This is a genomic window from Rhizobium sp. SU303, assembly GCF_021052345.1.
GTDB lineage: Bacteria > Pseudomonadota > Alphaproteobacteria > Rhizobiales > Rhizobiaceae > Rhizobium > Rhizobium laguerreae.
Map to the genome: position 1 here is coordinate 55,016 of NZ_CP088099.1, position 115,343 is coordinate 170,358.

Below are 115,343 nucleotides of genomic sequence, written 5' to 3' on the forward strand. Positions count from 1 at the left end.
CACTATTACACGGCCTCGATCTCTTTGCTCGGCCCCGCCAAGGGTTGGAACAGGTCTATGAAGAGCATAACGCCATCTACAAGGCGATCGCCGACGGCCGACCTGACGATGCGCAGAGACTGATGAAGGCGCATCTCGAAGGCTCCCGGGACCGTCTGTTCGAGGGCAGGGTGCTCGACCTATCCTTCTGAAGCGCATCCCGCTCGAAAAAGCAGAAAGATCATCACGATGTTTTCGCGGCTGCCTCGGCAATGCCGATAAGCGCGCTTTTGATCATGCCGCCCTGATCGTCGGGATGCCGGAGACGTCCACCTCCCGTTCGGCGTGCCAAGCATCATAGGCAGCCTGCATGCGCAGCCATATTGCGGGGCCATCACCGAACAATTTCCCAAGTCGGGCAGCGACATTGGGCGAAACCGGCTTCTTCTCGTTCAGAATATCGTAGAGTTGCTGGCGCGAGATTCCGAGCAGATTGGCGATTTCCACCTTGGTTTTTCCCGTTGCAGGGATGATGTCCTCAAGCAGTGCCCCAGGGTGGGAAGGGCAACGCGTCGTCGGCCTCGTCGTTTCATATACGGGCATTAGGTCATTCCCCAGTCAGAGCCACCTCAGTGATATTGCTCGAAATCGACGCGGGCGGCATCATTGCCATCGAACTCGAATGTAATGCACCAGGGGCCGTTAACATGAACAGTGTACCGGGTGGGACTATGACCCTTCAGCGCATGGAAATCGAACCCGGGGAGGTTCATGTCATCAGGCTTTTCGGCCTGCTCCAGACGGTCGAGCCGGATCAGAATGCGCTTTTGCAGCTTGGCATCGATCTTTGCGGTTTTGCCTGTCTCAAAGAGATCCGCCAGAGCTTTGTTTCTGAACGACTTGATCATGGTTGACTGTAAGTTTTTGGCTGACGGATGTCAATTTTTAACTTACAGGCGGAATGAGAAGATTCCATAGATCTTTTGGTGCCGGAGATCGATTGTCAGCCGGATTTCTGCTTCTTGATGATGCTGATGTTGCCGCTCACTTCGAGGATGGCAAATTTTATCTCCGTCACGCTCTCGATGCCTTCCTGGCTTCGAGCCGCTTGCATGACATCTTCCTTCTGCAGCCGGGCGCCTTTGAGCGCGCCTTCGTCATAGACGCCATCCGTCACCAGAATGGTTGGAACGCCGTCGATAATATGGGCTGCGCGAGGCCACCACCTCTTCACGTAGGACAGGCCGATGTCGGTCGTAAACAGCGTGAGGATCAAGATGACGGCGTTGGTGATCGAGAAGTCATCGCCCAGCATCGCCTGCTGGGTGGTTTCGGAGATCACCAGCACGATGACCAGATCGAACGGTGTCATCTGGGCCAATGTCCGTCTTCCCGACAGACGGATGATCACGAGCAGCGTGAAATAAATTGCCAGTCCGCGTAATACCGCATCCACCGTGCCGCCCTCATGGAAAGATGAAAGTCGATTGGGTGCGCGTCTCGCCGCCCATGCCGATGAGGGTGCGACGCGGGCCGGGGAGTTGTGTTTGCAGACGGAAGACGATCTGCGTCGGCCCAGCCGAGTCGGCGGGGAACACATAACCTATCCGGCCGTCGCGCGCGAAGGTCGCCTTTTGGGGCGGATCGATTCCCTGAACTGAAAAGCTCTGAAGAAAGGCGGCATCGATCGTGAAGACCCTGTCTTCGGATGACGGCGTGAAGGTCACGGTCATATCCTCGGGGGCATTCCATCGGGAGATGACGGGAAAATCGACGGATCCTTCTGGCAATAGGAGTGTTTGCCGCGAAAACGGACCACCTCTTCCCAGCAATCCCAGCAAGCAGGTCACCAAAAGAAGCATGAACACGATCCAGGAAATACGTTGAACAGCCCAGAACCTTTGCTGAAATTCGCTATGATCGAGCACGCCTTCCGGCAACGCGGGCAACTTGTATATCTTTTCCATGCTCCCTCCCTGTGCGTTTGCCGGAGAACTTGGCTTGGGCGCAATAGTTTCCGGCAATGAGGGCGCCGTCGCCGTGTACATTGGATGTGAAGCTGTCCAGGCGTCTTCGCCGATCAAGGGAACGAAGAGTACCCCACCGAGATCTTCTTCCTCGAATGCGGTGGCGCCGGTGCGCGTGAACCGTTTCAGGCGCTGCCCTTCACCGCCGCCGACCGGGATGATGAGCCGCCCTCCGAGGTCCAACTGTTCTTTCAAGGCAGTTGGCACCTCGGGTGCGCCCGCGGAAACGACAATAGCATCGAACGGAGCGGCTTTCGCCCAGCCCTTGCTGCCATCGCCGACGCGAACGTCGATGTTGCGGTATCCCAGCTTCTCGAACCGTTCCCTGGCCTGAAGAGCCAGCTTTTCATGGCGCTCTATGGAGTAGACATGCCTTGCTATCCGGCTGATGAGGGCCGAAGCATAGCCGGAGCCCGTTCCGACCTCGAGCACCTTGTCACCGGCATTCAGATTGGCCTTTTCGAGCATCAGCGCCACGATGAACGGCTGCGAAATTGTCTGGCCCTCGCCGATCGACAGCGGTGTATCCTGATAGGCGAATTCCTCGGAGCCTGGAGGAACGAATTTTTCGCGCGGTACCATGCGCATCGCCCCGATGACGTTTTGATCGCGAATGCCACGACGCGTCACGTGGTGTTCCACCATGCGATCTCGGATGCGCGTCATATCCATGGATCAACTCCACTGCCGCCGATTGCATCTGGGGGCAATTTCTGAGCGGTGCAGAATGTAAAACAAATGGGCGACCGGAGAGTTCCTGAGATGCGCCAGGCGGCGGAACGGAGCAACTTGCTAGACGATTGGCCAAAGGCGAAAATGGAGGAGGCGCTGGCCAATGGCAGCGTGATGCAGCCGAAGTGGTCGACGCCGTCCTTTTCATGCTGTCGCGACCGCGTAATGTGACCGTCCGCGATCTGGTGATTCTGCCAAATAGCGTGGATCTGTAAACACCGGTCCAGACTGCAGTTAGCCTGATCCTTGCCGATTTCAAAGGAGAGACCATGAGCGACACATCTCGCACGCCAGAAGCAGATGCCAAACATGTCATCGGCGTCGACGTCGGCACCGGCAGCGCCCGCGCCGGCCTGTTCGACCTGACGGGGCGGATGCTGGCGTCCGCCAAGCGGAATATCACCCTGTTTCACGAACCGGGTTCCATGGTTGAGCAATCGAGCACCGAGATCTGGGCGGCGGTTTGCGCGGCAGTGCGCGAAGTGGTTTCCTCGGCCGGGGTCGATCCGGCGTCCGTCATGGGGCTCGGGTTCGATGCCACCTGTTCGCTCGTCGTCCTCGGCGAAGGCGGCAAGCCGCTTCCCGTCGGGCCTTCGGAAGACCCGAACCGGGACATCATCGTATGGATGGACCACCGCGCCGCCCCGCAGGCGGAGCGCATCAATGCGCTCGGCCATGACGTCCTGCGTTACGTCGGCGGCCGTATCTCGCCTGAGATGGAAACGCCCAAGCTTCTCTGGCTGAAGGAAAATCGCCCTGAGGTTTTTGATGCCGCGTGGCAATTCTTCGACCTTGCAGATTTCCTAACCTGGCGGGCGACCGGCGATCTGTCGCGTTCGACCTGCACGGTCACCTGCAAGTGGACTTATCTCGCCCATGAAAAGCGCTGGGATGGCGGTTATTTTCATCAGATCAGCCTCGGCATGCTCGCCGACGAAGAGTTTGCCCGCATCGGCCAGGCTATCGTCGAGCCTGGTTCGGCACTCGGTCAGGGACTGACCGCGGCAGCAGCAGACGAACTTGGCCTGAAGCGGGGAACGGCGGTTGCGGCCGGGCTGATCGACGCCCATGCGGGTGGGATCGGAACCGTCGGCATCGGTACCGATCCGAAAGCCAATCTCGCCTATGTTTTTGGTACCTCCTCCTGCACGATGACGTCGACGGCAGAACCGTCATTCGTGCCCGGCGTCTGGGGACCTTATTTTTCGGCGATGGTGCCGGGGCTGTGGCTGAACGAGGGCGGCCAGAGTGCTGCCGGCGCGGCGATCGACCATCTTCTCTCGTTCCATCCGGCAGCCGCGGAGGCGAGGGAGCTTTCAAAGAGCGCCGGCATTCCGCTGCCGGTTTTGCTTGCAGACATGGCCGCCCGAAAGGCGGGCCGTTCTTCCGATGCCGTAACGCTTGCGACGGGACTGCACGTCGTTCCCGAGTTCCTCGGCAACCGCGCGCCCTTTGCCGATCCGCATGCCCGCGCAATCATTGCCGGTCTCGGGATGGAGGACGATATAGGCAGCCTGGTCTCTCTTTACGTCGCAGGGCTTTGCAGTATCGGCTACGGCCTCAGGCAGATCATCGAGACGCAGGCCGATGCGGGCGTTACCATCGAAAACATCGTCATCAGCGGTGGCGCCGGCCAGCACGACTTCGTTCGCCAGCTGCTTGCCGATGCGAGCGGCAAGCCGGTCATTGCGACAAAGGCAGAGGAACCGGTTCTGCTGGGGGCCGCCATCCTGGGCGCTGTCGCCGGCGGGCTGTTTGCGGATGTGCGCGAAGCGATGACGACACTCTCGGCGGTCGAAACGACATTTCTGCCATCAGAAGGGGCGATCCCTCATGTTCACGACAAGCGCTATGAAGGGTTCAAGGAGCTTCAGGCTCTGGCGCGCAAGCTGCGTATCGACGGTTAGATATCTCGGCGCCAATCCGCCGATCGGCTAACAGCTAGCGCCGAACGATGACCTGTGTTCCCGGCTGGACGATCTCGTAAAGCTCTTCGACATCTTGACGGTACATTCGAAAGCACCCGCTCGACGCGTTGGTGCCGATGGACGAGGGGTCGTTGGTGCCGTGGATGCGCAACAGGCCATCGGCGAGATAGATCGCGCGCGTTCCAAGCGGATTGGCGGGGCCGGGCTTCACGACCGCTGGAAGCCGAGGGTTCTTCTGACGCATGCCGGCCGTGGGTCGCCATTCAGGATGCGCTCGCTTCGACACGACCCGCGTAGATCCATACCATTGCTTGCCCTCACGGCCGACCGCGATGGGGTAAGCGAATTGCTCGCCCCAAGGGGTGGTGTAAATGAGCGTATGTTCGCTCGTGACGATTTCGATGGTTCCTTTTGCACGCCCTGTCGGCGGTTGCCTGCGATCATGCAGGGGCTCTTGATAGGGAGGCGCCGGATCGTAATCGAGTGGTGGCGGATAAGGGCTGTAGGGATCGTCGTAACCATATCCATCAAAGTCGTCATATCCATCATACGGCCCATAGATCTGGGCTTGAGTCTGAAAGACCGTCAGCAAAAAGGCCGCAGCCACGAGAGCCAGCAATCTCATCTTGTCGCCATCCGCTTGTTGAACAAGCTTGATTGGGCTGAATTCTGTGGCGGCACTATGACTGCTCGCCGCAGGATCTTGAAAAGCTATTGCTGCTGATGATGCTGCAGTAGCTCAGCCGGCCGGCTCCGGCATCGAACTGCCGCAGCCTCGATGTGGCCACGGCCGTGCGCATGGCTGTCAATCTGTCAGTTGAAGGTCAGGTCTGCTCTTCAACAGCGTTTCGCCTTGAGCCGGTCATCCGAGGAAGCGCATGTGGACAAATGGGGAATCCATCCTGGCATCCGGCCTATACGGCGTCTATTGGCGCGACCGACTGGCGCACGATCATTTCGCACTCCAGCTTGACCTTATGATTGTCATGCCGCATCCGCGGCGCGGCGATCATCTCGGCAAGCTTCTCGACGGCATAGCGCGCCATGTCGGCATGGGGCAGTTGCATCGTCGTGAGCGGCGGCAGCATATCGCCGGAATAGGATTCATTGTCGAAACCGATCACCGAAAGGTCGCGCGGGATAGAGAGGCCGGCTTCCTTCGCGGCTTCATAGACACCCATGGCAATGCGGTCGCAGAAACAGCATATTGCCGTCGGTCGGTCATCGAGCGCTTGCAGGCGCTTGAAGGCTGCATAACCTCCCTGAATCGTCCAGCGTCCCTTGATGATGAGATGGTTGTCGACAGGAATGTCGCGCATCGTCAAAGCTCGGCGATAACCCTTGATGCGCTCGCGAGAAGCTTCGATCGCGTCCTCGCCACCGATATAAGCAATGCGCGTATGGCCGGCATCGATCAGCGACAGCGTTGCCTTCATGACAGCCGACAGGTCTCCGGGCACCACGCTCGGAAAGGGTTTGTCGACCGTGTAGCAGTTCAAAAGTACGGTCGGCCATTCCGCGAGCTGCGGAGCAAGCGTCACTTGCTGCGTGATCAGCCGCGCATAGATGACGCCCGCAGCGGGCAGCGTCGCGAGATGGCTGAGAGCTGCCTGCTCTGCCTCCTCGTCTGCGTCCGTCGGCATCACCGAGAGCAGATAGCCCAGCTCGTTTGCCGCTTCTCCGGCTCCGTCGATCAAGCCGGCGACATGAGGCGAACTTGTCACCTCGTTGATGAGCATGGCAATCAGCGGACGCCGATCGATGCGCCGAGCCTGCGTCCTGTAACCCATCCTGGCCGCCGCACTTAGAACAGCCTCACGCGTTGCCGGCGATATGCGCGTTCCCGGAGCGTTGTTGAGCACAAGCGACACGGTCGCCTGCGAGACGCCGCAGGCGGCAGCGATGTCGGACATCGTCGGCTTTTTGATCACGCGAACCCCTTACAAGACTGACTAACCGCTTAGCACGAAGTTTTACGAACGCAAAAGCGGAGAGGGCTTGCTTGATAATAATTTTAGTTATAACCAGTGATTTATAACTAATCGCTCTGGGAGGAGTGCATGGCAGGAGTAACGCTCGCTGGGGTGTCCAAAAGCTATGGCGCGGTGAATGTCATCCGTGACATTTCGCTTTCGATCAACGACGGCGAGTTCCTGGTTTTCGTCGGACCTTCCGGCTGCGGGAAATCGACGCTTCTGCGCATGATCGCCGGTTTCGAAACCATCACCGGCGGCGACGTCCTGCTCGGCGGCAACCGGGTCAATGACATGGCCGCCCGCGATCGCGGGGTGGCGATGGTCTTCCAGAACTACGCGCTGTACCCCCATATGACAGCTCGCGACAACATGGCCTTCGGCCTGCGCAATATCGGTACGCCGAAGGCCGAAATCGCCTTACGCATCGATAAGGCCGCCGCCATTCTCCAGCTTGAGCCTTATCTCGACCGCAAGCCGAAGGCGCTTTCCGGCGGCCAGCGTCAGCGTGTTGCGATCGGCCGCGCCATCATGCGCGAACCGGATGTCTTTCTATTTGACGAGCCGCTCTCCAATCTCGATGCCGCTCTTCGCGTCTCGATGCGCACCGAGATCGCTAAGCTCCACCACCGCCTCGCCGCAACCATGATCTACGTGACTCACGATCAGACGGAAGCCATGACCATGGCAGACCGTATCGTGGTCCTCAGGGACGGGCAGATCGAACAGGTCGGCGCGCCGATCGAGCTTTACGAGTGCCCTGCCAATGCCTTCGTGGCTGGTTTCCTCGGTGCGCCGCGCATCAATCTGCTCCCGGCAACAGTCACAGCCGTCGACGGCGAAACGGTCGAACTCGCCTGTGCGGGAGACGCCCGCCTTACTGCCAAGGTTCGTGCCAGTCCCTCCAAAGGCGACACGGTGACGATCGGCCTGAGGCCGGAAATCCTGTCACCTGCCGATGAAGGATCCCTCAGCGGAACCGTTGATGTCGTTGAGCAGCTCGGGTCGTTGCAACTTGTCTATGCGACACTTGCTGATGGCACCGCCATCGTCTCCGAACTGCGCGGCGGCGCGGCGCCCTCGATCGGCTCCGTCGCCCGTTTCGCGATCGGCCCCGGCACGCGCCACGTCTTCGATGCAAACAAGGTCTCGATCACCCTGCATTCTGAAGTGGGTGGAGCATGAGTACCAGCAGCCTGACCGCCGCGCGCAGGCGCGATGCACTCGCCGCTTATATCTTCCTCGCGCCTTTCGCGGTGATCTACGCCACGTTCCTGGTCTACCCCTTCTTTAAGGGCTTGTGGATCAGTCTCCATGACTGGGAGCTTGCCGGCAGCTACCGGAAATATATCGGCCTCCTCAACTATGAGGACATGTGGTTCGACACGATCTTCTGGAAGACCGTGGGCAACACGCTGACCTTCGTCGCCATGACCGTGCCGACCATGACAGCACTGGCCCTGGTGCTGGCTCTTGCCGTGTTCGGGCAGGGGCGGCTCAAGGGTGTGCTGCGCTCCGTGTTCTTCATGTCGAGCGTGTTTTCGGTATCGGTCGTGACGCTGATCTGGTCGATGGTGCTGTCTGCGGACAACGGCCTGCTGGTGCCGCTCTTCAATCTCATCGGCGTCAAGCCCATCAATTTCCTCGGGCATCCGACGCTCGCCATGCCGTCGATTGCGTTGACGACGCTTTGGTGGGGTGTCGGCCTCCCCATGGCGCTGTTTCTGGCGGCACTAAGCCAGATACCGCCGGAACTTTACGAAGCGGCCGAACTCGATCATGCCGGTCGGTTCAGCGTCCTGAAAAACATCACCCTGCCGTCGATCCGTCACACCGTGCTCCTGGTTCTGGTCCTGCAGATCGTCGGTCAATTCCAGATTTTCGGTCAGGCCCACCTGATGACACAGGGCGGGCCTGCCAATCGGACGCGTACGCTGGTTCAGTACATCTACGAGACGAGCTTCCGCGACTGGCAGGTCGGTTACGCCACGGCCATGTCCTTCGGGCTCTTCATCCTGATGCTTGGCTTCACAATGCTGCAGCTCTGGCTCGGCCGCAGGGGGGATGAATGATGGCAAGCGCACGCACAAGCGGCCTGCGCCGCGCCACGGACGTTTTCATCCTCGGCGCAACCATCGCCTTTGCGATCCTCTGGCTTCTGCCCGTCGTCTGGGTCGTCGCCATGTCGCTGAAGCCGAATACCGAGCTGATGCGTTCCACGGCAGGCTTCCTGCCGGTCCCATTCACCATCGATAATTATATCGGCCTCCTGAAGCTCGATACCGTGCCGCGCTGGCTGATGCACAGTCTCATCGTCTCGGTAACGATGACAATTTTGGTTTTGGTCGTCTCGTCTATGGCCGGCTACGCGTTCGCGCGCCTGGAGTTCCCCTTCAAGAAGACGCTGTTCATGCTCGTGATTGCCGGCCTGATGGTGCCCGAGCAGGCAGTGTTCATTCCGCTGCACACGATGGTCTCGGGCTGGGGACTGCATAATACCCACTTCGCGCTGGTCATGCCGCGCGTCGCCGTGCCGATCGGTGTGTTTTTGATGATGCAGTTCTTCCGCAGCGTTCCGAAAGAACTGGAGGAAGCGGCCGCCATTGATCACGCCTCACGGCTGACGATCTTTCTGAAGATTATGTTACCGCTCTCCGTACCTGCACTGACCACGCTCGGTCTGTTCACCTTCATCTTCGCCTGGAACGACTTTCTCTGGCCGCTCGTCTCGGCGACCAAGGCCGACATGTACACGGTCACGGTCGGCCTTGCCTCGATCCAGACCAACTTCGCTTTCTCGGAGGGCATCGGCGCTGTCATGGCATCGGCGGTCTTTGCCAGCCTGCCCATCGTTCTTCTGTTCCTGATCTTCCAGCGCTTCATCGTGGCAGGTGTTGCCATGAGCGCCGGCAAATAGGCACCGGCCCGACCGGCCATGCCGGGGACGGGTTTTTCGCAACGGCATCGCAAGGAGGATATGATGCACAAGACGAAAATGCTGCAACGTCTGGCGCTCGCCACGACACTGATGACCGCGCTCTGGGGAGGAGCAGCCCAAGCAGTCGACATCTCGTTCTTCCGCTTCTTCGGCGATTGCCAAGGCGAATACGGCGAGGTGACAGACGTGACCAAGGCCAATGGCGAATGCGGCATCATCACCGCGCTCACCAACAAGTTCAACGCAGAAAACACCATCGGCGCCAACGTCGTCACCCAGACGGCCGAATGGGGCGCCTATTACGACCTGCTGACCGCGACTTATTCCACCGGCAACATCCCTGATGTCGCCGTCATGCATGCCTCGATTATGCCGAATTTTTCGGACCGGGATCTCCTGACGCCGCTGACCAAGCCTATTGCCGATCTCGGTATCCAGACAACCGACTTCGTACCGGCGGCGCTGAAGAACGCTACCGCCAAGAATGAAATTTATGCCCTCCCATACGACCTTCATGCGCTGCTCTTCCACGTCAACATGGACTTGATGAAGAAAGCGGGCCTTGTGAACGCAGACGGCTCGCCGATCCTGCCGAAGTCGCCCGAGGAACTGCTCGAGCAGGGCAAGAAGTTCAAGGAAGCGACCGGCAAGTACTATATCGGTTCGGAAGCTCAGAGTTCGGAAGGCATGATGGTGCGCCTGTTCGACACGCTTCTCTGGCAGCAGGGCGTCGATGTCCTCTCCGCCGACGGCAAGACCGCCAGCATCAACACAGCGGAAGGGCTGAACGCAGCCAAGCTGATCTCATCGATATTCTCGGAAGGTCTTGCCAATCCGGCGCTGGATTATCCCGGCTCCGAACAGGCGTTCCTTAACGGCGAAACCGGGATTCTGATCAACGGCACCTGGGGCGTCGACAACTACGATACCCAGGCCAAGAGCGGCAAAGTGGCCCTCAAGGACTATCGCGTCGCCAATGTGCCGCAACTCTACGCCAAACCGTCCGTCTGGGCCGACAGCCATATGTGGGTGATCCCGAAGGATGACGATCGCAGCGAAGACAAGACCAAAGCCGCTCTCGCCTTCCTCAAGTTTCTGAACGACAACAACTTCCAATGGTCGCGCACCGGCCATTTGTCGACCCGTCAGTCGGTTCTGAATTCCGAAGAGTTCAAGGCCCTGCCGCATCGCGCCGAGTTTGCCGACACTGCCAAAAATGCCACGTCACTGCCGCAGATCCAGAACCAACGTGCAGTCTACAACGCGATGATCACCGACTTGAACGCGATGTGGCTGACCGGCACCGATCCGCAGGCAACGCTTGAAGCGATGCAGGCCGGCGTCGAGCGCGTCCTGCGTCGCAATCGCTAGTTCCTCCAACCCCTCTTGAGGGGTTGGTCTCCCGCCGGGATACGCGCCGCGCCGTGCGTATCCCGGAACCCCAATCGAAAAAGCCGACTTCCAAGGACAACCGATGAACGCCTATTCCCTGTCGCTCGCCCCAGCGAACACGCCGCTCCGCGAAACGCTTTCCCTTGATGGGACCTGGGAGTTCCGCCACGAGACCGATCGTGCTTGGCGGCGTGCAAAGGTGCCGGCGCACTGGCAGGCGTGTTTTGAGGATCTCTCCGTCAGCTTCGGATCGGCAACCTATCGCAGGACCTTCGCGCTCCCCGCAGAATGGTCGGCTCGGGAAATCGCCATCCGCTTCGGTGCCGTCAGCGATCTGGCCACCGTTTCCATCAACGGCACTGAGATCGGCCGTCATGACGGCGGTTATCTTCCTTTCGAATTCGTGATTCCACCCGCTCTGTTGAAGGCGGAGAACACCGTCGAGGTCCTGGCCTGCCTGCCGGATGCTTATCGCAACGAGAGTGGCGCCGATTTTGCGGAGATCCCGCATGGCAAGCAGAGCTGGTATGGCCCGCAAGGCGGGATCTGGCAGTCCGTCCTCATCGAGGCCCGCGATCCCGCTCACATCTCATCGCTTCGCCTCGACCCGATTTGGCCGGAAGCCAGGCTCGATCTAAAAGCCCGCTTTGCGAGCATAGTTGCAGGCTCGCTGAAAATCGAGATCATCGGCCCGCAGGGCATGCCCGTCTTTACCGGAAACATTCCGGCCGCCGGAGATACCCTCGAACATTCGATCCAGCTCGACGCGGTCGCACCATGGTCGCCGGACAGCCCGAACCTCTATACGATCACAACGATCCTTAGCGCCGACGGTGTCGAGATCGACAGCCGGCAGGAAAATTTCGGCTTTCGCCGCTTCGAAGCCAAGGACGGCTTCCTCCATCTGAACAGCAAGCCGCTTTATCTACGCGCCGCGCTCGATCAGGATTACTATCCCGATGGTTTCGGCGCGCCGCCTTCGCTCGACCTGCTCGAAGACCAGTTGCGCAAGGCTAAGGCAATGGGACTGAATTGCCTGCGCTGCCATATCAAAGTGCCGGACCCGCGCTATTACGAGGTCGCCGACCGGCTGGGCATGCTGATCTGGAGCGAAATTCCAAATATCGAGACCTTCACCCCGGCCTCCGCCGAGCGCCTGCGCACGACCATGGAAGGTATTCTCGCCCGTGACGGCAATCACCCCTCCATCGTAATCTGGACCCTGATCAATGAAGATTGGGGCACGCGGCTGCGCGAAGCGGCCGAACAGCGGCAATGGATTTCCGATATGGTCGACTGGCTGCGTGTCGAAGACCCGCTACGGCTCGTTGTCGACAATTCCGCCTGCTTCCCGAACGTTCACGTCAAGACCGACATCAACGACTACCACTTCTACCGAACGGCGGTGGATCGGCGCGAGGAATGGGACACGCTCTGCCGCGAATTCGCAGGCAATGCCGACTGGACCTTCTCAACCGAAAAGGAAGCCGTGCGGACGAGGAAGGAACCGCTTGTCCTCTCCGAGTTCGGCGTCTGGGGTCTACCCGATCCTGCCCGCCTGCGCGAAAAGAATGGCCGCGACCCCTGGTGGATGGCCTATGGTGCCACCTGGGCGGATGGCACGGCATTGCCGCAGGGCATCGAAGCCCGTTTCCGCGAACTCGCCCTTGAGAAAGTGTTTGGCGATCTCGGCCAGTTCATCGAGCAGGTGCAGTGGTATCAATACATGAACCTGAAATACGAGATCGAGGTTATCCGAACGCACGCGCCGATCGGAGGTTATGTCATCACCGAACTCACCGATGTCCATTGGGAAGGCAACGGGCTGATGGACATGGCACGCAATCCGCGCGTCTTCGCCAAAGCACTGCCGGCCGTCAATTCCGACATCGTCATCGCGCCGGGTGCTGCCCGCCACGCCGTCTATGAGGGGCAGACGGCCAGCTTCGACGTCAAGGTGTCGAGCGGCGGAACAGCATTGCCCGAAGGCAGTCGCCTCGTCTGGGAATTTGGCGCTGAAAGAGGCGAGATACCGCTGCCGGCTATTGCGCCGATGCAGGTTCATACTGCGCCGATCGCCGCGACAGCAGCTGCGGTGCCGGTGCCCGAGATCCAAAAAGCACGGTTCCAGGTCGTGGCGCCTGATGGAAGCGTGCTGTCTCAGAATTCCGAGACACTCGCGGTCTACGTTAAGCGCGATGTGCCCCCCATTCGCTTTGCTTCGCACGACGACGGGATTTCCGAGAGGTTGTCAGCCCTTGGCCATGTCAGCGTGTCGCTGCACGAGGCGGATGTCTTCGTCACCAAGGACATCGATGCCGATCGCGTCGAGGCAATCCATTCCGGCCAGCGGGTGCTGCAGATCGTCAACAAGGACCCCGGCCGCCTGCGCGATGACGCGCCGCCGCGCGATGGCCCGATGTCGATCGAAATCGATCCGGGTGCCGGCGGCATGGTTTCGGGGCCGTTCTTCAGTTTTCCCGGCTACAATCTCGTCAATCGTCACAAATCGATCTGGCGCGGGGATTGGGTCGGCAACTTCTCCTGGTTGCGCCGGGATGGTGTCTTCGCTCATGTGCCGGGCGGTCCGCTGTTCGACCTGTCCTTCACCGGCGTCGCGCCGCACCAGGTGATGGCCGGCCTCCGTCCCTGGGAATTCCAAGGTCGCGTGCACGCTGGCGTCGTCATCGGCTGGGTTCACAAACCCGCTGCCTTCATCATCGAAAAGCGGCTCGGTCGCGGTAAACTTGTTGCGACGACCTTCCGCCTCCACCAGGAGGCACCGGATGTCGACCCGCTTGCCACCGCGCTTTACGATGGCCTCGTCGCTCTTGCCATAAGACCGTGAGCTCAGCGACAGTCAACAGAGGTCGCGGCAACTTTGCTTCGTGCTCAAGCGCTAGCGAGAGGGCTCAGGTCGCCGGTCGGGTATATGGTCCGAAGCGGGCGAAACGGATCGAAAGGCTTCGTAGCGAGCATCCCAGGCTGAACTGTCTTCCCAGGAGAATCATCCCTCTAGGAGATAGGTCTGTTATGCGATCTTCGGCTGCGATATTCTCGACCGATGAAACTCAGTCAGACCATACGGTTCGCTACAGCCGAGGACGGCACCCGTATTGCCATGGCGTCTTGCGGAGAGGGTCAGGTGATCCTGCGGGCGGCGCACTGGCTGAGCCATGTCGATTACGATCTCGAAAGCCCGGTGTGGCGGCCGTGGCTCCAGGCGCTGTCCGCCCACAACCGGTTTGTGCGCTACGATCCGCGCGGCTGCGGTCTGTCGGACCGGCATGTCTTTGACCTTTCGGTCGAAGCGTGGCACGCAGACCTAGCTGCCGTGGCAGCGTCGATCGAGGAGCCGCGCTTCGTCCTCCTCGGTCTTTCGCAGGGCGGCGCGCTTGCTATCGCATATGCCCTCAAGTATCCCGAGCGAGTATCGCATCTGGTGCTTCTGAACGCCTACGGTCAGGGTGCCCGCGCCAGAGCTCAGACCGAGGCGGAGCGGCTGGAAGCCGAGACCCTTGTCAATTTCGTTCGCGTCGGCTGGGGACGCGATAATCCGGCGTTTTGCCGGTTCTTCACCAATCTCTTTATCCCCGACGGCACGCCTGAACAGCATCGCTGGTGGGGCGATCTCGAGCGGCAAACGGCAACGGCCGACGTCGCCGCACAACTGCTTTGGCAGATGCAGGGGATCGACGTGCTGGACCTTGCGGCGATGCTGCGCGTCCCGACGTTGATCGCACACAGCCGCGGTGACATGCGCGTGCCGTTTGACCAGGGTTGCAAGCTCGCCGCCGCGATTCCAGGCGCGAGCTTTGTGCCGCTTGAGAGCAAGAACCATGTGCTCTTGCCGGACGAGCCCGCTTGGAATGTATTTCAAACGGAACTTGCTGCCTTTCTCGGGCAGGATCGGTCGGTGCGGCCGCGCGCGGTCAGTGAGGCCGGTCTGACACCCGCCGAGGCCGCCCTTCTCGACCTTGTCGCGGAGGGGCTAGATAACCGCGCGATCGCCGAACGGCTTGGCAAGAGTGCAAAGACCGTGCGAAACCAGCTGTCGGTGATATTCAGCAAACTCGGCGTGCATAGCCGCTCGCAAGCGATCGTGGTCGCGCTCTCCCGATAGTCCCGCTTCTGCAGGTGGATAGGCACCTCCTCCGATGCCTATGGGACATGTGTCCCTCGAACGAGCGGGATTTCTTCGCAGACGCGGGACAACCGCCTCATGCTCGCCGAGACGGCAAGCTTCATCCTTGGCATCGCGGATGGCAGGACGCCATCCGAGGACCGGGAGGAATTCACATGACGGAAATCAACGAAACAACGCTCAACGAACTCGTGGGCCGCGTCCTTGGCGACCTTGGCGGAGCGGTCAGCGTGCCGCTGGTCCGGATCGGAGATGCTCTCGGGCTGTACAGGACGCTGAAGGAGGTCGGGCCGGTGAAGGCCGACGAACTTGCCGATGCCTCGGGATGCGCACCTCGCTATGTGCGCGAGTGGCTGGCGGCACAGGCTGCCTCAGGTTATGTGCACCATGAGAGAGGATTATTCTCGCTGACGCCGGAGCAGGCCTTCGTGTTTGCCGAGCCGGACAGCCCGGTCAATCTGATCGGCGCGTTCGACACCGCTGCTGCGATGGTGGAGAACCAGCGGAAGGTGCAGGCCGCCTTCAAAACCGGCCGAGGCGTTGCCTGGGGCGATCAGGCCGGCTGCATGTTCTGCGCCGTCGCGCGGCTATTCCGCCCAGGTTATGTCAATGCCCTTGTGCAGGACTGGCTGCCGGCGCTCGACGGTGTCACCGACAGGTTGAAAATGGGGGCGAAGGTGGCGGACGTCGGATGTGGGCACGGGCTATCGACGATCCTGATGGCGCAGGCGTTTCCGAATTCCCGCTTTGTGGGCTACGACTTCCATCCAGGCTCGATTGCCGCTGCGTCCGCGCACGCCCAGGCACACGGGTTGACGAACCTGCACTTCGAGGTCGGCCGGGCGCAAGACTTCGACGGCCGGGATTTCGACTTGATCACCTGCTTCGACTGCTTGCATGACATGGGCGACCCGAAAGCCGCTGCGGCTCATATCCGAAAGGCGTTAAAAGAGGGCGGCGTCTGGATGGTGGTCGAACCAATGGCCGGAGATACGCTGGAGGAGAACATCAATCCGGTTGGACGGCTCTACTACTCAGCCTCGACGATGATCTGCGTTCCGACCTCGCTTGCGCAGGAGACAGGGCTGGCACTCGGTGCGCAAGCGGGAGAGCGGCGATTGGCCGAGGTGATCCGCTCAGGCGGTTTCACTCATATCCGGCGTGCGGCCCAGACGCCCCTCAACATGATTCTCGAGGCCACCTGACAGGTCGCGCCTCCTGTTGGAAATGCCGCGCCGCATTCCCGGCCTCGTCAGGAAAGTCGACGAGTGCGGCGACTGGTTTGCAGGAGAACGCCAGCCGCCCTATCTTCAACTGCGGCGGTAAATCGTGCGAAGGCTTTGCTCTTGGCGGGCTGTGTGGTAGGAGCGGGCCATGACATCATTGATCGATTTCGATTGCCAAGGCTGCGGAGCCTGCTGCTCCTTTTCGCCGACCTGGCCCAGGTTTTCCACCGAAACAGACGCTGCTCTCGATTTGCTGCCGGCGCAATTCGTAGCCGCGAACCAGCAAGGAATGCGTTGCGACGGTGCGCGCTGCTCCGCATTGGTCGGTCGCGTCGGTTCAGAGACATCCTGTCAAGTGTACGATCTTCGGCCTGACGTCTGCCGCGCCTGCGTCCCAGGGGATGACGCATGCTTGACCGCGCGCGCGTTCTTCGGGCTCGGTCAGCCAAGCTTGCCGCCCAGCCACATCGATGCGGAACCGCCAATCAACTGAGGCGGGTTCCGTCCGGCTCTTCTCTTCGCCTGTCGACTTTACTGCAACGATTGTCGTCCAAAAGTCCAGCCGAAGGTAAGGCCCGGTGGAGCCATCCGATGTGGACTATCTGCCTAATAGCGCGACAAGCGATATCGGCATTTCGGCCGGGAAAAAATCCATTGCCGCACCGATAATCATCACCCACACGACTATCAGGAAAATGAGCGCTGCGATCCTGATGTCTACAGGCTGCATTATTTGCGCCGTCCCAGCATATGCGTTCCCCCGAGACAAAAGCCTGTTATCCCTCGTGCAAATTCCCTATGGCGAGGGATGATGCGTGACGGTCGAGAGCGTGGGCGCATGGGGCGCCGAACCCTTCGCTTTCTCGAAACTGATGTGGCTTTGACCGATCAAGTCGCCGGACGTAGCTCTGTCGCTGCGTTCGAGATGATGGCCATCAAGGAAGGAGCGATAGGCATCTGCGACACCCTCCTTCAGACCTATCTTAGGAGACCAGCCGAGAGTGCGAAGCTTGTCGACGCTCAGGAGTTTACGTGGCGTGCCATCTGGCTTGGTGAGGTCGCGCGTGATCTTGCCTTCGAAACCAACGATCTCGGAGACGAGGTATGCCAATTCGAGGATGGTAATGTCTTCGCCACAACCTACGTTCACATGACTTTCGGCGGAATAGGTCTTCATGAGATGGACGCAGGCGTCGGCGCAATCGTCAACATGCAGGAATTCGCGCCGCGGCGTGCCGGTACCCCAGATACATATCTCTTGTTGCTGGTTGACCTTGGCCTCATGTGTCTTGCGTATGAGCGCCGGCATGACATGGCTTGACCCGAGGTCAAAATTGTCGCCTGGACCGTAAAGATTGGTAGGCATGGCCGAGATGAAATCTCTACCGTGCTGTTTGCGATAGGCTTGGCAGAGCTTTAATCCGGCAATTTTGGCGATCGCATACCATTCATTCGTGGGCTCAAGCGATCCGGTCAGAAGTGAGTCCTCAACGATCGGCTGATCGGCGAATTTCGGATAGATGCAGGACGAGCCCAGAAACATCAGTTTTTCGACTTGAGTTCTATGGGCGGCGTGGATGACGTTCGCTTGGAGAATCAAGTTGTCGTAAAGGAAGTCGGCCGGATAGGTAGCATTCGCGAGAATACCGCCGACCCTCGCAGCAGCCAGGAAGACAGCATCGGGACGATGCTTACTCATCCAGGCCTCCACCTGCTCCTGCCGTCTGAGATCGACCTCGGCGCGGGTGGCCGTCAAAATCTCGCAGCCCTCGGAAGCGAGACGCCGCACGATCGCAGAGCCCACCATGCCGCGGTGCCCGGCGACATAGACCCTCTTTCCGGCAAGGCTGTAGATCACCTCAGGCATAGGCAAAACCTTTGGTTACACCGACCGACGGAACATTTCGTGCCATGAGTTTCAGATCCTCGCGAACCATCTCCGCAACCAGCTGATCAAGATTGGTCTCATGTTTCCAGCCAAGCTTCGTGTGCGCCTTCGTCGGATCGCCAATCAGAAGATCAACTTCGGTCGGACGGAAGTAAGCTGGATCGATCTCCACCACACACTTGCCGGATGTCTTATCGTATCCCTTTTCCTCAACCCCGTTCCCACGCCAATCAATCGGCATGCCCACCTGGGCAAAGGCTTTGTCGACAAAGGAACGAACCGAGTGCGTTTCGCCGGTCGCAAGGACATAGTCCTCCGGTTCGTCTTGTTGCAGCATCAGCCACATGCCACGGACATATTCTCGTGCATGTCCCCAGTCGCGCTTGGCGTCCAAGTTGCCGAGATAGAGCCTTTCCTGCAGTCCAAGATGGATCGCCGCCGCCGCCCGGGTGATTTTGCGCGTCACGAATGTTTCGCCGCGGATCGGGCTTTCGTGATTGAACAAAATGCCGTTCGAGGCGTGCATGCCATATGCCTCGCGATAATTGACCACAATCCAATAGGCGTAGAGCTTAGCCGCAGCGTAAGGTGATCGAGGGTAGAAAGGTGTCGTTTCGCTCTGCGGGACTTCCTGAACTTTGCCGTAGAGCTCTGAGGTGGACGCTTGATAGAAGCGGGTCTTCTTGGTCAGTCCCAGGAGGCGAATTGCTTCAAGGAGCCGAAGGGTCCCGGTTCCATCAGCGTTAGCCGTATATTCCGGCGTCTCGAAAGAGACTTGAACGTGGCTCTGTGCGGCGAGATTATAGATTTCGTCCGGCTGCGTTTCCTGAACGACGCGGATGAGGTTCGTTGAATCGGTCATGTCCCCGTAATGCAGAATAAAGCGAGGATTTTCGACATGGGGATCCTCGTATAGATGCTCGATGCGACTGGTGTTGAACGACGATGAGCGTCGCTTGAGGCCGTGAACAATATAGCCCTTTTCCAGGAGCAGTTCGGCCAAATACGCACCGTCCTGACCCGTTATACCTGTAACCAGCGCGACTTTATTTTCGTTTTTCAATGCGGTCTCCGTAACTTATTTCGGAATCAGGCGGACTGCTGTTCGAGTTCATGTGAACTCGTGGTACTTCCTCAGGGAGCTCACAAACAGTTCTGAATCGCTGAAGTTGTACATGGCGTGTTGTTTCGGATTGACGTTGTTTATGGCAACGGCAATCTCTGCGTTGCGCGCGGTCTTCAGCTGATGTAGGCAAAACTCTACGGCGCGACGGCTCGTCTTTCCCCATTTTACGACCACCAGCGTTCGTTCTGCTAACGCTGTCAGATGCATCGTATCAGCCGAGGCGAGCACCGGCGCGCTGTCGAAGATGACGATTTGGCCGAGTGAGGCGGCCATCGCGACGATGTCCGCCGCATCAGCCAAACGAACGCGCCGATGGAGACTGGCATTGCCAGCCGGGATGAAGTCGATGCCGCTTGGATGGTGATGGACGATGTCCCGCATTCCGGCCTGTCCACACAGGAATTCGTTCAACCCCTCCTTCAGCTCCGATTTGAAAAACGAGTCGAGATTTCCGAGTCTGAGGTCGCCATCGACAAGCAGCACCGGAATCCCGTTGGCGGCGAGATCGATTGCCAGGGATCTGGCGACAAGCGACTTACCCTCTCCGCTGTGAGCCGACGTCACAACGATACTGTTGGGCAACTTTCCGCCATTGGATTGTTTGAGCGAAGTCATGACGGAGCGAATTGCTTCGTCAAACATCCCGTCTTGGATGCTCCCGAAGAGCATCGACGGATCTCTCCGGTCTTTCCGTTTCAGGTGCGGGATGAATCCGGCGGGTACGATGCGCGACATTCCGGCCATCTGGTCGAAGCTGCGGACTGAGTTGTCCAACATCTCGACCACGAAAGCGGCCGTCACCGCGATCGATATCGAAGCCAAAAGGGCGCCGATCAAATAGAAAAGCCGCCCGCGTCCCTGCGGCGCCAGCGGCACCGCGGCCGGTGACAAGACTTCCAGTTCCGCGCCCGGCAACATGGCTTGCGCAGCCAGGCCACGGCGCTGCTCCTCGAGCTTGTCCAGCGCCGTTTGCTCTCTGTCAGCCATGTGCTGGAGTCGGGCCAACTCGGTTTGCGCCAGGGCAGAGCGAGTGCGTTTCTCATGAGCGGCCGCCAATGCCGACCGGATTGCGTCGTCCTCATGATCGAGCGCCGCAAGCTTGGCGTGTATCGATTGGAGATATCGATCGGTTGCAAGGCTGAGATCGGTGCGAGATTTAAGGATCTTGGCGCGCGCGTCGACCACGGCTTCGGCGGTGTTGCCATATGTCTCAAGAAGGCGCTCGAGATCTTGCTCCTGCGCACGAAGCTCGCGTTGCATTGCAACAATGCTGTCGGGAATGACCATATTCTGCAGAACGAGCGAGGGGTCATCGGCCGCTTCGAGTGCGGATATCGTTGCTCTCGCTTCAGCGCGGCTTTGTTCAATTTTTGTCCGCCGCTCGCCCAGCTCCACTATCGACTTGATCTGTTCAACCTGATCGTCGTCATTTGAGGCAACGTCGGTAGCTTTCTGGTACACGTCGGCGGCATCGCGTGCTGCCTTGGCGCGCCCCATCTGTTCATCGATGCGCAGCAGAAGCCATTCTTCTGCTGCGTCCACTCGACCGCGCAGACTGTCCTTCCGCTCTTCGAGGTAGATGCTGATGAGCCGGTTCGGGACCGAGGCGGCCAGTTCGGGGTCGCTCGCATCGAAACCGATCTGAATGACGTCACCCTGGCCATCGCGCCAAACGCGGAGGGCCTTGTAGTATTTCGGGATTATCGGCTCGATGCTGTCCCGTATCGGCAAGGACGGTTTTTCACTATCGACCCAACCGCGCAGCATTGATCGGATCTTGTCGATAGGCGAGATTTCTTGCAGCGCCGGATTGAATTCCGGCCATTCATTGAGCCGTAGGTCGCGGATTACCCGCTCTGCGATGCTCCTGGAAAGAAGCCGTTCGGTCTCAGATGTGGCGTCCAGCGGATCGTTGCGGCCGGACTCGTCGGTGCCGAGCTTTGTCGCCAGAGGCGTGTGGATGATCAGCCGGGACTCGGCATGATAAGTCGGCTTCAATCCAGAAATCACGGTGGCGGCAACCGCCATAAGGAGCATGACGATGGCCATTATCATGGCCATCCGTCGCCGGATAAGGCGCAGGCCTGAAGTCAGATCAAGGTCGTCCGAACGAGTCTCTACCTGAAGCCGGGGATCGTAGCGCATCGACGAGAGCGAGGTGTTGCGGTCTGGCGGCACAGTCGAAATAGTCATCGTTCACCCGCCGTCGTTTGAGGTTGCGCGGAGATCGCGTCGTAGAGTTTGTCCAGCGATCGCATGTAAGCCTTCATACTGAAATTGTTGAGATAATGAGCGCGGGCCTTGGCCGACAGATAGTTGCGGACTTCCGGGTCGGTGACGAGCTTGGCCAGCGCCGCAGCCAGGGCATCCTTGTCTCCGACAGGTACGAAGACGCCGGTTTCACCGTCGGAGATGACTTCGCCGTGCGCGCCGACGCGCGTGGTGACGACGGCGAGCCCATGGGCAAGCCCTTCGACCACAGCCATTGCCAAGCCCTCGGCATGCGAAGGCAAGACCAGGATATCTGCCCGTGTACACAAGGCTTGCGCCTCGTCGGCGCCAAGCCAGCCCGGCATTTTCACCAGATCTGAAAGTCCCATAGCGGCAGCCTGGCGCCGGTAGTCTTCCACAGGTCCGTCGCCTGCCAGCACGGCTCGCCACCGGAGCTCCTTCATGATCGGATGACTTAAGGCAAGCAGAAGCTCCTGAACGCCTTTGCGTTCGCTCAGCCGGCCGAGAAATATGATCAACGGCATCTCGCCGACATGAACATTGCGCGGCCCGGGGTCGGGAACACAATTGCGGATGACGACTGCGCGGCGCTCTTCCACGCCGAGAAGCGTCGTGAGCGTCATGCGGTCGCGCTGGCCCAGTGCCACGACCTGGTCGGCATGTTGGAACATCCGGCGTACAAGCATTTGTTGACGTGGCGGGCGTGCGGCAAAGTCGCTCGCGTAGTCGTAGTCGTGCAGGTGCAATATGTGAGAGCATCCGAGGAGACGGGCAGCCTCGGTCAGGATCAGTTTTCTTGCGGTGCTGCCGCGACCCGCGACATGAATGTGGTGAATGCGTGCAGGAGCAATTATACGGTCCTTCGCCATCATCAAGACGGCGCCGAGCAGACGCACAGGCGACGCAACGGAGGACCACCGAGGCCCTCTGGTGTCGGTGACGAGATGTGTTTCGCCGGCCTCCTTCGCGGTGTTCGATATATAGCCGACCAGCCTGCCAATTCCGCCACCGTTTTCGCAACCGCCCGGGACGTAGTGGCGGACAGTTGCTGCTGCGTTCCGCGTCGCTACCCGATTCCCGTCCGTGAGCGCGTTCATTAGCATGCCCCGACCACCTTACGATAAACGGCCGCAGCTTGTGCTCCGACCTGTTCAGGCGAATTCGGACCTGTAGCCCATGCAAGCGCGCTGGTTCCGAAATTGCTTCTGAGTTCGTTATTTTTCGCCAATGTCCAGATGGCCCGCGCGAGCTGCTCCACATCTCCCGGTGGAACCACCATTCCCAGTCCGTTTGGCAGAACGGTGGCTCGCAATTCGCCGACATCAGTCACGATAACCGGTTTGCCAAATGCCGCGGCAAGATTGAGGACGCCGCTTTGAGAGGCTTCCGTATAGGGAAGGACAACGATATCGGCATCCAGAAAGAGCTGGGCGACCTCCATATCCTCGATAAAGCGGTTGCGAATATCATAGCGGGTGGCGTCCCCCATCAGCGGCTGGAAGATCCGCGGATCATCGCCGCGGCCAGCGACCGTGATGCGGAGATTGGGGAGCAGGTCCTTGAGCATCGCCTCGGCACGGATCAGATGCTCCAATCCCTTGTAAGCAAAAATCCGTCCGAAAAGCAGAACGCGCAAAGTTCCATCTGCGCCGCGCCGCGCCATCTTGTGCCGCCGAGCGAGTTCCGCGTAGCGATGAATGGCGGGATGCGACAGGACATGGACACAATCAGGCGATTTTGAATATCGCTCGAGGACCATTCGTTTCAGCCCTTCGCCATGGACGACGACATGACCCGATTGCCGCACCATCAATTGGGGAGCCCAGGCGGGCAGCGTGCGGGTGTCGGAATCGCCGGGATGCACTTCCACGTCATGGACGGTGGTCACGATCGGGATCGGGCGCCAGAACGGCGCGGCAAAGTTCAACCAGAGCGTCGAGTTGCTCAGAAGGTGAATGACGTTCGGCCGCTCCTGCCGGATAAGACGTGTGAGTTGGTGCAGGAACCAGGGATTGGAGAGCGAGCGGTGCCTTGGCCAGTCCATCAGGTGCAGATCGACAGCCGGATCGATCCATGGAGCAAGGTGTGCGTAGCGCCGGCGCGGAACCGCTAGGACGACGTGCGCATGTCGCGCAACGCCGCTAGCGAAGGAGATGGTGTAGTCTTCCAATTCGGAAACCAGCAGCAGCGCCTTCATCCCGCTGACTCCGACACGCCGACATCCTGACCAAGTCGAGGCAGGTCGCAGGCTGTGCGCAATGCATCACGCGTCCGCCTCAGCAAGTTTGGTTCTCCGGCGAAAAAGAGCCCTTCCACAGCAAGTCTGAACCGGGTGCGTGTATCGGCGCCCTGCAGCCTGGCTGAGGCCACCCGGTACGGATAGTGATCGGTCAGACGCAGCCTTCCCCCCAGATCGTGCGCAGAAAGAAACCGGTTCGTCGCTTCAACGGTAGCCTGCCAATGGGCCATCCGCCTTCGCAGCATGGCGGCGTCATCGACTGGCCGATACCAATTGTTGTTGTGAATCCGATAGAACCCGAGTGGATCCGACAAGGCGACAACGCCCCCCAGAAATGGGTAGATGCCTGTGAGCCAGGCATCTGCAGACATGCGGAACTGCTCGGGAATATCCCCTGCAGCAGCCCACGCGCTACGCCTTACAGCGATAGCTGATGTCATCGGGAAGGGCCACCAACCAGCCGATCTGGCGAGCCGTGGCGACAAATTTCCTGAACACAGGGTCCGAGGGATTGGCTTGAAGGCTGGTGAACCATCGGTCTGCGTTGGCTGAAGTCGGTGATAAACAAGCGATGCCTGAGGATTGGAGTGGAAAGCAGCGGCTGTTGCCGACAGCTTACCTGGCGCCCACCAGTCATCGGCGTCGAGAAAACAGAGGATGTCGCCACTGCTTAACTTCACAGCAGCATTTATGGCGGCGGCCTGTCCCTGGTTCTCCTGGAAAAGCACCGTCACCCGCTTGTCATAGCCGTCGAGAACAGAGCGCGACTGATCGCTCGAGCCGTCGTCGACGACGATTATCTCAACATTGGACGCCTCTTGGCTCAAGGCGCTGTCAATCGCTCGTTCGACGAAGCGACCGTAGTTGTAGTTGTTGATAAGGACGCTGAATGTCGGCCGCTCCATGACACCCCTCAAGCGCGTCGCTGGGCGACACGTCGGTGCGCCAGAGTTGCGAACGCTCGCGCGTTTGGCAGCGCGAATTGATGGAAGGAGTTCTGCTCGATCAGGATTTCGCCTTGAGCCGGTAGGGTCAACGCCGCAACGCGTGGCGCTCCCTTTATATAACGTACAAAACCAGGACCATGACGCAGAACCATTGCAATCCCAACCCTTCTAAGCGTCACCTGCCAACAGCCGGCTGCGCCAGAATTATTGCCTCACTTCACCGGAAACTGCGGCTCGGCGCGACGTGCTTCGCGGTATGCTTTCATCGTCAAGCTACCGGTGATTGGTCACGGGTGACATCTCCTCTTATGGGCAATGTCGTAGGCCCCAGCACCAACTTTTGGGGGAGGGGTAGACCGTAAGCTTAATCCAAACAACGTCCTTGGGTGGTGGGTATGGACGTTAGGCTTAGCCCCGCCTTCGTTTGCGTTGGTTGACCGGGGATATGGCGGGATGATTGTTCGTTGGTAAGCAGCGCAGCTATGAAAGGGGACCCATGTCTTTCCAAATTGCCGCGATCAACAGCCTCTCATCTGTCCAAGCAAATCGGGACGGGTAATGAGAGCGTATACGCTTAGAACAGCGAATGGGCCGACTGTCAGTTGGCGGGCAATAGAGTGCTGGGGCGCCGGCCTATGCCTTTTTCTTCAGACAGGCGCGCTTTTCCCGCTCATGCTGGCGGATGCCGACGGAGGCCTGAGCGATCATGCCAGGTCTATACTGCGTCTGCTCTGTTTACCGGTATACGGGTTTACATTGCTGATGCTGGCACGAAATTCTCCGCAATTCATCATAGCGCTGAAGCGAAATTGGTTTGTCCCCCTGATGGTCGCCATACCCTTCGTGTCTGTCTTCTGGTCGGTTGGCCCGTCGACGACTTTCAGGCGTGCCATCGGCCTGCTCTTCACCGTACTTCTGGCTTATGTGTTGGCCATACGCTTTACACCGAGGCAGTTGCTTCTCATCGCATTTGCCACCTTCGGAACATGTATCGTCCTTAGCCTGTTGCTTCTTCTAGTGTCACCGGGGCTCGCTCGCATGCCCACGGACAGCGCGGTGCGCGGCATATTCATCCACAAGAACAGCCTTGGTTGGTACGCCGGCATGATGATACTGGTGTCGACCGCCGTCGTAATGGACGGCAATCCAGGCTTGCGGCGAGCAGCTTTGATCTTGCTGATGGCGGGCGGGGCTTGTCTGTTCCTTTCCGGATCGATGACCGCGACAATTGCGACGGTATCGGCATATTGCCTGATCGGCTTCTACTCCATGTTGCAGCGAATCCGTGGCGTCGGTCGCATTGTCTTCATCCTGTTTTTCGTTCAAATCTTCGCCGGGATCCTACTTTTGCTTCACGAGTTCCTGGTCCCATTCCTTGAGGCGCTTGGCAAGGATGCCACTCTGACGGGCCGAGTGCCCTTGTGGGAGCTGGTCGATGGTCAGATCGCCGATCATCTGCTGCTCGGCTTCGGCTACCAAGCGTTTTGGACAGAGGCGAATCCCGAAGCCTGGATTATCTGGTCAAAGATCCAATGGATGGCTCCCCACGCGCATAATGGATTCCGCGATACGCTGCTGAGCTTTGGAGCAAGCGGAATGACTTTGTTCGCTCTGATGCTTTTGCAGGCACTCCGCCAAGGCGCGGCCCTCCAATGCGAGGACCCGCGTTATGGCTGGCTCTGGTTGAACGTCTTCACGGTTGTGATTTTGGTGATGAACCTGACCGAGACAATCTTCCTGATCCAGAATGACGCGATCTTCATTCTGTTCACAACGGCCATCATCATGTTCTCTCTGTACAAGCCTGTTGTTGTTTCGACGGCTCCCGGTCGGCAACTGCGAGCACCGGCCCGCAGCAGAACGGCGGAGCTGCAAATCTCATGAGGCTGCGCTTCGCACCGATCTTGAGCATTTTGCTTGCGATGCTCTTTCCGCAGCCGAGCAAGCTGGCGCCGGTGCGCCCGGACGCAGATGCGCCCGACAGGCTGCAGACGGCGGTCAGGGAGGCAACCTGCGCGGAAGCTTCGCCGGCGACCTTGTCGGACAAGCTGAAGGGGACTTCACTGAGCAACATATTGACCGGAGCATCCGCGGCCCGGGCAGTATTCTATGTCTCTCCCGATGGCAAAGACACCTGGAGCGGGCACCTTGCTAAAGCAAATTCTCGGCGTACAGACGGTCCTTTTGCCAGTATTGAAAGAGCGCGGGATGCTGCGCGCCAGAAGGGCGGCCAGAATACGATCGCAATAGGCAATGGGGATTACTATCTTGCTGAACCGATAGTCTTCGATGCTCGCGATGCGGGCCTGATCATCGCGGCGAGATGCAACGAGGCGCCGGTTCTGCACGGCGGCCCGATTGTGCGCAATTGGACGGCGCAGGCCGATGGTCCCTGGAAGGCGTCACTGAAGCTGCCTGCGGGCCGGGATGTGGGCGATCTTTTCGTCGGCGGCGCGCGCCAGACGCAGGCTCGCTTTCCCAACGCTCCAATCGATGGAGATCCGCGCAAAGGGTGGCTTTTCGCGGCTAAGTGCACGCAGGACGACGACTTATGGCATGGTAACACGCGCTTTTGCTTCCATGCCGGCGATCTTCCGATCTCAAAAAATGCAGCAGGCCTTGTCGCCCACATCGTCGGCGGTTTTCACCCCGGTAGCCAGTGGGGCAGTGATACCCTCCCAGTGGTTTCAATCGACACCGCGAACCGGGCGATAAATACCCAAGGCACCGGCTATTTCTTCACCGCAGAAGGCAGCCGCTATTTTTTGACCGGGGCGGCAGCGCTGCTCGATGCGACCGGGGAGTGGTGGTATGACCGCACCAAGGGTCAACTCGATTATATCCCGACCGATGGGCTACCAACAAGTTCTACGGCTGTGGCCGGCATCCTGCCGACCTTCTTCAGGTTGGATGGAGCCGACGGGATGGTTGTATCGGGGCTCCAGTTTCGGGATGGAGATCCGCGGGGCAGCGGCAAGTTCGGTACAGACACCAGAAGCTTTGGGGCCATACGGCTCGATCACTCGGACGGCGTCCGGCTGCTCGGCAACTCCATCGACAATGTCGGCGTCGGCATTCATGTTTCCGAGAGCAAAGATGTCTTGATAGCCGGCAACGTGATTGGAGATGTGGCTGGCAACGGGATTTACGTTGGGACGACCTATGGCAGCTTCGGCAAATCCGACGGTGCCAGAATCCTGTCGAACCATATTCACGACATCGGAAGGGTCTACTTTGAAACCGCGGGTATATGGTTCCAGGCGGCCGACAATATCAGGATCGCTCATAACCTGGTCGAGAATACTGCGCAGTTCGGTATCGCCGGTGGCTCACTGTGGGGAGCACAAGACGCAGTCCACGACGCCGTCATCGAACATAACGAGATCCGCAATGCCAATCAGCAGACGGCAGATGGCGGCGCCATCAAGCTGATGGGCGAGCAGGCAGACCTCCTGAACAGCAGCATCCGCTACAATCTGGTCACCGGGACAGGTCAACTTATGAACAGGGCCGATGGGACGTTTTGGCCTTTCGGATATGAAAATATCAATGAATGGCCGACGCCCATCAGTTGGGCGATCTACACGGATGGCAAGGCCAGTGGTGTGCGCATCGAAGGAAATATACTCTCGGACAATATATCGGCGATCGGCATCAACGGCGGCTGGAGCAACTTGGTGACGGGAAACGTCATCACGCATGGATCGGGCGCGGCTTTTCGCGTTGATGACGGTACGGGCAGGGGTTGGCGTCCGCCATGGGCACGTCCCAACCGTATCGAGAGCAATATCGTGTCGATCGACAGTAGCAACGGGCTTGCAGCCTATGTCTACGCTCCTGACCATGGGCCTGGATACGTGCAGTTCGCGCATAACCGCTACACCGGCAATTTGAACGACAAGAGCTTCCGAATACATCCGGAGATCATGCCTTCGGGAGAATTTGGCAGTTTACAGGATCTTCAGAAGGTTGGGGCGGACACCGAAAGCGTAGTCGCGCCGCCCGAGTAACAAAAAGGGCGACGCGACGAGCGATGTTCCGCACCGGCGAGATCTGCCCGAGCGGCTTGGCGATTATCGCTCGGTGAAGCGGCGCTATTACCGCTGGATCGAGATGAGGAAACTCGCCCAGCACGATTGTTGCGGCGATCGGACGACCGCCGCAACGAGTAATAGTTACAGGAGAAAATCGCCTGCGCCCACGTGGACGAGGCCCTTCAGCTGAACCTCGAAATCATGAACGCCGTCGCCGTTCAGGTCGCCCTGGATAACGGTAGCGTCGTTCGCGGATCCAGCCTGGTCGTCATAGTGCCAGGCGAGCGCGCCAGCCTTATGGTCGAACAAGGCATTCTCCTGCGCCTGGAAATGGAAGGTTCCATTGCCCAGCCCAGAACCATTCGCATCTATCGCCGCGATGTCGATCTTATCGACGCCATGCTGGAAGTCGGTGATGACGTCGCGGTTCGAGCCAGACCCGGCTTCCGTCGGTGCTTTGAAGACAAACGTATCCGCGCTGACGCCACCGGTGCTGACGCCACCGGTCATGATGTCTTTTCCGGCACCACCGATGATGACGTCCCCGCCGGCGCCGCCATCCAGCTTGTCCGCCCCAGCCCCGCCATTGAGAACGTTGCTGCCGCCATTGCCGCCGGTCAGCACGTCGCTGTAGCTGGAGCCAGTCAAATTTTCGATGCCGACGATCTTGTCACCGGCGGCTTGCCCGCCTGATGCGGCCTTGGTCGCCAGGTTGACGTTGACCGCGCCGGAGCCTGCATAGCTGGCGGTGTCGTTGCCATAACCGCCGTCGAGCAGGTCCGCGCCGGCGCCGCCCTTCAACACGTCACTACCGCCGAGACCCTTGAAGGTTTCGTTGCCGCCGTTGGACTGACCGGTGTGTGGCAGGATGTCATTGCCGTTGGTGCCGGTGAATACCTTCGTCGGCGTGGTCGGCGTGGTCGGCGTTTCCGGTTGCGTTGGCGTGGTTGGCGTGGTTGGCGTTTCTGGTTGCGTCGGGGCGGTTGGCGTCCCCGGTTGCGTCGGCGTGGTTGGCGTTCCCGGTGTCGAGCTGGAGCCGGATTCGTAGGCACCCATGTCGACAGTTCCAACGACGCGCGCGTGGCCGTCCAGATCGACCGACCCGACGCCGTATTTGGCGGTTCCGCTGTCGATTGCCGCCGAGCCGGAGCCAAGGTGGAAGTTGTCGCTCGCTGCCCCCGAGAATTTCGGGTCGATGCCGAGCTTGTTGCCATTCGCCGCGCTCGGCATCGCGTTGCCGCCGTCGGTCTTGACCGATGCCTGGCCGGCCGTGCCGTTGTAGGTGATGTTGTTGGCCCAGACGACGTTGCTGTTGGTGTAGCTGTCGGTCGACGTGTTATCGATCGCAGTGTTGTTCTTGTTCACCGATGGGTCCGCTACGGCGATGTTGTTGGCCCAGATGTTGTTGCTCGACGCCGAGTTGCTGAGCTCACCGCGCCAGGTGCCGCTGTTCGCCGGGTCCTGATTGTTGTGGTATGCGGTGTTGTTTTTCACCGTGACGGAGTCGCTCCAGGTAACCTGGATGCCTTTGCCGCCGTTCTCGTAGACGAGGTTATTGTCGACCAGGGTCTTGAACGTGTAGTTCGGATGACCGCTCGTCTGCGTGCTCTGGAAATCGTCGATGATGATGCCGTTGCCGTCGGTGTGCTCACCCGACTTGGTGACGTTATCGTGCGAGATGTTGTCCCGCACGATCGTCCGGTAGCCGTCGGTCGAGGTATCGCCGGTGATGTTCCGGTTCTGGTAGATCGAGATGCCCGAGAACCAGCCAGACGACGCGTTGTTGTAGGTCTCGTTGCCTTCGATTCTGATGAAGTCCGACTGGTTGAACTGGATGCCGGACTCGCCGCTGCCGTGGACCTTGTTGTTGAGGATCTGGACGTGGTGGACATTGTTCGCTTCGATGCCGTCGCCTTTGGCGCCGCCGATGTCAAAGCCGTCGATTGTCACGTAGTTGGCGTTGACACTGATAGCGTTCCACGAGCCGGCGGGCGGCCGGATCAGCGCCCCGCCGGGCACTTCCGAGCGCAGCGTGATGTCGGCTGCCGCCGAGCCGTCCTTGTCGATGTTAATAGCTTCGTTGTAGGTCCCCGCCTTCACCACGACCTCGTCGCCGGGTCTAAGGTTCGCCGACATCGCCTCGCTGATCGTGCGGAATGGAGAGGAGGTACTGCCGTTACCGCCGCTGCTGCCAGTTGTCGCTACGTAATATGTTGTCATGGTCTTGTTCCTCAACCCCCGCCCGTTAATATTTGTGGTTAATCCAGCGTTACGGCGGCAGGTTATAGGGTGACATTTTTGAGGGCGCAACAGCAACGCAACAGTAAGTGCTTGAGAAGCATAGCCTTATTGCTGCCACAATATCCGAATCGATCCAAAGTTACGTTTTGAAATATTTGGTGAATTTGGAGTCGCCCAAAATGTGGCAGTATTAATATCTCGCTTGCCGCGAGTTATTCTTTCTGCAACCATGGCGACATGCGTGCATTGAAAACTTTAGAAAAACCTGATGGGCGTGGCTGAATTGCTCCCGCCAAATGCGGAATCGACATTTTTTTCTGAATTCGGCAATTTTGGGCAGCATCGCCTTACTATTGATGCTGATCGAGATGGTAAATGGGAGGTCGACCGTATCGATTCGACCAACCCATTGCCCAGCATTTCAAGCGCCACCGCTTTCCCGCCGAGATCATCTGGCATGTGGGTGTGACTACACTTTCCGTTTCCGCTGAGCCTGCATTATGTCGACAATCTGCTTGCCGAGCGTGGTGTCGATGTCTCGTTCCAGACCGTGTCTGAGTGGGCGACCAAGTTCGGCGGCTGGTGCGAGACCTCGGAACGGTGGCGGGGAAGTCCCCTCTATGAAATCCAGCTTGCTCCGTCGGCTGACCCGGCTTGGATCGATCCGGTGTGCAAGATGCATGCACCATATTCATCTGATAAGCGGGCCGCCCCGCAGGGTCCCTGGTTTTTCTCGCCGCCTTGTAAAAAAGCATATCGACGGTTCTGCCGCAGACTATGAGTTGCCCCGGTCGCAGTAAACGGACAGGGGGACAACTGTTTAACTGGCAACGGTGAGGGCCGCCGCTTCGATCTTGCTCTGCGTCCGGCAGTCCCGGTAGAAGATCAATGGTAGCACGCTGCCTCCCTAGAGCGTGGCGACGATTTAACTATTTGAGCCACATTGCGATTGCTGCGAGCTTGGCCAATCCCATGACGTTCACGAGCAGTTTGTCTTATCGCGTCGAAACTGTTTGAGCTTGCTGAAGAAGCGCTCGATGCGATTGCTCTCCTTAGAGGTCTGCGTCGTGGGCGCGCTGCACGTTCGGTTGTGCTTTGGCGCGATGACGAGCCGCGTTCGGCTTTGCCGAGGTCAAACCGCTCTTTCGGGACAGCGCTCATCAAAAAGAGCAGCCTGGCAAGCAGTGGGGGTACATCGCCTTACTTCGAATATGTAACCTATCTCGGCGTAAGACGTAGAAACATGAAGTCTCTTCTACGTCCAATAGTTAGAGACGCAAGTATGGAGGCAATCGTCTTGGCAGCATATTCTGATGACAGTTTAGATCGCGAAAGCGTAGGTCATGAGAAAGCAATCAGCAGACAGAAGCCAAGATTCAGTTCTCAACCAAACGAGTTCTTTGGAATGTATTAATGTCCTTGGTGTTCGCATTTCGGCAGTTAATCTCAAGAGTGCCACAGGATTTATTCAAAAAGCGATCGAAGACGGCAGGAAGGAATATGTGTGCGTTCGCGACGCGCACGGCGTGGTCCGGTGTCAAGATGATCCCGAGCTCCGGTCGATACATAACCGGGCTTTCCTCGTAACACCCGATGGCATGCCGTTGGTATGGGCATTGAAGCGTGCCGGTCATGCGGAAAGCGACAGGGTCTATGGACCTGACCTGATGTTATCCGTTTTCGATGCCGGCAGCTCCAAGGGCTTGCGTCACTTCCTTTATGGCGCAACGGCCGAAACGCTCGAACAGCTGCAGGCGCGCCTTCTCGCAAAATTTCCGCAAGCACGGATCGTCGGCTCCTATGCGCCACCTTTTCGCAAACTGTCGACGCGGGAGGAAACGGAGATTGCTGACCAGCTCAATCGATCGGGCGCCGATATCATCTGGGTCGGGCTGAGCAGTCCGAAGCAGGAACTCTGGATGGCGCGCATGCGCGATCGTCTGGAAGCATCGATGCTCATCGGTGTCGGAGCCGCATTCGATTTCCACGCCGGCCTCAAGCGGCAGGCTCCAAGGATCATTCAAAGAAGCGGCTTCGAATGGGCGTTTCGTCTTTTATGCGAGCCGCGACGGCTGTGGCGGCGCTATGCGGTCGTCGTGCCGACGTTCATCTCACTGACGGCATTCCAGAGACTGGGGCTTCGAAAGTTTCCGATCGAAGACGCGGTTTTTGGACCAAGCGCGCCAAAAGAAGCAGCTGCAAAGGTGTAAAGCCATCATGTCCTTATTTGCGTCGCCAGCAATGACACCGAGGCCGCCGAAGGCAGCCACCTCAAATGACATGACGTCGCGGGCGATTGCGGCAGGTTCCGTGCCGCCCATAGCAGCTAAGACCGCCGATCCCTTTGACCGGGCAGGGCTGTATATGCCCGTCGCACTACGGCGTCGGCTTCCTCGGCTTGCAACCTCGTCCTTCCTGGTCGCCGGCGACATTGCAAGCTATTTGGTTGCCTATTTTGTTGTCCTGTCCTTTTTCCCCAGTGGTTTGGAGGGCACGCTGGCGGAGCGTACGTTCACGATCGCAGCATTCGCCGCGATTATTCTTTACACATCGGCCGGCCTCTATCCTGGGTATCGGTTGCATGACCATGAACATCTGCGGCGGCGCACTGTCGCTGGCGTCAAGGTGGCTGTCCTGGCGGCGTTTGGAGCAATTATCCTGCCGGAGGGGGAACGACTGCTGCTTGCCGTCATTGGGTTCCTCGCTCTCGGGCTGATTGTTCAGCCATTTGGGCATTGGCTTGCACGGGGCCTGTGCTGGAAACTTGGAGTCTGGGGGGAGCGCGCGGTTGTCATAGGGGGAGACGACCTTACTCCCGCTCTCGTGGGGCATTTCAAGAACCATTGGCAGTATGGCATCAGGCCGGAGGCCATCTCCCTCGATAGTTTGGAGGCATTGCCCGACGGCGGGCCATCCATTGCGGTGATTGCGGGCGCCGCAGGCGCGCTGGCCGATTTGGCGGCGATGCGTCGGAAGTTCGCCGAAGTCATTTTGCTGTCCGATACGCCGAGCCTCAAGGTGAGCGGATTGCGACCTGCGGATGTCGGTGGAGAGATCGGTATTCGCCTTATCAACAGTGGGAGTTCAGTCAACTCGGATTTGGTCCGGCGGATCCTCGATCTCGCAATCGCCATCCCTGCATCGATCGTCGTCGCCCCATTCATCGCGTTTGCAGCGGCCGCAATCTATGCCATCGATCCAGGCCCCGTCTTCTTCCGGCACACCAGGGAGGGGCGGTCCGGCAAGCCGGTGCACGTCCTGAAATTGAGGACGATGTATCAGGATGCAGAGCAGCGCCTTGAAGCAGTCTTCCGAGATGACCCTAACATGCGCGCCGAGTGGTTGAGCCACTTCAAGCTCAAGGACGATCCGCGCGTCATTCCGGTTATAGGACATATGCTGCGCTCTTCGAGCATCGACGAGCTGCCGCAATTGGCAAACATCATTGCGGGGCAGATGGCCATCGTCGGACCGCGTCCGTTTCCAGAATATCACCTTTCAGCGATGGATAGCGAATTCCGTGACAAGCGGCGTTCGGTAACGCCGGGGCTGACGGGCCTCTGGCAGATATCCGAACGAAGCAATGCGGATATCGAACTGCAGCAGCAACTCGACGAGTTCTACATCGACAACCGGTCCCTGTGGTTCGACTGCCAAATTCTTCTCAGCACAATCCCTGCGGTGTTCAAGCGCAGGGGAGCCTACTGACCATCCTCGCTTCCGCGGGGCAACCATCAACAACGGAGCATACCAATGCACGGACAAAAGCGAATTATGGTAACTGGCGGCACCGGGTTTCTGGGATCATTCCTGTGCGAAAGGCTTTTGCGAGAGGGCAATGACGTCCTCTGCGTGGACAATTACTACACCGGTTCGCGCGACAATGTGCTGCATCTTCTTGACGATCCTCGCTTTGAGGTGCTCCGCCATGACATCACCTTCCCGCTTTATGTGGAGGTCGACGAGATCTACAACCTCGCCTGCCCGGCATCTCCGGTCCACTATCAGCACGACCCCGTGCAGACCGTGAAGACCAATGTGCACGGGGCCATCAATATGCTCGGCTTGGCAAAACGCACCAAGGCGAAGATCTTCCAGGCATCCACAAGCGAAGTTTATGGCGATCCGGCAGTCCACCCTCAACCCGAGGAGTATCGAGGCAGCGTCAGTCCCATAGGCCCGCGGGCGTGTTATGACGAAGGCAAGCGGTGCGCAGAGACGCTGTTCTTCGACTATCATCGTCAATATGGCGTGGAAATTCGGGTGGCGCGGATCTTCAATACCTACGGGCCGCGCATGCAGACCAATGACGGCCGTGTCGTCTCCAATTTCATCGTTCAGGCGCTTCGAAACGAGCCGATCACCATCTTTGGCAACGGCAGGCAAACACGATCGTTCTGCTATGTGGACGACCTGATCGACGGCTTTATCCGTCTGATGGCGGCGCCCGCTGGGGTTACAGGCCCCATCAATCTCGGCAACCCCGGAGAATTCCAGGTCCGTGAATTGGCAGAAATGGTGATCGAAATGACCGGATCGAAGTCCGGCATCGTCTTCAAGGATCTGCCAGTTGACGATCCGACACAGCGCAAGCCCGATATCAGCCGCGCAACGCAGCAACTGGGCTGGCAGCCGAAGGTGAACCTTCGTGAGGGGCTTGAGAGAACGATCGCCTATTTCGAGTGGAAGCTCTCCAGCGGCGCAAGGAACTGGCCCAGCGCCAAGTCCTCGCAAGAGGCTTATCCGCATCTGGCGTCTGCCAACGTCGAACTCACTGCTCCTGAAGCCATTCGATAGGGACATGAATAGCAACGTTAATGATCGAAAGCCGCGGCTCGTTTTTTTTCAATGGGACCATCAGCCCAATGCGAACGCGGCCGGTTACCTGCTGCTGCACATGCAGCAGCAGGTCAAATGCCTCGCAACACATTTCGATGTCGTCGTCATTAACCGCGACTGCGATTATGCAGAGATATGCGCCAGGTACGAACCGGATCTGACGCTGTTTGAAAGCGGTTATCGGTCGCATGGCTCGCGTCGGATAAAAATCACCAACACCAATACCCATATCGCCGTTCCCAAGCTTGGCCTTCATAACGCCGACGCATGGTGCGATCGACGCGCGGGCTTCCTTTCCGATATGGAGCAGTGGGGCATCGAGGCGTATTTCGCGATCGCAACGATGGCTCCGGAATATATGCCGGCGGTGAAGGAGAATCTGTTCGTCTGGCCAAATTTCATCGATCCCGAAGTCTACCACGACTATGGCCAGCAAAAGGTCATCCCGGCCATGCTCACAGGTCAGGCCTATGGCCTTTATCCCTGGCGACAGACGGTCTTTCCGATGATCCGCGACCGTTACCCCTGCCTGGTCTCGCCGCAACACGCCTATGAGAGCAAGCTAGCTTCCCAGCTCTTGTCTGGAGAGGCTTATGCGCGCGCGCTCAATGCGAGCCTCGTCGTCCCCACATGCGGCACTATGGGCGGCGAGGTGGTGCGCAAGCATTTTGAGATCCCTGGGGCAAAGGCCTGTCTCGTGACGGAACGCACGGCAGCCGTGGAGGCAGCCGGCTTTGTCGACATGGAGAACTGTGTCTTTGTTGACGGGCGCAACGTCGTCGAGCGACTGGATTACCTTTTTGCCCATCCCGACGAAATACGGCGCATCACGACAGCAGGTTACAGCTTGATCCACTCGTGTCATACACTGAGCCACAGGCCGCAAATATATCAGTGGTTCATGCTGAACAAAGGCCTGCAGTTCGGTGAAAAGATCATCCAGTCCGGCCCCTTCGGCGATCTTACAAAGGTCCAGCGGATCTCCAAGCAAGAGAGCGTCCATATCGTGGGGGAAGCGAGCGATCGCGCCTTACTGAAGCAGGGCGACCTGCTTCTCGAGCAGGGCAGGGTGGAGGAGGCGAAGCACTGCTACGCACGCTGCCTGGAGTACGTATCCTATCTGCCCGAAGCTAAATTCCGCCTTGCCGTCTGTGCATTGCAGGAGGGCGACGCCGAGCGCGCCTATGACATTCTGGTGGACCTGGTCAAGGTGACCATGACCGAATATGGGGCACTCAACCCGGATCCGGTCGAGTGGGCGTACTTCCTTCTCGCTTTGATCTGCAGAGGCCAGTGTGAGCGGGCGCGGAGGCTGCAAGATTTCTATCCATCTCTATCCCACGACGAATTCAGGCGCGCGCGCCTCGTCATCGCGCGACTCGGTCGCTCAGGCGATGGGGGCGTGGCGGGACGGTATGGCAGCGATCGAAAAAGCGTTCATCAGGTTCCCGATCGGAGCGATTCCGATTGGCTTGCATGGTTCTCCGATATTCTTGAGCGGTGTCAGCAGCCAGATCTTGCAAATGTTCTTCGTCACGCTCCCGTCGGCCGAAGCGGCGCCGGCGAGAAAGTAACATTTCTACACTTCGAACGTGATGCTGGTTGGCGTCTGCGACTATATTCAGGCGTCGATGGCCTGATGGTCAGACTGCGCCTGAATGGCCTGAGGCCGAATGTACCGCCGCTGCCTGAGTTCCGATACTTCTGGCATCTTGCGCGGCGTCTGGTCCCCCATTCGCGGAGAGGCCCGTTGCGCAGGATCCGAACGGCGCTTTCCAGGCTTCCTATGGGCACCGGCAATTAGATTTGGGAAAATCGCACATGTAGATCGCCTCACCTGGAGAGGCGTGCATGACAAACTTCCCAGGTGAGGCTGAAGATGCAATCGCGGACTCGGTGGCGTATTTGGCGCGCAGCCACCGAGGATGCGCTCGTGATGCGATGCAAGATCTGATCGGCCGACCGCATCAGCACAGGCTGTTTGTCGCAGAGCCGCCCGAAAGAAAAAGATCGTTGAGCTTGAACACGACTTCCGTTCTGTTCGTCGCTTTGACCTTTTTCATAATATTGCGGACATGCACCTTTACAGTGCTTTCTCGCAGGTTGAGCTCATAAGCGATAATTTTGTTTGCCTTTCCGCGTCGGAGCGCCTCCACGACTTCGACCTGACGATCCGTGAATATGCCGGAAAGCGGGCGTGCGGTCGAATTGCTCGAGTCCAGCAAGTGACGCATGGCGAACAGGGCGCTTGCAGGCACAAAAATTCCTCCTGCCACTGACAGCGCGATCAGCTCCATACAGACACTGACGCTGACCGAGGCGGGTATGAACCCTTTGGCTCCGTACTCAAGTGCCCTAACGATTTGACCGAAATCGTCGCTATCGGCCAATACGATGAGTGGCGTTGATGCGAATTCCGACGAAAGCTTCCGGATTTGCTCCGAAACCGTCGGTTCATCGATCTTTTTGCCGCCGACGTTCAAGAGGATTGCCGAAAGCGGAGGATATTCGTCGCGCTTCTGCTTCCACTCCTCAATTGATCCAAAAGCCAAAATCTGCAAATCCGCTTTTTGGGCAGCCATGCATTGCGCCAGGCATTGACGATCGAGCTCACGATTATCGAGAATGACAAGCGAATGCGTGTGTCTTCCCGGCACGGCAGGTGGATTATTTTCTAGCCTGAGGGGAAGAGCTACGTTCTCCTGCCTGAGGTCCAAATTCGGTATAAGTGCTGAATTCACAGCTTCACCCTCCCCTAACACGTTACGCTCAACTAAGGCCCGAGTACCAACCCCTCTCAATACGGGGGTTTAGGAAACTCTAAAGTAGGAATCGAATACCACAATTCGCCGAGCGTTACAGTAGCTAATATAGGCTAAGTACTACACAGATTCCATAATTTGATAAGATACTGAAGATAAGCCTGAGTATAGACCTAGGTCTTACTAGAGGGCTTGCGGGATAGTCTCTGTTGTTGCGTCGCCGTTTGGCGATGAACCCCTAAATGCATGGAAACCATCGCTGTCTTCGACGTAAGCCAGCCGACGAGTGCGGGAGGTAACCCCACTACCAATGATGGTCAGGGGCATAAACCAGGGCGTAAGTCGTCTTAAGTAGATACGCCTTTCGGCGGATAAGCTTAAACGTTTTGTTTCTTTACTCAGATGAAGAAAACAATTCTCTTTGGAATGGAGAGAAGTATTTGTCCTGTTGGTGTGAAACCTTGGACGCAATCGAACGATTATTTGTTTGAATGAAAATCGGGCCTGTTAGGAGTAGGGAGTTTGCAGGGATGATTGCATCAAACGTCAAGCTGGGTGAAGGCAGCGTCATCCACCATCGAGATCTTGTGAATCTCTACGGCTGCACGATCGGAGCGGGAACCCGCATCGGCACCTTCGTCGAGATTCAGAAGAACGTCATCGTCGGAGAAGACTGTAAGATCTCCAGCCATTCCTTCCTCTGTGAGGGCGTGACCCTGGAAGATGGTGTGTTCATAGGCCACGGGGTCATGTTTACGAACGACACCTACCCGCGCGCCGTCAATCGAGATGGCAGCCTGCAGACGGAGGCCGACTGGATTCTCATCCCCACGCTTGTCAAGCGCCACGCATCGATCGGCAGCAACGCCACCATTCTGCCCGGCGTGACGATCGGAGAGGCTGCCCAGGTCGGAGCGGGAGCGGTTGTAACAAAGGACGTGCCGGATGGCGCCATCGTCGCGGGCGTTCCAGCCAGGGTTATCGGCCGTGTCAATGACGGGCCAGTCGACATGCACGCGTTGGAGGGAATGTGATGATCGGCATCGCTGTTGTTGGGTATGGATATTGGGGGCCGAATCTGGTTCGCAACATCTCGGAGGCAGCCGGAGCGCACCTCGTTTCTGTCTGTGATCTCAATGTTGACCGGTTGGCGGCTGTCAAAAGCCGCTACCCCGCCGTGACGATCACCGATGATTTCGAGGAAGTGCTGCGTGATCCAAGAGTGGATGCCATCGCTATCGCGACGCCGGTCTTCACCCATTTCAAGCTCGCAATGCAGGCTATGATGGCCGGAAAGCATGTCTTCGTCGAAAAGCCGATGGCATCGACGACGGAGGAAGCTTCGCGGATGGTCGAAGAGGCCACACGCCGACGCCTCGTGCTGGCGGTGGATCACACCTTCGTCCACACCGGCGCCGTTCGCAAGATGCGTGAACTGGTCGAGAACGGCTTGGGCGACATGTATTATTATGACTCGGTTCGGGTCAATCTGGGGCTCTTTCAGCATGATGTCAGCGTCATCTGGGACCTCGCGGTGCATGATCTCTCCATCCTGGACCATGTTGTGCAGGAAAGGCCGGTGGCTGTTTCAGCGACAGGCATGAGCCATGTACTCGGCGAGCCGGAAAACATCGCCTACCTGACGCTCTTCTTCGAAAGCAAGCTCATCGCACACATCCACGTCAATTGGCTGGCGCCGGTCAAGGTGCGCCGCACGCTGATCGGTGGCAGCAACAAGATGATCGTTTACGACGATCTGGAGCCCAGCGAAAAAATCAAGGTCTACGACAAGGGCATCACCCTGAACCCCAATTCTCAGGCTTACGGCGAGAAGGTGCATCAGATGATGGTCGGCTACCGCAGCGGCGACATGTGGGCGCCCAAGCTCGATATGACCGAAGCACTGAAACGCGAACTGGATCAGTTCGTCGAGTGCATCGAGCAGAATTCGCGGCCCATTACGGACGGCCATGCCGGCCTGCGCGTCGTTCGGATTCTGGAAGCAGCAAGCCGGTCGTTGGCCCAGCGCGGTCGCATCATCGAGCTCGAAGAGGCGAGGCGCATCGCATGATCCCGTTCCTGGACATTAAGGCACAGTATCAATCAATCAAGGGTGAGATCGACGCCGCCGTGCTCGGCGTCCTCGCCTCGGGGCAATACGTATTGGGCGACGAGGTCGCGCATTTCGAGCAGGAATTCGCAGATTATTGCAACGTCAAGCATGCAATAGCCGTCAACACCGGAACGAGTGCCTTGCATCTTGCCCTCCTTGCGGCGGGCGTTGGCCCTGGCGATGAGGTCATTACCGTGCCATTCACGTTCGTCGCAACCGTGTCGGCGATCTGCTACACGGGCGCACGACCCGTGTTCGTCGATGTTGAGCCCGTGACACTCACGATGGATCCGGCTGAGGTCGAGGCAAAGATTACTCCCCGGACCAAGGCCATTGTTCCCGTCCATCTCTACGGTCAAATGGCCGATATGGACGCGATCAAGGCAATTGCCGAGCGCCACGGGATACCCGTCATCGAAGACGCCTGCCAGGCCCATGGCGCGCAATACAAAGGCCACCGCGCCGGCAGTATCGGCCTATCCGGCTGCTTCAGCTTCTATCCGGGCAAAAACCTCGGCGCCTGCGGCGAGGGGGGTATGGTCGTTACCAATGACGATGATCAGGCCAAGACGATGCGCATGCTGCGAGACTGGGGTCAGGAGCAGCGCTATCACCATCTGCTGAAGGGCTTTAACTATCGCATGGACGCCATTCAAGGCGCGATCCTGCGTGTCAAGCTCCGGCACCTTGAAGCTTGGACCGAGGCGCGTCGCACGCATGCGCGCCGCTACTCTTCGCTGCTTGCCGGATCGACGGTTTTGACGATCCCTGTCGAAGCATCCGATCGGCGTCACGTCTATCATGTCTATGCCATAAGAAGCCGTGATCGCGATGGACTTCAACGCCTGCTCAGCGCGGAAGGCATTCCGTCCGGGCTCCATTATCCCATCCCTGTTCATCTGCAGAAAGCCCATGCCGACCTTGGTTACCAGGCCGGGGATTTCCCGGTCTCGGAAGCCGCGGCACGGGAGGTCCTCTCGCTGCCGATCTATCCAGAGATGCCTGTACGACACGTTGACCAGGTGGTCGCCGCGCTGGAGTACGCCTATGTCAGTTAACCGCGCCGGCGAGGCTCGACTGGTGCAGGCGGTCCATGGTCGCCATGAAAGGCCGGCAGATCCTGGCTACCAAACTGGGTTGGTCGAAGAACTCAGACAATCATACGGGCGCGCTGGCCTGATAGACCTCTATGGTCGTTTCGCCACAGGCGACGGGGTCGTCGACACACTGATGCGCAAAGCCATCTGGCAAGCGATCGCGCGGAGCTGCGGCACGGGACTGCAGGTTGCGGGCGGCGCCGGTTTCAAACATCCGGAAACGTTTGAAATCGGCAATGGCGTGTTCATCGGCGCTCAGGCCTATATCCAGGGCCGCTTCGACGGCACTTGCGTGATCGGCGACAATGTCTGGATCGGCCCGATGGCTTATTTCGACGCGCGCGACCTGGTTATCGAGGATTGTGTCGGCTGGGGCCCTGGCGCCAAGGTGCTTGGCTCGACCCACACCGCGCTGCCGGTGGATGTGCCGATCATTCGCACCGATCTCGAAATCAAGCCGGTCCGCATCGGCGCATGGGCCGATATTGGAACGAACGCAACGATTCTTCCCGGCGTGAGCATCGGAAAAGGGGCGATCGTCGGAGCGGGTGCAGTCGTTGTCTCCGATGTCGAACCGTTTTCAGTCGTGGCGGGTGTGCCGGCGAAGTTCATACGCTGGCGCACGGAAGCCGATCTTGTGCTGGATTTATCGCATGGAGGAAGATCGTGAGAAATCAACGGGTACTCATTACCGGCGGAGCTGGCCTGATCGGGTCGCATATCGCCGATCTCGTCGCATTGGAGAAGCCGCGGGAGATTATCATCCTCGACAACTTCGTGCGCGGACGCCGGGACAATCTCAGCACGGCAATAGGTGGCGGGTCCGTCAACATCATTGAGGGAGATATCCGTGACAGAGCCTTGTTGGCGAGAACCTTCGAGGGCGTGGACATCGTCTTTCACCAGGCGGCCATCCGCATCACGCAATGCGCCGAAGACCCACGGCTTGCCTTCGATGTACTGGCCGAAGGCACGTTCAATGTTCTCGAAGCTGCCGTAAAGGCAGGCGTGTCGAAAGTCGTCGCTGCCTCTTCTGCCTCTGTGCTGGGTTTGGCCGAGAGCTTTCCGACCACCGAAGCGCATCATCCCTATAATAACAGGACGATCTACGGGGCGGCCAAGACGTTTAACGAGGGGCTGCTTCGCAGCTTTGCGGAGATGTACGGCCTGCGCTATGTGGCGCTGCGCTATTTCAACGTATACGGGCCGCGAATGGACGTTTACGGCGCCTATACCGAAGTGCTGATCCGCTGGATGGAGCGTCTGGCGACCGGAATGCCACCCCTCATCTATGGAGACGGCAGCCAGACGATGGACTTCGTCGATGCACGTGACATCGCCCGGGCCAACCTGCTGGCTGCGAAGAGCGATGTCACCGATGAAGTGTTCAATGTCGCGAGTGGTAGGGAAATAAGCCTCCGGGAACTCGCGCAGATGCTGAGCGATATCATGGGGGTCTCACTCGAACCGCAGCACAAAGAAGCCCGCGCGGTAAACGGCGTAACCCGTCGTCTTGCCGATATCAGCAAGGCCGAGAAACTCCTGGGCTTCAAAGCGGAAATATCGATGGAACAAGGGCTTCGCGACCTTGTCGCCTGGTGGAAGATGAAGACCGATGCGGCAGGAGGCCAAGCTGCATGAGCCCGTCGCTACCTGTAGTTCCAGTTGCCAAGCCCGTTCTCGGAGAGGAGGAGGCGGAGGCTGTCCGCCGCGTTATTCTATCAGGATGGGTGACGCAGGGGCCGGAAGTTGCCGCTTTCGAGAGTGAATTCGCTGCCTTTGTCGGCGCTGCACATGCCTGCGCCGTCTCAAACTGCACGACCGCACTGCATCTCGCCTTGATGGCGGTAGGTATCGGTGCCGGTGATGAAGTCATTACGGTCAGTCATTCGTTCATCGCAACCGCGAACGCCATCAGATACTGCGATGGCGTGCCTGTCTTTATCGACATCGAGGCGGACGGTTACAACATCGACCCTAGCCTGATCGAAAGGGCAATCACGTCCCGGACCAAGGCAATCCTGTGCGTTCATCAGCTCGGCATGCCTTGCGATATTCGCCCTGTCGTTGAGATCGGGAAGCGCCTCTCGATACCGGTCATCGAGGATGCGGCGTGCGCAACGGGAAGCGAAATCCTTTGGGATAGAAATTGGGAAAAAATTGGCAGGTCGCATGGCGACATTGCCTGCTTCTCCTTCCACCCCCGTAAGGTCGTCACGACCGGTGATGGTGGCATGTTGACTACGGCCAATCCCGAGTATGACCGAAAATTTCGCCTCTGGCGCCAGCATGGCATGAGCGTCACCGACGCCGTCCGTCACGGCTCGAGGCAGGTGATCTTTGAAGACTATGATGAACTAGGCTACAACTACCGCATGACTGACCTTCAGGCGGCGGTCGGACGGGTGCAACTGCGGCGGCTGCCGGAGCTGATTGCGCAGCGCCGGCGGCTTGCCGAGCAGTATATAGAGCGCCTGTCGACGATCCCTGGGCTAACGCTGCCAATCGAGCCCGGCTGGGCTCGCAGCAACTGGCAGAGCTTTTGTGTGAGATTGCCTGATGCTGTCGACCAAAGGGCGGTCATGCAAGCGCTGCTCGATCAGGGAATATCCACCCGGCGCGGTGTGATGAACATCCATCTGGAGGGGGCCTATTCGGGCCAAAGTTCCCATCGTGCTGCTACAAGTCTGAAGCGAAGCGTGGCAGCGCAGCGGCAAACGATAATCCTGCCGCTTTATGCTCAGATGACGGATCTCGACATCGTCAGGGTTGTCGAAGCACTTCGAAGCTCATTGGCTGAGGCGGCCAGCATACCCGCCGCCGTACAGCACGATCGGGACATCGCGCTTGTATGATTTCCTGATTGCGTGATGCAATCCTCGTTGTGCCGCAGGGCCTAATGCGCATCGCCTCGATGCGCATTTTTTATTAGGCAAATTTCGCGATCCATCCTCTGATCACTGCGGGCATCATCTCGGGCGGAAGAAGCTGGATCAGCATGCGCAGCGAGTAGATCCCCGTCAGAGCTACGGCCAAGGCGCCGATGCCTATCGCCGGCCATAACGGCAAGACCCAAAATGCCGAAAATACCAACACCGATGCAGGCAGGAAAAGCAGCACGTGCCTGCGGTTGGCTGCGGACCCGCGGAAGCCGGTAAGCCGCCGCACGATCACGTAAATGAGGATGCTATGCCAGACGTAGAGGCCGAAAAACGCCATGCCGGCTCCTGGCGTACCGAACTTCGATACGAAGTGCCATGCCAGGCCCACATGCACGAGCGTGGCCGCCACCTCCGTCCAGAAGAAAATGGCTTGGGCACGCTTCGCCAAGATGATGAAACCCATCGGCCAGGCGATGATCCTGAGCATCATGCCAAGGCAGATCCAGCGCAAGAGATCCACCGCCCCATGAAACTCCGAAGAATAGAACAGGCTCATCATGAGCGGCGCCAGCGTCAACGTGGCGAGCAGACCAGGGCCGGCAAGAAGGATGCTGATTTCCATCTGTTCATTGACGAGGCGGTTGCATTCGGCGTGATTGTCCGCAGTCGTGGTCAGGCGCGGATAGAAGTCCGTTCCCATCGCCTGCAAAATGAAGCCGGCATAGAGACCGCCCAACCCCCAGGCCGCCTGATACAATCCTGCGGCCATCACGCCCCCGTCCTTCAATACGATGATGCGGATTGCATAGGCCGCGCCGAAGGTCAGAAGTCCGCTCGCCATGAACACGGCGCCGAATCTCAGCAGAGGTGCCCACTCTTGACCAAATTGGCGAGCCGACATTCGCGGCGAGTGTGCGCCTATCCGTCTGCTGTACCACCAGGTGGAGAGTGTTGTGACGGCCGCAATCGCTACGACCGACGGTGCGATCGCCTGCGCGCCGAACAGGTAAATCAGCGGGACAGTGCTCACTGTGCTGAAAAAACCTACGAGCACATTGATGCGGGCAAGATTTGCAATGCCACGTAAGCCCTGGATCAACGCCGTCTGCCCGGACGACACTATCCGGAAAAATACAGCGAGCGAGAGCAGCGCGATGCCACCGGCGTGCTGGTAGTCGCCGAAGGTGAAATTCGAGACCGGAAATGCCAGCGCTGCAAGAAGGAGCGCGCCAAGCAGGCCGAGTATTATCGATATGCGTCTTAGCGCTTTCGCCGACTGTGCGATCCTCGCTTCGTCGCCGGTACCGGCGGCCTCGGCGACCTGGCGCACCCCGCTGCCGCCCAGTCCCAGACCAGCGGCCGTTTGCGCGATATCGACGATTGACTGGTAGAGGCCCATGAGCCCCACGCCTTCTGGCCCAAGCAGAACGGCCAGGGCCTTGTTACGAATGACGCTTAGAGCGACGTTCACGAGCGAGGAACCGCCCATCAGCATCGTCGACTTGAGGATCTGGGTATAAGTCTGCCCACTGGCTGGGATCATGCGCAAAGTCATCAATTGTCCTTGGCCGCTATGCTGTGGGGCGGGATCTCCGGCGCAATGTCGCCGACATGTTGCCCAACGCCGCTTCGGAGATACGCGGCACAGGCATTGCTGTTGAGGCAGGAAGCGAATTCAAGACCTGGTCGGGTTTATGGCAGCTCGTATCAAGAGCAATTTCTCTCGCGCAGGTAGTCGGAGCGCCTTGGCGCTGGTCAATCGTCCGCTGAGAGTTCGTTTGCAATACATGCTTTTCGCGGGTCACTGGCTTGCCTGACTGGCGCGTGTTTCAGTTTCACGCGGCAGGTCGGCGGGCGCGGCCTGAGACACGCGATCCGCAATGGGGGGTCGAACGACCCTCACAACATCACCCGGGATCAGTGCCGTTGTCTCCGAGGCCTGGAACTGCCTGATTTGGCCTTCGCTTCGCCGGCTCACCGTAAACGTCAGCGGGAGCGCCTCGTCGGTGATATTCGAGCTTCCCCCTGCCGCGAGGTCATCGAGAAGCAGTTTTTGCGTCATCTCGCGCTTCAATTTGAGCTGGTCGAGACTTGCCTGTTCCGACTGCAATTCGGAAGCGACTTCGCTTCGCCGCGTATCATAAAGCCCCTCAAGATTTCGCGTTGTCTCACTGATCGCCTGACGGCCCCGCATGATGGCGGTGACAAGGTCGAGCCGATCGGAGCGGTAGGTGGTGAGCAACCGTTCCAGATCCAATTGACGCGACGAAACGGTGAGGCCTTTCGAAACCAGTGTTTTGACGCTGGTCAGCTGGTCCTCGATCGATTTGATATTGTCCTCCGAGCCCTGCACCTTCTCGCCCAGCATGCCGACTTCACTATTCAAAAGATCACGCAATTCCGTGAGCGCCTTCGACTGCCTGTCCAGCGCATTTGCGCGAGCCTGAAAAATGACCCGTTCCTCGTTGTATATTCCCGCGGCGTATTGCTGATTGACGCCGAGCGTCTGATCGAAAATTATCTCCTTTGCCCCTGTCATCTCTGCTTGGAGCCGTGCTAATTTGGCAGTGCTGCGCAGCAGGGAGTGGTCGATTTCCCGCAGCTCGCCCGCGAGTTTGATCGTCTGCGATTGCTGCAGACTTGTGGCGCGGAACGGGCCGCCGCTCATTGCCAGGGATTGCAGGACGGTAAGTCCTGAGCGGAATTTGTACTGCCCAGGCGTGGTTACGTCTCCGACGACATAGATTGGCGGGTATTCGAGAATTTCGATCGTGACTGCGGGTGGCTGAACCAATCCGATTTTTTCTTGCAGACGCTTGGCAATCTCGTTCGTGAGGCTGGTGTTATCGCGATTGCCGACGGAAACGGATCCAAGAAAGGGCAAAAAGACAGCGCCTTCATCCGAGACGGTATATTCACCGCCAAGCGCATCCCATCTTTCATATTGGCCTTTGGACTGCATCCATTGGACAATCGTCAGACGGATTTTCGTCTGCGGAGCAAAAGCAGTGTCATCGGCGAGAGCCGGCGGCACAGCTCCGGCAAGAAAGACGAGTGTACTGATGACAAGCGTCGCCGGAAAGAACACGTTAAGAACGCGATACGATAGCTTCATTTACATGTCCAGCCTGCAAAAGCGTCCTTAAACGGACACCGGTTCAATGCCTTAGGCGCTACGCGAGCATCGGGCGCCAGGTCCGAAGCCGCAATGCCAGTGTGCAATCTGGCGAAGCCTTGAGGAAGGTGGCGGTTGTTTGCTTCGCCCTATCATTATTGATGAGGTGGGGGAGGGGGCTTAGCCTAAACCGAGTAGGAACATATACCTTCGGCGCGGTACAGAGGCATCGGCCCGAGAAACCACGAGGTCATGCGCGCAGGAAGAGGCGCGCTAAAGCATGTCGCGCAAAAGTGTGCAACGGTTTTGCGCTAACGACATGCGTAAAAACAAAGTTCTAAAGCGCGACGCGCTTTAGCCGCGAAGGACAGCGATCCCTCGCCGCAGAGCCGTCGTGTTTGGATCGTTGATTTTGCAAGTCGATGATATTGACCGGCGGCGTCGCCTTATCAGTCGGCGCAAAGAAAAAGGCCTCCAAACGAACACCTTGCGTGTCTCGCCCATCACGTCGTCCATGCCAACACTGCGGTTTGCCCAAAGGATGCCGCCTGTAGAGCAAAAGGCGTAGGACCTACTCGCTTATTTTTGGGCTATCATTCAGGGCTTCGTAGCAAACGATCCCCGTAGATTCGATCCCGACAATCTCGCGAGAGAAGGCCACGCCATGTATCGCAACGCTCGCCGGTGGACATCACGCTCACTCCTGCTGGATTCGTTGGTTCCCCGATGGTTGACCGTCGGCGGAAAGGGAAGGCCTCGCAAGCCTGCCGATAAGCGTGAGGATAGTGCTCAACTTGCGACATCCGTGCAAACGGCGGATGGAAACAAGCATGATGGTACGCTTGTCGACAATCCCCACAACAACGCGGCGCTCAATGAGCATGATGTTGGACAGAGTGCGGGCGTGATCGGCGACGCGGACAGTGGGGTGGATATCAGCCACCCAGCGCCGTCCTTGCCTGCCCTGCCTGACGCTTTCGCAGCAAATCGCGAGACCGGGGTTCAAAGCGGGAACACTGCCGCGTCTCGGTTGTTCGCCCACACGCCTGGTTTTGCAGGTTTCGAGCGGGATGCGCACGGCGTTGCATTCGGGGCGCAATCGTCCCTTTATCGCAGCTACGCTGGAATGAGCCTCATAGGCGACGATCCTTTGGCTCCGTATTTGCCGCAAAGCCCTGCACCGAGAGTTTCGGGAGAAGGATCTGCCGCGGTGACGGGCGAGCGTGCTCACTCGGGCAATGTCGTCATTCTCGAATCGAGCCCGTCAGCGCAGGCGACTGCGCATCAGACTGGCGCGGATTCACTGGCGTTTGGCATGCCCTTTGGTGTGTGCGGATGCGGCTACTTTACCTCCCCCACGCGGATTCTCGATTGGGCCCACGGCGGCGCCGTGCTTCAACAGGACGGTCAATTGCCGGGAACCAGGCTGACCGAGGGGCCGGACTTTGTATCGACGATCAAGCGGGCCATCGGCGCCTCGACCAGCGACCCGCTTCTCGATCGTAACCTGTCCCCTCTCTCGGGCTGGCGCGGGACCGCAACGTGGACGGCGGATTCGACGATCTTGAACGGATCGTTGCCAGGAGGCGGAGAAATCGGAACGGGCACCGCCACCAAGGGTATCGGCACTCTTTCCGGCTCGGTGACGACGCCACCTTCTACGCAGCGATCGTTGACGACGCAAAATCTGGCGGCCGCGGCTGCGGCCAACAACCTGATCGTGCTGGAAAACCAGAAGCAGGGTAACCCGGAGAGCGAGTGGGGCATCGACGGCGCCGGCAGCTCCAACATCGAAGGGTTTGCGACCGACATCAGCGTCGACAACGGCAAGACCATCAGCTTCAAGATCAATACCAATTCCACCAACTACCGGATCGATATCTACCGGCTCGGCTATTATGGCGGCATGGGCGCCCGCAAGGTCGACACCATTCAGCATACCGGATTGCAGACTCAGCCAAATCCGTTGCGCAACGCCTCGACCGGCACGGTGGATGCCGGCAACTGGGCTGTGTCGGCCTCATGGACCGCACCGGAGGACGCCGTATCGGGCGTCTATATCGCCAAGCTCGTGCGTCAGGATGGCACCTCCGGCCAAAATCATATCCCGTTCATCGTGCGCGACGACGACAGCCAAAGCGACATCGTCTTCCAGACGGCAGACCAGACCTGGCAAGCTTACAACGGTTGGGGTGGGGCAAACCTCTATGGCGGCAACGGCCCGGCGACGGGGCAGGGTGCGGGTCGCGCCTATGCGGTCAGCTACAACAGACCGATCGCGACCCGTGGCGGGGTTGGCACTTTTGCCGGTCCGCAGGATTATCTGTTCGGCGCCGAATATGCGGGCATCTATTGGCTGGAACAGAACGGCTATGACGTCTCCTACCTGTCGGGTGTCGACGCCGACCGCTATGGCAGCCTGTTGCTCAATCACAAGACCTATATTGATGCCGGGCACGACGAATACTGGTCTGGACAGCAGAGGACGAACGTCGAAGCCGCGCGCGATGCGGGCGTCAACCTGATGTTCTGGAGCGGTAACGAGGTCTATTGGCGCACCCGTTGGGGCAATGCCTATAGCGCCGACGGTACGCCTTATCGCACGCTGATCTCCTACAAGGAGACATTCTCGCCCACCGCGAGCATCGACCCTTCCAACGAATGGACAGGCACATTCCGTGATCCGCGCCTCAGCCCACCCGCCGTCGGTGGCGGAAACCCGGAAAACTCACTGACCGGACAGTTGTTCAAGGTCGACGATGTCGGCAGCAATCTCCAGGCGATCACTATTCCCTATGACGACGCCAACCTGCGCTTCTGGCGCAATACCAGCGTTGCCAATCTTCAGCCTGGCCAGACGGCAACGCTCACCAAGAACTATCTTGGTTACGAATGGGACGAAGCGGTCGATAACGGCTTCGATCCAGCCGGTCTTGTCAAGCTATCGTCGACGACGCTTCCGGTCAGCACCTACTTGCTCGACTACGGAAACACGACCGGCAATGCGACCTCGACCCACAATCTGACGCTCTATCGTGCGCCGAGCGGTGCATTGGTGTTCGGCGCCGGTACCGTCTACTGGACATGGGGCTTGAGCGACAATCACGATAATCAGGCGACCCCCACTGATCCCCGCGTGCAGCAGGCAATGGTCAATCTGCTTGCCGACATGGGCATTCAGCCGGGAACACTACAATCCGGACTCGTTGCCGCAACCGGTTCCACGGACAATGTTGCACCGACCTCCATCATCACCGTACCCGCGACGGCGGCCGTTGGATCCACCGTGACGATTACAGGCACCGCTGCCGACACGGGCGGCGGGGTCGTCGCCGGTGTCGAGGTTTCCACCGACAACGGGGCGAGCTGGCATCCGGCGACGGGTGATGAGAATTGGACTTATTCCTGGTCGCCGCAGGTCGCCGGTAGCTACACCATCCGCTCCCGCGCCGTTGACGATAATATCAACCTCGAAACGCCCTCGTCCGGACGCACGGTCACCGTCAGCGGACCGAGTTACACATCTCTCTTCGGTTCGGCAACGCCAGCGGTCGTCAACACCGACGATACCTCGGCTGTTGAACTCGGGGTCAAATTCCAGACCTCTGCGGCAGGCACCATCACCGGCATTCGTTTCTACAAGGGCAGTCAGGATACGGGCACGCATACCGGTTCATTATGGTCGAGCACTGGTACACGGCTTGCGACCCTCACCTTCACCAACGAGACCGCCAGCGGCTGGCAGACCGCCTATTTCACCAGCCCGGTGGCACTGACGGCCGGACAAACCTACACCGCGTCTTACCATACGAATACCGGTCACTATTCGACAACCGCCGACTATTTCATCTCCAATGTGACGAGCGGGCCGCTGACGGCGCCGGCCACCGGCAACGGCGTGTACACTTATGGCAGCGCCAGCCTGTACCCCACAAGCACCTTCCGGTCGACGAACTACTGGGTCGATGTGATGTTCAATCCGTCGGCCTCCAACACGACGCCGACGGCGGTTGCCGATGCGGGGAATGCGACCGAGAAGGGTGGCGTGGCCAATGGTTCTGGCGGTGTGGTTGCCAGCGGCAACGTGCTGACCAACGACACCGATGCGGATGCCGGTGACACCAAGGCGGTCACGGCGATCCGCTTCGGCGCTACATCAGGCACGCTCGGCACGGCACTGAACGGCACCTATGGCAGTCTCGTGCTCAGTGCATCGGGCGTCTATAGCTATGCCGTCAACGAGAGCAATGCCGCCGTGCAGGCGCTGCGGCAGTCGACCAACACGCTGAGCGATGTCTTCAGCTATACGATGCGGGATACCGCCGGTGCCACCGCCACGGCCAACCTGACCGTCACCATCCACGGCGCCAACGACGCGCCGGTGCTGGCTGTTCAGACGGCTAGCCAGAACGCCATCGTCGGCTCTGCCTTCTCCTTCACGCTGCCGACGACGACCTTCACCGATGTCGACAGCGGCGAGACGCTGGCCTATGCGGCAACGTCTGCCGACGGCACGGCGCTGCCTGCCTGGCTGAGCTTCAATGCCTCGACGAGGACCTTCTCCGGAACGGCGACGACATCAGGTACCTATGGCGTCAGGGTGACGGCAACCGACCTTGGCGGCCTCACCGCCAACGAGACCTTCAACATCGCCGTGTCGACATCAGGCAACACGACGCCGACGGCAGTTGCCGATGCGGGGGATGCGACCGAGAAGGGTGGCGTGGCCAATGGTTCGGGCGGTGTGGTTGCCAGCGGCAACGTGCTGACCAACGACACCGATGCGGATGCCGGTGACACCAAGGCGGTCACGGCGATCCGCTTCGGCGCTACATCAGGCACGCTCGGCACGGCACTGAACGGCACCTATGGCAGTCTCGTGCTCAGTGCATCGGGCGTCTATAGCTATGCCGTCAACGAGAGCAATGCCGCCGTGCAGGCGCTGCGGCAGTCGACCAACACGCTGAGCGATGTCTTCAGCTATACGATGCGGGATACCGCCGGTGCCACCGCCACGGCTAACCTGACCGTCACCATCCATGGCGCCAATGACGCGCCGGTGCTGGCGGTCCAGACGGCCGCCCAGAACGCTACCGTCGGCTCTGCCTTCTCCTTCACGCTGCCGACGACGACCTTCACCGATGTCGACAGCGGCGAGACCCTCACCTATGCGGCAACGGCGGCCGACGGCACGGCGCTGCCTGCCTGGCTCGCCTTCAACGCCACGACGCGGACGTTCAGCGGCACGCCGACGACATCAGGCACCTACGGCGTCAGGGTGACGGCAACCGACCTCGGCGGCCTTGCCGCCAACGAGACCTTCAATATCACTGCGACAGTGGCGCCTGCGACCTACAGCCTGTTTAACGCCTCCAGCACACCGGCCCAGACGAACCTCAACGACGGTCAGCAGCTCGAGGTCGGCGTCAAGTTCCAGTCGAACGTCGTCGGTGATATTACCGCCATCAAGTTCTACCGCAGCGCCAACGACAACGGACAGAACGTCGTCGATCTGTGGACCACGACAGGCACCAGGCTCGCCACCGCCACCTTCTCCAACACCACGGCAAGCGGCTGGCAGACGGTGAACTTCACAACGCCCGTCACCATCGCCGCCAATACCACCTATATCGCGTCCTACCACACCACCGGCGCTTACGTCGCAACCAACAATTTCTATACGACCGCCGTCACCAGTGGTCCGCTGACGGCCCAGTCGAGCGCTGTCGCCGGCGGCAACGGCGTCTACCGCTATGGCGGATCCGCCACCGTAGGCATTTTCCCGAATGCCACCTTCAACGCTGCCAATTATTGGGCCGATGTGGTCTTCCGGCCGGCATCGACAACACCGAACACGACGCCGACGGCGGTTGCCGATGCGGGGAATGCGACCGAGAAGGGTGGCGTGGCCAATGGTTCGGGCGGTGTGGTTGCCAGCGGCAACGTGCTGACCAACGACACCGATGCGGATGCCGGTGACACCAAGGCGGTCACGGCGATCCGCTTCGGCGCTACATCAGGCACGCTCGGCACGGCACTGAACGGCACCTATGGCAGTCTCGTGCTCAGTGCATCGGGCGTCTATAGCTATGCCGTCAACGAGGCCAATGCTGCCGTGCAGGCGCTGCGGCAGTCGACCAACACGCTGAGCGATGTCTTCAGCTATACGATGCGTGACACGGCCGGTGCCACCGCCACGGCAAACCTGACCGTCACCATCCACGGCGCCAACGACGCGCCGGTGCTGGCGGTCCAGACGGCTAGCCAGAACGCCACCGTCGGCTCTGCCTTCTCCTTCACGCTGCCGACGACCACCTTCACCGATGTCGACAGCGGCGAGACGCTGGCCTATGCGGCAACGTCTGCCGACGGCACGGCGCTGCCTGCCTGGCTGAGCTTCAATGCCTCGACGAGGACCTTCTCCGGAACGGCGACGACATCAGGTAGCTATGGCGTCAGGGTGACGGCAACCGACCTCGGCGGCCTTGCCGCCAACGAAACCTTCAACATCGCCGTGTCGACATCAGGCAACACGACGCCGACGGCAGTTGCCGATGCGGGGGATGCGACCGAGAAGGGTGGTGTGGCCAACGGTTCGGGCGGCGTGGTCGCCAGCGGCAACGTGCTGACCAACGACACCGATGCGGATGCCGGTGATACCAAGGCGGTCACGGCGATCCGCTTCGGCGCTACATCAGGCACGCTCGGCACGGCACTGAACGGCACCTATGGCAGTCTCGTGCTCAGCGCATCGGGCGTCTATAGCTATGCCGTCAACGAGAGCAATGCCGCCGTGCAGGCGCTGCGGCAGTCGACCAATACGCTGAGCGATGTCTTTACCTATACGATGCGCGACACCGCCGGTGCCACCGCCACGGCAAACCTGACCGTCACCATCCATGGCGCCAACGACGCGCCGGTGCTGGCGGTCCAGACGGCCGCCCAGAACGCTACCGTCGGCTCTGCCTTCTCGTTCACGCTGCCGACGACGACCTTCACCGATGTCGACAGCGGCGAGACCCTCACCTATGCGGCAACGTCTGCCGACGGCACGGCGCTGCCTGCCTGGCTCGCCTTCAACGCCACAACGCGGACGTTCAGCGGCACGCCGACGACATCAGGCACCTATGGCGTCAGGGTGACGGCAACCGATCTTGGCGGCCTTGCCGCCAACGAGACCTTCAATATCACTGCGACAGTGGCGCCTGCGACCTACAGCCTGTTTAACGCCTCCAGCACACCGGCCCAGACGAACCTCAACGACGGTCAGCAGCTCGAGGTCGGCGTCAAGTTCCAGTCGAACGTCGTCGGTGATATTACCGCCATCAAGTTCTACCGCAGCGCCAACGACAACGGACAGAACGTCGTCGATCTGTGGACCACGACCGGCACCAAGCTCGCCACCGCCACCTTCTCCAACACCACGGCAAGCGGCTGGCAGACGGTGAACTTCACAACGCCCGTCACCATCGCCGCCAATACCACCTATATCGCGTCCTACCACACCACCGGCGCTTACGTGGCGAGCAATGGCTTCTTCGCCAACGGCGTCAGCAACGGTCCGCTGTCAGCGCTGTCCAGCGCTGCGGCTGGCGGCAATGGCGTCTATGCCTACGGCGGATCTGCCACCACAGGTCTCTTCCCGACCAGCACCTTTGACTCGGCAAACTATTATGCCGATGTGGTCTTCCGGCCGCAGCTCGCAGCTTGACGCGTCGAACGAGGTTAGAGACGGTTTCGAATGAGGCTTATAAAACGCAAATGACAGTCGCTCCGAATGCCCTCATTCAAGGGATGCCGATAAACAGCATCGACCGGCTGCCGGTCACAGTGCTCTCGGGTTTTCTCGGCGCCGGAAAGACGACGCTTCTCAGCCACGTGTTGACCAATCGCGAGGGCCTGCGGGTCGCCGTCATCGTCAACGATATGAGCGAAGTGAACATAGACGCCAGTCTTATTCGAGACGGCGGCTGTAACCTGTCGCATACGACGGAGACGTTGATCGAGCTCAGCAATGGCTGCATATGCTGCACCCTGCGCAACGATCTCCTGACCGAAGTGCGGCGACTGGCCGAAGAGGGGCGATACGACTATCTGTTGATAGAGGGGACCGGCATTGCGGAGCCATGCCCTATCGCGGCAACCTTTTCATTCCGCGACGAGAACGGTGTTTCGCTCTCCGATTTTGCGAAACTCGACACGATGGTGACCGTCGTCGACGCCGCAAGCCTCTTGGCCGATTACAGCAGCGCTGATCTGCTTCGCGATCGCGGCCTGCAGCGGGACGGTGACGACCGGCGCACGCTCATCGACTTGTTGGTCGACCAGATCGAGTTTGCCGATATTGTCGTGATCAACAAGATCTCGGATGCGACCGAGGAGGTCCGCGCGGAAGTCCGCAAGACGGTGGCTGCACTCAACCCGGATGCCCGCCAGGTGGAGACGGACTTCGGCAAAGTTTCTCTTGCAACCGTCCTCGACACGGGCCTCTTCGATGAAGCAAAAGCCGCCGCTCACCCGTTGTGGCACAAGGAACTGTACAATCCGGGCGACCATGTTCCGGAGACGGAGGAGTACGGGGTATCGAGCTTTGTCTATCGCACGAGACGTCCCTTCGACCCCAAGCGGTTTCGAGCATTCCTGGACGAGCCCTGGCCGGGGGTAATCCGCGCCAAAGGCCATTTCTGGCTTGCCACGCGCCCGCGTCACGTGGGTTTGATGTCGGCTGCCGGGGTGCAACGGCGCTGTGAACCTATGGGGCTCTGGTGGGCGGCCGTTCCCCGACAAGACTGGCCCAGCCATCAACAGTTTCGTCAGCATATCGAGAGCCGATGGGACAGCGCTTGGGGCGACCGTCGGCAGGAGCTCGTGTTCATCGGTGTTGATATGGACGAGACAGGTGTCCGCACCGCGTTGGACGACTGCCTGGCCAGTTCGGATCCGCGGGACTGGTCGGCTCTCGAAGATCCGTTTCCGGCCTGGTAGCAGGCGACGCGGGAGTACCGGCTCGACCGGCCGGACCGGCGAAACAATACCGAACTAGAATTCCTCTTCACCCAGAGTCGGCCACTGAGCAGTAGCCGGAGGCAGCTTTGCGGCCTTGTCGGTCGGGTATGCGGTGAGGGTCATCATATCGGAGTACGGAGTATCACCCACATACCCCAGATTGCTGTCGTACATTCCCATACGAAAGCTGGCAGGATGAAGCCTTCCAATGCTGGTAGACGGGAAACGGGGACGCCACTCTTGCTGAGATTTCATGTGAGGAATCGCGAATATCTAAGTACTGCCGGCGGCACGCCGAGCGTCTGTCACCCACCCTCCGTCTGGACCGCACTGCTTGGAACTGCGACCGTGGTGTCTTCAAGCACTCAGGGTCCCTACGGTTTTGCCAATCAGGGCAGCGCAACCGTCCAATCCTCCTTCTCCGGCACGGTCACATCTTCCCTGATATCATCAGGCGACATGCAATCGTCCCCCGCATCGTCGACGGCGATGCCGGCGCCTGCGGGAGATAGCGGCGCGCAAGACGGTTTCACCAAGACGGCGTCGGCTGCGACGGTGTTCCAGACTCCCTCCTCGACATCGCAACGCACCGTGCTTGCCCCGGATCCGTCCGAGGAGGCTGCGACACTGCCTGCCGCTCCCGCGCTTACGGGTGTTACCACCGATGCCGACACTGGAAGCACCAAGACGGCGGCGCCGGTCAGCTCTTCCAGCACTCTCGGCACGACGTCGTTGCGCCTTCAGGCCTCGATAGCATCTGTCTCTCTGGAGCCGAGCCAGGACGTTTCTGCTGAGACGACCGCGGCCCCGACGGCACTGGCGGCGCCGATGGCGGCGGTTTCGGCTGCGGCGACACCCAACAAGATCGCGCTCGAAAACCTGAAGCAGGGCAACCCGATCAGCGAATGGGGTCTGGAGGGCGACGGTGGTGGCACCATCCAGGGCTTCGCCACCGAAATCAGCACGAATATCGGCCAGACGGTCGATTTCAAGATCGCCACCGATTCCACCCACTACCGCATCGATATTTACCGCATTGGCTATTACGGCGGGGCCGGCGCGCGCAAGGTCGACTCGATCGAGCAATCGCTGACATCGGCGCAGATCCAGCCGCACCCGATCGTCGACATGTCGCTCGGCCTCATCGATTGCGGCAACTGGTCGGTATCGGCTAGCTGGCAGATTCCCGACGATGCCGTCTCGGGCGTCTATTTCGCCAAGCTGGTGCGCGAGGATGGCACCGAGGATGCAAGCATCATCCCCTTCGTCGTGCGCGACGACGCCTCCACCAGCGATATCGTCTTCCAGACATCCGATACCACCTGGCAGGCCTATAATGCCTGGGGCGGCGCCAGCCTCTATTATGGCGAAGTCCCGGTCGATCCGGCCGACATGATCGGCTACCTGCCGCCGAACTGCAGCTGCGGGCTGACTGCGATCGGCCGTGCCTCGGCCGTCAGCTACAACCGCCCGATCATCACCAATACTAGCCCGATCGGCGGCCCGCATGATTTCGTCTTCGGCGTCGAGTCTTCGGCGATCCAGTGGCTGGAGCAGAACGGCTACGATGTTTCCTATATCTCCGGCGTCGATGCGACGCGTAGCGGCAGCCTGCTGCTGAACCATGATGCCTATCTCTCTGTCGGTCATGACGAATATTGGTCGGCCGAGCAGCGCGCCAATGTCGAGGCGGCCCGCGATGCGGGTGTGAACCTCGCCTTCTGGAGCGGCAACGAGTGCTACTGGAAGGTGCGCTGGGAAAGCAGCATCGACGGCAGCAGCCAGGCCTATCGCACCATGGTCTGTTACAAGGAGACCTGGGGCACGAGCACGGATCCAAGCGCTACCGGCACCGGCACCTGGCGCGATCCGCGCTATGCCGATCCGGGACAGGAGCCGGAGAATTCGCTGACCGGCACGATGTTCCAGGTGGACAGCTACCGTTCCGATACGATCACTATCCCCTACGACTATTCGAACCTGCGCTTCTGGCGCAACACCGATGTCGCCGAGCTTGAGGAGGGCGAGACCTATAATCTGGTGCAGAACCTGCTCGGTTACGAGTGGGATTCCGACGTCGAGAACGGCTTCCGGCCGGATGGCCTCATCAACCTGTCGCTCTCCTCGATCGCGGTCAGCACCTATCTGCGCGACTACGGCACGACGGTCGGCGATGCGGTGGCGACCCACAGCCTCACCATGTACCGGGCCGAAAGCGGCGCGCTCGTCTTCGGTGCCGGCACCGTCTTCTGGTCCTGGGGCCTGAATGCCAACCACCAGGGAGCGCAGACGCCGACCGATCCCAACGTGCAGCAGGCAATGGTCAACATGTTCGCGGACATGGGCATCCAGCCGACCACGCTCGATGCGAGCCTGATCCTCGCGACCCAATCGACCGACGCGTTGAAGCCGACCTCGTCGATCTCGTCGCCGATCATTGGCGCCAGCTTCGTTGAGGGGCAGCGCGTCACCATCACCGGCACGGCGCAGGATTTCGGCGGCGGCATCATTGCCGGTGTGGAGGTTTCCACCGACGGCGGCCAGCACTGGTTCAAGGCCACCGGCCGCGAAAGCTGGAGCTATAACTGGGTCGTCCAGGCAAGCGGCACCTATACGATCCTGTCGCGCGCCGTCGACGACAGCGTCAATCTGGAGGCACCATCGGCCGGCAAACAGGTCACGGTTACCCTGCCGGGCACACAGGGCCTGTGGACGCTGGCGGAAAAGCCCGCGGTCGAAACGGCGATCGATCGCGATCCGGTCGAGCTCGGCCTGCGCTTCCAGGCGACGACGGCAGGCTCCGTGCAGGGCATCCGCTTCTACAAGGGCTTCTACAATACCGGCGACCACGTCGTCAGCCTCTGGTCCGGCAACGGAACCCTGCTTGCAACCGGCGTGTCGGTGGGTGAGTCGCTCTCCGGCTGGCAGACGGTGATGTTCTCCTCGCCGATCCAGATCGCCGCCGGTACGACCTATGTGGCCTCCTATCACAGCAATGGATTCTTCTCCGTCACCGAGAACTATTTCAGCGAGCCCTATGCTAGCGGCGCGCTGAAGGTCGGCGATGGCGGCGGCGTCTTTGCCTATAGCGGCACCAGCACGTTCCCCGGTCAGAGCCCCGGCGGCTCGAACTATTGGGTGGATGTGGTCTTCGATGCCGGCCCCAACAGCCAGCCGGTCGCAACCGACGACAGCGGGCTGATCATCGGCCATAACGGATCGCTTGTTATCTCGATTGCCGCACTCGTCGCAAATGATGTCGATGCCAATGGCGATGCGCTGACCATCACCGCCGTTGGCAATGCCCTCAACGGCACGGTTGCTCTCAACACGCAGACCGGAACCATCACCTTCACGCCGGCTAATAACTATTCGGGCCCGGCAAGCTTCGCCTACACGCTGTCGGACGGGCGCGGCGGTACGGATCAGGGCAATGTCAGCCTCACCGTTCAGGCCGCTCCGGCCGGCGAGACGCTGTTTACGGGAAGCGAGGGGCCGACCGGCGGCAGCTTCAACGACAATACGGCGATGGAACTCGGCATGAAGTTCGTCGCGTCCTCGAACGGCACGATCTCGGGAATCCGCTATTACAAGGCTGCCGGCGATACCAGCGTGCATACAGGCTCCATCTGGAGAGCGGACGGCACGCTTGTTGCCACGGTCACCTTCACCAACGAGTCGCTCTCCGGCTGGCAGACCGCGACCTTCTCCACGCCGCTGCAGATCACGGCGGGTGCGACCTATGTCGCCTCCTACCACACGACCGGCAGCTATGTGGCGACCGCAGGCTATTTCAACACGGCCCATACCAACGGCTCGCTGACGGCGCTGGCCGGTGCGAACGGCGTCTATGCGGTCGGATCGGGCTCGACCTTCCCGACGCAGAGCTACCAGTCGTCGAACTACTGGGTCGATGTCGTCTTCAACCAGTCGACGGGCAATACGGTGCCGGTTGCCGCCAACGACAACGGCTACACGACCTATGCCAACACGGCCCTGTCGATTGCCGCTGCCAACCTGCTTGCCAATGACAGCGATGGCGATGGCGACCCGCTGAGCATTACCGGCGCAAATGGCGCGGTCAACGGAACGGTGACGTATAACAGCCAGACCAACACGGTGATCTTCACGCCGAACTCGGGCTATACGGGCGTCGCAAGCTTTTCCTATTCGATCTCGGACGGGCAAGGCGGCACGGCTTCGGCCACCGTCAGCCTCACGGTCAATTCGCAGCCCGGCGGCGGCACGACCTCGAGCCTGTTTACCAGCGCCGACACGTCGGGGGTTACCGCCGCCAATGATGCCAACTCGGTCGAACTTGGCGTCAAGTTCATCGCTTCCGGCAACGGCCAGATCACGGGGCTCACCTATTACAAGAGCGCTCAGGATACCGGCACGCATGTCGGCTCGCTCTGGACCACGAGCGGCCAGCTCCTTGGCCAGGCAACCTTCATCAACGAGACGGCAAGCGGCTGGCAGACGGTTTCCTTCACGCAGCCGATCAATGTCACGGCCGGCGTCACCTATGTGGCGAGCTACCATTCCAACGGCTTCTATTCGGCGACCGCGAACTACTTCACGACAGACTATACGAGCGGCGCGCTGACGGCGCCGGCAAGTTCGATCAGCGGCGGCAACGGCGTCTATGCCTATGGCACGGGCAGCCTGTTCCCGACCGCCTCCTACAATGCCAGCAATTACTGGGTGGACGTGCTCTATCAGCAGGGCGCGCAGAATGCGGTTCCGGTCGCAGCCAATGACAGCGGCTACTCGGCCAATACGGGCACGCCGATCACCATCCAGGCCTCGGCGCTGCTTTCAAACGACAGCGATGCCGATGGCGATCCGCTCACGATTACCGGTGTCAGCGGCGCCGTCAACGGCTCGGTCGCCTACAATGCCCAGGCCCAGACGGTGACCTTCACGCCGACCGCAGGCTATTCGGGACCGGCGAGCTTCAGCTACGCGATATCAGACGGCAAGGGCGGCACGGCCACGGCCCAGGTTGCGCTCAGCATCAACAACCCGGCTGCAGGCCCGGAGCAGAACCTCTTTGCCGCCAATGCGACGCCTGCAATCGTCTCCACCAACGACAATCAGCAGGTCAATCTCGGCATGAAGTTCCAGGCCGATACGGCAGGCTGGATCACCGGCATCCGCTTCTACAAGGGCACCGACAATACAGGCCCGCATAACGGCTATCTCTGGACTGCCTCGGGCACGCTGCTCGGCAGCGTCGCCTTCAGCAACGAAACGGCAAGCGGCTGGCAGACTGCGACACTCACCCAGCAGGTGGAGATCGCCGCGGATACGACCTACGTCGTTTCCTACAGCACCAACGGCAATTATTCGGCGACCGGCAATTACTTCAGCGCCGATGTGACGAATGGCGATCTCAGGGCGCTCAGCGGCAGCAACGGCGTCTATGCCTACGGGTCGAGCGGGCTGTTCCCGAGCGCCAGCTATAACAGCACAAATTACTATGTGGACGTAGCATTCAGACCGCAGCTCGCGGCGTAAAGCCCGCGAGCATGTAAGGCCAAGCATCTGTAAAGGGTAACGAGATCGATGATGGGTGCAGACAACAGATTGCCGGTAACGGTTCTCGCCGGGTTTCTCGGCGCCGGCAAGACGACTGTCCTCAACCATGTCCTGAGCAATCGTGAGGGTCGCCGGGTTGCTGTCATCGTCAACGATATGAGCGAGGTCAACATCGATGCGGATCTCGTGCGCGAGGGGGGTGCAGACCTCTTGCGCACGGACGAGACGCTGGTAGAGCTCACCAATGGATGCATCTGTTGCACCCTGCGCGACGATCTCCTGAGCGAGGTTCGCCGGCTCGCTAGCGCCGGCCGCTTCGACTATCTGCTGATCGAGGGCACCGGCATTGCCGAGCCGCTGCCGGTCGCAGCCACCTTCTCCTTCCGCGACGAGAGCGGGGCAGCACTCTGCGATGTCGCGCGGCTCGACACCATGGTTTCCGTCGTCGATGCGGTCAATCTTCTCGCCGATTACCAGAGTGCCGAGTTCCTTGCCGATCGCGGCGAAAGGCGTGACGCGGACGATGAGCGCAAACTCGTCGAACTCCTCGTCGAGCAGATCGAATTTTCCGACGTCGTCATCATCAACAAGGCAGGCGATGTGCCGCTTGTAATGCTCTCGGAGGTTCGCCGGGTCGTCGCGGCGCTCAATCCGGATGCCCGCATCATCGATGCGGTCTTCGGCCAGGTGCCGCTTGGCGCGATCATGGATACCGGGCTCTTCAGCGAAGCGAAGGCCGCCCGCCATCCGTTCTGGCACAAGGAGCTTTACGGCTGGGGCGACCACGTGCCGGAGACCGAGGAATACGGCATTGCGAGCTTCGTCTATCGCAGCCGCCGGCCTTTCGATCCCGCGCGGCTGAGCCGCGTCATCGAGCAGCCATTGCCCGGCATCATCAGGGCGAAAGGGCATTTCTGGCTGGCGACCCGGCCGGATGAGATCGGCCTGCTGTCGATTGCCGGCACGCAATGCCGCATCGAGAACAGGGGGTTCTGGTGGGCCTCGGTGCCGCGGGCGCACTGGCCGCGCCATCCGCAATTCCGCCAGTTGCTTGACCGGCATTGGGATGATGTCTGGGGCGACCGTCGTCAGGAGCTGGTCTTCATCGGCTCCGGCTTTGACGAGGCGGCGATCCGTGCCGCGCTCGACGATTGCCTGGCGGGGGAGGAGACGGGTTTCGATCCGCAGACCGCCATCGGCCTTCGCGATCCGTTTCCGGCATGGCGGCACGATACTCACGCATCGGACCGAAAAGTGTGAAGCGGTTTTCGGATAATCCGATGCGTCGACTCAAAGGTGAACAGGTTTTGATTATCAACCAGAGGAGAGAACAATGAGCAACGAACTTTATGCAGATGGCATCGGCGAAATCACCATCACCGGAACGATCGTGCGCATCGACCTGATGTCGCTCTCGGCCACCGATCGTGACGCCAACAACAATCCGAAGCCGGTCTTCCGCCAGCGCATCATCATGCCGGTCGATGCCTTCGCCAATGCGGTCGATCTCATGCAGAAGGCGCTTGGCGGGTTAGTCGAGGCGGGTGCGGTCCGTCGCATCGGCGATATGCCAGCTGCGGCTGCTGCCGATATTCAGACGGTGCAGGCCGGCGCTTCGAACGCCTCGCCGAACTTCAACTGATAAAAAATATGCCTCGGTCTCGTATTGTTTCGGGTGGGCCATGAGTGGTTTTCTGCATACCAACCTGCACTGTCTTGCGCTCGTCGCTCGTCATCACGGCGTCGATCTTGCTCCTGAACGATTGCAGCACGATTATGCCGTCGGCAACGATCCCGTTGCCATGCGGCAGCTGCTGCGCATGGCCAAGGATGCCGGCCTCAGGGCAAGGCATCTGACGCTCGACTGGCGATCCCTGTTCCAACTCGGCGAGGCCTTCCCGGTGCTCGCCGAGTTGACGAACGGCAACTGGGTGGTCATCGCCGGCGCTGTCGGGAGCGGGGAGGATGAGAGAATCCGCGTTCTCGACCCGCTGGCATCACGCGCCGAGGTGATGATGCTCAGCGAAGAGCAGTTCGCCAAGGCCTGGCTCGGATCGGTGATCCTGCTGAAGCGCAACTATCGCATGTCCGATGAGGACCGGCCCTTCGGCTTCCGCTGGTTTGTCCCCGAGATCATCAAGCAGCGCAGCTTCTTCCGCGACGTCGCGCTCGCCGCCTTCGTGCTCTACGGGCTGGGGCTGACGACGCCGATCTTCTTTCAGCTCGTCATCGACAAGGTGCTGGTGCATCAGAGCTATGCGACGCTGACGGTTTTGACGGCGGGCATTGCGATCGCGCTCGTCTTCGACGCGACGTTCACCTTCCTGCGCCGCTATCTGCTGCTTTATGCGACGAACAGGATCGACATCCGCGTCGCGACTCGCACCTTCGGCCATCTGCTCAACCTGCCGATCGCGCTCTTCGAGCAGGCCTCGGCCGGCGTTCTCGTCAAGCATATGCAGCAGACCGGGCGCATCCGCGAATTCCTGACCGGCCGGCTGTTTCTCACGCTCTTAGACGGCGTTTCGCTGCTGGTCTTCGTGCCGATCCTGCTTCTCTACAGCGTCAAGCTGACGCTTGTCGTGCTCGGTTTCGCCGCCCTTGTCGGGCTCGTGGTAATGATGCTCGTCGGGCCGTTCCAGCGCCGGTTGCAGGCGCTCTACCAGGCCGAAGGCGACCGGCAGGCATTGCTGGTGGAAACCGTGCACGGCATGCGCACCGTCAAATCGCTGGCGTTGGAGCCGCGCCAGCGCAAGGTATGGGACGATTATTCGGCCCAGGCGATCTCCGTGCGTTTCCGGGTCGACAAGATCTCGACCATCGCCCAGGCGATGACCGGACTGCTGGAGAAGCTGATGAGCGTCGCGATCATCGGCCTCGGCGCGCTCGATGTCTTCAGCGGCGCGATGACGATCGGCGCGCTGGTCGCCTTCAACATGCTCGCCGGCCGGGTCTCGGGACCACTGGTGCAGATCGTCACCATGGTGCACGAATATCAGGAAGTCGCGCTCTCCGTGCGCATGCTCGGCGAGATCATGAACCAGCGGCCGGAACAGGCGGGCCGCGGGCGAGGTGTTCGGCCGCATCTGCAGGGCCGCATCGAATTCGACAGGGTCAGCTTCCGTTATGGCCCGGATAGCGCGCCGGCGCTCGACAATGTCTCCTTCGCCATTCCGGCGGGCTGCCTATTCGGCGTGGTCGGCAAGAGCGGCTCGGGCAAGACGACGATCACAAGGCTCATCCAGGGGCTCTATCAGAGCCAGGAAGGCCTCGTGCGCATGGATGGCTATGACAGCCGCGAGATCGACCTCGTGCATCTGAGAACGAGCATCGGCGTCGTGCTGCAGGATAGTTTCCTGTTTCGCGGCTCGGTGCGCGAGAATATCGCCGCCGCCAAGCCCGATGCCAGCATCGAGGAGATCATGGAAGTCGCCCGCATTGCCGGCGCCGAGGAGTTCATCGAGCGCCTGCCGCGCGGCTTTGACACGATGCTGGAGGAAAACGCCTCCAACCTGTCAGGCGGCCAGAAGCAGCGGCTTGCCATTGCCCGCGCGCTGATCACCGATCCGAAGCTGTTGATCTTCGACGAGGCGACGAGTGCGCTCGACCCCGACAGCGAGGCGATCATCCGCGAAAATCTGAGCCGCATCGCTGCTGGCCGCACCGTCATCATCGTCTCGCACCGGCTTTCGACGCTCGTCGATGCCGATGCCATTCTCGTCATCGAGCGTGGCAAGGTCGCCGATATCGGGCGGCACGATCAGCTTGTATCGCGCTGCATGACCTATCGCCACCTGTGGTCCCAGCAGATGAGGCAGGTCGCATGAATGCGCACACCAGAAAACCCAGCGAGAACCTGCCGGTCCCTTCAGGCAAAGGCCCTTCAGACACGGCGCCCTCAGGCAAGGGAAGGGAACTGACCAACCGCCCGCCGCTGCCGCCGGCAATTGCCGAATTCCAGTCCGACGCCGTCGAGCTGGAGGAGCGCGCGCCGCCGCGCATTGCACGGATGACGCTCTACTGCGTGACGGCGCTGATTGTTTCGGCGATCATCTGGGCCTCGGTCTCGTCGATCGATGAGGTGGTGATTGCGCCCGGCAAGCTCGTCACCACCCAGCCGACCATCGTCGTCCAGCCGCTCGAAACCTCGATCATCCGCACGATCGAGGTGAAGGCCGGGGAAGTGGTGCATGCCGGGCAGACGCTCGCGACCCTCGACGCCACTTTCAGCCAGGCCGATGTCGACCAGCAGCAGGCGAAGTTCTCCGCCCTCGACGCCCAGGTGAGGCGCATCGAGGCCGAGCTTGCCGGCGACGACTACACGAAGATGGCGGGAGATACGCCCGACCAGTTGCTGCAGGCGCAGCTCTTCGGCCAGCGACAGGCCTTTTACATGGCGCAGCTGCAGAATTTCGAGCAGCAGATCGCCGGCCAGTCGGCCGCTCTTGCGGCGAGCGAGAACCAGGAGGCCGTGCTCAACGACAGGCGCGATGGGCTCTCGCAGATCGAGGCGGCGCGGGAGCGGCTCTATAACAAGCAGAGCGGCTCGCTGATCACGCTGCTCGGCTCGCGCGACGCCCGCCTCGACGTCGAGTCCGATCTGACGGCCGTTCGCGGCCGGGCCGAGGAGGCCGCGCACTCTTATGCGAAGCTGAGAGCCGACCGGCAGGCCTTCATCGAGGATTTTCGTCGCGCCGCAATGGAGCAACTGGTGGAATTGCGCGGCCAGCGCGACATGGCTGACGAGGAACTGAAAAAGATGGAACTGCGCCGCAACATGGTGGTGCTGACCGCACCCGCCGATGCCGTCGTGCTCGATCTCGCCCAGCGCTCGGTCGGTTCAGTGGTGCGCGAGGCGGAACCGGTCGTGACGCTGGTGCCCATTAACGTGCCGCTCGAAGCCGAAGTCTCGATCAACACCCGCGACATCGGCCGCGTGGCCGTCGGCAAGGAAGCCCGAGTCAAGCTCGACGCCTATCCCTTCCAGAAATACGGCACCGCCTCGGGCGAGGTGAGAACCATCAGCCAGGACACCTTCCTCACCGGCCAACAGGAGCAGACCGAGACCCCGAGCCAGCCGGCCGCCCCCTTCTTCAAGGCGCGGATCCTGCTTGCCGATACCCGGCTGAATGCCGCAGGTATGCCGGTGCGGCTGCTTCCCGGGATGACCGTGTCCACGGAAATCAAGGTCGGCAACCGTACGGTGATCTCCTATTTCCTCTATCCGCTGCTGCGTGGCCTCGATAATGCAATACGCGAACCGTAGGACGCGGCGGATCAGTTCGCCCCGACGGGATCCCGTGTGAGCTTCGAGGCAGATATTTCGCATCTCATAGCTACGCCTGATCTGCCCGCAGAACACGCGCCGCCGAGACCAGCGTCGCCCGGCCGTCAACGACCTTCGACAAAACCTCGATCCGCTGCAGATCACGCTCGCTCATCGCAATCAGTCCCATCCGCAATCTCCACCCGGGGAGTGTGACATTCCAACTTTGCAGAAACAGGACACTTCAACTTTGCGGCTACACACAACTTGGCGGCATAACGAATATTATGGAACATAAGAGTGCTCCTATCTCGAAGCGAGACTTCGTCGATTGAACCAGCTGACGACGCTGGTCGAACGGCGTAGCAAGCCTGAAATGAAGGATTGGCCTGGCGTCGGTGAATTCGCAGCCTACATAGCCGCATAGCCAAGGTTGTCACATTTTGTTGCATTGCAAGATGCCATCGGCAGGACTAACTAAAGGCCTCAATGGTTGCGAAGAATGCGCAGATTTGGCTAGCAAGCCTCTGAAATGACTTAGTATACGATTATTCAGAAGCCTTCCTGTATTACTGAAACTTAATCTGCCCTTTGCAGCCCGATTGCCTTCTCTGTGTTATTTGTTAGCAGCTGCAGCATTTGAGGAAAAGCGTCCCGTGAGTACTATTCCGACAGAGAAAACCGTGCTGGTGTTTCAGGGCGGTGGTGCTCTGGGTGCCTACCAGGCCGGTGCTTACGAAGCTTTGCATGAGGCTGGCATCCGCCCCGACTGGCTGGCCGGGATATCTATCGGCTCGATCAACTCAGCCATCATTGCCGGAAGCCCCGTCGATCAGCGTGTCGATAACCTCAGGACCTTCTGGCATCGGGTCTCGTCCGGACTGCCCGGCCACTTTCTCGGCAATGGCAATGCGATGCGCAAATGGTTCAACGAATCCTCCGCTTTTCTGGGATCTTTGACCGGCGTTCCCGGCTTTTTCACGCCGCGCGTCTTTGCGCCATGGAACATCCCGGGCGATCCGATGGCCGCGATCAGCCTTTACGACACCGCGCCGCTGCAGGATACCCTCGCCGGTCTCGTCGATTTCGACCTGATCAATTCAGGTGCCATCCGTCTCAGCCTCGGCGCGGTCGATGTTGTTAGCGGCAACTTCAATTATTTCGACAATCGCGATTGCGCTTTTTCGCCCAAACATGTGGCCGCCTCCGGGGCGTTGCCGCCGGGTTTTGCGCCCGTCGAGATCGATGGCCGCTATTATTGGGATGGAGGTATCGTTTCCAACACGCCGCTGCAGCGCATTCTCGGTGGTAGCGAGTTGGAGACAGATCTCTGCATCTTCCAGGTCGATTTGTTCAGCGCCAAGGGCGTGCTGCCGAAGGATGTCTTTGACGTCGGTGCCCGCGAGAAGGAAATCCGTTTTTCCAGCCGCACGCGGCTCAACACCGACCAGTTCCGCAAGCTTCAGTCGGTGCGCATGGCGGCCAAGAGGCTGACTGAAAAGCTGCCGCCTGAGCTGAAGGACGATCCCGATGCGAGGCTCCTTGAAAAGATCGGCAATGATTGCGCCGTGACCATGGTGCACCTGATCTATCGGCATGCCGCCTATGAAACCGGATCTAAGGACTATGAGTTTTCGCGGCTCTCCGTGGAGGAACACTGGAAGGCCGGCCATGACGATGTGGTCGAGACGCTGAACCATCCAGATTGGCTCGACCGAACGCGTCCGACCAATGGGATACGGATTTTCGACCTTGCCGAGCAACGCCTGCGTGGGAAAAAACCATGAAAATTGAAGATGTCGTGCGCAATGCCTTTGCCATGCCGCTGACCAGTCCATCCTACCCGCCAGGGCCTTACCGGTTCGTCAATCGCGAATATATGATCATCACCTATCGCACCGATCCGGAGGCCCTGCGCCGGGTCGTGCCCGAACCGCTGCAGTTCGATGAGCCGCTGGTGAAATACGAATTCATCCGCATGCCGGACTCGACCGGCTTTGGCGACTATACCGAATCCGGCCAGGTCATCCCGGTGACCTATCAAGGGGTACATGGCGGTTACGTGCATTCCATGTATCTCAACGACGACGCGCCGATCGCCGGCGGACGCGAAATCTGGGGCTTTCCGAAGAAACTGGCCGAGCCATCGCTGACATCCGTCAAGGATGCGCTGGTCGGCACGCTCGACTATGGCGGTCAGCGCGTCGCCACCGCAACGATGGGCTTCAAGCATCGGTCACTCGACGAGGCGAAAATCCTCGAAAGCCTGAAGCAGCCGAATTTCATGCTGAAGATTATTCCACATGTCGATTGCACACCGCGCATCTGCGAACTGGTGCGCTACTATCTGGAGGATCTGACGGTGAAGGGCGCGTGGGAAGGACCGGGCGCCCTGGCGCTGTTTCCGCACGCGCTGGCGCCGGTCGCCGACCTGCCGGTGCTTGAGGTCAAATCCGCCGTCCATATTCTCTCGGACCTGACGCTGGGCCTCGGCGAAGTGGTCCATGATTATCTTGCAAAATAAGGAGTCCAACCCATGAAGCTCAGGGATAAGGTCTGCATCGTCACCGGGTCGGCCAGCGGTATCGGGCTGGCGATCGCAAAGAAATACGTTTCAGAGGGTGCCAAGGTCGTCATTGCTGACTTGAAGCTCGATGCGGCGCAAGCGGCGGCCAAGGATCTGACGGCTGCCGGCCCAGGCGAGGCGATCGGTCTTGCGATGGACGTCACCAGCGAGGAAGCCGTGAACGCCGGCGTCGCCGCCGTCGTAGCCAAGTGGGGCCGTGTGGACGTGCTCGTCTCCAATGCCGGCATCCAGATCGTCAACAAGATCGAGGACTACGCCTTTTCCGACTGGAAGAAGATGCTCGCCATCCATCTCGATGGCGCGTTCCTCACTACCAAGGCTTGCGTTCCACACATGAAAGCGCAGAAGGGCGGCGCGATCATCTATATGGGCTCGGTGCATTCGCATGAGGCTTCGCCGCTGAAATCGGCCTACGTCACCGCCAAGCACGGCTTGCTCGGCCTTGCTCGCGTGGTCGCCAAGGAAGGCGGACCGGATGGCGTGCGCGCCAACGTCATCTGCCCCGGCTTCGTCCGGACGCCGCTCGTCGACAAGCAAATTCCGGAACAGGCAAAGGAACTCGGAATTTCCGAAGACGAGGTCATCAAGAAGGTAATGCTCGGCGGCACTGTGGATGCACAGTTTACCACGGTCGACGATGTCGCCGAAGTGGCGCTGCTGTTTGCCGGTTTCGAGACCAATGCTCTCACCGGCCAGTCACTGGTTGTCAGCCATGGCTGGTACATGCAGTAACGGTCGCGCTGAGGCATCGCATCTGGGTCCGTCAAGGCTCAGCGCTGTTGAATGTGCCGTCGATGCCGCGTTGCCTGCATATGGGAAGACCTTCGGCTTCGACTGCGGCCTACTCCGCCGCCGGTCCGTACAGGCCAAGCTGCTCGAGAAGCGCCCGCTGCCGGCCGGCATTTTCGGCCAGCAGACCGGTATAGCGATCGATGATCCGGTTCCGGTGGCTCGGGTCGGAGACAACGGAGAGCGCGCCGACGATCGCCGCGACCTTTTCCGAGGTCCGCCGCAATTCGTCCAGCAGTTCCGCATTGCCGCTGATCTCGCTAACCACCCGTTTCGTCACCCTGCCGATTCCGGCCGGTGTGCGGCCGCCTGCCGAGACGTATCCGTCCGGCAGATCACCCTTCAGATTGGTGACCGACTTGAAGCGGATGACATCGAAGATCTGATCGACCGCCTGCTTGGCGCCGGTCACCCGAGAAGGATGGTCGGTATCGGCGGCGGCGTGCGGCAGCAGTTCCAGCTTGCCCTTATGGCGCTCTTCGAGCGGCAGATAGGGAACCATCGGTCCGCTGAGCTTGCCGGTTACTGCATCCTTGAAGAGATCGGCGTCGATTGCCGCATGGGCAATCTTTCCTGATGACAGCGCCTGGTCGAGCGCCGCCGCATCGACGACCTCGCCCCGGTCGTAATTGACCAACACCGCACCATCGTTCATCGCGCCGAGAACCTGCGTGTCGACCACCCCTGCGTTGGAGTAAACGCCTGTCGCAGCATCCAGCCGGCCGAGACCGATATGGACGGAGAGCACGTCGGCGCCGGTCGCCGCTTCAACCGGACTTGCGGCGTAATCGAAGCCTTCCGACTCGATCCAGCCTTGGTGATGCTGGCGCGCGTAGATCACCACCTTCATGCCGAAAACCCTGGCGAGCTTGGCGACTTCGCGGCCGATATTGCCGTAGCCGAGAATGGCGATTTTCTGGCCTTCCAGCTTGGCGGTCGGGAAATCCTTGAGCTGGCGCCCGGTATCAAAGTCGCCGTTGGCGACCATCTGATGCAGCCTGTCGACGGGCAGGTCGGGAACAACCTTGAGGATCGCCTTCATCGCCATCTGGGCAGTCGCCCGGCTGTTGATGCCGGGCGTGTTCATCAAAGGTGCCTCGCCGCCCTCGCCGTTGCCGCCGCCCCAGGAGGCCGAGCCCATATTGCCGGTACCCGCGCCGATGCGCACGCCGCCGAACGGGAAGACGGAAGCCTTCGGGATGAAGGTCGCCGCCGCGATCAGCGCGTCATACTGGCCCTTGTCCGTCTGCGGCAGGATTTCGGCCTCGGTGCTGAGATTTGGCTGGTAGAAGAAATGGATGCGGCCCTTTTCCAGCGCCGCCCTGTCGCCGATCGGGCCGGCATGGAAGACGCCGCCCTTTTCCTCGACATAGGTCCTGATTTCGCTGTCGTCGGGCTCCCCATCGGCGCCGCGGCGCAGGCCGACCAGATCGGCGATGAGCACCGTATAGGCGTGTTCGGGATCGTCCTTGCGGACCATCGCGCCGGCTTTCACAGGCGCTGCGAACGTGACGCCCTGCTTTGCCAGTTCCTCCTCGATCACGAGGATTTTGGCGCGTAGATAGGCATATTGCAGGTTTTCCAGCAGCGCGACGATATCGGCCGGCTCGCGGATGCCGCCGACCCAGGCGCGGTAGTCGCCGGGCGTTCCCGGGAATGCGTTGACGTAGCGCGCCGCATCGAGGCCGGGCTCGAACTCGCCGTTCGGATGGGTAAAGCCCTCATAGCCGAGCAGTTGCTTCGAACGAGCGATAATGCGGGCATGGATCGCAGGATCGGTGATGCCCGCATCCTCCACCTTTAACAACGTCACCGCCGCGCCGCGCCGCTCGGCATCGGTGACGGTGAGCGAAAACAGCGGGTGCGACTCGACCCAGCCGTCGATCACCGCCCGATTGGCCGCAGACCGCTTGTTGAGCTCGACCAGCGAGCCAACCCGCGCCTCGGACTGCAGGAGGCCGAAGGTGGTTTCGGCGAAGGCAAGCGCGCTGTAGGTGTTGATGACGCCGCCGAGCATGCGGTCTTCCGCGGCATCGTAAAACGGCCCGGCATCCACGGATCGCTTGGCGGAAAGCGGCTGCCGCGCGTCGATCGGCGGCGCGATCTTGAGCTGGCGCGGGATTGCCCAGGACGGATCCTGCTGGTTCTTCTCCACGAGCGCCAGGGCATGCGGCGTGAAGGAGGCGACGAAATACCCCGATACCCCGCCGATCGCCTTCTGAAACGGCATGAACAAGCAGCATTTCGCCATTACGGCGTCGACCAGCTCGGGCTCCCAAGGCATGGCGCCCAGCATCGACGTCGCGTCGAACACTGCATGGCGGTTTGCCGGATCGCCATTGATCCAGTTCAGCAGCTCGTGGATCTCGCGGCTGGTATAGGCATTGGCGCCGGTCGTCTCGTGGCCGACGCCGACGAAGATCGACACACCGAGAGCGGAAAGCTCGGCGGCCGTCGGGATCACACCTTCGGAGGCGGCAAAATGAATGCGGCTCTCGCAGCCTTTTTCGGCGAAGCGTTGCATCTCGATCAACTGTGTGGCCCAGGATTGACGGAAGAAGCCGGCCGCGCGGGACTGATCGCTTTCCGGGCGCGGTGTATCGACGTAGACGCGCTGCGAGGCGTCGTTGGCGTTCATCAGGTGCTGGACGCAGACGGTATAGCCGCTGTGGCCGCCGCCGAGTCCCACAGCCATCCGGTTCGTCTTCGGGAAGTGGAAATAGCGGTGGATCGCCCGCATCATGTCGGTCAGAATTTTATCCGCCGGGTAGCCGCGATGCATGCTGCGGGAAATTTCGGCGGTGGTGAAACCGCCGATATCGTTGCCCTTGTCGTCGAACTTGCGATAGGACTTCTCGATCCATGTATCGAAAGCGATGCGCCGTAGGCGGCTATCCACTTCGTCGGTGGTCGCATCGGTGATCGGACCGACGCCGAAAAACGGATTGGACGGCAGCCTCGGTGCTCCCGACTTCGTCAGTCGGAGCGCTTCAAGTCGCTGTTCCTGCATCTGCTCGATATTTGTCATGATCTGCCTATCTGTTTGAAAGAACGGTGGTCGAGGCGGCCAAGGTCGTGGTTATGGTATCGCGTTTCGACCATTGCCTGAATGATCTTTCCTGTGCAAAACGCGTGGCCGAAAACCCCTTCGAGGGCTGCGGCAAGAGTCGACTCCACCAGGGTGGATATGAGTGATGCATTCCCCAATGCGGTTGCCGCGATCACAACGACGCCCCTCGTGCCACCCTTTCGACAACCCGCCATCGGCTGCCGGTTTCGCGTGGTGCCGCGCGGATATTGGCATTGCAGGCAATCTCTGATCTAGTCTGCAACTCTCTCGGCCCGGCGCTCCAGCCGCAGGCTCATACATTCAAAACGAGCGAGAGCTGTATTTCATGACCACTCACCGCTTCATTCCGACGAGCTTTCACAATGTCATCGGCTCTCTTCAGCCGGCCTTGCACATCGCCGACGGCGATACCGTCGTCACTGAGACGCTCGACGCTGCCGGGCATGGCAAGGACGGCGTCAAGCGGGCATCCGGCCCCAATCCCATGAACGGCCCGATCTTCGTGGAAGGTGCCGAGCCCGGAGATGCGCTGAAGGTCGAGATCATCAGCATGATCCCGACCAGGGACACGGGTTTTACCCGCAGCGTCGTCGCCGCCAATGTGGTCGATCCCGAGGCGGTTCGCGACCTGCCGCCGCGCGATATCGCCATCTGGGCGATCGACCGCGAAGCCCTGACGGTACGGCTTTCCGAACCGGTTGCAGGTCAAAATTTCGTTCTGCCTCTCGCCCCGATGATCGGCTGTTTCGGTGTGGCGCCCAGCCTCGGCCAGGCGATATCGACGGCGACCAGCGGCGAGTATGGCGGCAACATGGATTATCGGCTGTTCGGCCCCGGCACCACGGTCCGCTTTCCGGTATCGGCTACCGGCGCCCTGTTCTTTCTCGGCGATTGCCATGCCGTGCAAGGGGACGGCGAGATCGTCGGAACCGGCGTCGAGACGACGTTCGAAGTCACCGTGCGGCTGACGGTGGAAAAGAAGGCCGGACTGGTCTGGCCGCGTGGGGAAACGGCCGAAGACATCTTCACCATCGGCAACGCCCGTCCCCTCGATCAGGCGCTTCAGCATGCGACCAGCGAAATGTTGAATTGGCTGGCATCGGATTACGGCCTGGACAGGACGGCGGCCAGTCATCTGCTCGGTCAGGTGGTGCGTTACGATGTCGGCAACGTCTTCGATCCGGCCTATACGATCGCCTGCCGTGTCGCCAAGAAATGGCTGCCTCGCCGATAGGCGACCCTTTCCTCAATCGTGCCGGGACAGGAAACCGGAAACGGTCGCCAGGCAAAGCTGCTTTTCTTCGACATGCGGCATGTGGCTGGAATTTTCGAAGAGCACCCATTCGCAGCCGGGAACGCGCTCGAGATAAGGCCTTACCACCAGCGGCGTCGCCTCATCGTATTTTCCCGAGATCAGCAGCGTCGGGGCTTCGATGCGGTCGAGCCTGTTCTCGATCGTCCAGTCCTTCATCGTACCGATGACGTGAAATTCGGTCGGGCCGTTCATGTTGCGGTAGACGGTGTTGTCCTCGTCCATGATCGCAAAGGTCCGCGCCACTTCAGGCGGCCACGGCACCACACGGCAGACATGGCGGTCATAGAAGATCCGCGAGGCGGCGATATAGTCCGGATCGGTGAGGCTTCCCGCCAGTTCATGCTTCAGCAGTGTGTCCTGCACCTCTTTCGGCAGTTCCTGCCTCAGCCGGTTCGCCTCCGAAACCCAGGTACGCATGTTCGCCGGCGAGTTGGCGATAACAAGTGCCTTCAGGCCTTGCGGCCGGCGCACCGCATGTTCGGCGCCGAGCATGCCGCCCCAGGACTGGCCGAGGAAGGCATAGTGCTGCTGGATGCCGAGATGGGAAAGCAGCGCGTCCAGCTCCTCGAGGAACAGACCGACCGTCCAGAAGTCCGGGCCCATTTCCGGAAGTCGGGTGGAGTTGCCATTGCCGAGCTGGTCGTAATGGATGACCGGACGGCCGTCGAGGGCGGCGATATCCTTGAAGGAATCGACATAATCATGCGTGCAGCCAGGCCCGCCATGGGCAACAACGAGCGGCAGCTTGCCGCTGTCCAGCGAACCGGTGACGCGATACCAGGTGCGATAGCCGCGAAAGGGCAGATAGGCTTCTTTGGTCGTGACGTTGCCCACCGGTATCTCCATCTCTTGGCAGTGATGAAAAAGCATAACGCGGCGGCAACGGTGAAGGCAGCTATCACAAGTTATAGGGTGGCCAATTATGGGTCGGCCGGTCTTCGAGCAGGCGGTAATGGGTGGCGCGCACCACGGCCTGGGTTCGGTTGCGGGCGCCGAGTTTCTTAGTCGCGGCGTTCAGATGCATCACGACAGTCGGTACGGAACGGTCGATGATGCGGGAGATTTCCTTGGCGGAGTAACCTTCCGCCGAATGGCGCAGGCACTCGCGTTCCCGCTCGGTCAGGCGGATCGTGCCGACGCTCTTTGCCCGCGTATCGAAAAGCGAATAGGCGGTCTCATGGAAAACATGGGCAAGGAGGTTGAAGTCGGCGATATAGCGCAGGGCGTGCCGTTCGAAATCTTTGTTCCGGCCGAAACGGATGCCGGTGACTGTGGCATAGTCGCCGCGTGGCATATGAACCGGGACGGTGACGCCGGTCGACATATCGCGTTCGCTCAAATAGCGCGTCACCGGCGCCGTGTCGTCGGTCATGAAACGGTTGATCAGCGTGTCGGCGTCCGGGTCGTAGTTCCAGAAGAAGGGTGCGGAGGTGCGCAGTGCCACCTGCTGCACCGGATCGATACGGAAATAGCCGCGATTGAACCAGTAATCGTGCATATCGTCTGAGATATTCCGCAGCTTCAGCAGCGATGGTATCATGATCGCGCCGTCGAGATCGTAGGGCACCGGCGTATAGTCGTAGATCAGCGCCTCGAAGCCGATCTGCTTCATCGCCTCGAAGGCCTGGTCGATCCGGCCGTCCAGCGTTTCGTGCGCTGTAAACTGACGTCTGATCGTTGCGATGTCGTCAAGAATAGGGTCGTCAAGCATGGGCTGCTCCCGGGGTTCGGCATCGCGGCCCACCCTATCACTTCTTATAGCTGGCACTGAATGCGGTTTAAGGTAAAAATTTAGCCGTGCCCAAATATTGAGCAAGCGAAATCTTCTGCCGGAGCGATCAATGTGGCGTGAAATACGGCCGGACGAGCGGTTCGAGATCGATGTCGATGGCTATCGCGTCGTTGCCTATAGTTTCGGGACCGGCATCGAGACGGTTTTCTGCCTGAACGGCGGGCCGGGTCTGCCCTGCGATTACCTGCGCGAAGCGCATTCCTGCCTGATCGACAAGGGCTATCGCGTCGTCGCCTTCGATCAACTCGGCACCGGCGCCTCCGACCGGCCGGACGATCTCTCGCTCTGGACGATCGGCCGTTATGTCGAGGAGACGGAGACGGTGCGCAAGGCGCTAGGGCTCGACAAGGTACATATGCTCGGCCATTCCTGGGGCGGGTGGCTGGCGATCGAATATGCGCTGACCTATCCCGAAAACCTCAGGACGCTGATCCTCGAAGATACCGTCGCCGACATGCCGCATCTGATCTCGGAACTGGAACGGCTGCGCGCAGCGCTCGGTCCCGAAACCGTCTCGATGATGCAGAAGCACGAGGCGCAGGGCACTTATAATCATCCGGAATATCTCGCCGCTGTCACCATCCTCAACTACCGCCATGTCTGCCGTCTGCCGGAATGGCCGGCGCCGGTGCGCCGCTCGCTCGACGATTGGAACATGGCGCCCTACGAGACGATGCAGGGACCGAACGAGTTTCTCTATATCGGCAACCTCAAGGACTGGAACCGTATCCCCCACCTGCCGCGGCTGACGCTGCCGGTGCTCATCACAACGGGAGAGCATGACGAGTTAACGCCGGCCTGTGCGCTCAGGATGAAGCTTGCGCTGCCGAATGCCCAGCTCAAGGTATTTGCCAATGCCAGCCACATGCCGTTCTATGAGAACCCGCAGGATTATTATCCGGCGCTTCTCGATTTTCTCGCACGGCACGAGGCAGGCTGATGCAACAGGAAGCGGACCGAACCCGACGAAGACAAAGGGGCGATCGCCGTCATGCATCGCTATAAATTCGTTCTGACGCGACCGCTGCAATTCCTGCCCGTGATCTTCGGCATCAGCGTCATCACGTTCATTCTGGTCCGGCTGATCCCCGGTGACCCCGCACGCAACATCCTCGGCACGCGCGCGACGCCGGCGGCTCTCGCCAGCATCCGTGCCCAGTACGGCCTCGATCAGCCGATGTGGCTGCAATATGTCTATTTTCTCAAGAATCTTGCCAATGGCGAGATGGGCAAGTCGATCCTCTACAAGATCGACGTGCTGAAGCTGATCGTCACCCGCATCGAGCCGACTCTCGCCCTCGTCGTCTCGAGCGTCGTGCTGTCGGTCCTGATCGCGGTGCCGATGTCGGCGATCGCCGCGCGCAATGCCGGCCAGGCGCCGGATCATGCGGTGCGCATCGTCTCGACCTTCGGCATCGGCTTTCCGCCGTTCTGGCTGGGGCTGATGCTGATCATCCTGTTCAGCGTCGAACTCGGCGTGCTACCGGTCTCGGGCTATGGTGCGACGATCGGGGAAAAGCTGTCGCATCTCGTGCTGCCGAGCCTGACGGTCGCGCTGTCGCTCTCGACCGTGCTGACGCGCAGCCTGCGGGCGGCGATGATCGAGCAGCTGAAATCGGATGTCGCGACGGCGGCGCGCGCCCGCGGCATGCCCGAAGGCATCGTCTTCTGGCGGCATGTGCTGCCGAATTCGCTGGTGCCGACCATCAACCTGCTCGCCGTCAACATCGGCTGGCTGATCGGCGGCACGGTGGTTGTCGAGAGCGTCTTTGCGCTGCCCGGCATGGGACAGCTGCTCGTCAGGGCGATCTTCTCACGCGACTACATGGTGGTTCAAGGCGTCGCCATGGTCTTTGCCTGTGCCACCGTGCTTATCAATTTCATCGCCGACATCGTCACTGTCGCCGTCGATCCGAGGGTGAAGCTATGAGCATCGAGGCGATCGCCCCCGCCTCCCCTGGCTGGCGCCGGTTCTTCGGCCGGCGGCCGATGCTTGTGCTCAGTGCCGGCCTGCTGCTGTTCTTCGTGGTGCTGGCGATCGGTGCGCCCCTCGTCGCGCCTTACGACCCGATCATGCAGAATGCCGAGGTGCGCCTGCAGGCGCCTTCATTGTTGCATCCCTTCGGCACCGATAATTTCGGCCGCGATATCCTCTCCCGCGTCATCTGGGGCGCGCGCCTCGATCTGCAGATGGCGCTGATCGGCGTCATCTTCCCCTTCCTGATCGGCACGACGGTCGGCACGATCGCCGGCTTTTTCGGCGGCATCGTTGATGCGCTGTTCATGCGCCTCGTCGATATCATCCTCGCCTTCCCCTTCCTCGTGCTGATGCTGTCGATTATCGCGATCCTCGGCCCTGGTCTTGGCAGTTTCTATATCGCCATGGCGCTGGTCGGCTGGGTTTCCTATGCGCGGCTGATCCGGGCGCAGATGCTGGTGCTGAAGGGCAGCGACTATGCCGTTGCTGCCGCCAGCCTTGGCTTCAGCCGCCCGCGCATCATGTTCCGCCACCTGTTGCCGAACGCGATCGCCGGCTCGATTGTCTTTTCGATGTCCGATGCGACGCTGGTGTTGCTGAGCGGCGCTGCCGTCAGCTATCTCGGCCTCGGCGTCCAGCCGCCGATCGCCGAATGGGGCGTCATGGTCGCCGAAGGACAGAGCTTCATCACCACGGCATGGTGGATCACTTTGTTTCCCGGCCTCTCCATCGTCTGCCTCGCCTTCGGTTTCAGCATGCTGGGCGACGCGCTCGGTGAACTGCTGGGGGTGCATGAATGAGCGGCTCCCTGTTGTCCGTCCGTGATCTCACCGTCAGGGCACATGTCGATTCCGGCCCGCGCACGCTGCTCGATGCGGTATCGCTCGACCTCGGTAAGGGCGAGATCCTCGGTCTCGTCGGCGAGAGCGGCTCGGGCAAGAGCCTGTTCTGCCGTTCCCTGGTGCGCCTGCTGCCCTCCTCGCTGCTGAAGATCGAAAGCGGTAGCGTGCTGCTCGAAGGGCGCGACCTCATGCGGGTCGACGAGGGCGAGATGCTGAAAGTGCGCGGCGGCGAGATCGGCATGATCTTCCAGAACCCGACCAGCCATCTCGACCCTGTCATGCGGATCGGCGATCAGATCGCCGAGGGCATCCGCTACCATCAGGGCCTCGGCGCCCGCGAGGCCCGCGCCGCGGCGACGGAAATCCTGGCGCAGGTCGGTTTTCCCGATCCGAAGCGCCAGTATGACAGCTATCCGCACGAATTTTCCGGTGGCATGCGGCAGCGGGCGATGATCGGCGTGGCGCTGTCCTGCAATCCGAAAATCCTGATCGCCGACGAGCCGACGACGGCCCTCGACGTGACCATCCAGGCGCAGATCCTGCGGCTGTTGATCGACATTCGCGACCAGCGCGGCCTGTCGATCATTCTGATCACCCACGATCTCGGTATCGTCGCCCAGACTTGCGACCGCATCGCCGTGCTGCGCGGCGGCAAGCTCATCGAAGAGGGGCCGAAGCGGACGATCCTGGCGCGGCCGCAGCATCCCTATACGATCAATCTGATCAACAGCCACCCTTCCATACCGGGCGTGATATCAGCGCCGCTGCTCGAGATTGCCGAGGCCAGCCAACCGGCGAGGCCATTGCTCGAAATCGATGATCTCTATGTGCGCTTCAGAGCCGGCGGCGCCCTGCTCAGGGGCGGTGCCAAGACAGTCAGCGCCGTTGCCGGCGTCAGCCTGCAGATCATGCCGGGCGAGACGGTCGGCATCGTCGGCGAATCCGGCAGCGGCAAGAGCACGCTTGCCCGCGCCGTGCTCGGCCTCACACCGCTTTCCTCGGGTCACGTCACCTTCGACGGCGTCGATCTGGCGCTGCAGAAAAACGCTGGTCTGGCAAAGCTCAGGCGCGAGACGGCGATGGTCTTCCAGGACCCCTACAACGCGCTCAATCCGCGGCTGACGATCGGGCAAATGCTGGCCGAGGTGCTGAAGGTGCAGGGCAAGGTCGCCAAGGCCGATATTCCGGCGCGGATCGACGCGCTGCTCGATCTCGTCGGCCTCGAACGCGAATTCGCCGGCCGCAAACCGCGCAGCATGAGCGGCGGCCAGTGCCAGCGCGCCGGCATTGCCCGAGCCCTCGCCGTCGATCCGAAGCTGATCATCGCCGACGAATGCGTGGCGGCCCTCGACGTCACCATCCAGGCGCAGATCATCGAGCTCTTCCGCGAGCTCACGGCGAAGATGAACCTCACGCTGATCTTCATCGCTCATGACCTCGCAATCGTCCGCAATCTCTGCGAACGCGTCGTCGTGATGTATCGCGGCGAGATCGTCGAGGAAGGCCGCTCCGAAGAGGTCTTCGCGCGGCCGAAGCATCCCTATACCGCGGCGCTGATCGCCGCCATTCCCGACATCGATCCTGACAAGCGGCTGCTGCAAGGCGCCGACGGCAAGGACGATCCGCATTCGATGCCGATTCAATCAATCAAACGCATGCCATAACAACGAAGGGAACGAACTCATGACAAACAGGTGGAAATCAATCGGGCTTGCAGCCTTGCTCGCCGGTCTGACGCTCAGCGCAAGCTATGCCGAGGCCGCGGGTGTGCTCACCATCGGCCGCCGCGAGGATTCGACGACATTCGATCCGATCAAGACCGCCCAGAATATCGACAACTGGGTGTTCTCCAACGTCTACGATGTGCTGATCCGCGTCGACAAGACAGGCACGAAACTCGAGCCGGGTCTTGCCGAAAGCTGGACCACCTCGGATGACGGGCTGACCTACACGTTCAAGATCCGCCACGCGAAATTTTCCGACGGTTCGCCGCTGACGGCGGAAGACGCGGCCTTCAGTCTGCTGCGCATCCGCGATGACGCTGCCTCGCTCTGGAGCGATTCCTACAAGGTGATCGACACGGCGGTGGCGACCGACGCCCGCACGCTGACGATCAAGCTCAAGAACCAGTCCGCGCCGTTCCTGTCGACGCTGGCGCTGCCGAATGCCTCGGTCATCTCCAAGAAGGGCATGGAATCACTTGGTCCCGATGCCTATGGCGAAAAGCCGATCGCATCCGGCGCCTTCGTGGTCGAAGAGTGGCGGCGCGGCGACCGCGTCATCCTGAAGAAGAACCCGAATTTCTGGCAGGCCGACCGCGTCAAGCTCGACGGCGTCGAGTGGATCTCGGTGCCTGACGACAACACCCGCATGCTGAACGTTCAGGCCGGCGAGCTGGATACCGCGATCTTCGTGCCGTTCTCTCGCGTCGAGGAGCTGAAGAAGGACCCGAACCTCAATGTCGACATCGACGCCTCGACCCGCGAGGATCATCTCCTGATCAACCATGCGCATGGCGATCTCGGCAAGAAGGAAGTGCGCCAGGCGCTCGATATGGCGATCGACAAGAAGGCGATCGTCGATACCGTCACCTTTGGCCAGGGCACGGTCGCCAACTCTTATATTCCGAAGGGTGCGCTGTACCATTACGCCGATAACCTGCAGCGCCCCTACGATCCCGAGAAGGCCAAGAAGATGCTGGCGGATGCGGGTGTCTCCAACTTGACGCTGAACTATCTCATCCGCGCCGGCGACGAAGTGGACGAGCAGACGGCAGTGCTTATGCAGCAACAGCTTGCCAAGGCCGGCATCACTGCGAACCTGCAGAAGGTCGATCCAAGCCAGGAATGGGATATGACGGTTGCCGGCGACTACGACATCTCGGTCAACTACTGGACGAACGACATTCTCGATCCGGACCAGAAGACGACTTTCGTTCTCGGCCACGATTCCAATAACAACTATCTGACCAACTACAAAAACGAGGCGGTCAAGGAATTGGTGGCGAAGGCCCGTCTCGAGCTCGACCCGAAGAAGCGCGAACAGATGTATGTTGATCTGCAGAAGATGGCAAAGGACGACGTCAACTGGATCGACCTTTATTACAGCCCCTACATCAACGTCTCGCGCAAGAATATCGAGAACTTCTATCAGAACCCGCTCGGCCGCTTCTTCCTGGAAGACACGGTCAAAAACTGAGTTCGGGCAGTATGCAGATGCTCCGCCGCCGTAAAGGCGGCGGAGCTTCATTGATTGCTGCGGCCCGTGGCTGGGGCGCTTGCTTACTCGGCGGCCGCGAGCTTGTCCTGCGTCCTGGTGTCGAAGTCGCTGGCGTCGTGGCGCTCGTGCAACTGGCTAGAGGGCTCGCCGGAGAGGCGGTTGACCATCCGGCCGCGTTGTACGGCCGGCCTGCTGTGGATGGCGTCGGCCCAGCGCAGCACGTTCTTATAGTCCTCGACCTGCAGAAACTCGGCTGCACCGTAGGTCCAGCCCTTCACCAACCCGCCATACCAAGGCCAGACGGCAATGTCGGCGATCGTATATTCGCTGCCTGCCAGATATTCGCTTTCGGCCAGGCGACGATCGAGCACGTCGAGCTGACGCTTCACTTCCATGGCGAAGCGGTCGATCGCATATTCGATCTTCGTCGGCGCATAAGCGTAGAAATGGCCGAAGCCGCCGCCGAGATAAGGCGCGCTTCCCATCTGCCAGAACAGCCAGGATAGGCATTCGGCCCGCGCGCTCGGCTCGGTCGGCAGGAAAGCGCCGAATTTTTCGGCGAGATAGGTGAGGATCGCACCGGATTCGAAGACGCGGATCGGTGTCGCACCGCTGCGGTCCATCAAAGCCGGTATCTTGGAATTGGGATTGACTGCGACGAAGCCGCTTCCGAACTGATCGCCGTCGCCGATCTTGATCAGCCAGGCGTCATATTCCGCACCTTCATGGCCAAGGGCCAGCAGTTCCTCGAGCAGGATGGTGACCTTCTGGCCGTTCGGGGTGCCGAGCGAATAGAGCTGCAGCGGATGGCGGCCGATCGGAAGCTCCTTCTCATGCGTCGGTCCCGCGATCGGGCGGTTGATGCTGGCGAACTGGCCGCCATTCGCCTTGTTCCAGGTCCAGACCTTCGGGGGTGTATAATCGGAAGAACCGCTCATCTTTCAAAACTCCTGATATTGGTCAGACAGAGCGCGGCGTCAGTTTGGCCGCCGCATTTTTCCTGACATAGCAGAGGCGATAAGGTTTTGTCAGAGGTGTCGGAGCGGCTTCACACAATCGTCAGAATGTTGGCCAAGCCCATGGCTCTACCCCTCATATTCGGTTGCTGCGACGATTGATTGACCATCGCGATCAGTTTTCGGTTCCAGAGAAAGCGATGATCTCGTCCAACTGCCCGACGAGCACGCGGCTCCCCTCCACGTCGCCGGCCATCCTGGAGAAGACGTCCGCCATGCCGCGGAAGATGGTCGCGGCCGGATCCTCTTCTCCGAGGAAATCGGCAATCTCGTGCATTTCGGCAACCCATCGATAGGCTTTCGGATACATGTCGGGTATGGATGTCGACAGCTTGCTGTCGATGTCGGGAAGGCTTTCGGAGAGCTCCGCCTTCAGACTTTCGGCAGCACCCGAACGCGATGCGGCGAGCAGCATGGCGGTGCCGAGGCCGACAAATCCCTTGTTGATGCCGGCATAACACATCTTCAGTGCCGAGGCGGCGCCGAGCGGTCCATCGAGCCGGCGGATCCGCAGGCCGCAATCCTCGAGCGGCCTGCTTCGCTCCGCGGTATCGCCGCTGATATAGATGGTCGGACCTGATGTGCCGGGGACCGGCGGCCCGCCGATGATCGCCCCATCAAGCACTTCCACACCGCTGCCTTCGAAGCGTGCCGCCAAAGCCTGCATCGTTTTCGGCGCAATCGCGTTGAGGTCGATCAAGGGCGGCGGCGCTTGCATCCCCGACGATATGTCCGCGACGAGGTCGGCGACCTTGATCGCCTCCGCCGGTGGAACGATCGACAGGATCAGCTCGGCCTTCGTCAGCTCCTGGCAGCCGACCGGGACCATGCCGGCTGCCTTTGCCCGGGCAATCGTCTGCTCGCTCCTGCCCTCGAGGTAAGTCAGCACCGTGGCGCCGTGGTCGATCAGCCGCCTGGCGACAGCACTTCCCATCGCACCCGATCCGATAATCGCAAAATTCGGCATGTGAACCTCAATCAGTAACGACATCGGGTCAGAAATGTTGCTGATGGCCATGCCGTCAACTGCGACGATTCAGCCGGAGGTTCGTTCCGAAGCAGCTGGCGGTTTCATGCGCGCTACCGTTGCGGCACTTTTTCTTGATATTCGTCAATGCCGGGACGGTCGACACCGATATGATCGGTGCTATCATTCGCATTCAAGGATATGGATTTCAATGTATCGGACGATCATCTGCGGCATCGGCATGGGTCCCCGCGCAACGGCCAGCCGCCTTCTGCGCCGGGCTGCTGCGCTGATGGACGAAGGCGGCAGCATCGTTGTCATGCACGTCATCGAGAATATCCCGCACCGTCACCTGACGGAGCTTCCCGAGGAATTCGAAACGACCGCCATCGTCGACGCCGAAAAGAAACTAGCATCGCTCTGCAAGGAGCTGGGAATTCCGGCGATGATCGAGGTTCGTATCGGCGTTGCCGCCTCCCTGCTCGTCTCCAGCGCAAGGGAGAAATCGGCCGATCTTATCCTGGTATCATCCCATGTGACCGATATCACCGACTACGTCTTCTCCTCGATCGTCGACAAGGTCGTGCGCCATGCCGGGTGCTCGGTTCTTATCGATCGACGCCCCGATCACGCGCAGGAAGGCTCGGCGTCCCCGGCGGAAGACGCCGCGTTGTTCTAAGCTCTACAGAGCTTGCGTGACAGCGGGCGCTTTATCGGATTGACGTCAACCAGCGCGGCCGGCCTCCCCTCCCCGGCGGCGGCCCGACAACCTATATCATTGCCAAGCCAACCTGCAGTATTCGCTGCCCGACCGGAGACATGTATGAGCCAGGATCCCTACGAGCTTCTGGGCGTGAAACGCGATGCGACGCAAAAGGATATTCAAAGCGCGTTCCGCAAGCTCGCCAAGAAACTTCACCCCGACCTTAACCCCGGCGACAAAAAAGCTGAGGAACGGTTCAAGCAAATTTCAACGGCCTACGAGATATTGAGTGACGAGCAAAAACGCGGACGCTTCGACCGCGGCGAGATCGATATAACGGGCGCCGAGCGGGCGCAGCGCAATTATTACCGCGATTACGCGTCGAAGAGCGGGCCTGGCGATCCCTACCACAACAGCGCCGGCTTTGCCGATTTCAGCGATGCCGACGATATCTTCGCCAGCTTCTTTTCACGTCGTGCCGGCGGCGGCCAGACCCGTGGTCGTGGCCGTGACCGGCAATTTTCCATGGAGGTCGACTTTCTCGAGGCCGTCAACGGCACCAGGACGGAGGTCAAGATGCCGAATGGTCCGGCGCTCGACGTGCAGATCCCGCCGGGGACGCGCGACGGCCAGACCCTGCGGCTGCGCGGCAAGGGCGAGCCGGGCATCGGCGGTGGGCCGGTGGGCGATGCCCTGATCGAACTCCGTGTGCGCCCGCACCGCTTCTTTACGCGTGACGGCGACGATATCCGCCTGGAACTGCCGATCTCCCTCGGTGAGGCCGTGCTTGGTGGCAAGGTTCGCGTGCCGACGCCATCGGGACCGGTCAATCTGACGCTGCCGCCTCATTCGAACACGGGCAAGGTCCTGCGTCTCAAGAGCAAAGGTGTTTCAAAACGCGGCGGCGGACACGGCGACGTCTACATCTCGCTGAAGATCGTGCTGCCCGACGCCCCGGATGAGCGGTTGACGGCCTTGATGAAGGAATGGGCGACGGCAAACTCCTACGATCCGAGAAAGAACATGGAGGCTTGATCATGGATGATCTCGAATTCCGTCTTTACTTGAAAATCGACATCGCCCAGCTCGACCTCTGGATCGAACAGGGTTGGCTGATCCCGGAGACGTCAGGTGGCCGGAGGCAATTTCGCGACGCCGACGTCGCACGCGCCCGGCTGATCCTGGACCTCATGGGAAACATGGGTGTCAACGAAGCCGGCGTCGATATCGTCATGGAGCTAGTTGACGAGTTGCACGGCCTGCGGGGAACGATGGGCAAGCTGATGACCGCCATTGGTAAGCAGGAGCGGGATGTTCAGCGCCGGCTGTTCGAGAGCCTCGAGGAGATCGACCGCTTTTAAATAATCGGCCGAATTCTCAGGTGGTGAACCAGTAGCGGACGATGTGAAAGAATAGCGGTGCGGCGAAGGTGACGGAGTCCAGGCGGTCGAGCACGCCGCCATGGCCTTCGATCACATAGCCCCAGTCCTTGGCATTGAGATCCCGCTTGATGGCCGAGAGCACGAAACCGCCGAAGAAGCCCGCGACGACGATGACTGTGCTGATGGCAGCGGCCTGCAGTGGCGAGAACGGCGTCAGGCGATAAAGCAGCGTTCCCACGAGGATAGCCGAGGCGCCGCCTCCGATCAGCCCTTCGATCGTCTTCGACGGGCTGATATTCGGCGAGAAACGGTGCTTTCCGAGGAGTTTGCCCCAGACATACTGGAAGACGTCGCTGAGTTGCACGACCACGACCAGATAGACGAGAAGGAGCGCCGACGGCGTGCCGGTCTCCAGCATGAGCAGGGCGGGAGCGTGGCTGATCGAATAGACCGTCAGCATCAATCCCCATTGCACCCTGGCGCTGCGGGCGAGGAATTCGTTGACGTCACCCGTCAATGTCGCCACCGCCGGCAGGATCAGGAAGGCATAGACCGGGATGAAGATCGCAAACAGGCCGTACCACTCCGCTCCGAGCAGCACGTAATGCAGCGGCAGCACAACGAAGAAGGACAGGAAAAGCGCCAGATGATCGCCGCGCCGCGATGGTGTCAGCGTCCAGAATTCGCGAAGCGCCATAAAGGACAGGAATGCGAACAGGATGACCGTCGCCGTGTCGCCGAGCAGGATCGCGCCGCCGAACACCGCGACCATGATCCACCAGGAGCGAATACGGGCGTTGAGGTTTTGGACGGTGGCGACTGAACCGGGTTCGGTCGCGCGCCGCTGAAGGATAAAACCGATGGCCGAGGCGACGGCAAGCAGGCCGAGGATCGCGGCCAGCACGATGGAGAACAGGCTGGTCATGCGCTATGCCCCCCATCTGCAAGCTCAATGACCGCGGCACGGGCGCGGGCCAGGAATTCGGTCTTTTCCTCGCCTGGTTCGACGCGGAGCGGCTTGCCGAAGCGCGCCGTGCAGGTGATCGGGACGATCAGCATGCTTCCCTTCGGCAGGATGCGCTGAAGGTTATCGAGATGGATCGGCACGAGATCGACATCCGGAAAACGGCAGGCGAGGCGATAGATGCCGCTGCGGAACGGGGCGATCTCATCGTTGGTGCTTCTCGTTCCTTCCGGGAAAATCAGGACTGAGCGCCCCTCCTCAAGCAGGCGCTCTATCGGAGCCAGCGGGTCGGTGTCCGGCGGAGGCTTGCGGTCTATCAAGACGGCGCGCAGGCCTTTCTCTGCGATGAAACGGCGAAAGGCGCTCGTTCCCCAATAGTCCCGCGCCGCAACCGGATGGGTCATCCGGCGCACCGGCCAGGGCAAGGCGGCCATGACGGCGACGGTATCGATATGGCTGTTGTGATTGGCGAAATAGATGCGGCGACTGGGATCGGGCGCGCAGCCCCGCCACTCGCTTCGGGCGCCGACCAGGATACGGACGAGCAGCACGAGAAACCGACGGATAATCGCGATCATAGTCTCTCCAGGGAATGTTTCAGCCTCAACGTGCGGGTGATGCAGGTGACAAGGCTGCCGGCCGCGATGACCGCGCATGCCAGGATCAGCGACCAGCGGCTGCCGGATATCAGCGTCTCGACGCTCTGGGCGAGGAGGCCCGCCGTCAGCACCGCCATGCGGCGCGGCTTGGCCATGACGCCGCTGAAGTCCTGGGGAAGTCCGACCGATCCTCCGAAGACCCTGATATAGGCGGTGAGTGCGGCAAGCAGCGCAGCCAGCCAGCCGAGCCAGCCAAAGCCGCAGGCATAGCCGGCCGCGACGAGAAACAGGCTGTCGGCGACCCGGTCGGGAAATTCATTATAGAGCGGCCCGCTCTTAGTTTTCTTGCCGCCTTCGATTGCGACCATTCCGTCCAGCAGATTGCAGACGAGCCGCAGTTGCACCGAGATCGCGGCACAAACCATGGCAATCGGATGTGTTGTGAAAACGATGAGCGCTGCGCCTATACCCGCGAATACGACCGATAAAAGCGAAATGCCGTTTGGTGTCGCGCCGCTCCGCGCCAGCCACGCGCTGAGGCCGATGGCCCAGGACGACGACCGGCTCGCGATCGGTCGCCGCGAGGCGCCCTCTTCTTCCCCCATTTCATGTCCCCCAACCCCTATCCTCCTTGCTTATCCTGCCAATTGCGTCGCGCCAAGCCGCGACGCCATACAGTTCGGAAAAAATGGCTGCAGAACGCAAGGCGCAACAGATTGAACAGCCTGATTTTTAAGCCCATTCGCTGCTTGACACATTTTTGGGCGCTACTATGATTTTTGAACCAAATGGTAAAAAAGGGGAATAATCAATGACCAAAGATATCCTGATTTCACGCCGGGCAGTGATCGCGTCGGGCATTGCGCTTGGGGTCAGCGGCTTTGCCCCGCTGGCAAGGGCGGCTGCGCCGCTGAAGGTTGCCGGCATTCATGCGTCGCCGGTCGAAAATGCCTGGAACTCCTGTCTGCACAAGGCGCTGCAGGACGCGGCCAAGGAAGGCGTGATCGAATATGTCTTCTCCGAAGGCGTCTCCGGCACCGATTATCCGCGCGCCATGCGCGAATATGCCGAACAGGGCAACAAGCTGATCATCGGCGAGGCCTACGCGGTGGAGAAAGAGGCCCGGCAGGTCGCGACCGACTATCCCGACACCGCTTTCGTGCTGGGTTCGAGCGGCGAGCAGGCCGGCGACAATTTCGGCGTCTTCGGCACCTGGAACCATGACGGCGCCTATCTCGCAGGCATGCTGGCGGGCAAGATGACCAAGTCGAATGTCGTCGGTTCGGTCGGCGCCATTCCGATCCCCGAGGTCAACATGCTGATCAATGCGTTCGCGGCGGGTGTCAAGGCGGTCAACCCGGATGCAAAACACCTCGTCTCCTTCATCGGCACCTTCTTCGATCCGCCGAAGGCCCGTGAAGCCGGTCTTGCCCAGATCGACGCCGGCGCCGACATCCTGTTCGGCGAGCGCATCGGTACTGCCGATGCCGCCAAGGAGCGCGGCATCAAGTCGGTCGGCTCGCTGATCGACTATACGCCACGTTATCCGGATACGGTGTTTGCCAACGCCATGTGGTACTTCCGCCCGATCCTGGACGCTGCGATCGCCGATGTCGCTGCCGGAAAGCCGGTCGGCAGGAACTACACGTCCTACGGCCTGATGAAGGAAGGCGGCAGCGATATCGTCTTCGTGAAGGGCGTAGCACCCGCCGAGGCGGAGGCTGCGATGGAAGCCAAGCGGGCGGAGATCAAGGCTGGCACCTTCGAAGTTCCGAAGATGATGGACAAGCCGAAGTAATTCGACTGATGCAAGGCGATGCAACAGACCTGGCGGCAGCGATCAGGCGTGGCAGCCTGAGCGCTGCGGAGGCGATGCAAGCTTCCCTTGAGGCGGCTGCGCGGCAGGAGCCGCTTGGCGCTATCGCCTATCTCGATGCAGCCATGGGTCTCGCCTCGGCAGACGCTTGCGATCGGGAACGACGGAGCGAGCCCGAACGCTTTGCCGCAATGCCTTTTGCCGGGGTGCCAACCCTGGCGAAGGATCTCGGCGGCCCCTTCGCCGGGCTGCCGGTAACGGCCGGTTCCGGTCTCTTCGAAAGAAGGGGCGGCGAAGCGGACTCCGATCTGGCTGCCAGTTTCCGCGACGCCGGCTTCTGCCTCTTCGGCCTGACGACGAGCCCAGAATTCGGCCTGTCGCTTGCCAGCGAACCGGCGATCGGGCCGATCTGCCGCAATCCACTCGATCCGGCACGGACCGCGGGCGGCTCCTCCGGCGGCGCGGCGGCGGCTGTTGCTGCAGGGATCGTCGCGATTGCGCATGCGACCGACGCCGGCGGCTCGATCCGTGTGCCTGCCGCCTGCTGCGGCCTCGTCGGAATGAAGCCGACGCGCGGCGCCATTCCCGGAGGGCCATCCTTCGGCAACCACCTCGCCGGCATTGCGAGTGAACTCGCGGTCTGCCGTTCCGTGCGGGATACGGCGCTGATTTTCGACAGGCTGAGCGGCAATTCCCGAGGATCTTTTCCGGACCCCTCCCCTGTCGATAGCGACAACGGCCGTTTGCGGATCGGCCTGCTTGCCGATACCGGCTCGGCCTACCCGACGGAGGGCATTCGGCTCGCAGCCGTAGAGGCTGCTGCCCGTGTACTGGAGAGCGACGGACACGAGATCGTTCCGCTGAACTGGGCCGAGTTCGAATGGAGCGTCACTTCAAGCGGCCGCGCCTTCGCCGATATCGTCTCCGTCAATCTCGCAGCACTCATGAAGACGGCGGCTCTCGATGAAGGCAGGGCCGAGCCGCTGACGCAGGCCTTCGCTGCGCGCGGACGGGCGCTGTCGGCGACATCGCTCTGGACCACGTTGAACGATGCCGTCCTGGTGAGCCATAAGCTCTGGGCGCTATTCGACAGGGTCGATTGCATCCTGATGCCGATGCTGTCCTCCGCACCTCTTGCGATCGGCTCCTTTCCGTCCGATCATGCCGACACGGATCTGCATCTCGAGCGGATGACGGCATTTGCGCCGCTTGCCTGCCTCGCCAATATTTCGGGTTTTCCTGCTTTGACGCTGCCTTTCGGACAGGATGAGCATGCCATGCCGCTGCCGGTGCAGATCATGGCGCCGATGGGTCACGAGCCGCGTCTGCTGTCGCTTGCCGCGCGCCTGGAGGCCGAAGGCCGATGGCAGCATCGTTTTCCAGTCGCGGGATTGCCGTCATGACCGGGTCTGCGCTGGAGATAACAGGCGTCAGCAAGCGCTTCGGCGACAATCTCGCCAATGACGATATCTCTATGACGCTTGCCAGGGGTGAGGTCGTGGCCCTGCTTGGCGAGAACGGCGCCGGCAAGACCACGCTGATGAGCATTCTTTTCGGCCATTACATGCCCGATGCAGGCCGTATTCTGATCGAAGGCATGGAGGTACCGCAGGGCAAGCCACGTGCAGCGATCCGCGCCGGCGTCGGCATGGTGCATCAGCATTTCTCGCTCGCGCCCAATCTGACCGTTCTCGAAAACGTCATGACCGGCACCGAAAGACTTTGGTCCTGGCGCTCGGGAACATCAGCGGCGCGCAAGAAGCTCATGGCAATTTCCGAGCGCTTCGGCCTCAAGGTCGATCCGGATGCCCGTCTTGGCGACCTGTCGGTCGGCGAACAGCAGCGCGTCGAGATCCTCAAGGCGCTCTATAACGATGCCCGCATCCTGATCCTCGACGAGCCGACAGCAGTGCTGACCAATATCGAGGCCGAACGGCTGTTCACAACGCTAAGGGAAATGGCCCGCCAGGGCCTGTCGCTGATCTTCATCTCGCACAAGCTCGACGAGGTGATGGCAGCGGCCGACCGCATCGTCGTGTTGCGCGGCGGCAAGATGGTCGCCGAACGCAAGGCGTCGGACACCAGCAAGGCGGAACTCGCCGAACTGATGGTCGGCCGCCGTGTGACGCGGCCCGTGCGCGAACCGTCGACACCCGGTGCCGTCGCCCTTGAAGCGGCCGATGTGACGGTGCGCATCGCCGGCATCGATCGGCTGAAATCGATCAGCTTCCGACTGCACCAGGGAGAGATCCTCGGCATTATCGGCGTTTCGGGCAATGGCCAGGCGGCACTGGCCCATCTTCTCTCCGGCACAATAGTGCGGAGTGGTGGCGACCTGCTGCTGTTTGGCGAAGCCATCGGCAATCTCGGCGTCGCCGATGTCGTCGACGCCGGCATCGGCCGCATTCCCGAGGACCGCAACGAGGAGGGTGTGATCGGCGAAATGGCGATCTGGGAAAACGCCGTGCTAGAGCGCATCGCCTCGCCTGCCTTTTCGCGCCACGGCCTCGTCAACCGCAAGGCGGGCATGGCCTTTGCCAGGGAGATCATCGACGGATTCGATGTCCGCGGCGGCGGGCCAGCCATCCGGACCCGGCTGCTCTCCGGCGGCAATATGCAAAAACTCATTCTCGGCCGCAACCTGCATCGGCGGCCGCGCATCCTGATTGCCGCGCAGCCCGCGCGCGGTCTCGACGAAGGGGCCGTGGCCGCCGTGCACGCCCGCCTGCTCGAAGCCCGCCGGCAGGGTACCGCCGTGCTGCTGATCTCGGAAGACCTCGACGAGATGATCGCGCTTGCCGATCGCATCCAGGCGATCGTCGGTGGCCGCCTGTCGCCGCCCGTCGAGGCCGAAGGTGCGGATGCCCGCAGGCTGGGGCTGATGATGGCTGGCGAATGGCAGGAAAGCCCAGAGGCCGATCATGCGATTTGAGCGCCGCGAGCACCGCCCGCTTTACCTGCTGATCGTCACGCCCGTCATCGCGGTCATCGCAGCGCTGGCGCTGGCGGGTATCCTGATATCAATCGCCGGCGCGCCTGTTCTCGATGCCTATTGGCGCATCCTGACCGGGGCCTTCGGCTCGCGGCTGTCGGCGACCGAAACGCTGACGCGGGCAACGCCGCTGATGCTGACGGGGCTTGCTGCCGCCGTTGCTTTCCGGGCGCGGCTCTGGAATATCGGTGCCGAGGGCCAGTTCTATCTCGGCGCCATCGCCGTTGCCGCGGCAAGCTCGAAACTGCTGGGCAATCTTCCCGCCCCCATCCTCATTCCGCTGCTGCTGCTGGTCGGCGCCATTGCCGGCATGGTGCTGATCCTGATCCCGCTCTGGCTCAGGCTGCGCTTCTCGGTCGATGAAGTCGTCACCAGCCTGCTCTTGAACTTCATCGCCGTGCTCTTCGTCTCGATGCTGATCGATGGCGTTCTCAAGGATCCGCTGGCCTTTGGCTGGCCGCAGTCGCAATCGGTCAGCGATCACGCCATGCTGCCGAAGCTGATCGCCCGCTCGCGCCTGCATATCGGCTTTGCGATCGCGATCGCTCTGGCCGTCGTCGTCCATTTCATCCAGTCGCGCACCGTGTTCGGCATGCAGTCGCGCGCCGCGGGCCTCAATCCCGGCGGTGCAGTCTTTGCCGGCGTCCCGCTCGGCAGAACGCTGGTGAAAGTCGCCTGTCTCTCGGGCGGGCTTGCAGGGTTGGCGGGAGCGATCGAGGTGATGGGGGTCAAGGGTTATGTGACGACCGACCTGTCGCCCGGTTTCGGCTATGCCGGCATCGTCGTCGCCATGCTCGCCAACCTCAATCCACTCGGGGTCGTCTTCGCCGCCATTTTCACGGCCACCATGTTCGTGGGTGCGGATGGCATGAGCCGCGGCCTCGGCATCCCCACCTATATTGCCGATGTCACGGTGGCGCTGTCGCTGCTGACGATGCTGATCGCATTGTTCTTCACCCAATACAGGATCCGGCGATGATGCAGCTGTTCGACATCATCGCTTCCGCCGGGCTCTGGGCGGCAATCCTGCGGATCGCCACGCCGCTGATTTTCGGCACGCTCGGCGCACTGCTTTGCGAACGGGCTGGTGTGCTCAATCTCGGCATTGAAGGCATCATGACCTTCGGCGCGATGATCGGCTGGCTTTCCGTCTATCACGGCGCCGATCTCTGGACCGGCCTGCTGATTGCGGCGCTGGCCGGCGGCGTCTTCGGTCTGCTGCACGCGGGCCTGACGGTGACGTTGGGTCTCTCCCAGCATGTCTCCGGACTCGGCGTCACGCTCTTTGCCTCCAGCTTCAGCTATTATGTCTTCCGGCTGATCGTGCCGCTTGCCAATACTCCGCCCACCATCGTGCCGTTCCAGCCGATCGCCATTCCTGGTCTCTCGACATTGCCGTTCATCGGCCCAGCCTTCTTCACGCAGACGGCGCCGACCTATCTCGCGATCGCCATTGCCCTGCTGACGGCCTACATCATCTTCCGCACGCCAGTCGGCCTTGCAATCCGCATGACTGGCGAAAACCCGCATGCGGCGGAAGCCCAGGGCGTCAATCCGATGAAGGTGCGTTATGGCGCGGTCATCATGGGAAGCGCGCTGATGGGAATGGGCGGCGCTTTCCTGACACTGTCGGCCTTCAACAGCTTTTTCCCGACCATGGTGCAGGGGCGTGGCTGGATTTGCATCGCGCTCGTCGTCTTCGCCTCCTGGCGGCCGGGCCGCGCGCTGTTCGGCGCGCTGCTCTTTGCCTTCTTCGATGCCTTTCAGCTTCGGCTGCAAACCGCGCTGAGCGGGCTCGTGCCCTATCAGCTCTTCCTGATGACCCCCTATATCCTTTCCATTGCCGCCCTTGCCGTCATGGCCCGCCGCGCCCGCGTTCCGCAGGCACTGATGCAGCCCTATCGCCGCGGCGAACGCTGAAACCGCCCACATCCAATGAGGTTCCGATGTTCGATCTGATCGTCAGAAATGCAAATCTCCCCGATGGCCGAACCGGCATCGATATCGGCGTCCAGGGCGGCAAGATCATCGCTGTCGAGCGCAATCTCCCGGCGCAGGCGGGGGAAGAAATTGACGCAACCGACCGGCTGGCCAGTCCGCCCTTTGTCGATCCGCATTTCCATATGGACGCCACCCTGTCGCTCGGGCTGCCGCGCATGAACGTCTCTGGCACCCTGCTCGAAGGTATCGCGCTCTGGGGAGAGTTGCGCCCGATCGTAACGAAGGAGGAATTGGTCGATCGTGCGCTACGCTATTGCGATCTCGCGGTCACGCAGGGGCTGCTCTTCATCCGCAGCCATGTCGATACCAGCGATCCCAGACTGGTGACCGTCGAGGCGATGATCGAGGTTCGGGAGAAGGTCGCGCCGTATATCGATCTGCAGCTGGTCGCCTTCCCCCAGGATGGCTATTACCGCTCGCCGGGCGCGATCGACGCGCTCAACCGCGCCCTCGACATGGGGGTCGACATCGTCGGCGGCATTCCCCACTTCGAACGGACGATGGGGGAAGGTACGGCGTCCGTCGAGGCGCTCTGCCGCATCGCCGCCGATCGCGGCCTGCCCGTCGACATCCATTGCGACGAAACCGACGATCCGCTCTCGCGCCATATCGAGACGCTGGCCGCGGAAACCATCCGCTTCAGCTTGCAGGGACGCGTCGCCGGCTCGCATCTGACCTCGATGCATTCGATGGACAATTATTACGTCTCCAAGCTCATCCCGCTGATGGCGGAGGCCGAGATCAACGTCATCCCCAATCCGCTGATCAACATCATGCTGCAGGGCCGGCACGACACCTATCCGAAGCGCCGTGGCATGACCCGCGTGCGCGAGCTGATGGATGCCGGGCTCAATGTCTCCTTCGGGCACGATTGCGTCATGGACCCCTGGTATTCGATGGGGTCGGGCGACATGCTGGAGGTCGGCCATATGGCGATCCATGTCGCGCAGATGGCCGGCATCGACGACAAGAAGAAGATCTTCGACGCGCTGACGGTCAATTCGGCAAAGACGATGGGGCTTGAGGGCTACGGCCTGGAAAAGGGATGCAATGCCGACCTCGTCATCCTCCAGGCCAGCGACACGCTGGAAGCGCTGCGGCTGAAACCCAACCGGCTGGCGGTGATCCGCCGCGGCAAAGTCATCGCCAGATCGGCGCCGCGCATCGGCGAGCTTTTCCTCGACGGACGCCCGGCACGGATCGACGGCGGGTTGGATTATACACCTCGGTATTGAGGTGCGGTGAAAGCAAAAGGGCCGCGAAGCCGCGACCTCCTCAATCCGCTTGGCCTGGAGCCTATTTCTTCGAAGCCTCGTAGAGCGCCTTTGTTTCCGCGTTCATCGGGTAGAGGCCGGGCAGCGGTACGCCCTCATCGATCCTGGTCATGATCCAGGCTTCCATGCGCTCCTGTTCCGGCGCTTCGGCCAGCACCACCTCGAGCAGATCGGCCGGGATCAGCACCGCGCCGTCCTGGTCGACGACGATAATGTCGTCAGGGAAAACAGCCACGCCGCCGCAGCCGATCGGCTGCTGCCAGGCGACGAAGGTGAGGCCGGCGACCGACGGCGGTGCTGCGACGCCACGGCACCAGACCGGCAGATTGGTGTCAAGCACGCCGGCAAGGTCGCGTACGACGCCGTCGGTGACGAGGGCGGCAACGCCTCTCTTCTGCATGCGGGCGCAGAGGATATCGCCGAAGATGCCGGCATCGGTAACGCCCATCGCGTCGACGACGGCGACACAGCCTTCCGGCATCGCTTCGATCGCGGCGCGCGTTGAGATCGGCGAGGCCCAGGATGCCGGCGTCGCCAGATCTTCGCGAGCCGGAACGAAGCGCAGGGTGAAGGCCGGGCCGACGATGCGCGGCTGGCCGGGCTTCAGGGGAACGGCGCCGCGGATCCAGACGTTCCGCAGGCCCTTCTTCAGAAGAACGGTCGTCAGGGTCGCCGTCGAGACGGTCTTGAGAATTGCTATCGCTTCAGCGCTGAGGGCCATCGGTGTTCGGTTCCAATTCGGTTTCTGTCAGATGCTCTGGATCATGCCGCCATCGACGCGGATCACCGATCCGGTCAGATAGGAGGCAGGCTCGCTCGCCAGGAAGGTGACGACATTGCCATATTCTTCCGGCCGGCCATAGCGGCCGAGCGGAATGCTGCCGGTGCTCTCAGTGACGACGTCATCGATGGAGCGGTTTTCGCGTTTGGCCTTCTGCTCGTCGAGGAAGGTGATGCGGCCGGTGGCGATCCGGCCCGGCAGGACGATGTTGACGGTGATGCCGTCGCGCCCGACCTCGCGCGCCAGAGTTTTCGACCAGCCGACCAATGACAGGCGCAACGCGTTGGAGATGCCGAGATTGGGGATCGGCGCGACCACGCCCGACGAGGTCGAGGTGACGATGCGCCCCCATTTGCGCGCCCGCATCTGGGGCAGCACACGATCGGTAATGGCGATGACTGAGAGCACCATGCTTTGGAAATACTGGTTCCACACCGTCGGATCCTGGCCGGAGACGGTGGTCGGCGGTGGGCCGCCGGTATTGTTGACGAGGATGTCGACCGGTCCGAACTGCCGTTCGATTGCAGCGACATGCGCATCGATCGAACCGAGATCGGAAAGATCCCATTGCAGTGCCAGCGCCTTGCCGCCTTCGGATTCGATCGCAGCCGCGATCTTCTCAGCAGCGGTGAGATCGATATCCGCCGCGGCAATTCTAGCGCCTTCGCGCGCAAGCTTGGCGGCTATCGCGCTGCCCAGTCCGCCGCCGGCGCCAAGCACCAGAGCCGTCTTGTCCTTCAGGCCGAAATCCATTCATCCATCTCCTCATAGGGTCGGGCCATCTTTCGGAGCAATGGATCGTAAATAAAATATGGCTTCTGCTTGGTTCAAGAGATAGAAAAACTATCGATGGACACGCGTTTTCTCGAAACCTTCATTGTCGTTGCCGAGCGGCACTCGCTGGCGGAGGCGGCCCAGCGGCTGAACCTCACGCCTGCCGCCGTTGCCCAGCGTATCCGCGCATTGGAGGCCGAGCTCGGGGTGCGGCTGCTGGTGCGCTCCGGCCGCGTGATGCGGCCGACGGAAGCCGGTTTTGCCATTCTCGAACGTTGCCGGGATCTGGTGCGCGATACACGCGACCTGAAGGCGATGGCCGGTACCGCTACGATTTCGGGCGAGATGCGGATCGGGGCGATCAATACGGCGCTGACCGGTCTCGTTCCCGGCATTCTCCACCGCCTTGCGCAGGACTATCCACTGATCGAAATCTTCCTCAAGCCGGGCGCGTCGATGGATCTCTATGCCGAGGTTCTGAACGGCACGCTGGACGCAGCCTTCATCATCGAACCGCGATTTCCGATGCAGAAGACGCTGACCTTCAACAAGCTGCGCCAGGAACCCCTGGTGCTGATCGCGCCGCGGGACTGCGAAGGCGCGGATCCGCTCGAACTGCTGCAGACCCTGCCCTTCATCCGCTACGACCGCAACCAATGGGGTGGTCACATCGCCGACGAATATCTGCGCGAGATCGGCATCCGCCCGGTCGAGCGTTATGAGCTCGACGCGCTGGAGGCGATCGCGGTGATGGTAGATCGCGGTCTCGGGATCTCGATCGTGCCTGATTGGGCGCCGCCCTGGCCGGGGGGATTAGATATCGTCAAGCTGCCCCTGCCCCGCTCGTCCAATATGCGCACGGTCGGCATCGTGGTGACGCGATCCTCGCCACGGGCAAATCTCGTCGCCGCGCTTCTGGAAACCAGCCGCGCGGCGATGGGGCTCTGATCAATTTCAGGCGATCTTCTGACGGACCGGCAGTTTCCAGCCGGGCCGGACGAAATGGCAGGTATAGCCGTTCGGAATCCGCTCCAGATAATCCTGGTGTTCGGGCTCGGCCTCCCAGAAATCACTGACCGGCACGACTTCGGTGACAACTTTGCCGGGCCACAGGCCTGATGCATCGACATCGGCGATCGTATCCCTGGCAACGCGCTCCTGCTCAGGGGTCACGTAGAAGATCGCCGAGCGGTAGCTCAAGCCAACGTCGTTGCCCTGGCGGTTGCGCGTACTCGGGTCGTGGATCTGGAAGAAGAATTCGAGGATTTCCCGATAGCTGATCCTTGCGGGGTCGAAGATGATTTCGATCGCCTCGGCATGGGTTCCGTGGTTGCGGTAGGTGGCATTCGGCACATCGCCGCCGGTATAGCCGACGCGGGTCGAAATCACGCCCTTGTATCGGCGGATGAGGTCCTGCATGCCCCAGAAGCAACCACCGGCGAGGACTGCACGTTCTTCGGTCATTGGATATCTCCTTTTCCGCAAGAGATAGTGTCTCCTGCCGCCGATTTCCACACGGCGCAATTAGCACAGCTGTGCAATTTCCCCGTCGAGACGCCCGATCCTGTCATGTCGATGTTACGCGCCGGCGCTAGCAAGGCCTTGGACAATCCTGCGGAGGCTGAGCCTCGACACCTGATGGAGACGGGTTATGAATAGACGCGAATTTCTGATCACATCGTCGGCTGCAGCCGGTCTGCTGGCTCTTCCGCGTTTCGCATCGGCTGCGGCCGGCACGATCGACCTCTACAGCGGTTCGGATGCCAACATCGTCGACCTCTGGAACAACGTCATCCGCCCGGCTTTCGAAAAGGCGCATCCGGGTGTCGCCCTGAAGGTGACCGATGCCGGCGACAATAATGGCCTGCGCGCCATCGCCGACCGTGCGCTCGCCGCGCTGAAGACGAAGACCGATCCGCAGGCCGACCTTTTCGAGCAGTTCGATCCGCGCCTGCCGTCCGGCGGCATCGATGCCGGGCTCTGGGTCAAATTCTCCGCCGAGAACATCGAAGGCTACGACCATATAAACCCGCTTGCCTTCGATACCCCCTACTCCCTTCCCTATCGCGGTTCGCAGGTGCTTCTCGCCTACGACACGACCAAGCTCGATCCGAAGGATGCGCCGAAGAGCTGGGATCAGCTCACCACCTGGATCAAGGCCAATCCGGGCCAGTTCATCTACAACCGTCCCGACAAGGGCGGTTCGGGCGGAAATTTCGTCCGCCGCGCGATCCATGAAGCGAACGGCCGCGATCCGAAGAAGTTCAAGATCGACAATTTCACCGCCGATTTCGCCACTGAGACGCTGACGCCGGCCTGGAAGATCCTCAACGACCTCGCCCCGGCGCTCTATGACAAGGGCGCGTATACGGCCGGCAACACCCAGTCGATCCAGCTGCTCGCCCAGGGCGTCGTCACCATGGTGCCGGTCTGGTCGGACCAGGTGCTGCAGGCAATCTCCCAGGGCGTACTGCCTGATACGACCGGCTTGGTGCAGCTTAGCGATCTTGCCCTTTGCGGCGGCTTCTCCAGCATCACCGTCTTCTCGAACGGCGCCAACAAGGATGCGGCCCTGAAGCTTGCCGCATTCATGCTGACGAAGGAAATGCAGGAAGCGATCATCACCGGGATCGGCGGTTTCCCTGCCGTCTCCTGGGACCACATCTCCGACGATCTCCGCAAGAAATATGCCGACGTCATTCCGGCGACCATCCCGACCTTCCCGGGTGGCGATTGGGAAAAGGCGATCGCTGACGGCTGGTATCGCAACGTTGCTCCGGGCATCAGCCGCACCTGATGTCCACTGATACTGCGCCGGCGGTTCTGCGCCGTCACCGGTCCATCAACAGGGGGAGCTCTATCGGGCTCCTCCTCGTTGCCCTGCCGGTCCTCCTGCTCGCATGGCTGATCGTCTTTCCGATCTTTTCGGCGGTCGTCGGCACGATCTTCGTTCGAGGCCCTGACGGCGCGACGGAATTCTCGCTTGCCTCCTATCGCTTCTTCTTCACCGACGGCTACAGCCTGGGCAATCTGTGGCTGACGCTCTGGACCACCACCGTCTGCGGTATTCTGCTTCTGGCGATCGGCCTTCCGATCGCGCTTTATCTCCGGTTCTCGCAAGGACGCCTTGCCGCCTATGTGCAGGCTCTTGCGATCTTCCCGATGTTCGTGCCGTCGATCATTCTCGCCTATGCGCTGATCAGGACGATCGGGCCGAACGGCACCGTCGACCTGTTGCTGAATGCCGTCAGCCTGCCCAAGCTGCGCACGCCCTATCTGACGCCGTGGGGACCGGTCATCGGCCTCGTCTGGGATAATCTTCCCTTGACGGTGCTGATGCTGACGGCGGGGCTTTCCTCCGTTTCGAACAGCGCCATCGAGGCCGCCCGCGATGTCGGCGCAGGCCCGCTCCGGGTGTTCATCGCTATCATTCTGCCGCGCATGGGCAATTCCCTGCTGGTGACGGCGTCCTTCGCCGTGCTCGGCATCTTCTCCGCCTTCACCCTGCCCTATGTGCTCGGCTCCGCATCGCCGGAGATGATGGGGCCGTTCATGCAGCGCACCTTCGCCGACATGAACGACCCGCTGAACGCCATGACCCAGGCCGTCATCACCTTCGGCTTCTGCCTGGTCTTCGGTATCTTCTATATCAGGTCGATCGCCCGCAACCGCGAGGCCCAGCCATGAGTGCCGGCAGATCGGGAACGGATCTTCGCTTCGACTGGATCGGCATGCTCTTCGCGTGCCTGCTGACGCTGTTCATCGCGCTGCCGCTGATCGTCGTCGGAACATGGGCCTTCACCGAGGTCTGGCGTTATCCATCGGTAATCCCGCAGCAATTCGGCCTGCGTTTCTGGGGCCAGACGCTGGCGCGTCCGGATGTCTGGGACGCTCTCTTCCTCAGCCTGCGGCTGACGACGACGGTGACCATTCTTTCCGCCGTGATCTGCCTTCCCGCTGCTTACGCCTTTGCGCGCATGCGCTTTCCCGGCAGGAACATCCTGTTCCTGTCGTTTCTCGCATCGCATGCCTTTCCGAAATTCGGCCTGCTCGTTGCCATTGCCGGTATCTTCCTGCAGCTCGGCCTGATCAGCACGTTCTGGGGCGTTGTGCTGATCCAGCTTGTCGGCACGCTGATGCTGATGATCTGGATTCCGGTCGCAGCCTTCCAGAATGTCGACCGGCGCATGGAAGAGGCGGCGCGCGATGCCGGCGCAACCCCGCTGCGCGTCTTCTGGTCGATCACCCTGCCGCAGGCCGGACCCACAATCGCAGCCGCACTGCTTTTGACCTTCGTCGGCACCTTCTACGAGACCGAAGGTGCCTGGCTGATCGGCGCGCCTCAGATCCGCACCATGCCGGTGCTGATGATCAGCTTCATCAACAACCAGATCGTCGTGCAATACGGCGCCGTACTGTCAGTCATGCTGTGGGTGCCGTCCTTCATCGCGCTGATGTTTGCCCGCCGCGTGATCGGCACCGGCGCATTCGCACGAGGCTTCGGCGCATGAGGCGCGTACCAGTTCAAGGAAGGGTTTGAGAATGGCACATCTTTCGATCGAGGGCGTTTCGAAGCTGTTCGGGACCACCTTTGCCGTTCGCGACTTCTCGCTCGAAGTGGGCGACGGCGAACTCGTCTGCCTGCTTGGCCCATCCGGTTCCGGCAAGTCGACGCTTCTCAGGATGATCGGCGGCTTCGAGCGCCCGAGCGGCGGAACGATCCGCATCGACGCGAAGGATGTGACGACGCTGCCGCCCGAGCGACGCCCGACCGGTATGGTATTCCAGAGCCATGCGCTCTGGACGCACATGGATGTCTTCAACAACATCGCCTTCGGCCTGAAGCTCCGCCGGCTGCCGAAATCCGAAATCCGTGAGCGTGTCGAGGATGCGCTTGCGTTGGTCGGCCTTGCCGACTACGGCCGCCGGATGACGACGCAACTGTCAGGCGGTCAGCAGCAGCGCGTCGCGCTTGCCCGCTCGCTGGTGCTTGAGCCGAAGATCCTTCTGCTCGACGAGCCCTTCGCCAGCCTCGACCAGCACTTACGAGAAAGGCTGCGGGAGGAAGTGCGCGATATTCAGCAGCGCCTCGGCATCACCACGCTCTTCGTCACCCATGGCCAGGACGAGGCCTTAGCGCTCGCCGACCGCATCGTCGTCATGCGCGACGGGTGCACCGAACAGATCGCGCCGCCGAGCACCATCTACCGGCAGCCGCAGACGGCCTTCGTCGCCGGTTTCATCGGCTCGATGAATTTTGTCCAGAGTCAGACCAGAAACGGCGTCTGCGAACATCCGCTCTTCCCGCTTGCGGTTCCTGTCGAGGATGGGCCAGTGACGCTGGCCGCCCGCCCGGAAGCGTTGACGATCCGTTCCTCGGGCCGGGTCGATGCTGCGACAGTCCATCGCATCGTCGATTTCGGCACCCATAAGATGGTCGATGTCGATCTTGCCGACGGCAGCCGCCTGAAGGCGATGGTGGCGCCGGACGATCGGATCCGGGCCGGGATGAGAGTCGAGCCGAGTTTCGCCGGCTTTTTCGTCTTCCGCGACAACGAGCTCGTCCATCAGTCGACGCCGGCAAAGGGCGATACCGAGGTCGAGTTGTTGCCAGTCTAGGCAGCCGGCTTCTATCGGGCGCGCCAGTTCACGCCTTACTCTGGAAGCCTTCGAGCAACCAGGGATGCAGCGCCTTGCTGGCGGCCAGGATATCGCTCTTTCCGACAACCGCAGCGCCGGAAAAACGGGTGACGATGCCGCCCGCCTCTTCGACCAGCAGCGCCGAGGCGCCGAAATCATGGATCGCGAGCCCGTCTTCGAAGAATCCGTCCAGCCGGCCGCAAGCGACATAGGCGATCGACAGCGCCGCCGAGCCGAGGCGGCGCACACCCGCGGTATTCGCCATCAGGCGTTTGACGGCCTCGAAATAGGTCTCTTCCGCAACCGCCGTGACCTGGCCGGGGATCGGCAGGCCGGCGCCGACAAGCACATTCTCGATGTCGCCGACATCGGCGCAGCGGATACGCTCGCCGTTCAGATAGGCGCCGCCGCCGATCTCGGCGCTGAACAGCTCGTCCTGCATGGCGTCATAGACGACGCCCATGACGAGCCTGCCGCTCTCGACGATCGAGATCGTCATGCCAAAATGCGGAATGCCCCAGGCGTAATTGGTCGTGCCGTCGATCGGGTCGATGTAGATAACAGGCGTTTCCGGACCCGCCGTGCGGTTGCCGACGGCTTCCTCGCCCTGGATGGCATAGTCCGGGAAGGCCTTCGCCATCTCGTCGACGATGATCCGCTCGACGGCGACATCGATTTCGGTCTGATAATCGCGCGGCGCCTTGGCGAGCATTTCTGCCGACGTTCTTCGCCGCAGGGAGCCGCGGGCGGTTTCGCCCGCCTTCAATACCGTTTCGGCAAGCACGACGAGGCGGGACGAGGCGGTCGGGGAAAGACGCGCGGAAATCGGGGAAGATGTCATGAGAAAAGTCCGGATGCTGCTGATATGACGGAGTGAATCGCGAGGAGCCCATCCCTTCGCAGAGGCCAATGATGGTTTTATGAAGCGCGCCCATGCCGAGCGGATTATCTCAAGATCGCTTCAAGCTCGGAAATGGTCGGAAATGCCTTTCTTGTTCCATGTCTTGAGACGGTGATGGCTGCGGCTGCAACTGCGTGTTCGATGGCTAGCCTGTCCAGGCGCTGCCCGCGCAGCGCGCAGGATGCAAGTGCTGCGGCCATGAAGGTATCGCCTGCGCCCGTTGTATCCACAACCTCGCAGACGTGGGCGGGCACTTCGATGCTATCGTGCCGGTTCACGAGCGTCGCGCCGTCACCGCCCAGCGTCAGGACGATTTCACGCAGGCCTCGGCTCAGCAGATATTCGGCAGCATCCCTGCCCGTCGTTCCCGTCAGGGCCTGCGCCTCGCCCTTGTTGAGGAAGGCGATGTCGATCAGATCCCAGAGATCGGAGAAATAGGAGCGCACCGGCGAGGGATTGAAAGCGGTGACCATGCCGATCGCTCTCGCATGCTCGAGAATGTCGCGCGTCGTCCGGTCGGAGAGGTTGCCCTGCAGCATCATCAGATCGCCGGAGCCGGCCGTCGAGAGGATACGCCTGACATCGGAGAGGGACAGGCTTTGCGCCGATTCCGTCGTCGTGACGATGGCATTCTCGCCGCCCGGCAGCCGGAAGATGATCGAGACGTCGCTCGATGCATCTTCCATTTCGATCAGTTCGCTCCGAAGCGGCTCATCCGCGAGGTAATGGCGTATCGTATCGGCCCTCGCATCCCTGCCGACGGGCGCCACCAGCGTTGTCGGAACGCCGCAGCGGGCCATGACGACCGCCTGGTTCGTGCCCTTGCCGCCGAGATCGCTGCCCCCGGCATTGCCGAGGATGGAGGCGCCGATAACGGGAAGTTCGGAGACGGCGATGGTTTCGTCGATGGCGACGTTACCGACTATGTAGGCGCGCATGCATCCACTTTCGCAAGGTAAGGCTAAAGGTAAGGCGCATCGTGAAAATCGATCTCGAGCTGCATCGCCCGGCCGAAGATCGCGCTGAGCCGCGCTTTTTCATCCTCTTCCAGCGTTTCTCCTGCCACGTCGAGTTCATTCTTCAGCCATTGCGCCTGGGCGGCGAAATTCGGATCGACATGCATGTCGACCCATTCCTTCAAGAGGGGATCGCTGATCGGGCGGCTGGCTGCTTGCCTACACCAGGTCCAATACATCCACTCGGCCGCAAACATCGCCGCGACCGTATCGAGGAAGCCGCCCTGGCGGGCGATCTCCAACATGCCGGCGCGAAAGGCCTCGACCTCGGCGATGCCGGTATCGAAGGACGAGGGATCGATGCCGCGACTGGCGAAGGTACGCTCGAAATAGGTGATCTGCTCGTTGGCAAGCGCATCGAGAACCGCGATCAGCCAGCGCTTCTGCGCCATCGTCCCGGCGGTCGCCGCGGCAAAGGCGAAGATCGAGATGGCGCTGTCGACGAAGGCGCCTTCATAGACGAGATAACGCTCGAAAGCCTCCTTGCTCAGCCTGTCGTTCTTGACGTCCTCGACGAAGCGGTGGCTCAGCATCGTCCGGAAGACGGCGTTGTTCTCGCGCAGGATGCGGTCTGAAAGGCTTTCTGCCGCCATGCTCAACCCTCCAGCCCTGGCTCGGCGGCAGCCCGGAAGGCGCGCACCCGCTCTATGTCGACCGGGTTCCACCAGACGCCGCCATGCTTCAGCGAAGAGGCGACGATGACGCCGTTGGTGCGGCTCAGAATATCGACGATATTGTCCTTGTTGACGCCGGAGCCGACGAGCAGCGGCAGGTGCGTCGCCGCGCCGATCTCCTCGATCGCCTCCATCGTTGCCGAATTGCCGGTTCGCTCGCCGGTGGCGATGACGCCGTCGGCATCGAAGAAGGCGAGGTCGCGCGTCAGCTCCTGGATCGAGCGGTCGGCGACGATGGCGTGGCTGCCATGCTTGACGTGGCTGTCGGCAAAAACCTTGATGTGCTCGGCTCTCAGCAGCGAGCGGTAACGCATGGCTTCGGCGGCCCTGCCCTCCATGAAGCCTTCATTGGCGACATAGGCATTGGCCCATTGATTGACGCGGATGAATTTGGCGCCGCCGGCCATGGCGATGGCGAAGGCCGGGATCGGCGCGTTGGCAAGCACGTTGACGCCAAGCGGAATGCCGGCCGCCCGCGCGATTCGATCGGTGACGACGGACATGAAACCGGTCGTCTCGGGGCCGATATCCTCGGGCTTCGAGAACGGCACGTCGCCGTGATTTTCGATGATCAGCCCATGCAGGCCGCCTTCCACGCAGGCTTCGGCGTCGCGCATGCACGCGTCGTAGATCGCATCCATCGCAGCCCCCCGGTAGCGCGGCGCGCCCGGAAAGGCCGGGCAATGGATCATGCCGATCAGAACCTTGTCCCTGCCGAAGATATCCCTGATGGCGTTGGACGGCCTGTCCGAAATTTCCTGCATGTCATTCCCTTTCCAATTCCTGCCGCGCTGAAATCACGCCTGCTTTTCGGTGAGCCAGCCGAGGATGTTCTTCCAGAGCCGGCCGTAGCCTTCCCATTCGCAGAAAGCGGGCGAGAGCCAGTGCGGGCCGATATCCGACGTCCAGGCTGCCGTCCGCCCAGTGCCGTGCGTGCCGACGACGAGCAGCGGATGGCCGCCCTGATCCTCCGGCAGGCGCGCGACGATCTCGACATCGGCACGGTCTCGCACTTCGACCTCGTTGACGCCGAGAAGCACCGGCCAGGCGCCTTCGAGACCCTGCATCGTCGGATGCTCCGGCTTCACGACCTCAGCAACGGTGCCCTCGGGAATTTCGACGCGGTCGTCATAAGGCAGGCAGGTGACGGGCAGCGTGTCTTCGACGGGGGTGCGCCGCCAGCGAGCCTTGCCGTCGATGCCCTGGAAGGAGAAGTAGCCGCCGACCATCAGCAGGCCGCCGCCCTTCTCCACCCACGCCTTCAGAAGCTTCAGGCGGTTCGGCACGGTGCGCGAATGCAGCCACACATCCGGTGGCAGCAGCAGCGAGTTGGCGCCGATATCGGAGAGAATGATGGTGTCATAGGCGTCGAGCCCGGCCATATCGAAGGGAAATTTCTCCACTGCCTCATGCGCCGGCATATAGGTGAGCTCGAAGGCGCTGCCGGCGAGCGCCTTGACCAGCGGTTCGGCGCCGAGATGGAAGGTGACGCTGCCGAACTGGTCGAAGCCTTTGTAATGGGTAGCGGAGCTGACCCAGCTCTCGCCGACAAGGAGGATTTTCTTGGTCATGGTCTGCGTTTACCTGTGATCGATTGAATGGATGGAGCTAAAGCATGTCGCGCAAAAGTGTGCAGCGGTTTTGCGATAACGACATGCGTAAAAACAAAGACCTAAAGCGCGACGCGCTTTAGCCTCCGGCATGAAAGACGCGGCGCGGATTGCTGCGCATCATTTCGTCGAGAACCGTCCTGTCGAGGCCGTGCCGCTGAAGACGGGGAAGGAAGTGGCGAAGGATGTAGGCGTAGCCGTTGCCGCCGTAATGCGTCAGCATCATCTTCAGAAAGACGTCGTGCGACAGAAGAATCCGGTCGAGATAACCGGCCTCGACGAGACGCACGATCGCGCGCGCCGCCTCCTCGTCGCTCGGGCACTGCACCTGCTGGTCGGCATAGAAGAAATCCATGCCGATCATGTCGTATTCAATGAAGGCGCCGCGCTCGGCCAGCTCGCTCTGATAGCTGATGTCGTCATGCGACGGGTTCATGTGGCAAAGCACGGTGTGGCGGAGATCCGCCCCCTCCTCCGCCACCACGTCGAGCACGCGGTGGCCGAGACGGAACCAGCCCGGCAGATGCACCATCAGCGGAAGACCGGTCAGCATCTGCGCGCGTGCGGCACCGCGCAGCGATTTCTCCTCCTCGGCGGTGAAATCCGAGGAGACGCCGATTTCGCCGATCAGGCCGATCCTGACGCCGGTGCCGTCGACACCTTCCCTCGCCTCGCGGACGATTTCGCCCGCGATGTCATCGACGCTCATCGTGGCGACGCCTTCCGGATGCGAGGAGCCGAGATAATAACCCGCGCCCATCACGATGTTGAGGCCTGAGGCTTCGGAGATACGCCGGAGCGCCAGCGGATCGCGGCCGATGCCCTTGCAGGTCGGTTCCACCACGGTGCGCCCGCCCGCCGTGGCGAAATCCTTGAGCTCGGCCACCGCCAGATGTTCGTCGTCGAGCGTGATATTGTGCTTGTTGACGAAGGGATCCTGCCTGAGTTCGCCGAGGATCTCCATGCAGACGAAGCTTTCGGCGAGATATTGCCGTTCCGGCGTCTTCGGCGCATGCCACCAGCAGCGGCAGTCGTTGAGGATATGCTCGTGCATCAGCGTCACGCCGAGTGCATCCGCCGAAACGGGACCGGTAACGGTCATCACCTTGCCGGAGCGGACATGCGCTTCGGACAGGCTTTCTGCTGTCTGTTCGCTCATCGCCTCATCCTTTCCTGCCCAGCCGGAAATGGAAATTGGCCGTGAAGATGCGCGTGTTCAGCCAGATGGCGACGAGGATGATGGCGCCGGTGACGATCTGGGTGAAGAACGGCGATATATGCATCAGGATCAGGCCGTTGCCGATGACGGCGATGGTCAGCGTTCCCAATACGGTGCCGAGGATGGTGCCGCGTCCGCCCATCAGCGACGTTCCGCCGAGCACGACGGCGGCGATCACCTGCAGCTCGAAACCGACGGCGGCATTAGACGAGCCGGAGCCGAGTCGGGCGGCGATCAGCAGGCCGGCGACGGCGCAGGCGACGCCGGAGATGATATAGACCGAGGCGATGATCCATTTGGCGGGCATGCCGACGCGCCGCGCCGCCTCTGCATTGGAGCCGACCGCCACGACCTGGCGGCCATATTTGGTCGCGGTGATGACGACGTAGCCGAGAATAGCGATGACGACGGCAATGACCGCCGGAATCGGGAAGCTGAAGATTTCGCCCCGGCCGAGTGCGAAGAAGCCCGGCGCATCCTTGATCGGAATGGAATAGCCCTGCGTCAGATAGAGCGCCAGGCCGCGCAGGATCGAGAGGCCGGCAAGTGTCACGATGAAGGCCGGGATGCCCTGATAGGCGGTAAACCAGCCCTGAACCAGCCCCATGAAGCCGCCGAGCACGAGCATACCGATGACTACAGACGGCCAGGGAACACCCATCGCCATGACGATCGCCGCGACCGCATTGACGAGCGCGACCTGCGAGCCGACCGAAAGATCGATGCCGCCGGTGATGATGACGAAGGTCATGGCGATGGCGACGATCAGGATGGGGGCCGCCTGCCTGATGATGTTCAGGATGTTGCCGAGCGTGAAGAAGGTTTCGCTGCCGATCGAGAAGAAGATCATGCAGGCCAGGAAGAAAATGGCGATCGACAGGACCTGTGCGTGTTCACCGAAGAAATCGGCGACGCGCGAGCCGTGGCCGCGTTCCGTATAAGCCGTCATTGTCTGGCTCCTTCACCGACGATCAGCCTGACGAGATCTTCGAGATTGGTGCTGCCGATCTGCCGTTCGGCGACCTTCGTGCCCTCGTACATTACCGCGATGCGGTCGCAGACCCGGAAAAGGTCCTGCAGCCGGTGGGTGATGAGGATCACCGAAACGCCGTTCGCCTTGACGCGGTTGATCAGGGCCAGAACTGCTTCGACCTCCGCGACGGCAAGCGCCGATGTCGGCTCGTCCATGATCAGCACCTTCGGCTTGAAGGAGGCGGCGCGCGCAATGGCGATCGCCTGGCGCTGCCCGCCGGAGAGCTGGGCGACCTTGCTGGTCAGTCTCGGTATGCGGATCTCAAGCGAATCCAGCATCTTGCGGGCTTCCGCCAGCATCGTCCTGGTGTCGAGAAACGGCCCGCGGCTGAGTTCGCGGCCGAGGAAGAGATTGCCGACGACATCGATATGATCGCAGAGGCTGAGATCCTGAAACACCATTTCGATGTTCCGCCCACGCGCATCCGCGGGGCCGGAAAAGCGAACCTCTTCGCCTTCCATGGTAATCGTGCCGGCATCGGGAATGTAGGTTCCCGAGATGATCTTCGTCAGCGTCGATTTGCCTGCGGCGTTGTCGCCGACCAGGCCCAGGCATTCGCCGGGGAAGATGTCGAGATCGATGCCGCGCAGGGCCTGATGCGAGCCGAAGGACTTGCGGATACCGCGCAGCGAGATGCGCGGGTCGGATCGGGTGCCGCCGGATGTTCCGGCTCCGGAGGGTGCGAGCCCTCCAGAGCCGGCGGCAGCGATGTCACGCTGTCCGCTTTCGATCATTTGAAGACAGCCCGATACGGTTCGACATTCTCCTTGGTCACGATTGTGATCGGCACCGAGATCGTCTTGGTGACGGCTTCGCCGGCCGAGGCCTTGACGAGTGCGTCGACGGCGGCACCGCCCATTGCGGCGGGATCCTGCTGGACGACGGCAACGACGAAGCCGGCATCGATGCCGGCAATGGCTTCGGCGGTCAGATCCCAGCCGAACACCTTGATCTTATCCTGCTTGCCCTGGCTCTGGACGGCGGCGATCGCCCCCATCAGGGCCGGCTCGCCAGTGGCGTAGATCGCCGTCAGGTCAGGATTGGCGGTGATCAGGTTTTCAGCCGCCGCAAGGGCGTTGTCCTGGATGTTCTGCCCGTCGACGACGCCGGCCATTTCAATGCCGTCGACGCCTTTCAGGGTCTTCTCGAAGCCCTCCTGGCGGATGTTCTGGATGAACGAGTTCAGCGCGCCGACAACGCCGAGCTTGGCCTTGCCGCCCATGTTCGCCTTGACGTAGTCGACGAAGTATTTTCCCATGTCGGCGCCGGCTGCGGCATTGTCCACGCCGATCTGCGCCTTCTGCGGGCCATCAGGCAGGATGGCATCAATGGCGACGACGGGAATGCCGGCATCGGCCGCCTGCTTGACGGCCGGCATGATGCCGTTGACGTCGATCGCCACGACAGCAAGGCCGGAGACCTTTTCCTGGACATAGGTTTCGATGGCGCTGTTCTGCGCCGTCGTCTCGTTGTTGGCGTTGAAGATCACCAGCTTGACGCCAGCGGCATCGGCCGCCTTCTGGGCGCCCTCATTCATCTGGTTGAAGAAAAGTGCCTGCTGGTTGATCTGCACCAGTGCGACAGTCTTCTTTTCCTGCGCCTGAGCGCCGCACAGGCCGATGAAGGTCAATGCCGTGAAGCCGGCGGCTGCGATCATCGTTCGTCTTGTCAAATTCCGTGTCATGTTCTCATCCTCTTTTGGTTTTTTGACGTTGCTGATTGTTATTTCGCAGGCGGCGCAACGGAGTTCCGCACCACGATTTCGACAGGCACGAGTTCTTCCGAAGCGGATGGTTTCCACTCGTGCCAATTGGTTTCCAGAAGCAGCTCCAGCGACCGCCGGCCGATCTCACGCACCGGCTGGCGGATGGCCGTCAGCGGCGGCGCAAAAAGATGGAGCGGGCCGACATCGTCGAAGCCGACGACCGAAATGTCGCCGGGGATCGAGACGCCGCGGCTGCCGAAGACCTCGACCAGCCCGATGGCGATCTCGTCGGAGCTGGCGAAGATCGCCGTCGCCTTTCGCTCTCCCGAGAGATATTCGAGTGCCGCCGCACGGCCGTATTCGATCGTATATTCGCCGGCATAACGATCGGCCCGGGCCTCGCTACCATGCCGCTCCCTGAGCGCCTTCAACAGGCCGTCATAGCGCCTGCGGGCGCTGATCATGCGCTCGTCTCCGCCGATGAAGAGGACATGGCGATGGCCTTGTTCGGCTAAATGCTGGCCGGCGAGATAACCGCCCTGCTCATTGTCGCAGAACAACTTCGGCGCCTTCGAATCGGGAATGTCCTCGTCGACGATGATGACCTTGCCGCTGCCGTTGATCAGCGCGGCAAGCGCGCCGTCGTCGGGGTGGTTGGTGACGAAGATCAGGCCGTCGACGTGATTGCGCTCGATCAGCTGCAGATATTCGATCTCGCGTCCCGGCCGGTTGAGCGTGGCGTGCAAGGAGACCGCGAGCTTCTTTTCATCGGCCGCCTGCTCCACGGCGGCGACGAGGGTCGCGAAGAAGGGATTGGCGATATCGGGCACGACGAGGCCGATCGTATCCGAGCGCCCCCTGCTTAACCGCCGCGCATGCGGGTTCGGCCGGTAGTTCAGTGTCTTGATCGCATCCTCGATGCGCTTCTTGGTCTGAAAGGGAAGATCGAGACTTCCGTTGACGAAACGCGACACGGTGGTGACCGACACGCCGGCAGCCGCCGCAACATCCTTCAAGCTTGGTGTCGTTCCCTTGGCCATTGACCGGACTTATTGTAAAGCGGTTTAGTAAAGCGCTTTACAAGACAATATCGATTGCTCGCCGTTGTCAACAGCGATGAACGCACAGGATCTGTTTTTCTTGCCTGCCGATCGAAGCTCGACCGGCAGGCGGTCAGCCGATCGTCGGGTCGAGCTTGTCGCGCAACCAGTCGCCGGTGATGCTGATCGACAGCGTCGTCAGCATGATGACGAAGGAAGGCGCCAGCATGATCCAGGGCGCGCGGGTCAGATATTCGCGCCCGTAACCCACCATATTGCCGAGGCTGGTCATCGGCGGCTGTACGCCGAGGCCGAGGAAGGAAAGGCTGCTTTCCATCAGGATGATCTCAGGGAAAGTCAGCGTCATCGAGACGATCAGCGTCGAGGCGATGTTCGGCAGGATATGCTTGAGATAGACATGGGCCGGCTTGGCGCCGAGCTGCGTGACGGCGGCGGCATAACCCTGGCCACTGGCGGCGATGGCAAGGCCGCGGGCGATGCGCGCATAGCGTTCCCAGCCGTAAAAGCCCATCAGGCAGATGAGCAGCGGCAGAGAACTGCCGAAGAAGGCGAGCACGGCAAGTGCCATGATGAGGAACGGCATGGCCGCCTGGAAATCGGCAAGCATGACGACGAGCTGCTCGACGACGCCACGGAAATAAGCGGCGAGAAAACCGAGCGTCGTGCCGACGAAGGCCGAGATCAGCGTTGCGCCGAAGGCGATCAGCAGCGAGATGCGGATCGACACGATGAGGCGGGAGAGAACATCGCGGCCGAGTTCGTCGGTTCCAAGCCAATGCGCGGCATTGCCGGGCAGTGACAGGCGGTTCTTCAGGTCGAAGGCGGTGATATTGTAGGGCCGGATCCAGTCGGCCCCGAGCGCGATCAGGATCACGACGGCGATCCAGGCGAAGCCGATCATCACGAAAACCGGCACACCGCGCTTCTTCTTCTCGCGCACTTCGTGGATGACGGTCACCGGTTGAGCAGAGATATTTGTCATGGTTCTGCTCCTTAATGCCTTGCCTGGTTGCTGCGCAGACGCGGGTCGAGATAGCCGTAAAGGATGTCGACGACGAAATTCGAAAACACCATGGTCGCAGCCACCAACAGCAGGATGCACTGGACGACGGCGAGATCGCGGTTGGAGACGGCGACGACGAGAAGCCGGCCGACGCCTGGCCAGGAGAACAGCGATTCCACCACGACGGCGCCGGCGATCAGCGTGCCGACCATGAAGCCGGCGATCGTCACGATCGGGATCGCCGCATTCGGCAGCGCATGACCCCAGACGACGTTTCGCCAGGCAGTGCCCTTGGCACTGGCCGTACGGATATAGGGCTGGCCAAGCACCTCGATCATCGCGCTTCGGGCAAAGCGGGCAAGAATGCCGGCACCGCCGATGCTCATGGTGATGATCGGCAAAATGGCATGCATCCAGCTGTCCTGGCCGCCCGACGGCAGCAGGCCGAGCGTGACGGAGAAGATCAGCACCAGCACGAGGCCGAGCACGAAGCTCGGCATGGTGAAGCCGACCACCGCGCTCGCCATGACGGCGCGGTCGGTCGAGCTGTCGCGGTGGAGGGCGGCGTAGACGCCGGCCGGAATACCGATCACCAGCTTAAGGATGAGGGCCGGGATCGTCAGCTCCAGCGTTGCCGGAATGCGGTCGAGCACGAGCTGGATTGCCGATTGGCCGTCGCGCATCGAGATGCCGAGATCACCGCGGGCGATCGCGCCGAAATAGCGCAGATACTGCACCCAGATCGGCTGATCGAGACCCCAGGCGGCACGGAAGGCGCGGATCGCTTCCGGCGGCGCTTCCGGACCCATGATCGTCAGGGCCGGGTCGCCGGAAAGGCGCAGGACGACGAAGGCGAAAGTCACCACCAGCACGATGGTCATCAGCGCGCGGAACGCCCTTATCAGGAAGAAACGGATCATGGCTCAGCTCTCCATGAGCGTTGAGACGGATGC

The 115,343-nt window shown here is 60.8% G+C and carries 91 protein-coding genes and 4 pseudogenes (2 of these 95 running past the window's edge); 54 read left to right on the top strand and 41 right to left on the bottom strand.

What is annotated here, in order from left to right:
• Positions 1-191: pseudogene (locus tag RlegSU303_RS33310) on the top strand (FCD domain-containing protein) (its annotated part extends 42 nt beyond the left edge of the window); the annotation flags it as partial.
• A gap of 82 nt (positions 192-273) precedes the next feature.
• On the opposite strand, the gene RlegSU303_RS33315 reads toward RlegSU303_RS33310, so the two are convergent.
• The 4 genes from RlegSU303_RS33315 to RlegSU303_RS33330 form a co-directional block, all read right to left on the bottom strand.
• The gene (locus RlegSU303_RS33315) at positions 274-582 is read right to left on the bottom strand and encodes a HigA family addiction module antitoxin (protein WP_026158333.1); all 309 of its coding nucleotides are present in this window, start codon (positions 580-582) and stop codon (positions 274-276) included.
• Between the two features lie 26 nt (positions 583-608).
• The gene (locus RlegSU303_RS33320) at positions 609-887 is read right to left on the bottom strand and encodes a type II toxin-antitoxin system RelE/ParE family toxin (protein WP_094088928.1); all 279 of its coding nucleotides are present in this window, start codon (positions 885-887) and stop codon (positions 609-611) included.
• 95 nt (positions 888-982) lie between these two features.
• Complete coding sequence (locus tag RlegSU303_RS33325) at positions 983-1,435, bottom strand: DUF421 domain-containing protein (RefSeq protein ID WP_017957565.1); 453 nt, start codon at positions 1,433-1,435, stop codon at positions 983-985.
• A gap of 10 nt (positions 1,436-1,445) precedes the next feature.
• Positions 1,446-2,678 carry a protein-L-isoaspartate(D-aspartate) O-methyltransferase gene (locus RlegSU303_RS33330; protein WP_131621587.1) on the bottom strand — a complete coding sequence of 411 codons (1,233 nt, stop codon included), beginning with the start codon at positions 2,676-2,678 and terminating at the stop codon, positions 1,446-1,448.
• A gap of 117 nt (positions 2,679-2,795) precedes the next feature.
• Here RlegSU303_RS33330 and RlegSU303_RS33335 point away from each other — a divergent pair.
• Together RlegSU303_RS33335 and RlegSU303_RS33340 are read left to right on the top strand one after the other, a co-directional pair.
• Positions 2,796-2,953 (top strand): annotated as a pseudogene (locus RlegSU303_RS33335) (glucose dehydrogenase); the annotation flags it as partial.
• A gap of 54 nt (positions 2,954-3,007) precedes the next feature.
• Positions 3,008-4,645 carry an FGGY-family carbohydrate kinase gene (locus tag RlegSU303_RS33340; protein ID WP_131719413.1) on the top strand — a complete coding sequence of 546 codons (1,638 nt, stop codon included), beginning with the start codon at positions 3,008-3,010 and terminating at the stop codon, positions 4,643-4,645.
• A gap of 34 nt (positions 4,646-4,679) precedes the next feature.
• Here RlegSU303_RS33340 and RlegSU303_RS33345 read toward each other — a convergent pair whose 3' ends face one another.
• Positions 4,680-5,291: a L,D-transpeptidase gene (locus RlegSU303_RS33345; protein WP_017957562.1), complete on the bottom strand. Its 612-nt coding sequence runs from the start codon at positions 5,289-5,291 to the stop codon at positions 4,680-4,682.
• A 289-nt stretch (positions 5,292-5,580) separates the two neighbouring features.
• On the bottom strand, positions 5,581-6,597 hold the full coding sequence (locus RlegSU303_RS33350) for a LacI family DNA-binding transcriptional regulator (protein WP_131719412.1): 1,017 nt from the start codon (positions 6,595-6,597) through the stop codon (positions 5,581-5,583).
• Between the two features lie 129 nt (positions 6,598-6,726).
• Between RlegSU303_RS33350 and RlegSU303_RS33355 the strand changes: the two genes are divergently transcribed.
• The 8 genes from RlegSU303_RS33355 to RlegSU303_RS33390 all read left to right on the top strand — a co-directional run bounded on the left by RlegSU303_RS33355 (position 6,727) and on the right by RlegSU303_RS33390 (position 16,832).
• Positions 6,727-7,824 carry an ABC transporter ATP-binding protein gene (locus tag RlegSU303_RS33355; protein ID WP_131709892.1) on the top strand — a complete coding sequence of 366 codons (1,098 nt, stop codon included), beginning with the start codon at positions 6,727-6,729 and terminating at the stop codon, positions 7,822-7,824.
• Complete coding sequence (locus RlegSU303_RS33360) at positions 7,821-8,711, top strand: carbohydrate ABC transporter permease (protein WP_131709893.1); 891 nt, start codon at positions 7,821-7,823, stop codon at positions 8,709-8,711. Before RlegSU303_RS33355 ends, RlegSU303_RS33360 begins: the two co-directional genes overlap by 4 nt.
• Positions 8,708-9,556, top strand: a complete 849-nt coding sequence (locus RlegSU303_RS33365) for a carbohydrate ABC transporter permease (RefSeq protein WP_131709894.1) — start codon at positions 8,708-8,710, stop codon at positions 9,554-9,556. Before RlegSU303_RS33360 ends, RlegSU303_RS33365 begins: the two co-directional genes overlap by 4 nt.
• Before the next feature lie 63 nt (positions 9,557-9,619).
• Positions 9,620-10,948 (top strand): extracellular solute-binding protein, encoded by a 1,329-nt coding sequence (locus RlegSU303_RS33370; RefSeq protein WP_131709895.1) that lies wholly within the window; start codon positions 9,620-9,622, stop codon positions 10,946-10,948.
• Positions 10,949-11,051: 103 nt separating this feature from the next.
• The gene (locus tag RlegSU303_RS33375; protein WP_131719411.1) at positions 11,052-13,817 is read left to right on the top strand and encodes a glycoside hydrolase family 2 protein; all 2,766 of its coding nucleotides are present in this window, start codon (positions 11,052-11,054) and stop codon (positions 13,815-13,817) included.
• A gap of 216 nt (positions 13,818-14,033) precedes the next feature.
• Positions 14,034-15,092 (top strand): alpha/beta fold hydrolase, encoded by a 1,059-nt coding sequence (locus tag RlegSU303_RS33380; protein WP_026158332.1) that lies wholly within the window; start codon positions 14,034-14,036, stop codon positions 15,090-15,092.
• A 176-nt stretch (positions 15,093-15,268) separates the two neighbouring features.
• The gene (locus RlegSU303_RS33385) at positions 15,269-16,318 is read left to right on the top strand and encodes a class I SAM-dependent methyltransferase (protein ID WP_131643561.1); all 1,050 of its coding nucleotides are present in this window, start codon (positions 15,269-15,271) and stop codon (positions 16,316-16,318) included.
• Between the two features lie 169 nt (positions 16,319-16,487).
• Complete coding sequence (locus tag RlegSU303_RS33390) at positions 16,488-16,832, top strand: YkgJ family cysteine cluster protein (protein ID WP_027667015.1); 345 nt, start codon at positions 16,488-16,490, stop codon at positions 16,830-16,832.
• Between the two features lie 303 nt (positions 16,833-17,135).
• Here RlegSU303_RS33390 and fcl read toward each other — a convergent pair whose 3' ends face one another.
• The 6 genes from fcl to RlegSU303_RS33420 are packed head-to-tail and all read right to left on the bottom strand — an operon-like array spanning position 17,136 to position 24,729.
• A complete protein-coding gene (fcl, locus tag RlegSU303_RS33395) occupies positions 17,136-18,206 on the bottom strand; it encodes a GDP-L-fucose synthase (protein WP_131719410.1) in 1,071 nt (356 codons plus the stop codon).
• A complete protein-coding gene (gene gmd, locus RlegSU303_RS33400; RefSeq protein ID WP_017957549.1) occupies positions 18,199-19,290 on the bottom strand; it encodes a GDP-mannose 4,6-dehydratase in 1,092 nt (363 codons plus the stop codon). The genes fcl and gmd overlap by 8 nt, the downstream gene beginning before the upstream one ends.
• Positions 19,291-19,338: 48 nt before the next feature.
• The gene (locus RlegSU303_RS33405; RefSeq protein WP_094088916.1) at positions 19,339-21,546 is read right to left on the bottom strand and encodes a GumC family protein; all 2,208 of its coding nucleotides are present in this window, start codon (positions 21,544-21,546) and stop codon (positions 19,339-19,341) included.
• On the bottom strand, positions 21,543-22,688 hold the full coding sequence (locus RlegSU303_RS33410) for a glycosyltransferase family 4 protein (protein ID WP_131719409.1): 1,146 nt from the start codon (positions 22,686-22,688) through the stop codon (positions 21,543-21,545). Before RlegSU303_RS33410 ends, RlegSU303_RS33405 begins: the two co-directional genes overlap by 4 nt.
• Complete coding sequence (locus RlegSU303_RS33415; RefSeq protein ID WP_131643556.1) at positions 22,682-23,782, bottom strand: glycosyltransferase family 4 protein; 1,101 nt, start codon at positions 23,780-23,782, stop codon at positions 22,682-22,684. The genes RlegSU303_RS33410 and RlegSU303_RS33415 overlap by 7 nt, the downstream gene beginning before the upstream one ends.
• A complete protein-coding gene (locus tag RlegSU303_RS33420; RefSeq protein WP_131643555.1) occupies positions 23,779-24,729 on the bottom strand; it encodes a glycosyltransferase family 2 protein in 951 nt (316 codons plus the stop codon). Before RlegSU303_RS33420 ends, RlegSU303_RS33415 begins: the two co-directional genes overlap by 4 nt.
• Before the next feature lie 600 nt (positions 24,730-25,329).
• On the opposite strand from RlegSU303_RS33420, the gene RlegSU303_RS33425 reads away from it, so the two are divergent.
• Together RlegSU303_RS33425 and RlegSU303_RS33430 are read left to right on the top strand one after the other, a co-directional pair.
• A complete protein-coding gene (locus tag RlegSU303_RS33425; RefSeq protein WP_131621609.1) occupies positions 25,330-26,655 on the top strand; it encodes an O-antigen ligase family protein in 1,326 nt (441 codons plus the stop codon).
• Positions 26,652-28,781: a right-handed parallel beta-helix repeat-containing protein gene (locus tag RlegSU303_RS33430; protein ID WP_131643553.1), complete on the top strand. Its 2,130-nt coding sequence runs from the start codon at positions 26,652-26,654 to the stop codon at positions 28,779-28,781. Before RlegSU303_RS33425 ends, RlegSU303_RS33430 begins: the two co-directional genes overlap by 4 nt.
• Positions 28,782-28,946: 165 nt before the next feature.
• On the opposite strand, the gene RlegSU303_RS33435 is transcribed toward RlegSU303_RS33430, so the two are convergent.
• Positions 28,947-31,025, bottom strand: coding sequence for a choice-of-anchor Q domain-containing protein (locus tag RlegSU303_RS33435; RefSeq protein WP_131709902.1), 2,079 nt, complete (start codon positions 31,023-31,025; stop codon positions 28,947-28,949).
• Positions 31,026-31,421: 396 nt separating this feature from the next.
• Here RlegSU303_RS33435 and RlegSU303_RS33440 point away from each other — a divergent pair.
• Positions 31,422-31,623 (top strand): annotated as a pseudogene (locus RlegSU303_RS33440) (IS6 family transposase); the annotation flags it as partial.
• A 352-nt stretch (positions 31,624-31,975) separates the two neighbouring features.
• Here the strand turns inward: RlegSU303_RS33440 and RlegSU303_RS34615 are convergent.
• A pseudogene (locus RlegSU303_RS34615) lies at positions 31,976-32,163 on the bottom strand (IS5/IS1182 family transposase); the annotation flags it as partial.
• 226 nt (positions 32,164-32,389) lie between these two features.
• Between RlegSU303_RS34615 and RlegSU303_RS33445 the strand changes: the two are divergent.
• Genes RlegSU303_RS33445 through RlegSU303_RS33460 form a run of 4 tightly spaced genes read left to right on the top strand, consistent with a single transcriptional unit; the run spans position 32,390 to position 37,689 of the window.
• Complete coding sequence (locus RlegSU303_RS33445; protein ID WP_027667004.1) at positions 32,390-33,256, top strand: WecB/TagA/CpsF family glycosyltransferase; 867 nt, start codon at positions 32,390-32,392, stop codon at positions 33,254-33,256.
• 7 nt (positions 33,257-33,263) lie between these two features.
• A complete protein-coding gene (locus tag RlegSU303_RS33450) occupies positions 33,264-34,754 on the top strand; it encodes a sugar transferase (protein WP_131629899.1) in 1,491 nt (496 codons plus the stop codon).
• Between the two features lie 45 nt (positions 34,755-34,799).
• On the top strand, positions 34,800-35,843 hold the full coding sequence (locus RlegSU303_RS33455; RefSeq protein ID WP_131719408.1) for a UDP-glucuronic acid decarboxylase family protein: 1,044 nt from the start codon (positions 34,800-34,802) through the stop codon (positions 35,841-35,843).
• A 4-nt stretch (positions 35,844-35,847) separates the two neighbouring features.
• Positions 35,848-37,689 carry a glycosyltransferase family protein gene (locus RlegSU303_RS33460; RefSeq protein ID WP_131719407.1) on the top strand — a complete coding sequence of 614 codons (1,842 nt, stop codon included), beginning with the start codon at positions 35,848-35,850 and terminating at the stop codon, positions 37,687-37,689.
• Positions 37,690-37,852: 163 nt separating this feature from the next.
• On the opposite strand, the gene RlegSU303_RS33465 is transcribed toward RlegSU303_RS33460, so the two are convergent.
• On the bottom strand, positions 37,853-38,626 hold the full coding sequence (locus RlegSU303_RS33465; protein WP_017957537.1) for a response regulator transcription factor: 774 nt from the start codon (positions 38,624-38,626) through the stop codon (positions 37,853-37,855).
• A gap of 551 nt (positions 38,627-39,177) precedes the next feature.
• Between RlegSU303_RS33465 and RlegSU303_RS33470 the strand changes: the two genes are divergently transcribed.
• The 6 genes from RlegSU303_RS33470 to RlegSU303_RS33495 are packed head-to-tail and all read left to right on the top strand — an operon-like array spanning position 39,178 to position 44,712.
• Positions 39,178-39,681, top strand: a complete 504-nt coding sequence (locus RlegSU303_RS33470) for an acyltransferase (RefSeq protein ID WP_017957536.1) — start codon at positions 39,178-39,180, stop codon at positions 39,679-39,681.
• On the top strand, positions 39,681-40,718 hold the full coding sequence (locus tag RlegSU303_RS33475) for a Gfo/Idh/MocA family protein (protein ID WP_017957535.1): 1,038 nt from the start codon (positions 39,681-39,683) through the stop codon (positions 40,716-40,718). Before RlegSU303_RS33470 ends, RlegSU303_RS33475 begins: the two co-directional genes overlap by 1 nt.
• Positions 40,715-41,818 carry a DegT/DnrJ/EryC1/StrS family aminotransferase gene (locus RlegSU303_RS33480; RefSeq protein WP_131643549.1) on the top strand — a complete coding sequence of 368 codons (1,104 nt, stop codon included), beginning with the start codon at positions 40,715-40,717 and terminating at the stop codon, positions 41,816-41,818. The genes RlegSU303_RS33475 and RlegSU303_RS33480 overlap by 4 nt, the downstream gene beginning before the upstream one ends.
• Positions 41,808-42,527, top strand: a complete 720-nt coding sequence (locus RlegSU303_RS33485; protein WP_017957533.1) for an acyltransferase — start codon at positions 41,808-41,810, stop codon at positions 42,525-42,527. The genes RlegSU303_RS33480 and RlegSU303_RS33485 overlap by 11 nt, the downstream gene beginning before the upstream one ends.
• Positions 42,524-43,498 carry an NAD-dependent epimerase/dehydratase family protein gene (locus RlegSU303_RS33490; RefSeq protein ID WP_077979673.1) on the top strand — a complete coding sequence of 325 codons (975 nt, stop codon included), beginning with the start codon at positions 42,524-42,526 and terminating at the stop codon, positions 43,496-43,498. The genes RlegSU303_RS33485 and RlegSU303_RS33490 overlap by 4 nt, the downstream gene beginning before the upstream one ends.
• Positions 43,495-44,712: a DegT/DnrJ/EryC1/StrS family aminotransferase gene (locus RlegSU303_RS33495; RefSeq protein WP_131719406.1), complete on the top strand. Its 1,218-nt coding sequence runs from the start codon at positions 43,495-43,497 to the stop codon at positions 44,710-44,712. The genes RlegSU303_RS33490 and RlegSU303_RS33495 overlap by 4 nt, the downstream gene beginning before the upstream one ends.
• Positions 44,713-44,785: 73 nt before the next feature.
• On the opposite strand, the gene RlegSU303_RS33500 is transcribed toward RlegSU303_RS33495, so the two are convergent.
• Positions 44,786-46,294 (bottom strand): O-antigen translocase, encoded by a 1,509-nt coding sequence (locus RlegSU303_RS33500; RefSeq protein WP_131621627.1) that lies wholly within the window; start codon positions 46,292-46,294, stop codon positions 44,786-44,788.
• 246 nt (positions 46,295-46,540) lie between these two features.
• A complete protein-coding gene (locus RlegSU303_RS33505; protein WP_017957529.1) occupies positions 46,541-47,854 on the bottom strand; it encodes a polysaccharide biosynthesis/export family protein in 1,314 nt (437 codons plus the stop codon).
• Between the two features lie 664 nt (positions 47,855-48,518).
• Between RlegSU303_RS33505 and RlegSU303_RS33510 the strand changes: the two genes are divergently transcribed.
• The 10 genes from RlegSU303_RS33510 (at position 48,519) to RlegSU303_RS33560 (ending at position 70,986) form a co-directional block, all read left to right on the top strand.
• Positions 48,519-55,565: a DUF4082 domain-containing protein gene (locus tag RlegSU303_RS33510; protein ID WP_445944760.1), complete on the top strand. Its 7,047-nt coding sequence runs from the start codon at positions 48,519-48,521 to the stop codon at positions 55,563-55,565.
• 50 nt (positions 55,566-55,615) lie between these two features.
• Positions 55,616-56,839 carry a GTP-binding protein gene (locus RlegSU303_RS33520; protein ID WP_017957527.1) on the top strand — a complete coding sequence of 408 codons (1,224 nt, stop codon included), beginning with the start codon at positions 55,616-55,618 and terminating at the stop codon, positions 56,837-56,839.
• 216 nt (positions 56,840-57,055) lie between these two features.
• Entirely contained in the window at positions 57,056-62,380 is a 5,325-nt protein-coding gene (locus RlegSU303_RS33525) for a DUF4082 domain-containing protein (RefSeq protein ID WP_131720675.1), read from the top strand.
• Positions 62,381-62,428: 48 nt separating this feature from the next.
• Positions 62,429-63,661, top strand: coding sequence for a GTP-binding protein (locus RlegSU303_RS33530; protein ID WP_131643545.1), 1,233 nt, complete (start codon positions 62,429-62,431; stop codon positions 63,659-63,661).
• A gap of 73 nt (positions 63,662-63,734) precedes the next feature.
• Complete coding sequence (locus RlegSU303_RS33535) at positions 63,735-64,043, top strand: hypothetical protein (protein WP_003549393.1); 309 nt, start codon at positions 63,735-63,737, stop codon at positions 64,041-64,043.
• Between the two features lie 40 nt (positions 64,044-64,083).
• A complete protein-coding gene (locus RlegSU303_RS33540; protein ID WP_131621638.1) occupies positions 64,084-66,228 on the top strand; it encodes a peptidase domain-containing ABC transporter in 2,145 nt (714 codons plus the stop codon).
• Positions 66,225-67,667, top strand: a complete 1,443-nt coding sequence (locus RlegSU303_RS33545) for an HlyD family type I secretion periplasmic adaptor subunit (protein WP_131720674.1) — start codon at positions 66,225-66,227, stop codon at positions 67,665-67,667. The genes RlegSU303_RS33540 and RlegSU303_RS33545 overlap by 4 nt, the downstream gene beginning before the upstream one ends.
• Positions 67,668-68,323: 656 nt before the next feature.
• Positions 68,324-69,454: a DUF3734 domain-containing protein gene (locus RlegSU303_RS33550; protein WP_151519059.1), complete on the top strand. Its 1,131-nt coding sequence runs from the start codon at positions 68,324-68,326 to the stop codon at positions 69,452-69,454.
• Positions 69,451-70,191 (top strand): acetoacetate decarboxylase, encoded by a 741-nt coding sequence (locus RlegSU303_RS33555; RefSeq protein ID WP_011649696.1) that lies wholly within the window; start codon positions 69,451-69,453, stop codon positions 70,189-70,191. Before RlegSU303_RS33550 ends, RlegSU303_RS33555 begins: the two co-directional genes overlap by 4 nt.
• Positions 70,192-70,203: 12 nt before the next feature.
• Positions 70,204-70,986 carry a 3-hydroxybutyrate dehydrogenase gene (locus RlegSU303_RS33560; protein WP_017957520.1) on the top strand — a complete coding sequence of 261 codons (783 nt, stop codon included), beginning with the start codon at positions 70,204-70,206 and terminating at the stop codon, positions 70,984-70,986.
• A gap of 109 nt (positions 70,987-71,095) precedes the next feature.
• Here RlegSU303_RS33560 and RlegSU303_RS33565 read toward each other — a convergent pair whose 3' ends face one another.
• The gene (locus tag RlegSU303_RS33565; RefSeq protein WP_131643634.1) at positions 71,096-74,071 is read right to left on the bottom strand and encodes an NAD(P)-dependent oxidoreductase; all 2,976 of its coding nucleotides are present in this window, start codon (positions 74,069-74,071) and stop codon (positions 71,096-71,098) included.
• A gap of 367 nt (positions 74,072-74,438) precedes the next feature.
• Between RlegSU303_RS33565 and RlegSU303_RS33570 the strand changes: the two genes are divergently transcribed.
• Complete coding sequence (locus RlegSU303_RS33570; RefSeq protein WP_131719476.1) at positions 74,439-75,347, top strand: acetamidase/formamidase family protein; 909 nt, start codon at positions 74,439-74,441, stop codon at positions 75,345-75,347.
• A gap of 12 nt (positions 75,348-75,359) precedes the next feature.
• Here RlegSU303_RS33570 and RlegSU303_RS33575 read toward each other — a convergent pair whose 3' ends face one another.
• Positions 75,360-76,262: a proline iminopeptidase-family hydrolase gene (locus RlegSU303_RS33575; RefSeq protein WP_017957517.1), complete on the bottom strand. Its 903-nt coding sequence runs from the start codon at positions 76,260-76,262 to the stop codon at positions 75,360-75,362.
• Between the two features lie 64 nt (positions 76,263-76,326).
• Positions 76,327-77,139 (bottom strand): helix-turn-helix transcriptional regulator, encoded by an 813-nt coding sequence (locus RlegSU303_RS33580; RefSeq protein ID WP_017957516.1) that lies wholly within the window; start codon positions 77,137-77,139, stop codon positions 76,327-76,329.
• 130 nt (positions 77,140-77,269) lie between these two features.
• On the opposite strand from RlegSU303_RS33580, the gene RlegSU303_RS33585 reads away from it, so the two are divergent.
• The 5 genes from RlegSU303_RS33585 to RlegSU303_RS33605 are packed head-to-tail and all read left to right on the top strand — an operon-like array spanning position 77,270 to position 83,238.
• Positions 77,270-78,160 carry a proline iminopeptidase-family hydrolase gene (locus RlegSU303_RS33585; RefSeq protein WP_017957515.1) on the top strand — a complete coding sequence of 297 codons (891 nt, stop codon included), beginning with the start codon at positions 77,270-77,272 and terminating at the stop codon, positions 78,158-78,160.
• Between the two features lie 51 nt (positions 78,161-78,211).
• Positions 78,212-79,150: an ABC transporter permease gene (locus RlegSU303_RS33590; protein ID WP_017957514.1), complete on the top strand. Its 939-nt coding sequence runs from the start codon at positions 78,212-78,214 to the stop codon at positions 79,148-79,150.
• The gene (locus tag RlegSU303_RS33595) at positions 79,147-79,998 is read left to right on the top strand and encodes an ABC transporter permease (protein ID WP_017957513.1); all 852 of its coding nucleotides are present in this window, start codon (positions 79,147-79,149) and stop codon (positions 79,996-79,998) included. The genes RlegSU303_RS33590 and RlegSU303_RS33595 overlap by 4 nt, the downstream gene beginning before the upstream one ends.
• The gene (locus tag RlegSU303_RS33600) at positions 79,995-81,704 is read left to right on the top strand and encodes a dipeptide ABC transporter ATP-binding protein (protein WP_017957512.1); all 1,710 of its coding nucleotides are present in this window, start codon (positions 79,995-79,997) and stop codon (positions 81,702-81,704) included. Before RlegSU303_RS33595 ends, RlegSU303_RS33600 begins: the two co-directional genes overlap by 4 nt.
• Before the next feature lie 19 nt (positions 81,705-81,723).
• On the top strand, positions 81,724-83,238 hold the full coding sequence (locus tag RlegSU303_RS33605; RefSeq protein ID WP_131719475.1) for an ABC transporter substrate-binding protein: 1,515 nt from the start codon (positions 81,724-81,726) through the stop codon (positions 83,236-83,238).
• 83 nt (positions 83,239-83,321) lie between these two features.
• On the opposite strand, the gene yghU is transcribed toward RlegSU303_RS33605, so the two are convergent.
• Together yghU and RlegSU303_RS33615 are read right to left on the bottom strand one after the other, a co-directional pair.
• Positions 83,322-84,197: a glutathione-dependent disulfide-bond oxidoreductase gene (gene yghU, locus RlegSU303_RS33610; protein WP_017957510.1), complete on the bottom strand. Its 876-nt coding sequence runs from the start codon at positions 84,195-84,197 to the stop codon at positions 83,322-83,324.
• 193 nt (positions 84,198-84,390) lie between these two features.
• A complete protein-coding gene (locus tag RlegSU303_RS33615) occupies positions 84,391-85,293 on the bottom strand; it encodes an NAD(P)-dependent oxidoreductase (protein ID WP_017957509.1) in 903 nt (300 codons plus the stop codon).
• Positions 85,294-85,453: 160 nt separating this feature from the next.
• Between RlegSU303_RS33615 and RlegSU303_RS33620 the strand changes: the two genes are divergently transcribed.
• The 3 genes from RlegSU303_RS33620 to RlegSU303_RS33630 all read left to right on the top strand — a co-directional run bounded on the left by RlegSU303_RS33620 (position 85,454) and on the right by RlegSU303_RS33630 (position 87,306).
• Positions 85,454-85,921, top strand: a complete 468-nt coding sequence (locus RlegSU303_RS33620; protein WP_017957508.1) for a universal stress protein — start codon at positions 85,454-85,456, stop codon at positions 85,919-85,921.
• A 144-nt stretch (positions 85,922-86,065) separates the two neighbouring features.
• Positions 86,066-86,980 carry a DnaJ C-terminal domain-containing protein gene (locus RlegSU303_RS33625; protein ID WP_131719474.1) on the top strand — a complete coding sequence of 305 codons (915 nt, stop codon included), beginning with the start codon at positions 86,066-86,068 and terminating at the stop codon, positions 86,978-86,980.
• A gap of 2 nt (positions 86,981-86,982) precedes the next feature.
• Complete coding sequence (locus RlegSU303_RS33630) at positions 86,983-87,306, top strand: chaperone modulator CbpM (RefSeq protein ID WP_026158326.1); 324 nt, start codon at positions 86,983-86,985, stop codon at positions 87,304-87,306.
• 16 nt (positions 87,307-87,322) lie between these two features.
• On the opposite strand, the gene RlegSU303_RS33635 is transcribed toward RlegSU303_RS33630, so the two are convergent.
• Genes RlegSU303_RS33635 through RlegSU303_RS33645 form a run of 3 tightly spaced genes read right to left on the bottom strand, consistent with a single transcriptional unit; the run spans position 87,323 to position 89,495 of the window.
• Positions 87,323-88,252, bottom strand: coding sequence for a phosphatidate cytidylyltransferase (locus RlegSU303_RS33635; RefSeq protein WP_017957505.1), 930 nt, complete (start codon positions 88,250-88,252; stop codon positions 87,323-87,325).
• Positions 88,249-88,869, bottom strand: a complete 621-nt coding sequence (locus tag RlegSU303_RS33640; RefSeq protein ID WP_094089008.1) for a lysophospholipid acyltransferase family protein — start codon at positions 88,867-88,869, stop codon at positions 88,249-88,251. The genes RlegSU303_RS33635 and RlegSU303_RS33640 overlap by 4 nt, the downstream gene beginning before the upstream one ends.
• Positions 88,866-89,495 (bottom strand): CDP-alcohol phosphatidyltransferase family protein, encoded by a 630-nt coding sequence (locus RlegSU303_RS33645; RefSeq protein ID WP_131719473.1) that lies wholly within the window; start codon positions 89,493-89,495, stop codon positions 88,866-88,868. Before RlegSU303_RS33645 ends, RlegSU303_RS33640 begins: the two co-directional genes overlap by 4 nt.
• 206 nt (positions 89,496-89,701) lie before the next feature.
• On the opposite strand from RlegSU303_RS33645, the gene RlegSU303_RS33650 reads away from it, so the two are divergent.
• The 6 genes from RlegSU303_RS33650 to RlegSU303_RS33675 are packed head-to-tail and all read left to right on the top strand — an operon-like array spanning position 89,702 to position 96,934.
• Positions 89,702-90,688: a BMP family protein gene (locus tag RlegSU303_RS33650; protein ID WP_131719472.1), complete on the top strand. Its 987-nt coding sequence runs from the start codon at positions 89,702-89,704 to the stop codon at positions 90,686-90,688.
• An 8-nt stretch (positions 90,689-90,696) separates the two neighbouring features.
• The gene (locus RlegSU303_RS33655; protein ID WP_131719471.1) at positions 90,697-92,109 is read left to right on the top strand and encodes an amidase; all 1,413 of its coding nucleotides are present in this window, start codon (positions 90,697-90,699) and stop codon (positions 92,107-92,109) included.
• Positions 92,106-93,638 carry an ABC transporter ATP-binding protein gene (locus RlegSU303_RS33660; protein ID WP_131719470.1) on the top strand — a complete coding sequence of 511 codons (1,533 nt, stop codon included), beginning with the start codon at positions 92,106-92,108 and terminating at the stop codon, positions 93,636-93,638. Before RlegSU303_RS33655 ends, RlegSU303_RS33660 begins: the two co-directional genes overlap by 4 nt.
• Positions 93,628-94,677, top strand: a complete 1,050-nt coding sequence (locus RlegSU303_RS33665) for an ABC transporter permease (RefSeq protein ID WP_017957499.1) — start codon at positions 93,628-93,630, stop codon at positions 94,675-94,677. Before RlegSU303_RS33660 ends, RlegSU303_RS33665 begins: the two co-directional genes overlap by 11 nt.
• Positions 94,674-95,618: an ABC transporter permease gene (locus RlegSU303_RS33670; RefSeq protein WP_131719469.1), complete on the top strand. Its 945-nt coding sequence runs from the start codon at positions 94,674-94,676 to the stop codon at positions 95,616-95,618. The genes RlegSU303_RS33665 and RlegSU303_RS33670 overlap by 4 nt, the downstream gene beginning before the upstream one ends.
• A gap of 26 nt (positions 95,619-95,644) precedes the next feature.
• Positions 95,645-96,934 carry an amidohydrolase family protein gene (locus tag RlegSU303_RS33675; RefSeq protein ID WP_017957497.1) on the top strand — a complete coding sequence of 430 codons (1,290 nt, stop codon included), beginning with the start codon at positions 95,645-95,647 and terminating at the stop codon, positions 96,932-96,934.
• A 61-nt stretch (positions 96,935-96,995) separates the two neighbouring features.
• Here RlegSU303_RS33675 and RlegSU303_RS33680 read toward each other — a convergent pair whose 3' ends face one another.
• Together RlegSU303_RS33680 and RlegSU303_RS33685 are read right to left on the bottom strand one after the other, a co-directional pair.
• Complete coding sequence (locus RlegSU303_RS33680; protein WP_017957496.1) at positions 96,996-97,694, bottom strand: ribonuclease activity regulator RraA; 699 nt, start codon at positions 97,692-97,694, stop codon at positions 96,996-96,998.
• A gap of 27 nt (positions 97,695-97,721) precedes the next feature.
• Positions 97,722-98,507 (bottom strand): SDR family oxidoreductase, encoded by a 786-nt coding sequence (locus RlegSU303_RS33685; RefSeq protein ID WP_131719468.1) that lies wholly within the window; start codon positions 98,505-98,507, stop codon positions 97,722-97,724.
• Positions 98,508-98,603: 96 nt separating this feature from the next.
• Here RlegSU303_RS33685 and RlegSU303_RS33690 point away from each other — a divergent pair, with 96 nt between their 5' ends.
• Entirely contained in the window at positions 98,604-99,476 is an 873-nt protein-coding gene (locus tag RlegSU303_RS33690) for a LysR family transcriptional regulator (RefSeq protein ID WP_017957494.1), read from the top strand.
• 6 nt (positions 99,477-99,482) lie between these two features.
• On the opposite strand, the gene msrA is transcribed toward RlegSU303_RS33690, so the two are convergent.
• Entirely contained in the window at positions 99,483-99,992 is a 510-nt protein-coding gene (msrA, locus tag RlegSU303_RS33695) for a peptide-methionine (S)-S-oxide reductase MsrA (protein ID WP_012760071.1), read from the bottom strand.
• A 187-nt stretch (positions 99,993-100,179) separates the two neighbouring features.
• Here msrA and RlegSU303_RS33700 point away from each other — a divergent pair, with 187 nt between their 5' ends.
• From RlegSU303_RS33700 to RlegSU303_RS33715, 4 genes are read left to right on the top strand one after another with little or no spacing between them, the layout of a single operon-like run.
• Entirely contained in the window at positions 100,180-101,325 is a 1,146-nt protein-coding gene (locus tag RlegSU303_RS33700; protein WP_017957493.1) for an extracellular solute-binding protein, read from the top strand.
• Positions 101,325-102,215, top strand: coding sequence for an ABC transporter permease (locus RlegSU303_RS33705; RefSeq protein ID WP_017957492.1), 891 nt, complete (start codon positions 101,325-101,327; stop codon positions 102,213-102,215). The genes RlegSU303_RS33700 and RlegSU303_RS33705 overlap by 1 nt, the downstream gene beginning before the upstream one ends.
• Positions 102,212-103,039: an ABC transporter permease gene (locus RlegSU303_RS33710; protein ID WP_017957491.1), complete on the top strand. Its 828-nt coding sequence runs from the start codon at positions 102,212-102,214 to the stop codon at positions 103,037-103,039. The genes RlegSU303_RS33705 and RlegSU303_RS33710 overlap by 4 nt, the downstream gene beginning before the upstream one ends.
• A gap of 31 nt (positions 103,040-103,070) precedes the next feature.
• On the top strand, positions 103,071-104,147 hold the full coding sequence (locus RlegSU303_RS33715) for an ABC transporter ATP-binding protein (protein ID WP_017957490.1): 1,077 nt from the start codon (positions 103,071-103,073) through the stop codon (positions 104,145-104,147).
• A 28-nt stretch (positions 104,148-104,175) separates the two neighbouring features.
• On the opposite strand, the gene RlegSU303_RS33720 is transcribed toward RlegSU303_RS33715, so the two are convergent.
• The 13 genes from RlegSU303_RS33720 to RlegSU303_RS33780 form a co-directional block, all read right to left on the bottom strand.
• The gene (locus RlegSU303_RS33720) at positions 104,176-105,009 is read right to left on the bottom strand and encodes an inositol monophosphatase family protein (RefSeq protein ID WP_017957489.1); all 834 of its coding nucleotides are present in this window, start codon (positions 105,007-105,009) and stop codon (positions 104,176-104,178) included.
• 104 nt (positions 105,010-105,113) lie between these two features.
• Complete coding sequence (locus RlegSU303_RS33725) at positions 105,114-106,007, bottom strand: ribokinase (protein ID WP_094089001.1); 894 nt, start codon at positions 106,005-106,007, stop codon at positions 105,114-105,116.
• A 23-nt stretch (positions 106,008-106,030) separates the two neighbouring features.
• The gene (locus RlegSU303_RS33730) at positions 106,031-106,678 is read right to left on the bottom strand and encodes a TenA family protein (protein ID WP_094089000.1); all 648 of its coding nucleotides are present in this window, start codon (positions 106,676-106,678) and stop codon (positions 106,031-106,033) included.
• Between the two features lie 2 nt (positions 106,679-106,680).
• Complete coding sequence (locus tag RlegSU303_RS33735; protein WP_094088999.1) at positions 106,681-107,523, bottom strand: BtpA/SgcQ family protein; 843 nt, start codon at positions 107,521-107,523, stop codon at positions 106,681-106,683.
• A gap of 33 nt (positions 107,524-107,556) precedes the next feature.
• The gene (locus RlegSU303_RS33740; RefSeq protein ID WP_017957485.1) at positions 107,557-108,330 is read right to left on the bottom strand and encodes a glutamine amidotransferase; all 774 of its coding nucleotides are present in this window, start codon (positions 108,328-108,330) and stop codon (positions 107,557-107,559) included.
• Between the two features lie 118 nt (positions 108,331-108,448).
• Positions 108,449-109,528 (bottom strand): phosphotriesterase family protein, encoded by a 1,080-nt coding sequence (locus RlegSU303_RS33745; RefSeq protein ID WP_131719467.1) that lies wholly within the window; start codon positions 109,526-109,528, stop codon positions 108,449-108,451.
• A gap of 4 nt (positions 109,529-109,532) precedes the next feature.
• Positions 109,533-110,537: an ABC transporter permease gene (locus RlegSU303_RS33750; RefSeq protein WP_017957483.1), complete on the bottom strand. Its 1,005-nt coding sequence runs from the start codon at positions 110,535-110,537 to the stop codon at positions 109,533-109,535.
• Entirely contained in the window at positions 110,534-111,355 is an 822-nt protein-coding gene (locus tag RlegSU303_RS33755; protein WP_017957482.1) for an ATP-binding cassette domain-containing protein, read from the bottom strand. The genes RlegSU303_RS33750 and RlegSU303_RS33755 overlap by 4 nt, the downstream gene beginning before the upstream one ends.
• Positions 111,352-112,305 (bottom strand): ABC transporter substrate-binding protein, encoded by a 954-nt coding sequence (locus RlegSU303_RS33760; protein ID WP_017957481.1) that lies wholly within the window; start codon positions 112,303-112,305, stop codon positions 111,352-111,354. The genes RlegSU303_RS33755 and RlegSU303_RS33760 overlap by 4 nt, the downstream gene beginning before the upstream one ends.
• A 38-nt stretch (positions 112,306-112,343) precedes the next feature.
• Positions 112,344-113,366 carry a LacI family DNA-binding transcriptional regulator gene (locus RlegSU303_RS33765; RefSeq protein WP_017957480.1) on the bottom strand — a complete coding sequence of 341 codons (1,023 nt, stop codon included), beginning with the start codon at positions 113,364-113,366 and terminating at the stop codon, positions 112,344-112,346.
• Positions 113,367-113,499: 133 nt separating this feature from the next.
• Positions 113,500-114,369: an ABC transporter permease gene (locus RlegSU303_RS33770; protein ID WP_017957479.1), complete on the bottom strand. Its 870-nt coding sequence runs from the start codon at positions 114,367-114,369 to the stop codon at positions 113,500-113,502.
• Between the two features lie 11 nt (positions 114,370-114,380).
• On the bottom strand, positions 114,381-115,310 hold the full coding sequence (locus RlegSU303_RS33775) for an ABC transporter permease (protein ID WP_017957478.1): 930 nt from the start codon (positions 115,308-115,310) through the stop codon (positions 114,381-114,383).
• A gap of 3 nt (positions 115,311-115,313) precedes the next feature.
• On the bottom strand, positions 115,314-115,343 hold the final stretch of the coding sequence (locus RlegSU303_RS33780; protein WP_131719466.1) for an ABC transporter ATP-binding protein. Its footprint extends 972 nt past the window's final position; 30 of the gene's 1,002 nt are visible here — the last part of the coding sequence; its start codon lies off the right edge, out of view; its stop codon occupies positions 115,314-115,316.

What these genes read in the sequence shown, in the direction of transcription:
- RlegSU303_RS33315 (WP_026158333.1), bottom strand. Translation starts at nt 582, where the DNA reads ATGCCCGTATATGAAACGACGAGGCCGACGACGCGTTGCCCTTCCCAC.
- RlegSU303_RS33320 (WP_094088928.1), bottom strand. Translation starts at nt 887, where the DNA reads ATGATCAAGTCGTTCAGAAACAAAGCTCTGGCGGATCTCTTTGAGACA.
- RlegSU303_RS33330 (WP_131621587.1), bottom strand. Translation starts at nt 2,678, where the DNA reads ATGGATATGACGCGCATCCGAGATCGCATGGTGGAACACCACGTGACG.
- RlegSU303_RS33340 (WP_131719413.1), top strand. Translation starts at nt 3,008, where the DNA reads ATGAGCGACACATCTCGCACGCCAGAAGCAGATGCCAAACATGTCATC.
- RlegSU303_RS33345 (WP_017957562.1), bottom strand. Translation starts at nt 5,291, where the DNA reads ATGAGATTGCTGGCTCTCGTGGCTGCGGCCTTTTTGCTGACGGTCTTT.
- RlegSU303_RS33355 (WP_131709892.1), top strand. Translation starts at nt 6,727, where the DNA reads ATGGCAGGAGTAACGCTCGCTGGGGTGTCCAAAAGCTATGGCGCGGTG.
- RlegSU303_RS33360 (WP_131709893.1), top strand. Translation starts at nt 7,821, where the DNA reads ATGAGTACCAGCAGCCTGACCGCCGCGCGCAGGCGCGATGCACTCGCC.
- RlegSU303_RS33365 (WP_131709894.1), top strand. Translation starts at nt 8,708, where the DNA reads ATGATGGCAAGCGCACGCACAAGCGGCCTGCGCCGCGCCACGGACGTT.
- RlegSU303_RS33370 (WP_131709895.1), top strand. Translation starts at nt 9,620, where the DNA reads ATGCACAAGACGAAAATGCTGCAACGTCTGGCGCTCGCCACGACACTG.
- RlegSU303_RS33375 (WP_131719411.1), top strand. Translation starts at nt 11,052, where the DNA reads ATGAACGCCTATTCCCTGTCGCTCGCCCCAGCGAACACGCCGCTCCGC.
- RlegSU303_RS33380 (WP_026158332.1), top strand. Translation starts at nt 14,034, where the DNA reads ATGAAACTCAGTCAGACCATACGGTTCGCTACAGCCGAGGACGGCACC.
- RlegSU303_RS33385 (WP_131643561.1), top strand. Translation starts at nt 15,269, where the DNA reads ATGACGGAAATCAACGAAACAACGCTCAACGAACTCGTGGGCCGCGTC.
- RlegSU303_RS33390 (WP_027667015.1), top strand. Translation starts at nt 16,488, where the DNA reads ATGACATCATTGATCGATTTCGATTGCCAAGGCTGCGGAGCCTGCTGC.
- fcl (WP_131719410.1), bottom strand. Translation starts at nt 18,206, where the DNA reads ATGCCTGAGGTGATCTACAGCCTTGCCGGAAAGAGGGTCTATGTCGCC.
- RlegSU303_RS33405 (WP_094088916.1), bottom strand. Translation starts at nt 21,546, where the DNA reads ATGACTATTTCGACTGTGCCGCCAGACCGCAACACCTCGCTCTCGTCG.
- RlegSU303_RS33410 (WP_131719409.1), bottom strand. Translation starts at nt 22,688, where the DNA reads ATGCTAATGAACGCGCTCACGGACGGGAATCGGGTAGCGACGCGGAAC.
- RlegSU303_RS33415 (WP_131643556.1), bottom strand. Translation starts at nt 23,782, where the DNA reads ATGAAGGCGCTGCTGCTGGTTTCCGAATTGGAAGACTACACCATCTCC.
- RlegSU303_RS33420 (WP_131643555.1), bottom strand. Translation starts at nt 24,729, where the DNA reads ATGGAGCGGCCGACATTCAGCGTCCTTATCAACAACTACAACTACGGT.
- RlegSU303_RS33425 (WP_131621609.1), top strand. Translation starts at nt 25,330, where the DNA reads ATGAGAGCGTATACGCTTAGAACAGCGAATGGGCCGACTGTCAGTTGG.
- RlegSU303_RS33430 (WP_131643553.1), top strand. Translation starts at nt 26,652, where the DNA reads ATGAGGCTGCGCTTCGCACCGATCTTGAGCATTTTGCTTGCGATGCTC.
- RlegSU303_RS33435 (WP_131709902.1), bottom strand. Translation starts at nt 31,025, where the DNA reads ATGACAACATATTACGTAGCGACAACTGGCAGCAGCGGCGGTAACGGC.
- RlegSU303_RS33445 (WP_027667004.1), top strand. Translation starts at nt 32,390, where the DNA reads ATGAGAAAGCAATCAGCAGACAGAAGCCAAGATTCAGTTCTCAACCAA.
- RlegSU303_RS33450 (WP_131629899.1), top strand. Translation starts at nt 33,264, where the DNA reads ATGTCCTTATTTGCGTCGCCAGCAATGACACCGAGGCCGCCGAAGGCA.
- RlegSU303_RS33455 (WP_131719408.1), top strand. Translation starts at nt 34,800, where the DNA reads ATGCACGGACAAAAGCGAATTATGGTAACTGGCGGCACCGGGTTTCTG.
- RlegSU303_RS33460 (WP_131719407.1), top strand. Translation starts at nt 35,848, where the DNA reads ATGAATAGCAACGTTAATGATCGAAAGCCGCGGCTCGTTTTTTTTCAA.
- RlegSU303_RS33470 (WP_017957536.1), top strand. Translation starts at nt 39,178, where the DNA reads ATGATTGCATCAAACGTCAAGCTGGGTGAAGGCAGCGTCATCCACCAT.
- RlegSU303_RS33475 (WP_017957535.1), top strand. Translation starts at nt 39,681, where the DNA reads ATGATCGGCATCGCTGTTGTTGGGTATGGATATTGGGGGCCGAATCTG.
- RlegSU303_RS33480 (WP_131643549.1), top strand. Translation starts at nt 40,715, where the DNA reads ATGATCCCGTTCCTGGACATTAAGGCACAGTATCAATCAATCAAGGGT.
- RlegSU303_RS33485 (WP_017957533.1), top strand. Translation starts at nt 41,808, where the DNA reads ATGTCAGTTAACCGCGCCGGCGAGGCTCGACTGGTGCAGGCGGTCCAT.
- RlegSU303_RS33495 (WP_131719406.1), top strand. Translation starts at nt 43,495, where the DNA reads ATGAGCCCGTCGCTACCTGTAGTTCCAGTTGCCAAGCCCGTTCTCGGA.
- RlegSU303_RS33500 (WP_131621627.1), bottom strand. Translation starts at nt 46,294, where the DNA reads ATGACTTTGCGCATGATCCCAGCCAGTGGGCAGACTTATACCCAGATC.
- RlegSU303_RS33505 (WP_017957529.1), bottom strand. Translation starts at nt 47,854, where the DNA reads ATGAAGCTATCGTATCGCGTTCTTAACGTGTTCTTTCCGGCGACGCTT.
- RlegSU303_RS33510 (WP_445944760.1), top strand. Translation starts at nt 48,519, where the DNA reads ATGTATCGCAACGCTCGCCGGTGGACATCACGCTCACTCCTGCTGGAT.
- RlegSU303_RS33520 (WP_017957527.1), top strand. Translation starts at nt 55,616, where the DNA reads ATGACAGTCGCTCCGAATGCCCTCATTCAAGGGATGCCGATAAACAGC.
- RlegSU303_RS33525 (WP_131720675.1), top strand. Translation starts at nt 57,056, where the DNA reads ATGAAGCCTTCCAATGCTGGTAGACGGGAAACGGGGACGCCACTCTTG.
- RlegSU303_RS33530 (WP_131643545.1), top strand. Translation starts at nt 62,429, where the DNA reads ATGATGGGTGCAGACAACAGATTGCCGGTAACGGTTCTCGCCGGGTTT.
- RlegSU303_RS33535 (WP_003549393.1), top strand. Translation starts at nt 63,735, where the DNA reads ATGAGCAACGAACTTTATGCAGATGGCATCGGCGAAATCACCATCACC.
- RlegSU303_RS33540 (WP_131621638.1), top strand. Translation starts at nt 64,084, where the DNA reads ATGAGTGGTTTTCTGCATACCAACCTGCACTGTCTTGCGCTCGTCGCT.
- RlegSU303_RS33545 (WP_131720674.1), top strand. Translation starts at nt 66,225, where the DNA reads ATGAATGCGCACACCAGAAAACCCAGCGAGAACCTGCCGGTCCCTTCA.
- RlegSU303_RS33555 (WP_011649696.1), top strand. Translation starts at nt 69,451, where the DNA reads ATGAAAATTGAAGATGTCGTGCGCAATGCCTTTGCCATGCCGCTGACC.
- RlegSU303_RS33560 (WP_017957520.1), top strand. Translation starts at nt 70,204, where the DNA reads ATGAAGCTCAGGGATAAGGTCTGCATCGTCACCGGGTCGGCCAGCGGT.
- RlegSU303_RS33565 (WP_131643634.1), bottom strand. Translation starts at nt 74,071, where the DNA reads ATGACAAATATCGAGCAGATGCAGGAACAGCGACTTGAAGCGCTCCGA.
- RlegSU303_RS33570 (WP_131719476.1), top strand. Translation starts at nt 74,439, where the DNA reads ATGACCACTCACCGCTTCATTCCGACGAGCTTTCACAATGTCATCGGC.
- RlegSU303_RS33580 (WP_017957516.1), bottom strand. Translation starts at nt 77,139, where the DNA reads ATGCTTGACGACCCTATTCTTGACGACATCGCAACGATCAGACGTCAG.
- RlegSU303_RS33585 (WP_017957515.1), top strand. Translation starts at nt 77,270, where the DNA reads ATGTGGCGTGAAATACGGCCGGACGAGCGGTTCGAGATCGATGTCGAT.
- RlegSU303_RS33590 (WP_017957514.1), top strand. Translation starts at nt 78,212, where the DNA reads ATGCATCGCTATAAATTCGTTCTGACGCGACCGCTGCAATTCCTGCCC.
- RlegSU303_RS33595 (WP_017957513.1), top strand. Translation starts at nt 79,147, where the DNA reads ATGAGCATCGAGGCGATCGCCCCCGCCTCCCCTGGCTGGCGCCGGTTC.
- RlegSU303_RS33600 (WP_017957512.1), top strand. Translation starts at nt 79,995, where the DNA reads ATGAGCGGCTCCCTGTTGTCCGTCCGTGATCTCACCGTCAGGGCACAT.
- RlegSU303_RS33605 (WP_131719475.1), top strand. Translation starts at nt 81,724, where the DNA reads ATGACAAACAGGTGGAAATCAATCGGGCTTGCAGCCTTGCTCGCCGGT.
- yghU (WP_017957510.1), bottom strand. Translation starts at nt 84,197, where the DNA reads ATGAGCGGTTCTTCCGATTATACACCCCCGAAGGTCTGGACCTGGAAC.
- RlegSU303_RS33615 (WP_017957509.1), bottom strand. Translation starts at nt 85,293, where the DNA reads ATGGCCATCAGCAACATTTCTGACCCGATGTCGTTACTGATTGAGGTT.
- RlegSU303_RS33620 (WP_017957508.1), top strand. Translation starts at nt 85,454, where the DNA reads ATGTATCGGACGATCATCTGCGGCATCGGCATGGGTCCCCGCGCAACG.
- RlegSU303_RS33625 (WP_131719474.1), top strand. Translation starts at nt 86,066, where the DNA reads ATGAGCCAGGATCCCTACGAGCTTCTGGGCGTGAAACGCGATGCGACG.
- RlegSU303_RS33630 (WP_026158326.1), top strand. Translation starts at nt 86,983, where the DNA reads ATGGATGATCTCGAATTCCGTCTTTACTTGAAAATCGACATCGCCCAG.
- RlegSU303_RS33635 (WP_017957505.1), bottom strand. Translation starts at nt 88,252, where the DNA reads ATGACCAGCCTGTTCTCCATCGTGCTGGCCGCGATCCTCGGCCTGCTT.
- RlegSU303_RS33640 (WP_094089008.1), bottom strand. Translation starts at nt 88,869, where the DNA reads ATGATCGCGATTATCCGTCGGTTTCTCGTGCTGCTCGTCCGTATCCTG.
- RlegSU303_RS33645 (WP_131719473.1), bottom strand. Translation starts at nt 89,495, where the DNA reads ATGGGGGAAGAAGAGGGCGCCTCGCGGCGACCGATCGCGAGCCGGTCG.
- RlegSU303_RS33650 (WP_131719472.1), top strand. Translation starts at nt 89,702, where the DNA reads ATGACCAAAGATATCCTGATTTCACGCCGGGCAGTGATCGCGTCGGGC.
- RlegSU303_RS33655 (WP_131719471.1), top strand. Translation starts at nt 90,697, where the DNA reads ATGCAAGGCGATGCAACAGACCTGGCGGCAGCGATCAGGCGTGGCAGC.
- RlegSU303_RS33660 (WP_131719470.1), top strand. Translation starts at nt 92,106, where the DNA reads ATGACCGGGTCTGCGCTGGAGATAACAGGCGTCAGCAAGCGCTTCGGC.
- RlegSU303_RS33665 (WP_017957499.1), top strand. Translation starts at nt 93,628, where the DNA reads ATGCGATTTGAGCGCCGCGAGCACCGCCCGCTTTACCTGCTGATCGTC.
- RlegSU303_RS33670 (WP_131719469.1), top strand. Translation starts at nt 94,674, where the DNA reads ATGATGCAGCTGTTCGACATCATCGCTTCCGCCGGGCTCTGGGCGGCA.
- RlegSU303_RS33675 (WP_017957497.1), top strand. Translation starts at nt 95,645, where the DNA reads ATGTTCGATCTGATCGTCAGAAATGCAAATCTCCCCGATGGCCGAACC.
- RlegSU303_RS33680 (WP_017957496.1), bottom strand. Translation starts at nt 97,694, where the DNA reads ATGGCCCTCAGCGCTGAAGCGATAGCAATTCTCAAGACCGTCTCGACG.
- RlegSU303_RS33685 (WP_131719468.1), bottom strand. Translation starts at nt 98,507, where the DNA reads ATGGATTTCGGCCTGAAGGACAAGACGGCTCTGGTGCTTGGCGCCGGC.
- RlegSU303_RS33690 (WP_017957494.1), top strand. Translation starts at nt 98,604, where the DNA reads ATGGACACGCGTTTTCTCGAAACCTTCATTGTCGTTGCCGAGCGGCAC.
- msrA (WP_012760071.1), bottom strand. Translation starts at nt 99,992, where the DNA reads ATGACCGAAGAACGTGCAGTCCTCGCCGGTGGTTGCTTCTGGGGCATG.
- RlegSU303_RS33700 (WP_017957493.1), top strand. Translation starts at nt 100,180, where the DNA reads ATGAATAGACGCGAATTTCTGATCACATCGTCGGCTGCAGCCGGTCTG.
- RlegSU303_RS33705 (WP_017957492.1), top strand. Translation starts at nt 101,325, where the DNA reads ATGTCCACTGATACTGCGCCGGCGGTTCTGCGCCGTCACCGGTCCATC.
- RlegSU303_RS33710 (WP_017957491.1), top strand. Translation starts at nt 102,212, where the DNA reads ATGAGTGCCGGCAGATCGGGAACGGATCTTCGCTTCGACTGGATCGGC.
- RlegSU303_RS33715 (WP_017957490.1), top strand. Translation starts at nt 103,071, where the DNA reads ATGGCACATCTTTCGATCGAGGGCGTTTCGAAGCTGTTCGGGACCACC.
- RlegSU303_RS33720 (WP_017957489.1), bottom strand. Translation starts at nt 105,009, where the DNA reads ATGACATCTTCCCCGATTTCCGCGCGTCTTTCCCCGACCGCCTCGTCC.
- RlegSU303_RS33725 (WP_094089001.1), bottom strand. Translation starts at nt 106,007, where the DNA reads ATGCGCGCCTACATAGTCGGTAACGTCGCCATCGACGAAACCATCGCC.
- RlegSU303_RS33730 (WP_094089000.1), bottom strand. Translation starts at nt 106,678, where the DNA reads ATGGCGGCAGAAAGCCTTTCAGACCGCATCCTGCGCGAGAACAACGCC.
- RlegSU303_RS33735 (WP_094088999.1), bottom strand. Translation starts at nt 107,523, where the DNA reads ATGCAGGAAATTTCGGACAGGCCGTCCAACGCCATCAGGGATATCTTC.
- RlegSU303_RS33740 (WP_017957485.1), bottom strand. Translation starts at nt 108,330, where the DNA reads ATGACCAAGAAAATCCTCCTTGTCGGCGAGAGCTGGGTCAGCTCCGCT.
- RlegSU303_RS33745 (WP_131719467.1), bottom strand. Translation starts at nt 109,528, where the DNA reads ATGAGCGAACAGACAGCAGAAAGCCTGTCCGAAGCGCATGTCCGCTCC.
- RlegSU303_RS33750 (WP_017957483.1), bottom strand. Translation starts at nt 110,537, where the DNA reads ATGACGGCTTATACGGAACGCGGCCACGGCTCGCGCGTCGCCGATTTC.
- RlegSU303_RS33755 (WP_017957482.1), bottom strand. Translation starts at nt 111,355, where the DNA reads ATGATCGAAAGCGGACAGCGTGACATCGCTGCCGCCGGCTCTGGAGGG.
- RlegSU303_RS33760 (WP_017957481.1), bottom strand. Translation starts at nt 112,305, where the DNA reads ATGACACGGAATTTGACAAGACGAACGATGATCGCAGCCGCCGGCTTC.
- RlegSU303_RS33765 (WP_017957480.1), bottom strand. Translation starts at nt 113,366, where the DNA reads ATGGCCAAGGGAACGACACCAAGCTTGAAGGATGTTGCGGCGGCTGCC.
- RlegSU303_RS33770 (WP_017957479.1), bottom strand. Translation starts at nt 114,369, where the DNA reads ATGACAAATATCTCTGCTCAACCGGTGACCGTCATCCACGAAGTGCGC.
- RlegSU303_RS33775 (WP_017957478.1), bottom strand. Translation starts at nt 115,310, where the DNA reads ATGATCCGTTTCTTCCTGATAAGGGCGTTCCGCGCGCTGATGACCATC.